Source organism: Paenibacillus graminis, assembly GCF_000758705.1.
GTDB classification, from domain to species: Bacteria; Bacillota; Bacilli; order Paenibacillales; family Paenibacillaceae; genus Paenibacillus_AQ; species Paenibacillus_AQ graminis.
In genome coordinates, this window is sequence record NZ_CP009287.1 from 864,223 (window position 1) to 979,565 (window position 115,343).

Consider the following 115,343-nt stretch of genomic DNA (forward strand, 5'->3'; position numbering starts at 1 on the left):
TCATCTGAACGCAGCAATAATATAGGAGGAAAAATACATATGACCCTAAGCTGTTACTCTTCCCGTCTATTTTCCGTTTATGTGCTTGCTGCCCTGCTCCTTACCGCCTGCGGGGCACAGGAAGCGGAGACGGTGCCTGCTCCTACGGCAGCGCCTACCCTTGCGCCATCACCATCGCCTGCCGCCTCTGCCGGGCCTTCGCCGGCAGCCGAGCCTGCGGCAGGGTTAATCACCTCCGGGCTGACCGGGCTTCCGCTGGAGGAGATCAGTCTGCCCCGCCCTCTGGCGGTCATGATCAACAACGCCCCGGCGGCCCGGCCGCAGTCCGGGATCAGTGAGGCGGATATCCTGTATGAGGTGCTGGCCGAAGGCGGAATTACGCGCTTGATCGGAATTTTCCAGAGCCATACCGGTGTGGTCAAAATCGGACCGATCCGCAGCATCCGCCCGTACCTGATCGACATCGGCGAAAGCTATAGAGGTGTGACGGTACATGCCGGAGGAAGCCCGGCGGCTTATGCCATTCTCCAGAAGGAGAAAAAGGATGACATGGACGAGATTGGCCGGGCCGGGGCGTATTTCTGGCGGGACAAGGAACGCAAAGCGCCGCATAATCTCTACAGCAATGCGACCAAGCTGCGCGAGGGGGCGGACAAGCTCGGATACGCCGGGACCGCTGAGGTTCCCGGGTATCTTTTCGCGGATAAGAATGATGTGCTGACCGAAGGGGAGCCAGCGGCGGAGTTCGAAATCAATTTCCTGCTGAAAAGCTATACCGTTGGCTATGAATACAGCAGTGAGCGTAAGACCTATCTGCGCCGGGTGAACGGCAAGCCGCATCTGGACCTGAACAACGGCAATCCGGTGGAGGCAGCCAATGTGATTGTGATGGGGGCGGACCATAAAGTGCTCGACGATGTGGGAAGACTGCAGATTGACATCGAGCTTGGCGGCGAAGCTGTGCTGTTCCAGCGTGGACAAGCGGTGAAGGGCCGATGGTCGCGTAAGCCGGAGGATGTAATCCGCTTCGTGAAGAGCGACGGAAAAGAGGCAGAGATGTATCCAGGCGTCACCCATATTCTGATTGTACCCAATAGTCCCACCTTCAGCAGCCATATGGAAGTGTCCTAAGTTCCAGTTTCTACCTGATTCATGAGCAAATGCCTGCTGTCCGGAGGATTATTTTCCCGATTAGAGGGAATTGTTAATATAGTGTAAAAAAGTTCGTTTCTTTTACTTCTATCCCTTCTATTGATATGATAAGATAACAAGGGTTGTCATTCATTTTCATGCTGTTTACATATGAATGGCTTCACGTTTTCACGGCAATTTTATGTAAAGGGGTTTAAACTAATGAAGTTGAGAAAAAAGGACATATTTTTCGAGACACTTGAGAATATGGCCGATACCATTGTCCAGGCGGCAGACTACTTCGCTCAGAATATTACTGATCTCCGGGAAAATGTCGAGAATTTCGCAGGGGTAATGAAGAAATATGAATCCCAATGCGATACGTACACGCACACCGTTATCAAGGAACTGAACAAAACGTTCATCACACCGCTGGAACGCGACGATATTATGGACCTGATCACAAGCATGGATGATGTCATTGACGGTCTGGAAGCTTCAGCCTCACGTTTCTATATGTACAACCTGCTCGAACCGGACGAATATATTGTGCAGTTCGCAGAGATTCTCCGCCAATCCGCCTATGAAATTCAAAAAGCGGTTCATCTGCTCTCCCAGAAGAAGCTGCTGGCGATCCGCGAGTACACCATCCGTCTGAACGATCTGGAGAACCAAGGGGATGAAGTCCTTCGTATCTGTACCAAAGCCCTGTTTGAAACGGTAAAAGACCCTATTGAGCTCATTAAGCGCAAAGAGCTGTACGAGCGGCTCGAAACTACAACTGATAAATGCGAAGATGTAGCCAACATGCTGGAATCGATCATCATGCGCAACTCATAAGGGGCCTGAAATATGGAAACATCATTATTTGTGCTGGGTTTTGTTATCTTTCTCGCGCTGGCTTTCGATTTCATCAACGGGTTCCACGATACGGCTAATGCGATCGCTACTTCAGTCTCCACGCGGGCGCTCCGGCCCCGGACGGCCATTATTATGGCGGCTTCGATGAACTTTATCGGGGCGCTGATGTTCACAGGCGTAGCCAAAAAAATCGGCGGCAGCATCACGGACCCAACCCTGCTGGACAACGGGATTGATATCGTCATAGCTACGCTGATCGCCGCGATTATCTGGAATCTGGTGACCTGGTGGCTGGGAATTCCGTCCTCCTCTTCCCATGCGCTTATTGGGGCATTGGCAGGAGCAGTTTATGTAGGTGCAGGCAGCGAGCATATTAAATGGCATGGTTTTATCGAGATTGTCGAGGGGCTCGTATTCTCCCCGCTGATTGCCTTTGTTATTGGTTATATCGTCATGACGATTCTGAAATGGATCTTCGCCAAACGCAGTCCGCATACCGTCAATAAGGGCTTCCGCTCCATGCAGGTAATTACAGCGGCGCTTCAATCCTTCACACACGGGACCAATGATGCCCAGAAGGCGATGGGGATTATCACCTTTGCGCTTGTTACTTCGGGCCGCCTGGAAACGATGGAAGTTCCTTTATGGGTCAAAATCGCCGCGGCTACATCGATGGCGCTCGGTACGTCGATTGGCGGCTGGAAAATTATCAAGACCATGGGAACAAAGATTTTCAAGATTGAGCCGATCAACGGCTTTGCTGCTGATATTTCTGCCGCTTCTGTTATTTTCTCGGCTACGCTGCTGCATCTGCCGGTCAGTACGACACATGCCATTACATCGTCCATTCTCGGTGTTGGCTCGGCCAAGCGTTTCTCTGCTGTGAAATGGGGAGTGGCCGGACGGATTGTGGTCACTTGGTTTATTACCATTCCGATCAGCGCAGTGCTGGCAGGACTTGTGTTCAAGCTCATATTCTAAACTGCATTGCTGCATGCATAAGATGTCACGGAAGCCAGAGCTGGCTGCGGACATCTTTTTTTGTTGCCATTTTTAGGAGGGCGTAACCGATTATGCTTCTTCTTTCAAGAGAGGAATGTCATAAAAACTTACAATTCAATGATAAAAAACATTAATCAGGGTTAAAAATAAATGAAATACCTCACAAATTTAAAATAAAATGACATGAATATTTTGCATCTCGCGTAGGATTATGTAGGATTTAGTAGTCTCTGCGATAAGGTGTGTTTTAAGTGTTACCATAGCTGACAGAGGGAAGCCCGAAGATTCTTTAACTATACAATGTCTGGCAAAGGAGGCCTGTCGTTGATTGACTTTCATCAAGTAGAGAAACATTACGGACAATTCCATGTGCTGAAGAATATCGATCTGCATGTTCAGGAAGGGGAAGTAGTCGTTGTAGTCGGTCCTTCCGGCTCCGGTAAAAGCACTATGCTGCGCTGCATCAACCGGCTGGAAACGATCACGAGCGGAGGATTATCCGTTGATGGGATCACAGTAAATGAACGCAAGACGGATATCAATAAGCTGCGCAAGGAGATCGGGATGGTGTTCCAGCATTTCAATCTGTACCCGCACAAAAAGGTGATCGACAACATTACATTGGCACCCATTAAAGTGCTGGGCCTGTCCAAGGCAGAAGCCGAGAAAACAGCCATGTATTATCTGGAAAAGGTCGGTATTGCCGACAAAGCCCAGTCCTACCCGTCCCAGTTGTCCGGCGGCCAGCAGCAGCGCGTAGCGATTGCCAGAGGGCTGGCGATGAAGCCGAAAATCATGCTGTTCGACGAACCCACCTCAGCGCTTGACCCGGAAATGGTTGGCGAGGTGCTTGACGTAATGCGTAACCTGGCCCGCGAGGGCATGACAATGGTTGTAGTCACTCATGAAATGGGTTTTGCCCGTGAGGTTGCGGACCGCGTCATCTTCATGGATCAGGGTCAAATCGTGGAAGAGGCGGAACCGGAGCAATTCTTCGCGAATCCGCAGGAGGAGCGGACACGCACCTTTCTCAGCCGGGTATTAAGCCATTAAACAAAATAGACAGGAATAAGGGGAGGAATAGAAATGAAAATGTCCAAGAGCTTCAAATGCTTAAGTGTGCTGATGATTGCGGCCATACTGGTGATTGCCGGATGCGGCAACAACAATGCCAAGAGTAATAACGCAGGCAGCGGTAATGCAGCTTCGGGAAACGGCACGGACTCCAAAGCCATCGCGAAGATTAAGGAACGCGGCAAGCTGCTGGTCGGCGTGAAGTATGACACCCGGCTGTTCGGGCTGAAGGACCCGGCCTCCGGCAATGTGGAAGGCTTCGACATTGACATCTCCAAAGCGATTGCCAAGCACATTCTCGGCGATGAAAACGCGATTGAGCTGAAAGAAGTGACCTCCAAAACACGCATTCCCATGCTGAACAACGGTGAAATTGACATGGTAGTCGCTACCATGACTATTACAGAGGAACGTAAAAAAGAAGTGGATTTCTCCGATGTCTACTTCCAGGCCGGACAATCACTGCTGGTGAAGAAGGGCAGCCCGATCACAGGCATTGAGGGCGTGACCAAGGATACGAAGATCCTCGGTTCCAAGGGTGCAACTTCGATCAAAAATATTAAAGAGAAGGTTCCGGGTGTGACTGTGCTGGAATTCGACAACTACCAGGATGCCTTCAGCGCGCTGAAGGCCGGCCAAGGGGATGCGCTCACAACCGATGATGCGATTCTGTACGGGATGGCTGCCCAGGACCCGGGATATGAGGTGGTCGGCAAGCCGTTCACTGACGAGCCTTACGGGATTGCTGTACAAAAAGGCAACACCGCTGTAGTTAAAGCCGTGAATGATACACTGGCTGAACTAAAAGCAAACGGTGAGTATGATGCCATCTATACCAAGTGGATCGGTAAAGCTCCGGCCAAATAAAGGTTACTGGGTAAAATAGCAGTGCTTATAGGCAAAAGCGAAAGGATGGAACGGGAAAGCCAGCCGGCCATCCTTTCGTGTTTGTGCTCCAATTATTTTTAGGCAAGGGCAGGTGACATCTATGGAATTTTCAATATTAACGGATTATTTCGGCCAGTATCTGGAGGGCTTTCAGGGAACTGTTCTCTCCAGTGTGCTCGCGCTTATCGGCAGCTTCGTTATTGGAACGGTAATCGCCGTCTTCCGAATTACTCCGGTTAAAGCGCTGCGGTGGTTCGGCACAGGATACGTGGAGTTTATCCGCAACATTCCGCTTCTGCTCGTGGTGTATGTTTTCTTTTACGGCCCCTCTGCACTGGGGTTTACACTGGATGGATTCAAGGCAGGCACGATTGGACTGACCGTCTATACGTCGGCGTTCATCGCCGAAGCCATCCGCGCGGGCATTGTAGCGGTCCCTAAGGGACAGATGGAGGCCGCACGCTCGTCCGGTCTTAACTATATGCAGACGATGACGCATGTGATCCTGCCTCAGGCGATCAAGCTGGTAATTCCGCCGCTCGGCAACCAGTTCATAAACCTGATCAAGAACTCTTCGGTACTGACGCTCGTTGCCGGTCTGGACTTAATGTATTTCGCGGACGGGATTTCAACGGAAACCTACCGCACATTTGATACTTACATCTTCGTAGCGCTGTTCTACCTGGTGCTTACCCTCCCGCTCAGCTATGGCGTGCGCGTGTGGGAGCGCAGATTGCAGCGCAAGTATTAGTTCAAGTTTTTGCGCTCTGCTCTTATGCAGTCCGTGAAGCGGCTGCCGGGTTTGCTTTTGTATGGTTTTATGTTTGGTTTAACACAGTCCGTGAAGCGGCTGTCAGATCTTCATTCTTGCAGGTTTACCCGGCCTGCGAAGCGCTGCTGATCGGCTTACCTAAGAGAGAAGGCCGGGTTACCCGAGGCCTTCGATCCAACTGCTGCTGATTTTAGCTTTGCTTGGCAAAGCTTTGAAGCCAGTGAGACAAGGAGCGGAGTGAAGGAGTGGGCAAGAGGGCGGAGCGCAGCGTTCGCCTGAGGCTTGAACGCTCTGCCCCAAATGAAGATAAGCGCAGCTTGAAGGTGAAAGTAACGGAGGGGAAGTTTGGAACTGGAGGAGCGTCAGCGTCCGCCTTTATGTTTGGATTTCTACCGCGGCCAGCGGTTTAAATCGAGGAAATCCAAACATAACAGCGGCCGGAAGTCCAAACATTCCCCGGAGTTACCCGTCACCGGCAAGACCTCCGCCCGAATCTTCAACTAAGGCGGTAAGAGCCCCCGCTGAATGCCAACGCTAAGCGGGCGCCCCGTGAAGTCCACTGACTTCACGCAGCCCCCGCCCTGTCTCACTTTTCAACACCTTTACAATCCAAGCATTAAGGAGGGATTCTTGTGGATTTTGCCGGTGCATACTCTGCCGATAATTTGAAGTTTCTGCTCGACGGGCTGTACATTACCCTGATCGTGGCGTTTGTGTCGATCATCCTGAGCTTTGTGATCGGCTGCGTAATTGGCGTGATCCGCTACGCCGAGATTCCGGTTTTGTCGCCGGTGATGTTCTACCTGGTGGAGCTGATCCGCAATCTGCCGCTGCTGCTGATTATTTTCTTCGTCCGCTTCGCGCTGCCCGAGGTGGGCATCAAAATGAGCCTGATTACAGCGGCCATTGTCGCGCTAACCATATTCGAGGCCGCGATGATTGCCGAGATCGTCCGCGGCGGACTCACTTCTATCGATAAGGGACAGATTGAAGCCGCACGCTCATCCGGGCTGAGCAGCTTCCAGACCTTGTGGCATATCGTGCTGCCCCAGGGACTCCGGCGGATGGTTCCGCCGCTGGTCAGCCAGTTCATTTCCCTGCTGAAGGATACCTCGCTGGCGGTAGTCATCTCACTGCCGGAGCTGATGCATAACGCCAACATTGTCATCGGGCACAGCTACAGCTACGCAATACCGACGCTGCTGCTGGCGGCACTGATATATTTCACCGTCAACTACATGCTGTCGGTCGTCTCGCGGAAATTGGAGAATAAAGCCGTCTGAACCAGGAAAAGGGTGCATTGATGCGTATGAAATGAGTGGCGGTTATGATACTATAGTTGTCAACATCCCCGGGCAGGAGCAGTGAGTGATGGGACAATCTATTCTGAAATCGAGACTTGCACAAATCTCAGTGGCCGCAGCCGGTACGGCAGTGGCCGGAGAATTCAAAATAAATCCGTTTGATGGCGATATCTTCCGGATTGCATTAGGCAGCAGTGCTTTTCTGCTGTTTTTGCTTTTAATGCGTCATTTGCCCTATATCATCACCGGGATGGCTACCGGTATTGTTGTTCTGCTGTTCCGTACTACAATGGATGCAGTGTGGGATAGCGGGCTGACACTCGTGCAGAGCCTGACCAGCCATTTCTCAGCTATGGTCTATTATATGGTGTTTGCGCTGCTGATGAGTCTGATCAAAGGCCGGATCGATTCCTTCCATCCGCTGGTGCTCGGCGGGGTAGCGGCGCTGATTGATCTGCTGTCCAATGAAATGGAGCTGCTGACCCGGCTGATTGTGCTGGACTCGGCCACCTTCCGGCTCAATGAATGGACGTATTTGATGGCGATTGCTGTGCTGCGCACGTATTTTACCACCGGGGTGTACAGCAGCATTTCGGTCAGCCAGCTCAGGATCACCCAAAGGGAACAGACCCGGCGGATTGAGCAAATGCTCGGATTCGGCTCGGGGCTGTATGGTGAAGTCTTCTATCTGGAAAAATCGATCGGGACGCTGGAAAATGTAACGCTCAGCAGCTATGAGCTGTACCGGAACCTTAAGGCCGAGGAGGAGATGCCGCGGTACAGCAGGCAGGTCTTAGAGATTACCCAGCAGATTCATGAGGTGAAGAAGGATTCCCAGCGGATTCTGGCGGGGCTTGTCAAATTGGCAGAGCGCGAGGTTACCAGTGATATGCCGATATCCGACATTTTGCGCTTCACCGTAAAGAGCAATGCCAAATATGCGGAAATGCTCGGCAAACAAATTAGCTTCAGCATTAACCATACCTCCGATTACACCACGGACAGCTACATCCCCCTTCTGACGCTGATGAACAATCTTACCGCCAATGCCGTTGAAGTGATCCAAGGGAAGGGCACTATCTCTTTGGATATGTATGAAAAAGAAGGCAACACCCTGTTCACCGTCACCGACAGCGGCAGCGGGATTCCGGAACGCGATCTGGAGCTGGTGTTTGAGCCCGGCTTCACGACCAAATTCAATGAAGAGGGCGTAGCCGCGACGGGGATTGGGCTGTCACATGTGCGGGATATTGTTCATTCATTTGAAGGAGAAATAACCGTCCAGCCGGCTTTCCATAGCGGAGGGGCGATGTTTCAGATTATTGTGCCGACAGCACAGCTGCGGAAGGAGGAATAGAGCATGCCGCTTTCTTTCTGTATAGTGGATGATGACGGGGCTGCCAGAAGAATGCTGCAGCATATCATAGAGGACAGTGGATTGGGCGAAGTGGTTGGCACGGCAGAAGGCGGGCAGGATGGAGTGCGCCTGATCCTGAGCGAGAATCCGGATATTGTGCTGATGGACCTGCTGATGCCTGACCAGGATGGAATTGAAACGATCATTTCCTTGCAGGCCCAGGGCTGCCGTTCCAAGTTCGTGATGATCTCGCAGATCGAGAACGGGGACATGGTCAGCCGCGCATACCGCAGCGGAATAGAGTTCTTCATCCGCAAGCCGATCAACAAAATTGAGGTAGAGTCGGTGCTGCACAAAATAAATGAGCGCTACGCGCTGGGCCGCTATCTGGACGAGATTAAGCTGAGCCTTGGCAAGCTGGAAGGGCTGCAGTTCGGATTGCCGCCGGTCCAGGCGGACAAACGTACGGTCAAGGAGATTATTCAGCCCATTCTGATGAATATGGGGATGATCTCGGAGAGCGGAAGCCGGGATATTATCACGATCATGGAGCTGGCTGCGGCACAAGAAAACACAGGCAGTCTTCCTCCGCTTAAGGAGCTGTATCAGATGGCTGCCGCCACCTACAAAACCGTTCCCGCCGAAGTCGCCAAGGAAGTCAAAGCCATTGAGCAGCGGCTGCGCCGGGCGCTGGCAGCAGGGCTGACGAACCTGGCTTCCATCGGCATTACCGATTTCGGCAATCCCAAATTTGAGTATTACGCACCGCTTTATTTTGATTTTGAAGAGGTGCGGCTGAAGATGAAGGAGATTGAACAGGGCAGGGAGTCCGGCAAGGTCAAGGTCAACATCAAGAAGTTCCTGCAGGTGCTTCACCTGGAGCTGATAGAAGGCATGAACCGCTGACAAGAAGCAGGGAGCTGCTGAAGTGTAATAAACCTGCGGAACGGGACTGCTGTACAGCGGTTCCGTTCCGCAGGTTATTTTTTTGCGGAAGTGCGTCAGACAGCGGAGATTTGGGGAGAAGCGGCTTCTTGCGGTACAATGGTTAAGCAGAAGAAAAGAACTGGGGAAAGAAATAGACGGAGGACTCATATGATACGAACGCTTGCGGTAACCCATAAAGGTGAGGTGCTGACGGATCTGCCGCTTCTGGACATCGTCATTGCGGACTATGCCTGGGTGTGGGCGGATTTTTCCACACCTACAGCGGAGGAGACTTTGCTGCTGGATACATATTTTCATTTTCATCCCTTGGCCATTGAAGACTGCATGCATATTCTGCAGCGCCCGAAGCTGGATTATTATGAGGACGTGCAGTTTTTTGTGCTGCATGCGCTCAATGAGCGGACGCTGGAAGCCGAGGAGATAGACCTGTTCCTCAGCAAACGGTTTCTCGTATCCTATCATCATCAGGAGAAGCAGGAGATGGAAGAGGCCTGGCAGATGGTGAAAGCGGAAATCCACAGCCGTAAAGGCTGGTCAGGCGGGCCTATGGCTGCTGCTTACACGGTGATGGATAAGCTGGTGGACCGGTATTTTCCATGCCTGTACAGTCTGGAGGATGAGCTTGCCGACCTGGAGAGCCAAGGGGGCAGCGAGTCGGTGGAAGAGCTGATGGGCCAGGTTTTTAATGTGCGCGGCCGACTGCTCAAGCTCCGCCGGACGATTGTGCCGATGCGGGATCTGATGTACCGGATTCTGAACTCACAGCATGTGCAGAGTAATGGGGAGGAACGGATCTATTTTGGCGATATTTATGATCATCTGCTGAAGCTGACCGATATGATCGAAGTGGACCGGGAAATGACCGCCGATCTGCGCGACAGCTACATCTCGCTCAACTCCAACCGGATGAACTCGATTATGAAGACCCTTACGGTCATAACGACCATCTTTATGCCCCTGACCCTGATTGCCGGGATCTATGGCATGAATTTCCGGGTAATGCCGGAGCTGGACTGGAAATATGGCTACTTTGGGGTGCTTCTGCTGATGCTGGTTCTCGGCTTGGGCATGGTCCGCTTCTTCCGGCACAGCGGCTGGTTCAAGTGAGCAGGGAACAACGGTTTCCGGTTGGCAAAAAGCGTTAAACGCCGCCTACTTGCGGCGGCGTTTAACGGAGGATGATTTGCGGCGGCTCGTTGGAGCCGCCTTTTTGCGCGGCTGTGAGCGCTGGCGTCTCTTCTTGCGCCGTTTGGGGCTGTAGAGCGCTGCATCCTCTTCAGCGGCAAGCTCGCCGCCTTTTTTCTTGCCGAAGCTGCCCATGACCAGCTTCACCATCGGAGCCATCTGTTGGAAACCCTGCATAACCTTCTGCACCTTGCCCATAGAACTGACAATGCCGTCTATGCCGCCCAGCCGGTCAACAATGCCCTTGATCTGCTCCATATTGGCGAGATTGCCAAGATTGCCAAGTCCCCCGAGCAGTCCGCCGGGTTTGGCGGTGGCGGCTTCGGCAACGGGGACGGCCAGTGCCGTTTCTGCAGCGGCTTCCGCTCCTGCGGCGGGCAGCATTCCGGCTTCCCCGTACAGGGGAGGCTGGGCATATGAACTGATCCCGGGATACGGCGATGAAGGATACGGTTCAGCCAGCGAACGCGAACCCCGGCGGGAATGGTTATAGTAATGATCAGGCATAACATCACATTCCTTCGTTAGTGGTTTGCTATACTGTATGTCATAGGCGAACATAAGGTATAGACAAACGCCCGGTTTACCGGGATAGCAGCGGAAAAGGGCGGATGCCCATCCGGCCGGTCCGGAAGTGAAGAAACCGTGACCATGCTTGATTTTCGGCGCTTATGTAGTACTATAGTTAAGGCGGTAAAAGCTAAGAAATGAGAAAAGCAGGCCTTCAACAGTGTGCTTTTTTGTGCGCAAGGGGTGGACAAATGTCCGTCGATTTCGTTCTTTACAGCGTGAAACCGTTAATGCTTGAAAAATGTGCTCCAGTACAATATAGTAGAGGCAAGATAGTGATTATTTAAGATGAACTTAAAAAATTAATAAGGGTCAAAGTGCGGAGGGGAAGTTTGGAACTGTAGAGCGGAAGCGTCCGCCTTTGTCGCCGGATTTCAACCGCAATTAGCGGTTTAATTCAAGAAATCCGGGGACAACAGCGTCTGAAAGTTCAAACATTCCCCGTTGTAGCGACCAAACCCCATATGCAAGTCTAAAGTTCAACTTATATGGTTTTAAGTTTCTGAACTCTTTTTATTGAAAAAATATCTTATCAGTGATGTCAGCACTGACCAAACTTTTAGGGGATGATAATCGATGCAGCTTAAGAAGCTAAACGATAAGAGTATAGACCAATTATTTGAAGCTATTTTAACATTAAAGGATATGGAAGAATGCTATGTTTTCTTTGATGATCTATGCACAGTGAATGAGATTCAATCCCTCTCGCAGCGTCTCGAAGTAGCGCGTATGCTGGGTAAAGGGTCTACATACAATCAGATCGAAGCGGAAACCGGAGCCAGCACAGCGACGATTTCGCGTGTGAAGCGCTGCCTGAATTACGGCAATGACGGATACAAATTAACGCTGGAACGTTTGGGGCGCTAATTCATGAAGCCGGGCATACTGATTATCAGTCACGGCTCACGCGACAAGACCTGGGTGTCCATGGTCGATGAGGCTGTAAGCCATTTAACGCTTGGGGAAGGGCTGAAGGTTGAGGCTTCTTTTCTGGAGCTGGTAGAAGGCCGGCTGATTCAGGATGGCATAGACAGATTGGAAGATGCAGGGGTCACAGATATTATGGTGATCCCCTTGTTTGTGTCTTCCGGCAGCACGCATGTGGACGAAATAGAGTATGCGCTGGGCGCCAAAGCTGCGCCTGAGAAGGAAACGGATCTTGAACCCTTCACGGTCAAAGCCAAGGTTCATTATGGGTACCCGGTCGACGATGACCCGGATATTGCCGTTATGATCTGGGACAAGCTGCGCGGGCTGTCGAAGCATCCGGAGCGGGAGGCGATTCTGCTCGTGGGCCACGGCAGCAGGCATGAGGGCTTCCGCCAGCGCTGGCAGCAGGGGATTTCTTCGCTGGCCGAGCGGGTTCGCCAGATCAGCGGAGCGGCAGCGGCGGATTACGGGCTGCTGAACCCGGACAGTGTACGGAGCAAGGTGGAGTATTGGCGGGAGCAGGGCCATGAGGTACTAGTGGCTCCGCTCTTTTTAAGTGAAGGCTATTTCACCAAAGTTGTAATTCCCGGGCGGCTTCAGGGGCTGGAATACGCCTATTCGGGCCAGACGCTGCTGCCTCATCCCCTGCTGCCGCATTGGATAGAACGTCAGGCGAAGATTATGCTGGAGCAGCTTGGGGAACGCTGATAAAGGATATTTTGCAAGTAAACATGTATTCAGTATTTATTCCTGCAGCCGCTGCATACATATATTTATCCTGAAATAACGGTGCCTGAACAGTGGGCTTTGTAATGGAAAATGGAAGCTTTGAATTGTGGCGAGGCCCAATTGAGGCTCTTCCCCGAAATTTCTCCGTCCGGAGTGCCGTGAAGGAGCGGGATGGATATCTGGCGGCAGAACAAGCTTGTCACTCCGGCAGAAACGCAGAAATATTCCTCTCATCTGTAAATAGAAGAATGTATATCTTCACGCTATAAATGATTCCTCCACGACTCTCTGAAACGGCACCCGCGCCCTGATTACAGGGATGGTGAAGCCGTTTCTGCATACCGAGATTGCTTGTGTGCCCCCGAATTGGGTATAATCAGTAAGGTTATCTATTATAAAAACAGGTGGCGTTCCGGTAATGAAAACTGCGAGATTGATTTATAACCCCACTTCTGGTCGGGAAGAAATGAAGAAGCGGCTCGCCGATATTTTGGACCGGCTGGATATTGGCGGTATTGAAGCCACATGCCATGCAACAACCGGAGAGGGCGATGCAACGGCAGCGGCAGCGGAGGCTGTTGAGCGCGGATGTTATGATCTGATCATTGCGGCGGGCGGCGACGGTACGCTGAATGAGGTCATTAATGGCATGGCTGAGAAGCCGAATCTTCCTCCGCTGGGTGTACTGCCGCTGGGGACTACCAATGATTTTGCCCGGGCGATGGGCATTCCAAAGAACTGGGAGGATTCCTGTGATCTGATTCTCCGTCAGGAGTCGCGCCTGATTGACCTCGGCAAAGCCAATGACCGTTACTTCATTAATATAGCCGGCGGCGGAAGACTGACCGAGCTCACATACGAGGTTCCCAGCAGGCTGAAGACCATGATGGGCCAGCTTGCTTACTATCTGAAGGGTATTGAAAAAATGGCCAGCCTGTCTCCGCAGGAGCTGTACATCCGCGCGAACGGCCAAGAGCTGATTCATGACGAGTTTATGCTTTTCCTCATTGCCAATACGAATTCCGTAGGCGGCTTCGAGAAGCTTGCTCCGGATGCCCGTATCGACGATGGACTGTTCGATGTAATCGCAGTCAAAAAATGCAATCTGGCCGAATTCATCCGTCTGGTCAGCCTGGCGATCCGCGGCGAGCATCTGCAAGATAAGAAGGTCGTATACTTCCGCACCGATGCGATGGAGGTCACCTCCCCCGGTTATGTCCAGCTGAACCTGGACGGCGAGCTCGGCGGAACACTGCCGGGCCAATTCAGCATTTTGCCGCAGCATCTGCGGATATTTGCGCAGAATAATTGACCGGAGTAACCGGCAGGAGCGACAGGTGCTTATCAATTTCGCTGGGGGAGCTTTAAGGATGCGAATGCCCCCCTCGAAAATAACGAGACACTGAGCTATCGTTAGCTGGAGAAATTCGAACTAAATGATGATATTGGTGCTTCCGGGGACAATAGTTAAGATGCTTAACAGTGAAGATAATGAAAGAAGTGAACCCATAGATGAGTAAGCAACGCAGTGGACGCAGCGCAAGCCGCCGGGACAGCTCGGCACCTGCCGCCGGACTGCCAGTGAACAAGAACGACGAGGTCATGCTCGATATTATCGGCATGACTCATGAAGGTGAAGGGGTAGGCCGCGTAGAAGGCTTTACCCTTTTTGTGCAGGGTGCGCTTCCCGGTGAGAAGGTCCGCGCCAAGGTCCTTAAGACCAAAAAGCAGTATGGCTACGCCAAGCTGCTTGAGCTTGTCCAGGCCAGCAGCGACCGGATCGCGCCGCCTTGCCCGATCTATGACCAATGCGGCGGCTGCCAGCTGCAGCATATGGACTACACCGCCCAGCTGGCTTGGAAACGCCAGCTGGTGGTGGACAACCTGCAGCGGATTGGGAAGCTGCAGGTGGCGGGGGTACCGGGGAGAGGCGCGGATAAGCTAGAAAGTGCGCTGGCCTACACCGCTGGCGGTTCAGGTTCCCGGGAGGATACGGGGATCAAGCTGGCTGAGGCAGCGGGCAATGGCAGCAATGCGGCAAATTCTCTCGCGGGCTCTGACGGCATTATCGTCCGCCCAACGTTGGGTATGGACGAGCCTTGGCGCTACCGCAACAAGGCTCAGGTGCCTATCGGCGTAACCGAAGGCGGCCTTGTCGGCGGCTTCTATGCGCGCGGCAGCCACCGGATTGTCGATATGGAGACTTGTCTGATTCAGCATGAGGATAACGACGCGGTCGTTGCCGCTGTAAAAGGTATCGGCAGAGAGCTGGGGATCACAGCTTACGATGAAGAAACCGGACGCGGCCTTCTTCGCCACGTCGTGGTGAAGAAGGCTTTCCGCACCGGCGAAATGATGCTGGTGCTGGTCACGAACGGCCGCGATATTCCGCATCTGGATGCCTGGATCGGCAGCATCCGCGAGGCGCTGCCGCAGGTGGAGAGCATCTGCCAGAACGTCAACACCCAGCGGACCAACGTAATCTTCGGCAGCGAAACCCGTGTGCTGTGGGGCAGAGACGTCATTTATGACTACATCGGCGATGTGCAGTTCGCCATCTCGCCCCGTTCCTTCTACCAGGTCAACCCGGCCCAGACTGAGGTGCTGTACGGCAAAACCGTAGAGTACGCAGGCCTGACCGGGAATGAGACAGTGATCGACGCCTACTGCGGCATCGGGACCATTTCGCTGTTCCTGGCCCAGCACGCGGCTAAGGTGTATGGTGTAGAGATTGTGCCTGAAGCTATAGAAGATGCGCGGGCGAATGCGAAGCTTAACAATATGAACAACGTAGTGTTTGAAGTCGGCGCGTCCGAAGATGTGATTCCGAACTGGAAAGAGCAGGGCGTTACGCCGGATGTCATCGTCGTCGATCCGCCGCGCAAAGGCTGTGATCCACGCCTGCTGGATACGATTCTGGCCATGAAGCCGGAACGGGTAGTGTATGTGTCGTGCAACCCGTCCACCCTGGCCCGCGATTTGCGGGTGCTGGAGGATGGCGGGTACAGGACAGTGGAGGTAACTCCGGTGGATATGTTCCCGCATACGGTGCATGTGGAGAGTGTGGCGTTGTTGGTTGAGAGTGGGACAGTGAGTTAAAATCCTCTTATTTACTTGAATTTTCAATATGGTACAGATCAAAAACTTTGGTGGCACAGATGGCTGAGAACAGGCTTGATGTAAAATTGATGTAAAACTTCACCGGATTTCAACCTAAATGAACAGAAGACACCAGGGGATTGAAGTGCGCCTTGTCAAGTGGATAAATACAAAGCAATATTTAAGCAGCCTGAATTCAGTATTCATAGGGACTCAGGTTGCTTAGTTTCGTTTGGAAACGTGTATGGTTGTAAAAGCGGATGTATAAATAATAAAGTATTGAATTGAGTTCCAATGTAGAAAAGTACGAATAGCTTGTCCTATTTTATTCTTTGCCCCCGTCCCTAAGCATAAGAATTAGCCCGCTGGATGACAGTGTCTTTGCCATCCAGCGGGCTATTAGTGTTAGGAACTTAATGACCGGGTCATTGACCTCTAATTCCTTCGTTACACCTGTCCAAGGAGGTACTGGTCTTACTAGTCCCGACCGTGAAGGATACCCAATCAGGGTGTCCTTCACTTCGCCCTACTTATGATACGGTGAAAAGTTAACATCAGTATCATAAGGTATTTAGATACTCTTTAAGATAATTATGTGTTAGATTGAATGCTGAATGATAAAATATATCACAAATAAGTTAGACCATAAATATAATTGGACGAGAATATGTCAGCTGTAACTGGAATAGCAGAAAAAATAATTTCACAAGGGTATTTCCCTAAAGAAATGCCAAAAGAATTTACTTCACTTGATATTGGTAAACATGTTAATACGTTTGACTTATCAAAAGAAAAACTCACAAAAAAGGGACTTAATAAATGGAGTAAATTAATAGATATTTCTCTTCACTCTTGTCCCGATGCGGTTAGATTTGATTTCACATAACAAGCTATGTCCCCCTACCTGAATATATAATATTCCTTAACTGGATGACCTGACTTTTAAGCTCTTTCTCTCTCTCCAAAAAGTAGAGCGAAGCTTGCAGCAACGGGAAGTTCGGTTCCGCTTTACGAGTTTCGTTCTGGATAAAACGGTAAACCTCTTTCAACTCCGAACGGTGTTTTGCGCCGGATGGAATAACATTAAGGGCCGCATCCATCTCCCGGAACAGCTCGGTAAGGAACTGCTCTCTCTCCCCTTGGCGGTCCTCCAGCCCCCAGCTTAAATACCTCTCGAACGAAGCCTGTTTCAGCAGAGGTTTCAGGTTAGAGGCCATCATATGCTTAACGAGCACATTGAGCTTATCCAAAATGAACCTAGCCGTTTCCTCAAGCGATAGAGACTTTTCTTCATAAACGCTCCAAAATAAGTACTCCTTCAGAATCGCACGATATATGGAAACCAAATCCCACAGGAACGGATAAATTTCTTCGCCATAAACCTGTATCAAACACTCTTTATGCCATCGGATGAGCCGCCCTCTAACCTTGTGTCTAAGCGGCTGGAACTTGGGATCCTGTTGGATGGGGAGCTCCGTGAATTCGACCAGAATATGCTTGTATTCCATAAAATAACGGAATCTCAGAATGATCTGCTGCAGAAACTGCTCTTCTGGCGAGAGTTCGGGAAAGCGTTTCAGTTGATCGACTTGATCAAAATAGGCGTTATGGCATTGATCAAACACCTCGCTGAAGAGGTCTTCCTTGGAAGGGAAATATTTATAGACTGAGCCTTTGGCAATACCGCAATCATCGGCAATGTCCTGTATCGTCGTCGAAAGAAACCCATGTTCCTTAAAAAGCTTCATTGCGGATTTTAAAACCTCTTCCCTTGTCACACTCATAATAAAAATCTCCCCCTTGACTATTCATGAATGATAGTACAAAATATGAAACATGAAGTCAAATGACTATATGTTCACGTAATTAAACAAACGGTCAAATTGAAGAGATGAGGAGGACATACAGAATGGAACGATTATGGGATCCACAAAAAACAGCGTTGGTGGTTATTGATTTGCAAAAGTGGATAGGAAATCAATACGCCCCTTATTCTGCTGAGCAGGTAGTGTCTAACGCCGCTGCCTTGGCAGCTACTTTCCGTGAGCAAGGTTCAATGGTTGCACTAATTCGGGTATCTAGTAAAGATTTGAAGGATATCCCGCGTCCTAAGTTGGATTCGCCTGCACCACCCTTGAATCTGCCTGAAGGATGGGATCAAATCGTCCCGGAAATGCGGGTCACCGAGACAGACCATATCATCACGAAGAAGCAATGGGGGGCTTTTTACGGAACGGAGCTCGACCTTCAGTTGCGCCGCCGGGGAATTGATACCATCGTCTTATGCGGCATCGCTACTGAGTTGGGCGTTGATACGACTGCGCGGGAAGCGTTTATGCATGGGTATCAGCTGATTTTGGCGATTGATGCGATGACTGGATTTTCCGAAACCGGGCATGATTACGTGAAAAATTTCATTTTTCCACGCATCGGTCGTACCCGGACCACACAGGAAATCCTCTCTGCCCTTTCAGGCAACTGTTTATAGTTGAAAAAATGACTTTCCCATTCCTCGTGAATTATTTGATCGAATACACGAAGAACGCCACAACTTGAAACTCGCTTTACATTTGCTAGGAATCTCATCTGGCCATTCTTAAAGGACAATTATGCGTTCTCAGGGTGCACATATTGGCTGACGGCATGGGATACGACCTGCTGCACCAATCGAAAGCTTTATACTATCCTGCCCGAGGGAGCTTAATGAAGCATCATTAGTCTAATAGTTTATTTTCTCAGTCTACAACTTTATTTTCCGAATCTAACACTTTATTTTTCATTAATTAGACTATTATAAATAGTGGATACTATGTTCAATTTATGAGCATATATCCACTATATTTATATATGATAGATTCATTATTTAGACGTCGAAGTTACTGTTTACAATGTATATAATGTAAAGATTAAATGCAACATATGATTCTATTTGTGGAGGGCGTAGCCCATAGCGATAACCATTCAGATATCCGCGAGAGGATCGAATCCTTACGCCGTCAACAATCACTAGCACCTACTCCAAAGCAAATAAAGCGTGAGATGAATGATGCGAATAAGGATATACTCATCGAAACGTTAAAACGCAAAATCAAAGCACTGGAGAACGAGAACAAAGAAATACGAGAAGAAATGAAAAAGGCTTATGCTCAGATTTACGAAAAATTTTAGTTACACTTCATTGAGCTAACGAGCAGTTTTGCGACAAAACACTGCATGTACAACATAAAGCAAACACTAGCCCTCAACAGCGCGGTTTCTCTTAGGCCGCGTCTTTTGCATTTATTCCCTCTATAACGAACGATAAAATATATTTTACCCGGGTAATATTGACTTTTTATTTTTACCCGGGTAAAATTATTGAAGCATTCAGAGGAGGATGTAGAAAATGAGAGATGATCAAACGCGCTTTTACTGCACGGCATTTTTGGGTGTGGGAGTCGTCGCCAGTGGTTCGTTACAGCACGTTGTTTCTACAGTGAAGAATGCTCTGGACGACAGAGACCTCACACAGCTGCTTATATTTGACGATTCCACGGGGAAACAAATAGATGTTGAATTTCGTGGGAAGACAGATGACGTGCTCAAACAATTAGGAGAACAGTTTGGCGACTTGCCCGGTACGGAAATGAATCACCAGCCTACACGGCGGGTCGGTCGACCCAAGCTGGGGGTTGTATCCGGTGAGGTTACATTATTGCCAAAAGATTGGGAATGGCTCAAGAGTCAACCTGGAGGGGCGTCGGTAACATTACGAAAACTCGTTGGTGATGCTCGCCGTGCTGGAGGAAAACAGAGCAAGATACGAGAGTCACAAGAAGCAACATATCACTTTATGACAGCTATGGCCGGGAACTTCCATCAATACGAAGAAGCTCTGCGGGCACTGTATGCTGGTGATTTGGATCGTTTTTACCACTACATCGATGACTGGGCACCTGATATCAGAAACCATATCAAAAGATTAGCCGCTAATGCATTCCCTGAAGGGAACTAATGAAAGAAAGTATGTGTAGGCGTAAAGAATTTAGAATAAAAAAGGAACAACGAAAGGAGACACACTATGACAGAATTTGAATTTAATCGTTATATCGAACCATCGCAACGTGCTGGCATGAGGTTCATACAGCGAGGCATTGAGGGCAGCATCATCATGTTGAACCTCATGCGTTTTCGTGATGTTGCCGATTACACAGCCAATCCTGAACTAACACCGGAGGTCCCAATCAACGGTGCCGAAGCTTTCAACCGCTATATTGAGCACACCCTCCCATTTCTCCGTGAAAGCGGAGGCGAAATCATGTTTCTTGGCGATGGCGGAGAGTTTCTTATCGGACCCGAAGACGAAAGATGGGATCTTGTCATGATGATCCGCCAGAGCAGCGCGCAGTCGTTTCTTGCTTTTTCAAGTCATCAAGACTACATGGCCGGTATCGGGCATCGTACTGCAGCGATCGAAGATTCACGCCTTCTGCCTATGACAGAACTTACAATACCGAATTAATTGGAGGAGAACATAATCATGAACATTCTGAAAGTCAAAGGCGTCGAATTGGCCTATGACAGTTTTGGTAACGAAAATGACGAGGCTATTATCCTAATCGCCGGGCTTGGAACCCAGATGATCCGATGGACGGATTCGTTTTGTCGGATATTAGCAGCGCGGGGCTTTCGCGTAATCCGCTTTGACAATCGCGACGTAGGTTGCTCGACGCATTTTAGCCATTATCCGACGCTGGATTTTGACGCACTGGCGACTGCTCTCATGTCGGGAAAGCGACCGGACATCCCTTACACTCTCGATGACATGTCCAACGACGCTATCGGACTACTCGATGCCCTTTCAATTGACCGGGCACATTTCGTTGGCAGGTCGATGGGCGGAATGATTGCCCAGATTGCTGCCAGTGAGTACCCTGAACGGGTTTTATCACTCACCTCCATTATGTCCAGTTCCGGTAATCCCACACTTCCGCAAACTTCCCCGGATGTCATGGCGATGATGACTAAACCAGCGCCGAACCCTTTTGAGGATGAAGCAGGATTTTTGGCGCACAGCGTCTCTTTTGCCAAACGCATCGCCGGTACCGGCTATCCGTTTGAAGAGGACGCTTATCGGGCGCTCATTCTGGAGGAAGTCCAGCGAGCCTACGATCCAGGCAGTGTCGGACGACAAATTGCTGCGATCGCTGTCTCCGGTGATCGTCGTCCGCGGCTGGCGACCATAAAAGTACCAACACTTGTCATTCATGGGGTGGACGATCCCCTGTTCGTCCCGGCGTGTGGCGAGGACACGGCTTCTATCATTCCGGGTGCTGAGCTAATGTTGGTTGACGGCATGGGACACGACTTACCGCACCAACTGTACAAAGTAATCGCTGATGGCATAGAGCGAACGGCTCGTCGCAATTGACACGTGCTTCCTGAATAGCAACCAGCTGGAGTCCCGCGGTGCCCAATAGAGCTGAGTAGGCCCAGGGGCGCAGCGCTTATTCATTGAACTAAACGGGACACGATAGTTAAAAATAAAGGGTTCCACATATTAGTTATGCATAATATGTAGAACCCTTTATTTTATTTGATTTCCTTAAGTTTAGGTCTTGATAATTTTCAGTCTAAAACTTTATTTTTTTCTGACAAGAGAATTATGCACTCTGGGTTTTCATGTTCTCGCCCTATTTATGATACGGCGAAATTCTGGTCGGAAATCAACATCAAACGCCTGCAGAACCTTTTGTAAAAAGAGATAAAGTCATTATTGAGTAATACTGTGGCTGGTTCCTATTAATTAATTCAAAGGGAGATTATTTGTGTTGGCTGATCCAAAAGTTGATTTATGTGTGAGGATAAGGGACCCGCTAACACAGACTGCGCAAGTCAAAGTCGGAGTGTTCTGAAAGTATCTAACCGTATTTTAAAAGGAAACTTTGCTAATGCAGAAAAGGTTAGTATTACTCTGCCACTTCCGAAGCTGAGCAGGAATATATCGACTTTATGAAAAGAGTGATGACAGAGTAGTTTCTAAAAAAATATGAAAGAGGTGATTATTTATGCTAAAAAAGTTAAAATTATTAAGTGCATTATTAATTATTTGTATGGCCAGTCTATTACCTGTCGTTCCTTTGTCAGCAAACGCGGCTACAGTTGTTAGCTATCCATTACCCTCGAGCTATACCACGACCAATCAATACACGGTAACAGCAGACTCTACAAATATACCGGTAATCGACACTTCGGCGGTATTTGTAAACTATAATTATTGTAATTTCTCTTTTTCAGGTACTACTACAATCACAATAACAGCAAGCGAGACAATCAATACCTATAATATTTCTCCCAAAGCTTTGGGAATCACTGCAACAAAGAGCGGAAATACACTTACATTTACACTTTCATCACCAACATATCTTATAGTTAAAATCAATAACCTGAAAGATCTGGTTATTGCGGCAGATGCTCTTGAAACCAATGTTCCGGCTTCATCCGGTACAGGTATATACAATGTTAAAACTCAATACGGTGCCGACAGTACCGGTGCCGCTATGGCTACAACTGCAATACAAAACGCCATAAATGCGGCTAACGCAGCAGGTGGCGGTATCGTATACGTTCCAGCCGGAGTTTATAAGTGCGGAAACCTTGTTTTAAAAAGCAATGTTTCGGTTTATCTGGAGGGTGGTTCTGTTATAAGGGGGTCAGGAAATCCAAGCGATTACACTACCCATTTTCATAAGAATTCTCTGGGTAAGGATGGAACATGGTTTATTTATACCGAAACAAATGCAAATAATATTAAGATATACGGCAGGGGGACTATTGACGGCAATGGCCATTATATGAGACAGACAAACAATTATTTGAACAATATTCTTGTACCCTTGCAGTGCAGCAACTTCACGGTTGACGGCATAACCATAAGAGACAGCGGTGGCTGGGCTACAATAGTTACAAGATCCAATAACGTAACATTCCAGAATACAAAGCACTTCAACAATAATGAACTTGATTATGAAAATGATGCAATAGACATTCAAGAGAGCCAGAATGTACTAATAAAGCACACTGTAGCAGTATCGGAGGATGACACATACTCATTTAAGTGCCAAGATCCGGTGTTCACTCCAGATGGTTTGATCTTTCTGCAAAAACCGGCCCGATAAAAAATGTGGTCTATAATAATATCAATTTACGCGCTTTAGGTGAAGTTTCAGTAATGAAGGGTTGGAGTGACACATCTACTGTCTCCGGAGTGACATTAAACAATGTTCGCGTCGGTGGAGTTACGGCAACTACATTGGCAGAATTGAAAATAACAGATACTAACAGCTATGCTGCAGATCCAAAATTCAACACATTGAAATTTGAAGCGGAAGGCTATAACCTTAGTTCAGGTGTTATTTCCTATGAGGCAAGCACTGATGGCGGGCTGGATGTGGGTGGAGGCAGTAATGGCGACTATATAGCATTTAAAAATGTAGACTTTGGTAGTACAGCTAAAACAAGTATTGATTTGAAGGTTGCATCCGCTAATTCCGGCGGAAGGATAGAATTCCACTTGGATAGCCCTACAGGCACTATGCTGGGTTATTGGACGGCAGAAAGCACAGGCGGGTGGCAGACATGGTCAGTCAAGAATATCTCGCTTAATGCCGGGACAGCTGTAGGAACCCATACTGTATATGTTACTTTTGTTAAGTCAGATTCAACCACAGTTGCAAATTTAACTTGGTTCCAGTTCAAATAGAATGGAAACTGTTTGATTTGATTGTAATAAGATGGATAAAGAGGTATATCAAATGATATGCCTCTTCATTCTGCTAAAGGACGTCCTCATTAGTGTTGCATAAAATAGGATTCCAAAGTCCTCCTGCAATAAGCTCCTGCATCCTCCATGAATCCGACAGGTTGTTGTGTTAAAAAAATCGGTCCTTTGAAGTTCGTATTAAGAATCTTGTCGAAGTATTCTTCGCTCATCCCAGTGAACATCATGGGCCCACCGACACCACCATTATTAACTAAGTAATCAAAAGTTGTTCTGTTCCAAATGTCTTGGAGGCTCTTTTTCACTACTAGAATAAAGCCTTCGAATGTTGATATTCGAGTCAGATCCAGCTTCAGTGCGAATGCTCGAACGCCTTTATTCTTCTCAATTTCCTTTACGACACCTTCTGCCCGGTCCTTATAGGAATTGTATGTGAGACGCTAATTCCGCGCTTGCCAAGTTCAAGCGCCGTCGCTTTTCCAATGCCATTACTTCCACCTGTTACTATCGCAATTTTCATAAGATCCTCCTTGTTTTGTGTTTGATCTGGCTTTAATTTGGATAATCAAAAGCTTAGCTCCATTAAGCAAAAGCTGGGAACGAAATAGAACCTAAGGTAAAGCAAAAGGGAAATGCGGTGACGATCGGCTATTTTCTGGCAGAAGCTCATTGGGGAAGAGGGGGTGCTGCCGAGGCGGCAAAAATGAAGTGTAATCAGTGAATGCAGTTTGTCTGCAGCAGATTGGAACGCATAGTGTCCGCTTCTCAACACAAAAAGCAGCCCCCAATACGGGAGCTGCTTTTTGCCGCGCCTGTCCTTAATCAAGGACGGCTGCGGGAGCACAGCCTACAACTGTTGCAGGAGTGTGGTATAGTAGGCGTTACCGTTTCGCTTATCCAGCTTTTCCGCTGTGGCGAGAGCTAATTGCCGGAAATGCTTCGCGAGCGACTCAACCTCCCCGGACTGGTGCTCACACGGGTGCCCTGCCGGAAGCTTGACCTGGAACCGGATGGATTCTCCCGCCAGCCGGCGGAACATCTTGGCCGAATAGGCATTGAATATCATCTGATCGACCGGGTTCTCATGATCGAGAGAGGAGGCGATATACTCTTCAAAGACCTCCAGCGCCTTGATTGGATCGGTCAAGGTCAGGTAACCAATGTGCTCTCCCTGGTGATACAGAAAGTCGCGGTTTCCCTTTACCAATTTGTAGCCTTTCTTCTGAAGCTTATCCGCTTCCTTCTGACGGCCCAGCCGCAGGAGGGGGAACAGCACCTTCGTGATGGTCACATGAGGCACCTCGCCGCAGCTCATTTTACCTTTGAGAATCGGCTCGGCAGCCTTCACGGTTGCTTCGTCGTCTTCCCGCTTCGCCAGAAACTCGACAAGGTGGTGCTGCTCACAGGCCTGACAATCGCTCATCTCATCCCGTTCCATGGTCTGCACGATGTCCCATTCTGCCTGGGAAGCGTCCAGTTCCCCGAGCTCTGCCAAGATGTGCGCCCGGTAGTAGTGATAGGTCCGGCTGCTGTAGCCTTCGGCCGCAAAGCGGGTCTTCATATCCTCCAGCAGGTTCTCAATCTGGACACGGCTAATATCTGCAAAAGCGGTGATGCGGTCCAGCACCCACTTGTACGACCACATCAGGCTATAATCATCGAACCGGCCCGGGTTCTTGTCATACTGTCCCAGCTGCCAGGAAAAGGCGACCAGCGCCTTCATCGGATAGCCGTGGAAGCTGCCCAGCTCTACGATTTCGCTGCGGGCCTCATAGCCCTGATCGATATCTCCTGCGGCATCTGCCACCCGTACCGCCTGCTCCAGCAGCTCCAGCTTAGCCTTGCCTCCCGGCAGGCCATAGGCTTCTTCCATCAAGTCGTCGAAACTCATCTCGGTAAGGTTCATCTATTCGTCTCCTCCTGTGACGTGACTGGCCGTCAATCCCCAATCAATAAATTGAATAATGCCTTTGTTCAGAAGCGCGATCTCCTGGCGGTTCATCGGATAATGCCCCATCATCAGCGCATTACAGTACAGCATTTCGATAATGGAGGGCAGCATCTTCTGGTGCGCCGGATGAAATGCCCGCCCGATGACCGGGTTGTTCAGGTTGAAGTAGAGCGTGGCGTATGCCGCATCCTTGAGCGTAGCGCCCAGGCTGCCCAGCACGGAGGACAGGGCGTCAGTGCTCACTTCCTTCGTTGCCTCAAGTACGCGCCACTGGGCGGACTCCTCGGACAGCGTGTAGAGTACAGGAATCTCCTCCGGCTTGAAGCGGCGCAGCTGCACCTGGCAGCGGAATTTCTGCAGGACACTGTCCGCCAATCTTACGGATTCATAGTAGTCCAGCCGCTCTTGAGGTGTAATATCGGTAAAGGATAACGATACCTCCTCCGGCAGCAGCCGTTCAGTCTTTACGTCCGGGTCAACGAGCGGCAGCCGGGACAGCAGCTCGGCATCATAAATAAATCCGCCATTCACCACCAGCATGGATTGGGCCGAAGCCACATGAGTAATCTGGCGGTATTCGTCCAGCGTCGAAGTGAAGTAAAGGGGAGGATGCTGCTTCAGCTCGCCAAGCGGCTTCCTGCCAAATGTGCTCTCAAACGGCAGCCACTCATGAATAATCGAATAGAATGACAAATCTTCCGCCGCGAGGGCCTTCATGGATAAGGCGTGCAGCGAAATGATAGATTGCAGGCGATCCGGGTCGTACTCCGCCATCCGCATCAATTCCTGACGGATGGAGTTCCCCAGCTCTTCCCGCACCTGCTCCAGCTGGGCATTCTCATAGAAATGCTCCCGGGAAGCGGTCGGCTGCAGCTCATCGGTCCAGATCAGGCATTTCACGAAGAATGCCCAGTCCGGCAGGATATTGCTGGCAGCTTCAGAGACCAGCATGTGCTTCAAGTACACCCGGTGATTGCGTTTGGCATTGAGGTTCACCGCCTGCGGCAGAATGAAGGCGATGCCTCCCGTCCGGCCCGAGGTGGTGTGCAGGGGAATGAAATCGCGGAACGTCTCTCCAAGCACCTGCTTGCCAAAGGCCAGCACCTCTTCGCGATGCTTCCGGGCCAGCTGCGGGTCTTTGACCCACGGCGGGGACTGCGAATTAATCAGGCGGGTGGTATGGTCTGACACCAGCTGGATAGGATAAGGCAGCAGAGCGCCGTAATGGAACAGCCATTCTTGCAGATTGCCTTCCTCGAAGTAAGCTTCGGAGCCTTCTTTGCAACGCAAAAAAACCTTGGTGCCCGGAGCATATTGCCCTTCGAGTTTGCGGATCGTATAGGTGCCGTCCGGCTTCCCGCGCCATTCCAGTGCAGGTCCGCCCTTGGCGGATTGGGTGACCATGACGATATCATCACTCACCATGAAGCAGGACAAGAGCCCGATGCCAAACCGCCCGATAAAAGAGGTGTTGGTGGAGAGAAAGTCTTCACCCCGCTTGGAGGATTGTCCGATCATCGCCAGGAACTCATGAATCTCTGCTTCGTTTAACCCGATTCCGTTATCTTCTACCAATAAGGTCGCCCCGGTTGAGGTCCCGCTTACCTCGACATGAATCTTGCCTTCGTATCCGTCAGAGGAATAAGCCTGCCGTGCAGTAATCGCGTCTATGCCATTCTGCAGCAGTTCCCTTAAGAATACCTTCGGGCTGCTATACAAATGGTTAGACAAAATGTTGATCATACCGCTTAAGTTGACCTGGAAGCGGTAGGTATCCCGGTTCTGGTTCTCCATTCTGGTTCTCCTGTTCTGTAATCATTTGATATGTAGACGGATGCAACTCTATACATTACCCAGAAGCCGCATTATAAGAAACAGATATTGCCAATCAAGCTTCAACGGTTACGCATGTAATTTCTGCTTTCTGTATATGGTGGGAGTGACTTTTTCATGCTTTTTGAACATTTGTGTGTGAAATGGGAAAAGTTACTGTAACCAAGCTCTGCCGCCACTTATTGATCGGGATGTTAGGATTCTCCAATAAATCTTTAGCAGCGTCCACCTTAATTCTAAGGATGTAATTGTGGAAATCACATAAGCTTTTCAGTATCGGGGAAGCTTCGCCGAAAGAATTATAAACTTTAAGCCGGTAAAAGTCGATTAAATAATTAGGGCTTATATACATAAATTTCTATATTAGAACATACCTAGCAGTGAACTTAAGCTCAGGCGCAGAAGCCGTATCTAAAAATAGAATTCATTACAGGAGGTAAGCTATGAATAAGAGAGCAAGCATTAGATTTTTAGTTGTAATTATGATGATTTATGTATTTACTTTTAATCTGGGTGTGGAAACGGTAAAGGCAAATTCCGTATATTATGTTTCTACTAAGGGGAATGACCTCACTGGAACCGGTACACTATCAAATCCATGGAAAACCATACAAAAGGCAGCAGATACCCTGACAGCCGGAGATACCTGCATCATACGAGGCGGTACCTACCAGGAAACCGTAACACTTCATACTTCCGGAACTTCTGCAAATCCCATAAACTTTAAGGCTTATACAGGAGAGAACGTAACGGTATCTGGTGCCGATCCGGTTACTGGCTGGAAAAAATACTCCGGATCCATCTATTATGCGAAAATGACGGGTTCCCTTGGAACCAAAGATCAGATATTTGTTAATAAGCAAATGCAATTTGAAGCCAGATGGCCCAATTCACCAACACTTGATCCCTTAAATTCAACATATGCAACAGTTGATTCCGGTTCCACTACAACCATCAAGGATGGGGATTTAAATCAGGCACCTGGATACTGGGTCGGCAAAACGGTTTGGAGTGTTCCGGGAACAGGCTACAAATCTTATAAAAGTACCATTACCGGCTCAAGTGAAGGCTCCATTACCTTTGATCAAATGGCTACTGCAGCGACAGGCAGTAACAGCTATTATATTACTGGTAATCTTGTAGATCTGGACAGTGCGGGAGAATGGTATTATGACAGCATTACTGGCCGACTTTATTTATGGGCCCCTGGTGGAGCTGATCCGAATACTTTAACAATAGCAGCAAAGAAGCGGACTTATGCCTTTGATTTAAGTTCCCTTTCTTACATAAATATTACCGGAATTAATATCTTTGCCTCCAGCATTAAAATGTCTAATTCTAATTACTGTAAAGTTTCTAATATGATTGCGGAATATGTCAGCCATGATTCGGATGTTACCAGACAATACAGTACAGGGATATTTATGTCCGGTACCAATAATGAGCTTAGAGACAGTACTTTGATCTACAGTTCCGGTAATCTGGTGAGTATAGAGGGAACAGAAAATAAGGTAATTAATAATCTTATTCATGAAGCAAATTATTCGGCAGCGGATATTCCGGCAATCTATCTATTGGGGGCAAACCATCTAATCAGCCATAATACGGTATATAACGCTGGGCGTCATCTGATATTTATGCCTACCCAAAACAGCCGGATACAATACAATAATCTGTACAATGCAGGAAAGCTGACAAAAGACTGCGGAATACTCTATGAATTTGCCTGGGACGGGCAAGGGACGGTAATTCATCATAATTATATCCATGATAATCAGGCAAAGAATTATTCCGCCACCGGGATCTATCTGGATAATGGTAGTAAGGGCTATATTGTGCATCATAATGTTGTATGGGGAAACTATACAGGGATAAGATTGAATACACCCAGTAATTTTAACCTGATGTATAACAATACCACTTACAGTAACGGAAATGTAGGATACTGGGGCAGTGATTTTCAGTCAGATATGTACGGCGACAGAATTTTCAACAATATCTTTACTACAGCCTTTACACTGCCTGGTACTCATATAGAGGGAAATAATATTACCTCAGAAACCAATCCGTTATTTGTGAATCCCACAGCATATAATTTCAGGTTGCAGTCTACTTCTCCAGCTATTAATGCAGGGGTTGTAATATCTGGAATCACGGATGATTATGTGGGTGCGGCACCGGATATTGGAGCATATGAGTCCGGTGGAACTGACTGGACTGCCGGGCATGATTTTTCTTCACCTCCGGACCCGGATTTTGAGAGTGTCAGCTTACTTTATGTTAATAATGTAAGGCAATCTGATTTCGAGAAAGGGATAATCTCACCATGGGCAGAAACATATTCAGATACGGCTGAAAGTGTACCGGTACCAAGAAGCGGCTCTAAGAGTGTTAGATTGGGACCCGGAAAAGATGGTATCGAGCAGGTACTTACGGGGCTAAGCCCTAATACCAGCTATATGTGTACCGCCTGGGTTAAGGCAGACATAGGAGAGCAGATTCAGATTGGCGTTAACGGCTTTAAAGGAAAGGATGCATCTGCAACATCTGACAGTACATCCTGGACGATGGTAAACATTCCTTTTACAACCGGAGCAGGCGCTACCAGGGCAACAGTGTATGCTTACAAGAATTCCGGTACAGCATATGTTTATGTGGATGATTTTGGGGTAGTTGCGCAATAAATTATTTTACTCATCATTTTTGTACACTCAAGGCATGACCATAATATCTGACTTAAGTACATCCTGCATACGGAACAGCTTCTCAATACGTCGCTTTTGGAGCAAACTGGCCTTGATTCTTTAGAGCATAGTCAAAAAAACGAAGGATAAGTTCATTTTGAGTTTCAATCGCGTAATATTTATCGATATTTGCTTTTCCGCCTTGCAACAGGTTTGCCAATATGGGCGAGAATAAAGGTAGATCGGTTAAACTTAAATGTTTTGCGCCTTTAAAATGAACGTTGTATGCACCTTTAAAACTTTTATTCGCAATTCTATTCGCGATATACGGAAGATACGAAGAACTGCTGTCGAGCTGTATCCACACATCATCCGAATAAACATTAAGAAGCGGGATGGTGAAAGCTTCGGATTTTGCAGTTAATTCGTTCGTAACTTTATCATACACAAGCTCGCTATAGAATGGAGCATCTATATTTACTACAGCGTCAATGTCATCGCGTTCTCTGCTCAGTGCTACGCTTGCTGAACCCCCCATAGAATGGCCGAACACGCCTATTTTCTGTGTATCGATGCGTTCATATACAGAATCTTTTTTTTGCTCAGCTTGTTCCAGGATCGTATCGATGACAAAATTCATATCATCCGTTCGCAATTTCATCCATTTTTGATTAAGTTCGAAAAACTTACCAAGCGGATAAACCCCTTTTATATTTGCATTGCTGAAATCTTGCAAGTACTCGGGATTAACCGTCACGACCTTTCCATCCTCGGAAACGGTATAAAAAGAATGATAGGGATGATCAATCGAAACGACGACATAGCCGTGGCTCGCAAGTTCTGTAAAGGTAGAAGTGTTGCTGGTTTTAATACCAAATGCTCCATGAGAGAACACAAGCAAAGGATAGGTTCCGTCTGCCTGTTCAGGATACCAAAATTCCACGTTAACAGACCGATGGTCATCCTGATCCGTAAATTCTTCGATACGATTCTTGTCCACATAGCTGTAAGTGGCGGTCGCCACTGCGTACGGACCTGTCACTTGCGGCAGCCTATACTGAGGAAAAAGTAAAACAGGAACAAGGGTAACGACTACGCTCAATGCTAACAAAAGAAATTTCCATACCGTAGAAAAAGCTTTGTAACGCGGAGTGTGTGTTTGTTTGCGCAGGAGTGCAACCATTTCCTTAAACGCTAATATAAAGAGCAAGCCTGCAAACAGCCCCCAAGTGTACTCCCATACGATAACTTTCCCCAAGATCAGCATCATGAATCCTATAAACAATGCGATTCTCGTCCAACTCTTTATCTTGCTGCGGATTTGCTTGGTTACAAGGGAATAAACGGCAATTGCCAGCTCGAAGACTAACGTAACAACAAGGATAAAAATCTCCATAAGACTTCTCTGCTCCTCCTCCAACTTTTTATGAGTTCATCATAATAAATGGAAGAACAGGTGTATACGCATAAACGATAAGCTGTAGCTGAGCGCCAATAAGTTGTAAAAAACAACGCAAAGATGTGTACTTACGCTGCGAATACGGCTTTATTGGGGAGCGGTTTGTGTATATCTTCTAAACCTCGTTTTTATATGTTTTTAGTCTTTCATTGATCTTTTGAGCTTCCTTTTTGTCATTCTTATACGTCAGTAGGCGAACGATAGCATATACTGCGGCAATTTGCAAAGCCAATAATAGTATACCGAAAGTGCCATATACGAGATTCAATAGGACAGCCAGAGAAATTAATAGGGATTCCAGAAAAAGGAAATGTAGAATCACCCGGAGGCGCATTTTATTCTCGCTAATTTCATGCGGCATATATAAAATGATTCCGGTCAAAGCACCCAGAAAAGAGAAAGCCATAATTGTAAAAACCGTCTTTAATTCAAAACTTGCATCAGGATCATAGATTTGCCGCAAAACAGCGATGATTATAATGATGGAGGCAAATATAATTAAGAAATCTCTAATGATTTCTTTGATGAGCTCGGAATACTTCATATAGGTCCCCCCTTTTATAATCCAAGCATATGTTTAAGTATGGGCACATACTGCCGTGAAATGACTACCTTTTCCCCGTTATCCAATAATGCATGAAAACGGCCGCTGATTGACGGATGAATACTGGCAATCTTAGTTATATTTAGAATGGTCGATTTGGAGGCGCGAAAACAATGTTTCTCTTTGCAAAGTTCCTCCAGTTCATAAAGCTTTTGTTTGACCTCATGAACGTTGTTCTTACCATACCCAAACACTTTTCCGTCAACAGCTTCAAAATAATAAATATCACTAAGTTTGATGCGGCTGATCTTATCCTCATGATAACCAAGTATAATGAGCGTTTCGGTTTTAATTTTATTAACGAGCTCATGTATTTCTTCGTCTACTTGGTGACACCTGATGCGGATCTCCTCTTCTTTTGTAAGGTCTATTACTTCGATGGAAATTTTGATAGAAATCACCCTCGGAAATTTGAATTGAAACTTGTTAACTTTGATAATACATGAATCATACAACGAAAAGGCGTAAGCTTCTACTTTGAGCAACTCCATTCCATACCAAAAAGGACTATCCCGAGTCATAGTTATGGCTTTTGGAATAGCCCTATATAACGTGATCGAACTTGCACACTACGATAATGCCATACAGTCCATCGAGACGAAAGGACATATCGTGGAGCTTGCGTTCCCTAAAAAGAATATCTTCCGGCAGACTTCTGTAGGATGGATTCTGTATTTTCAAGCTCTAAATCGCCTTTGAATCAAGTCATATCATCCCGGAGCGCGTCAATAATATTTTCTTTTTTGATCTTGCTAATGGCATACAGCATTGTAATGAACACCACAAAGAACACGCTGAACACGCTGATTCCGATACTGCCCCACGGGAACACAAAAGCGATATTGTCCGCCCCGCCGCCCATCACTTTGTAAATCAGCCAAGAAGAGATTGCCGCTATGGGAAGCCCGAAGATTAGCGCCTTCATGCCATAAAAGGCACACTCGAAATTCATCATCTTTTGGAAATCGCGTTCAGACATCCCCACAGAGCGGAGCATGGCAAGCTCCCGCCGGCGCAGCTTGATATTGGTGGAAATGGTATTGAACACATTGGCAACCGTAATCAGCGAAATCATAATGATAAACGTATAAGCGAACACGTTGGCAATGAATATCATATTGCGGTTCTCATCAAGCATTTTAGAAAAATTGTACAGGGTATAATTGGATTTAATTCCCGCACCCTTAATCATCGCTTCCATTTTAGCCGTCGACTGTATGGGAGTCTTTGACCGAAAGGTCAAGGCCTTAATAGCCGCATGGGTATCGGAGGTTTCAAACTTCTCTTTGATTGAATAAGGGACCATCACCTTAAAAATGAACGGATTCTCCACCTTGGAGTCTTCTGGGATCGAAGGTCCATCAGGTGGCACGGTATTGACAAACTTAATGCTTACGTTTCGCCCCTGTTCCATCTTCGGCTTGCCATTTGTTTCGGGAGCGATGGTGAAATTCATGGAAGAACTCTTGAATAGATCCCTAATATTCTCAACCTCTTCCTCCTGATTATCTTTTATGTGGTTTTTCATTTTTGCAACGGCGATCATTTTCGCATTTTGCCCGGTATATTCCTCTTCTGGCAAGCCCAAGCCTTTGATAATGTTCAGATAGGCGCTGTCATCAAGAAACTGAATTTCCATTGGCAGATTAACCGTTTCATCCGGCGAATGTGAACTCGCGTCTCCCCAATAATCATCTGAAAGATCGCTTGCTTTAGCAGTGCATGAATACTTCATAAGCGCTTGATACGAGCTTTCGTAAACACCATCGGCGGTTTTTAGTTTGTCATAAAGCGGCAACATTTCGCTATCGTCCATGTCCTGTGTGGACATAATGATGTCAAATGTAGTAAACACTACTGCCCGCTCCGACCATTGCTTCAAATCCGTTACAAAAGCACTGGTGGATATAAACAGCACTACGCTTAAAACAAGGGATAGCACAATACTGCGATAGCGTTTCTTGTTTCTTTTAAAATTCTTTAGCGCAAGGGTTCCCTCTAAACCGTAAATACGCTGCGCCAGTTTTGACGTTTTCACGGCTTTGGATTCAACTTTGACCTCGTTCGTCTGACGAATACTCTCCATAACGGGAGTACTTGCGGCCTTTCGGGCCGGAATATAGGCCGAAATCAGAATGGTAACCATGCTAACCGCAGTCGCAGCAACAATTACGGGAATGGACACTGTCAATGTTAAAGGTACGTTGGTGTAGAGAATGTTCTCAAAATTCTTGGCGACAACGGAAATCACAAGCCTGATACTGCCTATGCCGGCAATAACACCAATCGGTATGCCGACCGCACCAATGCAAAGTCCCTCAAACAGCACCGAATTTCGCAGCTGCTTCGCTGTGGCTCCCACCGACGAGAGAATCCCGAACTGGTGTGTGCGCTCGTTCAGCGATATGTTGAACGAATTATAAATCAGAAAAATCGAGCCTATCATAATCAAGGCAACCAAAATGCCGCCAACCGAGTACAGAAGCGTGTTGAATATATTATCGTCCGACAGACCCATGAAGCGCAGCACATTATCGTTAAAGACGTAAGCTTGGCTTCCGGCTGTGCTGCTTGCGTAAGCGTGAACACCACGCGGGTTTTTGAGCGTGACAAATAGGTTTAAGCTGTCCGCTTTGTCCCCAGCAGCTGCTTTCGTTATCAAGGTATATCCCGGCGCGGAAGGCTCCTCAAAACCGGGTAAATAGTAGATACCGACAACATTGTAGGTTCTCTTGGCTTTTGGCATAAGAGTTTCTTTCCCGGAAATGTAAGGGTCGTGTTGACCGAGGTTCTTGTTGCCATTCATGCGGCTCCCGACAGCAAGTGAAAGCGTGTCACCCACCGCGAATTTAACGCCGCTGTTTACTTCGGCGCTCATCGGAACAAGAATCTCCCCGCTGTTTTCAGGCAGCCTGCCGGACATCAGGTTGATGGGCAAGGTATCAAAGGCTTTCTTGCTAAATCCGGCCATAAAAAGATACGGCTTTTTGGGGTTTTTCCCTCCGTCAAGTTTTGCGTAGCCGATATTTTCAAATGTTGTTGTGTTCGCAACTCCCTTGTCGAGAGTTCGTTCCTGTGCGAAAGAGGAATCAACGTTCAAAAACTCGACGTGCCAACCGCCGTATTTCTGGGCCGCGCCGTTTGCCATATAGTTCAGCAGGGAAACGCCAAAGGTGGCTACGCCCGTGATCATGGCGGCGGACAGAACCACTCCGATAATCGTGACAATCGTTCGGGTACGGCTTTTTTTCATGCTTTGCAGGGTGACTTTGTTAAAAATGTTCATGGCCGCACCCTCTCGTCTCTCACTACTTTACCGTCGGATATGCCGATAATGCGGTCTGCTTGCAGGGCGATATTTTCGTCATGGGTGACAAGGAGCAGGGTCTGCCCATATTTTTTATTGCTTTCTTTCAGCAGCTTGATGATTTCATGCCCATTCCGGCTGTCCAAACTGCCCGTAGGTTCGTCGGCAAGCATGACCGCCGGGGCGTTCATCAAGGCACGTCCTATGGAAACGCGTTGTTGCTGACCGCCGGAAAGCTGATTGGGTAAATGCGTTTTGCGGTCTTGTAGCCCAAGCATTTCGAGCAGGTCATTCAGCCGTTCCTCGTTGACCTTGCGCTTGTCCATCAGGATAGGCAAGGTGATGTTTTCCACCACATTCAGAGTGGGAATGAGGTTGTGAAACTGGTAGATCAGCCCAACCTGCCGCCTGCGGAAAATGGCGAGTTTTTCATTGCTTTGGGCATATACATCCTGCCCGTCCAAATACACCTTTCCGCTTGTCGGCACGTCCACGCCGCCGATGATGTGAAGCAATGTGGATTTGCCGGAGCCGGAGGAGCCGATGATTGCGGTAAACTCCCCCTTTTCGATGGTAAGCGAAACATGGTCAAGCGCGGTAACTTGATTTTCGGCCTTGCCGTAGAGCTTGCATAGATTTTCAATTTTTAAAAACTCCATTATGTGAGTCTCCTATCTCATGGTTTACCCATATAATAGAACCTTCAACTTACATCTCTGTGACTTTCAGGTGAGAGACTCGTCACTTTGGGAAACGAATGGCAAATAACGCGCCGCCCTGCGGGTGATTTTTTGCGTTAATCGTCCCTCCTTGACGGGTTATAATCATCCTGCAAAGAGCCAATCCAATTCCGTATCCTGTAGCGTTTGGGGATTTCCCACGATAAAACCGGTCAAACAGGCGGGGGAGGTCTTCTTTTTCAAAGCCTGCGCCGCTGTCGTGGATGGTAATCTCAGTAAACAGCGGGTTGTCCGTGCAGACAATTTCAATCTTCCCGTTCCCGCCTGCGCTTTCCATGCAATTTTTGAGGATATTTTGAATGGCTTCCGAAAGCCAACCTGAATCGCCCTGAATAACTATCCCTTCAGGTGCGTCTATTTGCAGATCAATATCATGCAGTTCCATGGGGATTAGGAACGGGCGAAGCGCGGCGTTTATCAATTGGTTTACATCGATTTGCCCGCTTTGGAACACCACAATGCCCGCGTCCAGGCGGGATAATTTCAATAGGGAAGTAATTAGCCAATCCATCCGTACAAGCAATTCCTCTGTTTCCCGCACAAATGCTTTCCGCTCGTTCTCACCAGGGTTATTCGCTAACAATGACAGAATGAGGTTCGCGGAGGTGAGCGGGGTCCGGAGTTGGTGGGCGATGTCGGCCAGTGAATCGGCAAGATGCTCTTTTTCTTTTTTCAGCGCGTCGTTTTGGTCCCGAATACGCAACGTCATTTTTGTTATCTCGCTGTGCAGAATGGAAAGTTCGCCCTCGTCTGATTCACCAATATACAGGTGGTCAGTATTATGAAGTACAAGATCGATTTGATTTGAAATCCGCGCAATGCTTATGTATCGGGCTTGGGTAAACACGTAGAACGCTGTGCCAAAGGCGGCGGCAGAAGCAATGGACAGGATTCCCGCCGCCGCATTAATTGCAAATCCCAGTATTACAGCGGCTGCGGCCATTAAGGAGAACAAAATAGCAAACTGCCGGAATTCCCTATTCCGAAGCATACTCTCCCCCCAATCTATATCCCGTCCCGCGAACGGTCAGAATGATTTGCGGGCTTGCCGGTTCGTTCTCGATCTTCTCCCGCAAGCGTTTGATGTATACGGTCAGTGTATTGTCATGGACAAACTCGCCCGCCGCGTCCCACAATTCGTCAAGCAGCCTGCCCCTGGTGATAATACTTTTTGGGTTGCTAATAAACACCAGCAACAAGCGGTACTCTAATGCTGAAAGAAATACCTCGCTGCCGTTTTTTTTCACAATTCCGCTTGCCGTATCAACATAAAGCCCGCGAATTTCAAAATCCGCCCCGGGACGCCCGCTTTTTCGCAGGGCGGTTCTAATTCGCGCAATCAATTCACGCGGACGAAAGGGCTTGGTGATATAGTCGTCCGCGCCCATGTTCAGTCCGGTGACAACACTCGCCTCATCGCCGGAAGCGGTCAGAAAGATAACGGGAACATCCTTAGTTTCTTTGATTTCCGTGCAAACCGTAAAGCCATTTCCGTCAGGCAAAGAAATATCAATCAACGCCAAGTCAAATGTATTCCCGGCCAGTGCGGCAAGGGCCTCACTCCGCGTAGGGGCATGGGTGACTGTGAATCCCTCCGAGCGAAGCAAAAGGATAAGGTTCTTAGCGATTGCCTTATCATCCTCAACCAAAAATATCCGTTTCATTTATTTTCATCATCCTTTACTTTACTGCTCCTATATTGTCCGTCAGCCGGGTTTTTGGCGTCAACTACGCCTAACACCTCCATAACTATTAAATTTCTTTTGACGGAAATATACAAGCAGGGCGGCATTAAAGATCAGCATTCCAGTAATCAGCCTGGTATCCATTCTGGTTAATTCTTTGGAGGCTGCCTCAATACCTGTTCATCGCTAATGACGGGGTCAATGAAGCGTTCAACTTCCTTCCGAAAGGGCAGATTCCAATATCCCCCATTTCCCGCTATACTGAAATAACCTTTTATAACATGAAGCAAATAGTTGAGGAGAGATTAAATGAAATCACAAATTAAGTGTGTGCTTCTTATGTTTCTGTTAAGTAGTTCAATAACTGCGTGTTCCACCAATAAAAGTAGTTTAAACCTAAATAATTACAATAGCTCAAGCAGTAATAAAATTTCTGACACCAGTGCTCCAACAATTACTTCTTCTGCCCATATTACTCCTTCTGAAAGTAAACCTGAGAACAATAAGAGTTTAGCAATGGAAGCATATAAGATAGTATTGCAAAATAAGATTGAATTCTACAGCATAGAAACTAAGAAAAAGGTATATTTGAATGATTTTTTAACTAATAACGAGATTTATGGAACTGCATCTAAAATTAATCACTTTGCCGTGCTTGACATGGATGGTGACAAAATACCTGAAGTTGTTCTTGGATTAACAATAGATGAGAATCCAAATTTTGTTGAAGTCCTGCATTATATGAACGGTGAAGTCTATGGCTACTTTTTTGGAAACGACCAGTTAAGTGATCTTAAAACTGACGGAACATTTAGATGGTTAAGCGGCGGGTTAACTTACAACGGATATGGAAAATTAAGATTCCAAACCCATTCCTGTGAAATTGACAATTTAGCTTATCATGAATCAAGTGCTACTGATGAATCATTCACCACATTCGCCATAGCATACTACATCAATAATAAACTAGTTACTGAAGATTCATATAAAGCTTTTGTTAAAGAAGAAGATGTTAAAAGGGATGTAACGTGGTATGAATTTTCTCAAGAGAATATATCAACAGTGACTTCAAAAACAAGATAGTGATATTACGTGATATATAACAATGAGAAAACTTTTTATAGAATATTTAAATGGATATGCTGAGTTTGAATAAAAATGATGAAGTAAAAGCATTACGCGTATCTGACTCTTTTACGGGACTTTCTATACCTGTAGGATAGTAGAATCTCTTAGAGGGGAGCAAAACAGCGTGTTCATAGTAAACGTAGAAGGTGCAATCTGTAGAGATGATAAATGGCTTATGATTACACGAAGCACCAAAGAAGAACATGCGGGAGGTACTCTGTCTCTTGTAGGAGGAAAAGTTGATGTTGAAGGTAACACACTCGAAATCCTGGAACGGACTGTAAAGCGTGAACTGTATGAAGAAGTGGGCATCGAGATAAAAGATACTGTTATTTTTGCATATAGCTCCTCCTTTGTAACAGATGATGGACGCAACGTTATAAATATGGTCTTCCTATGCGAATATGACAGCGGTACAGCACATAGCAAAAGTCCAGATGAAGTTGAAGCCGTACATTGGATGACCTACGATGAAATAATGAATCACCCTAAGGCTCCTCCTTGGACAAAAGAGAGTATTAGAAGAGTAGCGTTAGCAAGGATATAAAAATAATGATGAAAAATGTTTATGTTGTGCAACATTGCAAAATCCCTTCACTTTGAACATAGAGCCAATTATTTGATAATCCAATAGTTATAAGGTGATTATATTGTTCATTGAAACAAACAGGCTGATCATCCGTGACCTTATAGAGCAAGACGCGGAGGCGTTACTTGAAATAAAATACGACAAGCAGGTAATGAAGTACCATCCGGCATTCTTTGGTGAAAACGCAACTATTGATTTTATTAAAGTTGTCATTGCGTTCTTTCAGAGCATAAAAGAAAGAGGTGTTATTTACGACGAGAAATATCCTGAACGAGGTTGCTTATCTGCTGTATGTTTAAAAGACTCCGGCGTAGTTATCGGTGTAATTACGTTTAACCAGCATACACATGTAAACGAATGGCATGTAGGATGGTATTTTTTAAGCCGATATACCGGCCAGGGTTACGCATCTGAAGCAGGCGCAGCGGCTTCCGATTATTTTCTTGAAGCAATATCGCTGGATTATATTTCGGCTGATGTGCGTGATGACAACCCCGCTTCGTTTAGAACCGCACAAAAAAGCGGGTTTAAGTTGATAGAAAAACGAATAGGTTTTGATTATGATAACCCTGATTGCAATGTAGAGGATGTTGGTTCATGCAGTTATTACTTCCAGAAACTCAATAAGAATAAAACCAGGGCATAAGGTGAAAAAATGTCACGGAGTCCGTTAAAGAGAGGACCAGAGCGATACACGCCCTGGTCCTCATTCGTATCAAGTAAGCAGCACGTCCTTGGAAGTTTAACTGCATCAGAGTTTTCTATTGCTCGAACTTGCATGAACAAAGAGACCTTTCCGTATTTTTTAGAAAGTGCAATGCTTGCGATTTTCACCTTTTCAAGGCAGGAGTCGGTTTCAAGGTATTCGTAGCAGTTCACCGACTATTTAAAAAAGTCACCAAGATATGGTATGATTTGGTTGGCATTATTTTTGTATGGAGGACACGGTATGAAGATCCTATTTTGTTCTGACCCCTTGGATAGCAAGGTTATTGATCAAGAATATGAACAGGAATACAAATGTGCTCGAAATCTAGGGATGGATGTCCATATGATTTCACTGGAGTCTGTTTTGGATGGAGAGCTAGCGAAGGCGGTTAAGCGGATTCCAACATTTGAAACCATGGAGAGATTCATCTATAGGGGATGGATGCTAAAGCCAAAAGATTATGAAAAGTTATATAACGCACTGCAACAGAAAAACGCAGTCTTAATCAATTCTCCTACGGAATATAGAAATGGGCACTATTTTCCTTATTCTTATGAAGCCATTAAAAAAACAACCCCGCAGAGTATTTGGCTCGGAATTGAAGAGCTTTCAAATGGTTTCGACCTTCTGTTTGAGAAGATACATATATTCCAAAACAAACCGATCCTAGTTAAGGATTACGTAAAGTCTAGAAAGCATGAATGGGAAGAGGCTTGCTATATACCCGATGCTTCCGACCGGCAAAAAGTTCAAACGGTTCTTCGAAACTTTATTGATCGCCAGGGCCCGGAGCTTAACGGCGGTATAGTGGTTCGTGAGTTTATTCAACTGGAGCAGCTCGCCAATCATCCTAAAAGCGCCATGCCTTTATCGAATGAGTACCGGTTGTTTTTCCTTCATCACAAGCTGATTCAGTGTATGGGGTACTGGGATGAAGTTGTCTACCAACAAGAGATTCCTAAACTTGATTCGTTTATAGATTTAGCAAAAGGTGTAGCTAGTCCGTTTTTTACGATGGATATTGCCAAAACCCCAAACGGAGAATGGACGATTATAGAAATAGGGGACGGGCAAGTCTCAGGACTTCCGAGTCATGCGGATCTGGAACAGTTTTATAAATCGATAATGGAATTAGAGGTCAACTGAACACAGTGGATTTTACCATTGGTATATGATTATTTGTTCCTGATGCGATATGGGATTCACGGAACCAGTCATATACTGATCAAACTGGAAGCTATATTAATACATCGTTTTCAGAAAGTCTGAATTACGAAGATATCTCCTCATCTGCCGTATTAACCCCGTAGCGTACCCGCTTCCCCAGAAAACGGATTTTGGAAAGTGAATACTCCATTTTGTCCCCAAGCAGAGTAACACGGACTCGATAGGAATCGTTCTCCATATCGTACTCAACGTTTTTTTTAAAGCTGGAGAAGGCGTACATGATACGAGACAACCGCGCCCGGCCAGGTTGGTTTTATCGGCGGCAGTATGGGGGATATATCCGTAGTCGTAAAAGGAAAGGATAGTCTAGAGAGCAAAGATTCTTACTACTCATATTTTCAAGTGTTCCGAATAGTCCCTGGGAACTTGATTGTAACCACCCCACCAGAATCGCAGTTGTGCAGTTCTAGTTGTCCTGCGTGCGTTTTTGCTACTTGTGCTGCAAACCAAAGGCCAAGGCCATGGTGTCCATCGGCGCCACGCGCTGCATCACCACGCCATAGGCGCTCTGTTGCATGGTGTGACGCCGCCTTGCTAAAGCCGGGGCCTTCATCACACACAGTGACTTGCCAGCCGCCATCTACCATGCTGCCTGCCAAATACACGTTTCCACCCGCCGGTGTATGCTCGATGGCATTCTGCACCACATTACCGAGGGCGCGAAGTAAATGGTCTTTCTGAATGCTCGCAGCACCCTCCAGGCCGTTTTGGGTTTGCAGGCAAACCCTCGTGGCTTCTGCAATGGCCATTGTGCTCTGGCAAAGCTCGTCCAACATGGCGGGCAGGCTGGTGTTTTCAAATGCCTCATCTGCACCGGCGGAGGTTTCCAGCAGGCTGGCAACATACTGCTTGGCCCGGTCGTTGCTTGCCGCAATGGTTTCCACCATTCTGCGGCTGCTCTCAGGAAGTTCTTCATCCAGCAGAAGTTCGGCGTTGCCTCCCACCAGGGTGAGCGGGGTTTTTAAATCATGCGCGAGTGCTGCTATTTCCGCCTCGCGTTCTTGCTGTGCCGCCCATTGGGAGGACAAGGAGCTGTACAATGCCTCCCGCATATGCTCCATAGCACCGAGCGCCTGGTCGTACTCCCGTATACCCGCGTGGGGAATTGCGAAATCCAGTTCCTGCGCGCCTACCTTCTCGCTCACCTCGCTGAACAGCTTCAGCTTGGCGGCGAGGCGCCGGCGGAGCCACAGGGTGTTAAACAGCAGACAAAGCACCAACGCTACACCAAGTGTGGCCAGCCCCAGGTATTCAGCGGGGGGCAGGATGCCACGCAGCACAGGGTTGACAAACTCTGCCCTGTAATGCCAGCGAAAGATTACGGTGCTTCCATCCGCGTAGGTGTGCCGCGAAACATCTATGTTGTGGGCGTCCTCCTGTAAAAAACCGGCCAGGACTTCCAGCTTCTTTTCCTCTACGTTGCTTTCCAACACTTCGCCGTTCCGGCCAAACAAAGCGTACTCGGCCAGGAAATCGTCACCAGGAGAAACAAAAGTTTTTGGCTCTCCGGCCAGCATTTGCTCCACCTGTTGGTTGGAGACGGCTCCCTGGTAAGTAATGCCTGTGTTTTGAAACCTCACCATGACGGCATACCATGCCAGGCAGCATAACAGCATACAGCCAAGCATAACTATGGCAAAGCGCAAAAGCACAAAGGAAAGGCTTACAGAACGATGTCTTTTCGCCATTTGTAGCCCACCCCCCAAACGGTTTCTACGGGGCTGAGGCCACCTGCTTTCAGCTTGGCGCGGATATTTTTGATGTGCTCCGCAATGGCCGACGAATCGCCCTCGGCATCAAAGCCGAAAACCGCTTCGTATAATTGTTCTTTGGTAAACACCTGTCCGGCGTGCAGGGCCAGGTGCTCACAGATGGCGTATTCGCCCTTGGTAAAGGGCAGTATGTGTTCGCCCGCGATGGCCACTTTTGCCTGCATATCAAAGCGCACACCGCCTCGGCTAAGGGTAGAGGTCGGCTGGCGCACCTCCCGCCGCAGATGGGCGTTTACCCGTGCGCGCAGCTCCGCAATACTGAATGGCTTTTTTATGTAATCATCGGCGCCCAGGCCAAAGCCCTGTACAAGGGCCGCATCTTCCGCCTTGGCGGTTAAGAACAGGATGGGGCAATCCACTTCGGCACGGATACGGCTGCAAAGGGAAAAGCCATCCTCGCCGGGCATCATCACATCGAGCAGCAGAAGATCGTACAGCTGGCACCGGGCGGGCTGCACGGCAGCGGCATCTGCTTCGGTGTCTACCTGGTGGCCGTCCTTTTCCAGGGCGGCGCGCACCAGGGCCAGCATATCAAGGTCATCATCGACCACTAACAGTTTCGGCATAGTCTATCATCCTTGTTTTATTCTTGTATGACTTTACCTTCCCATCTACTAAACCATAGTAGTGACAGAACCAGAACAATCAAAGTGATAATAATCAGAGAAATAATTCCAGGGAAAACAGGTGTACTTGAAAAGCCAAAATCATTTTCCAAAAACCGAACACCCCATTCCCAAGGAATGATCGGCCAGATTTTATCACCCATCGCATTTTCAAAGTAACCTGCAAAAATTGTACCAGAGATCCCTGACAAAACAGAAATACTTGAACCAAACCGAAAAGCAATCGGAACGTGTAATAAATATAAAAATAAGTTGCTAAACAAAAATATATAAAATATGACAAAATATGAACCGAAGTGTATTATGCTGATATCCAGAAAAAAATGGACTCCAATATAGAAACAAAGTCCATATATTATCATACTTATGGCTGAAAGAAACAGTAGAAAGAATAATTTCCCCAGGTATACGCTTCTTCGAGATTCCACTAAACCTAGAGCATTTTGAATATTGCTAATATTCCTATCTAAATGAATTAAAATGGGCACAACGATACTAACAAAAATCGGATAACCTATTTGTAATATAACGAAAAACAACCTCGCATCAGGAATAATATGGTATCCGGCATAAGCGTAATAAACTAAAAATAATGTTGTAACCACGATAGGCAGTAACAAATGCAATAAAATAATTGGAGTTCGTTTGATTTTGGTAAAGTTGGACAAGAACTCTCTTATAATCGTCATTTGCGATACACCTGCTTTTCGTACCAGCGCGAAAACAATGCTGAAAGAACCAGCATAGCAAGCGAGGATATCAATACCAGCAATGAACTTTCTCCTACATTTAAAATGTATCTTGAATCTGCTTCGACTAATAATCCGTTTGGCAAAACTCCAAATAATGTAACCATAAACCTCGCGGGCCAGCTATATGGGAAGAACCAAAACAAAGGCGTCAAGGAAAAAAATAAACCACCTGACGCACTGGCGAACAAATTTATGATCACAGAACCAACAAATCCGGCTTTTTGATCCAAAAATAAACAGAAAGGGATCTGCCATAATAAAGAGAGCCACAATAAGCAGTATCCTAAAAGATAATATCCGCTATGACCCATTGCATCTGAGACACCTGACAATATGCATTCAGAGATAACCGTGATAAATGCGAGCAATAATGATATTATCAAAAGATTAAGTGCTATCAAAATTGTTTTAGAAATAAATGTCTTCTTCAAGTCGATGGGCAAACTATAAAGAGTTCGGTATTTGTGTTTTTGATCCTTATTATTCACTAAATGACATAAAAACATAATGGACAAAGACGCAATAGGCATACACCAATTGCAAACTATAGAGCTTGAAAAACCACCTAAACCAATACCAATAAATATAAATACCATCGATATTAAAATTAAAGCTACTGGAATAAATATAATGAGTTTTCTAAATAGGGAGCGTTTAAATTTCAAGTTCTCTGCTTTTAAATAGGTTCGTAACATCAGGATTCGCGCTCCTTTCTGACGATATCCATAAACAGTTGTTCCAGATTTTCATTGGCATCAATTTTGTCTTGATACAGGAGCGATCCATTGTATAGGATCCCTATGTCATCGGCAACTTGTTGTACTTCGCTTAAAATATGACTTGATATAATTACAGAAATCCCAGACTCCGCAAATGTCCGAATCATTTCCCTTAATTCTTCAATACCAAAAGGGTCTAATCCGTTTGTAGGTTCATCTAAGACTAATAATTCGGGGTTATTTAGCAGCGCTAATGCTATACCCAATCTCTGTTTCATTCCTAACGAAAAATCAGATGTCTTTTTATTTTTAGTATCCATTAAGTCCATTTTTTGTAAAACTTCATCACATTTATTTGTTGAAATCCCCATAAGAGCCGCCCGCACTTTTAAATTTTCAAATGCCGTTAAATTCTCATACAGTGGAGGTGATTCGATTAATGAACCAATATTCAATAAATCTTTTCGGGTCCAAGGGCGATTGTTGAATAATATTTCACCTGAAGTCGGTCTGATAATTCCTGTAATCATCTTCAATAATGTTGATTTGCCAGCACCATTAGGTCCTAATAAACCGTAGACAGAATTTTTTCTTACAGACATATATAAATCTTTTATTGCATATGTCTTTTTGAATTTTTTAGAAACATTATTGGTTTCTATTATGTACTCATACATCTTAAATTCCTCCATTTTACATTCCAGTTTGTACACTTTTGATTCGTTCCTGCTATCGTAACAGCCATTTTTAAGGATTTTATAAGGAAGCGGGTGATTACTCAAAAATTCATCCGGCCCCCTCTTTTTTGAATTTTTTGGGATATGTATGCCTCTCCCGGGGGTATGATATACTTTACTTTAACAAGCTGTAAATGAAGAAGAAGTAAGGGCATAAACAACTTAGTTTTACTACTTCGGGATAAAGATTTGTCCTGGTATTCATAGAGAGGTTTTGGATATGACAGAGAATTTTTTGCGTTGTCCTAAATGAAAAGAAGACACCAGGAAACCTGGTGTCTTCTTTTTTTTATGCTGATGCAGGATCAGATGTGAAGATGTATTTTCGTAATATATTAAAATCATTCGTGCATTACCCATATTTAGACTTTCCCTTCCTGTTGTTATTATGAAAGCTATTACAGCAAGTAATTGGCGTTTAAACGCTGCTCAGGAAAGCGCATACAGTTAACATCTGGAAGGGAAGGGCATCGTTTTGTTACTGCGCAAGACATTTGGCGGATCAGTGTGGTCAGTAGAAGCAGGGCTGCATTCATATGTCAGGGCTGTAGATAATCGAGGCCTTCTATCCGTCCGCTTTTGTGAATGCGTTTTCAATCTATTGTCTGCTATTTAAGTTCAGAGGGAGGTGTTGTATTGATCGTCAATCCAGACATGACATAAACCCAGGAGTAAATATTAAAAAATAGGATATCTGCAACCGAAACAACCTATTAATTGCGATGACTCTAAAACAAGACTTTAGAGATTTCCTTAAGAAAAGGAGTCAAACTAAGATGAACAGTAGAAAATGTGTAATCAACATCTCCCGTCTCCTCGTCTTCATCATGTTGTTCTCCATCTTCACGTATACTCCCGTCCCGGCTGCTGCGGCTGGAGAGGAACCGTCAATTGAACTGAACGACCTCATTGCTCAAGCCGAAGCTTTAAAAACCGGCAATCCGGAATTCCCGCTCCAAGTCAGTCAGTCTGTGTATGGAGCTGTCTATGGTTCTGATGTGAACCAGGCTTTTCCCTGGGTGCATGTTGACGAACTCCAAGCTCTTAATGATGCGCTTGAGTTCGCGCGTAATGTGAACACTCCCACCGACGAAGCTATTGCAAGTCTTAAAGAAGCCATAATGAATTTCACTAAAAATATCAAATCAGACGGCTCCGATCCCTATTTCCGTCTTGATCCGGGTCCGGGTAAGGTTCCTGTAAAAGTTACCGCGCCCACTAATACCTGGACGGCAAGAACTCCGCTGGACAACCGTGTCCCCGCCGACTTTGCCGGTGGCACATTCAAGACGATCCCGTATCCTTTTGCAGATGCCCAAGGTAAAGCGGAAGTGCTTCAGATTAATTACGCCCATAACGGAAAAAGCACGTTCGGCGGCATAAGTCTCGAATCCCCGTTGTCCCCGTCCGTAAATGTCACTGATGGTTCAACGATTGAATTCGATGTCTACTATCCTAAGAGCGCGCAGGGCAAATACATGAGGTGGAGAGTCAGAAATACCAACACCAACCTCGATAGCTACCTCAGGGATTACCAGTACAACAACCTAAATCCCGACTGGGTTGGCAGTTACAACGGTGAATCCTGGTTGAAGGCGCATCACAGTATTACCGCCTCAACAGGCGTTTCCTCGAGCTTTATTCTTGAGCTTCATGGCGAGAATGCCCGTCCTGAAGAAACTGGTATGCTGCTTGTCGCCAACATCCAGATTACCGCACCTGATCCTAATGGTGTTGCACTTCCGGACGTAGTCAACAAGGAACACCAGAGTGCCGTAGCGCCTCTAAAGAGTGTTTACAATAAGGAAAATGGCCTCTTTATGGTTGGTGCGATCGGCACCGGACCCGTAACCGGAACCAGAGCCAATCACTATGAAATCTTCGTCGACGGCAACAATCTGAAGGCCGATGGAACGCATCCCCGTGGCCCGGAATGGCTGAAAAGCGTTAACGGCGAGGCCCTGAACGGCGCAACCACTGCCCCTGGCTTAGCGGAATACAGTTTCCCGACTAACGCTTATCAGGCGATCAGGGATTCGGGAACTCCCGGACAGTACAAGTCTCACGGCCATGTTCTGGCATGGTACAACCAGGCGCCTGGCTGGATGACTCAGATTATTCCTGCGAACCTTGCCTCCGGGTATAATGGCGGGGCCGATTTCTACGGACTTGGCAACGGCGTTACCACTACGGTTAAGGTAGACAAAGAGATGGCAAGAAGAGTGCAGTTTAACCACACCATGTATGTGATGCGGCACTTCCTGACCACAGATACGAAGTACGGCTCAAGCGAATCCCGTGGCGTCATTCCTTTCAATTCCTGGGATGTACTCAACGAAGAGGTACACGAAAGCCGCCACAGCGAACTCATCCCGGGGGATGCGAACAGCTGGAGAACGAGCCTGAAACACACCAACTGGCTTGCTGCAATGTCAGATGATCAGATTGGCGGCGACATCACAGATCATTACGTTTACTTGCTGTTCAAAAACGCGCACATCGCGGCCCCCAACGCCAAGATGGCAGAAGCTTACAAAGCCAATTACGCTAACCTTCCAGAGTACATGAAGCTTGATGGACACGACAAGGAAGGCAGCATTGACGCTTACATCGTTAATAATCCTCCGAAGCTGACCTATAACGATTACGGACTAGCGACCCGCAGCAAAGCGAGGACTGTATACAACATGGTTCTCGAATTAAATACTGCATGGCGCTCCGATCCGCTGTATGACGGAAGACCTCTTATCGAGGACATCAGTATCCAGGGACACGACGCGGTGGGTAAGACCCTTGCAAGCGATAACCAATATGCGATGGCCCTCTATGCCTCTCTCGTTGACCGGGGCCTGCTATCTGGTATTACCTATTCAGAGCTTGACCTTAAGGTGCCGACCGATGCTCCCGGAGGCGGTGCGACTGCTCCCGCAGTACTCAATGTCAGACAGTCGGACGCCCTTGGTTATCAGTACGCGCTGCTCTACAAAATGTTCAATAAGTTCGCCCCGTATATCGATCACATTATCAGCTGGGGTGTATCCGGTTCCGGATGGCAGGGGAGCTATGTCCTGTTTGACGGGCAGAGCAATGCAAATGCCGGCTACTATGGCGCCATGAAGCCGGACAGATTTATTCTTGGACATTCGTATCTGGATGATTACTTTGCAGGCGAATATCAGACCATCGGGAATAATGCCATCGACCTTGGCGATCTTGGAGTCTATACACCAAATAGTGTGAATGCCGACCTCAGCAGCCTGACACTGAGTGCGGGAACACTCCAGCCGGCGTTTAACGCAGCCACCACAGAGTATGATGTGTCCCTGAAGGATGCTGACAGCATTACCGTGACAGCGGCAGCGGCAGACAGCAGGTCAACCATTAAAGTGAACGATACGGTGGTTGCCAGCGGTACCGCTTCTGAAGCTATAGCGCTGACACCTGGTACAAAAACGGATATAAAGGTTGAGGTCACAGGTGCAGACGGCAGGGTCAAGACGTATACCCTAAAAGTAACCAATAGCAAGACGGAGACTCCGTCCACTCCGGAACCTGGAACACCATCTGCAACGCCTGATCCTGGGACATCTTCAACGCCTGCACCTGGAACGTATTCAACGTCTGCACCTGCAGCATCTGTAACACCTGCAGCACCAGTTGTACAGGGCCAGAAAGTAACCATGCAGGCGACTGTGAATAATGGAACTGCATTTGTTAAGGTACTTGATCTGGCAAAAGCAAAGGAATTCATGGAGAAAAATGTTACCCTGGACATACCAGCGGCACAAGGAGTGAATTCATACTCGGTAGGCTTGCCTGCTGCAGCACTGACAAGCGGAACAAAGGATGACAAACTCACAATTTCCACAGAATTCGGTCAGGTAGTAATATCCGGTAACATGTTGACAGGCACAACTGAAAGCAGCGGCAAGGAAGTAGCACTGGAGATTGGAAAAGGCGACAAGGCCAAGCTTCCGGCGGAAGTGAAAACGGCTCTCGGCGATAGGCCGATCATTCAGCTTAGCCTTAAGGTGGACGGCAAAGAAACGGCCTGGAACAATCCCGATGCACCTGTAACGGTATCCGTGCCTTACAAGCCGTCTGCGGATGAATTGAAGAATCCCGAAATGATTGTTGTCTGGTACATTGACGGAAGCGGGGATGTTCTAACAGTACCGAGCGGACGCTATGCTCCCAAGACCGGTATGGTAACATTCACAACAACTCACTTCAGCAGCTACGCAGTAGCTTACGTATCCAGGACATTTACAGATCTCAGAACGGCTGTATGGGCCAAGAACGCGGTCGAAGTACTTGCGTCAAAGGATATTCTCAAGACAGAAGGTCATGTATTCAATCCGTCAACCGGTATCACAAGGGCAGATTTCCTGTACTCCCTTGTCAGGGCACTTGGCTTGAATGCAAGAGTAAATGGAAATTTCAGCGATGTACAGAAGAGTACTTATTACTATAATGAAATTGCAATTGCTAAAGCACTTGGTATTACGAATGGCATAGACAACGACAGATTCGGCAGTGCCTATAAGATCACAAGACAGGACATGATGGTGTTGACCGAAAGAGCCTTGAAACTTGAGAAGAAGTTGAGTAACCAGGCTGAGGCTGCAGATCTGGAGAGATTCACCGACAAGTCCGAAGTTGCTTCCTATGCGGTGAACAGCGTAGCTGCGATGGTTAAGGAAGGGTTGATCGAAGGCAGCGGGAACAAAGTCAACCCGACCGGAAACACAACCAAAGCAGAAGCTGCGGTGTTCCTCTACAGACTGTATAATAAGTAAGAAATTCGCATAAGGATGATGGAAGCCGTGACAGCTATTGCTGGCGCGGTTTCTTCTATGTGCGGCGAAAATAGGTTTAGGCATCCCCGTTAATTGTTATGATGTTATAATGTATTCTTCTGGTCGCCGAATGAATCGCTTCTTTAACTTACGAGCCTAAACTTTTTTACCCTTGGCTTCGCTCAAAGTGGGGATATCTGGAAAAATAAGAAGGTGCGGGGATCGAGTTGGGGAAATTAACGGATCTCTCGGGGGTATGATATACTGTTAAAACATGCTATAAGTGAAGAAGAAGTAAGGGCATAAACAACTTAGTTTTACTACTTCGGGATAAAGATTTGTCCTGTATTCATAGAGAGGTTTTGGATATGACAGAGAATTTTTGGCGTGATTTACCACGGCCTTTTTTTATACTGGCGCCCATGGAAGATGTGACGGATGTTGTTTTTCGCCATGTCGTAAGTGAAGCAGCCAGACCGGATGTGTTTTTTACGGAGTTTGCGAATACGGAGAGTTATTGTCACCCGGAGGGTAACCATGCGGTGCGCGGGCGTTTGACGTTTACAGAGGATGAACAGCCCATTGTAGCTCATATCTGGGGAGATAAGCCGGAATTCTTCCGTCAAATGAGCATCGGGATGGCGCAAGAAGGCTTCAAAGGCATCGATATTAATATGGGTTGTCCTGTAGCGAATGTAGCAGAGAATGGGAAGGGAAGCGGCCTGATCTGCCGTCCCGAACTCGCAGCGGATATCATCCAGGCCGCCAAAGCCGGGGGACTGCCCGTCAGCGTAAAAACAAGGCTCGGTTTCAGCAGCTTAGACGAATGGCGCGGCTGGTTAACCCATATTTTGCAGCAAGACATTGTGAATCTGTCCATCCATCTGCGTACAAGAGAGGAAATGAGCAAAGTAGCTGCCCACTGGGAACTGATTCCGGAGATTAAGAAGCTTCGTGATGAGGTGGCGCCCGATACCCTGCTGACCATTAACGGGGATATCCCTGACCGTCAGACCGGCCTGAGGCTCGCTGAAGAGTACGGTGTGGATGGGATTATGATCGGGCGCGGTATTTTTCATAATCCATTTGCTTTTGAAAAGGAGCCGAGGGAGCACAGTAGTACGGAATTGCTTGATCTGTTGCAGCTGCATCTGGATCTCTATGATCAATACTCAGTACAGGCACCACGTTCGTTCAGCCCCCTTCAACGATTCTTCAAAATATATGTCCGTGGATTCCGCGGGGCAAGTGAATTAAGAAATAGCTTAATGAACACCAAGTCCACAAATGAAGTGCGTGCGCTGCTGGGTGAATTTGAGAGCAAGGAGCAGGCTGGAGCGGAAGAACATGGAGATTAGGCTGCGAAGCTTGTAGAAATTCGTGTGGAAAATAGAAGAAACGTGAAACGATTGAGGATCGGATGATGGGGAAGGGACCAACCCGGAGCCAATAAGCCTTTCCTCTTTTTTTATATGGAGGGGGATTACATGTCCTGGAGCAAATTGAAGCAACAACTGGAGGGCTTTCTCAGTCCTGCGTTACAGGGTAGGGTAGAGTACCGCGCACCGGGTTACCGTTATTTACCGGATAAATCAGGCATTTGTTATATCTCAGTAGATAAAAAGAACATACTCAACATGAGTGATAAAACAAACGCGATCAGATGGTATCAGACAGAGCTGGAGATTAAGAATGATCCGGACATCCGCATTCCTGTCAGCCATGACGACATTGAAGCGGTCAGACAAGCAGCCAAGGGACCCGTGCCGGAGGATCGCCTAATCGTAATGGCCAGAAGCAGAAAAAGTACAGAACACGCCAAAGAGCTAATGACAGCACAGGCCTCATTATGTAAATCGAATTTCATCGTGGTGGCTAATAAGTTTCTAACTACTCCTATAGAGGAGAGCTTGGAGAGCAGTGATATGGTATTGAATATTCTGGCTCTTATGGACAGACGGGTCGGGAAAAAGCGGATCTTAAGCATGGCGGAGAAGATGGAGTTGAAGCATCCTGCGGTGCAGTATTTCTATGAGCTGCGGCGGGGGGCGTTGTGAGGCGCAATACGTTGCGGGCACCAATAAGAGAATGGGTTGCGGCAGGAACGGTAATCCATGGAATATCAGGTCTGGATAGCTCCACTGACGGCGGATGTCAGTGGAGCTATTTGGGATGGAGCGAACCCCTTAAAGTTTATCAACTCTGGAATTAATTTTAAAAAACACAATAAAATATAACACCCTGTGGAGCGCCTATGGGCGGGAGCCGGGGTAGATAAAATTTAAAGGAGGTTAAATGAATGATTAAAAAAGTTCCAGCCAGGGCCGTATCCCTTTTGGTAGTATTCGCAGTATTTCTATCCCTGTTCTTCACAGCCTTACCACCGGCAAGCGCGGCCGCCAGAGGAGCGTGGGCTCCCAATACGGCATATGCAGTAAATGATACAGTCACCTATAGCGGTGGTACTTACACCTGTCTTCAGGCACATACTTCCCTCACCGGCTGGGAGCCGCCCAATGTTCCTGCACTGTGGAAGAGCGGCAGCACCACAACGCCGACACCGACGCCCACAACACCCCCGGCAACGAATGGAGTCACATTCTATGCAGACATTAACTATGGCGGCAACGCAGTAACCCTTGGCGTAGGCAATTATGTATTGTCTCAGCTGAATGCTTCAGGAATTCCGAATGACTGGATGTCCTCGCTCAAGGTTCCTAACGGCTGGACGGTTGAAGTCTATGAGAATGATAATTTTGGAGGAGCCAAATGGACCTATACTGCCAGTTCATCCTGGGTCGGCGACAGTGTCAATGACATGATGACTTCGGTTAAGATCTATACGGGTTCAACGCCTCCTTCTGTAAGCAAGCCTTCCGAAGTTCCAAGCCAAATCTGGACCTATGTAATGAATGCAGACAATGCCTTCGGTAATGGCGGAGATTATGCTCTATTGCTGAGTGCGGTGATCAAGAAGGAAAGCAGCTTCGGAGCAGGTCTGCCGGGCAGTCCATCAGCCGGCGACGGATTGATGCAGGTAGAACCTAACACACGCAATGCCTATTTATCTCAATTCAGCGCCAAATTTGGCCGCGCCTATAATCACAGCAGTGAACAGGATCAGGTATACCTGGGCGCATTGATCCTGAATGAGAAGATTGTCAGATTCGGAAATATATACAACGGACTGCTGCACTATAACGGAGGGGACAACTGGTATCCAGGCGCAACGGATTCCTATGGCCGCCCTATTCTGGCAGATCAATATGCCAATGCCGTCTACGCTACATATAAGGGGTATGGCGGGAAGAATTAAAAAAGGCAAAAAGACGCTCGGTAATCCTCCGCAGCGTCTTTATTATATGTTCAGCTGTAATAGCTTCGCTGACAGGAGAAGCCAGTGAAGTATTATAAAATATAAACTCGCAGTCTTCCGATAGAGTTGAATGGTTGTGTATAATAGTGGGGGATAACAAGCGGCAGATGATACTGAACGATTCAACATACATCGGAGGGGAATATGAAGAAGCTACTGTCTCACCAATCCCTCTTGAAGAAATTCCGGGCGGTTAAATCTTTGGCGTTCAGACCGAATATGCCGCTTCGGAGGAAGATTCTAATCAGTAACATCCTTATTGTTCTACTGGCTCTGGTGATATTCGTTCTAAGTATTCATAGAATTGTCTTTAATCAGACGCTGCGCAGAACTTCAGCCAGCTCGCAGCAGGAAGTGAACCTGGTAAGCCAGTCTATGGAGACCGTGTTCCAATCGGTTCAGAACTTCTCGAAATTTGCTTTGATTAACCAGGATACACAGAATGTGCTTAGCCGGGATACCGGAGCAGACGGGGATGTCTCCGCGCTAAAATCCATACATAACACGCTGGCTGCAATGCTGGAGACAGAGCCTAATATCGACTCGGTCATTATCGAATCGATCGGGGGTGATCTCTACTATACCTCCAACCTGACCGGTGTGACTTCGCAGAGTCTCGCCATCTATCCCAAAGATAAGATTGATGCGGCAAAAGGCGGTGCGGTCTGGGTAGATACGCTGAAGCCTTCATTTCTGTCGGGGATGACTGAGAGGAATATGATTAGTGTGTGCAGAGTTATTATGAGCATGGAGAAGGGGACGCCGATCGGTTATATTTATGTCAATATTGACGAACGGACGCTCGCCCGGCTGTACCATAATGAACAGGATAATCAGAATCCTACCCTGGTCATCAACCAGGAGGGAGTGGTGATCTCCGCGTATGAAGCTGCACTCGTCAGCCGCACCGTTGAGGATCACTCGCTTGCCCGGTGGGTGAAGTCGGCATCTGAAGGAAGCCGGACCGAGCGGGTGGGAGACAAGCGCTATCTGGTATCCTTACAAAGGCTTGATCCCTATGGCTGGAAGGTAATCCACCTTGTTCCCACCTCGGAATTGACCAACGGATATTGGAAGATCGCCTTATCCATAGCCGTTTTCGGGCTGATCAGCATGCTGTCCGCCATGGTCCTGTCGGTTGTATTTGCGCGCCGGCTGACCAGGCCCCTTAGCGAGCTCAGTGAGGTTATTGTTGAGGTGGGGGCCGGAAATTTTGAGAGACGCGCATCTGCCGGCAGCCAGGATGAAGTAGGCAGGCTGGGTGCGACATTTAATGAAATGGTCGAGCATATTCAGGACTTGATGCTAACCATTGAAACGGAAGAGAAGACCAAGCGGCTGCTGGAGCTGAGGCTGCTGTATTCGCAGATCAAACCGCATTTTCTATATAATACGCTGGACACGATCCGTGCGATGGCTGTGATGACGAATGCTAAGGAGATTAGCAGTATCTTGAAGGCGCTTGGGGAGTTCTACCGGATTTCACTTAGCAACGGACAGGAATTGATTGCGGCTGCACAGGAGAAGAAGCATCTGGAGAGCTATCTGTACATTCAGCAGATCCGCTTCAAAAAGCTGAATTACCGGATTTCGTTTGAACCGGGAATTGAGTCCTGCCAAGTCCCCACGATGCTGCTCCAGCCTCTGGTCGAGAATGCGATTCACCATGGAATCAGAGGGATGCCGGACGGAGGTTTATGTGAGATTACCGGCTCTATGGAAAGGTCAGGAGAGGAACGTATTCTGTGCTTTACAGTCCGTGACAACGGCAAAGGCATGAGTGAAGAGGAACAGCGGCAGATCTGGTTAAGTTCCAGTGAAGAAGAGGAGTACAGCTTCGGACTTAAGAATATCCAGGACCGGATTCAGCTGAGATTCGGCGAAGCTTATGGTATCGTCCTGTCATCTGAACCGGGACATGGAGTAGAAGTGAAGGTACGGCTGCCGCTGATTATGCAAGCGGACGAGCAGGGGGAGGGGATCGCTGAATGAGAACTACAGCGCCGGCAGCACGCGTCCTGATCGTAGATGACGAATATTATTTCAGGCAGCTGCTGATCCATTTGATAGACTGGACTTCTGCCGGTTTCGAAGTGGTTGCAGAGGCGGAAGACGGTTCGGAAGCCTTGAGGATCATGGAGGAACAGCCGGTTGATCTGATTATAACAGATATTGAAATGCCGAATATGAACGGGCTCGATTTTGTGAAGGCCGTCCGTGCCTTAGACTCGGCGGCTAAGCTGATTTTCATCACAAGCTATGATAACTTCACCTATGCCCAGCAGGCGATCTCGCTCGGAGCGGACCATTATTTGCTGAAGCCCGTTGATGAGGAGGCGGTTGAACAGGCGCTGAATACCATCCGTGCGCAGTTGCAGGAGAAATGGGAAGAGGAACGCTACATTAACCGGTTGCGGATAGAGGCGGGTTACGGGGGGCAGCCGGCCGCGGACCAGACTTCTGAGGATGGAGGACGCCAGGGCAGCGGGAAACGGCTGATCCACAAAGCAGCTGCGTATGTGACTGCACATTATGCCGAGGATACCTTATCGCTTCAGAGCACAGCGAGTGCCCTCTTCGTGAATCCGAGCTACTTAAGTCATGTCTTCAAGAAGGAGACTAACGAGTCTTTCGTGGAGTATGTGACGAATATCCGCCTGGGCAAAGCCATGGAGCTGTTGCGCCAGGGGGCGGCCGCCGAGGATGCTTCGGTTCCCAAGGTAGCAACGATCGCCCATCAGGTCGGCTACAGAGATCCGTTCTACTTCAGCAAATGCTTTAAGAAGAAGTACGGAATTACCCCGAATAAAGTATACGGAGGAACCTATTCCGGGAAATATTAAGCCGTTGCCAGCAGGAGTCCGGTTATTCAGCCGGGCTTTTTTGTTGCTGCAAAACGGTTATTGTGTAAACCTGATGTTATTCATAAGGAGAAATGTAAAGTGGATGTAAAGTAACGTGACACACCTAAAAATTTTACTGCCAGAGCCAATATATCTCCATTCGAACCTGGCTTCGTACTTGTTAAGATTGTACCTGTGGTTCGTAACCGTAAATTGTGAAAGGTGGTCCAAATCAGATGTTTGGTAAAAAGTTTGGGGTTGTTGCGGCATCCGCCGCGCTCGTCAGTGTAGTGCTTACTTCGTGCGGAGGGGCGGAAGCAAACAATGGGGGAACCCAGGGTCAGGAAGCGGCGGCAACAGATAGTAAGAAATCTGTCACGCTGTGGATTTTCGATGCAGATCCGATGTACCAGTCAGCAGCTGAGGCTGCCGCAGCGGAAATTGGCGTTGAACTGAAGTATGAATACATTCAAGATGAGACCTACAAAACCAAACTGAGTGTTGCGCTTGCCGCCAATGAGCTTCCGGATGTATTCCAGCAGCATGCCGGCAAGTCCTACCGTACCCCTGTTCTGCAGTCAAAGACAGTGGCTCCGCTTAACGATACCCTGGATTCCACGGGTCTGGGCGCACAATTCCTGGACAACCAGCTGGTGACTGAAGAGGATGGCAACATCTATTCGGTTCCTTCTAACATCAGTACAACCCTTGTTCTTTACTATAATAAAAAGCTGATAAGCGAACTTGGCGCTGCTGCTCCAGCAACATGGGAGGATCTTCAGGCGCTGATCAAAACGGCAAACGATAAAGGCATGATTCCCATTGCACTGGGCGGAAAAGAAAGATGGCAAGGAGATCTGCTCTACGATATGCTCGTAGCCCGTGAGGACGTGAACGCCTTCGATAAGGCGATTAACGGACAGGCGAAGTTCACAGATCCACCATTCGTTGAGGCGGCGAATAAGGTGGTCACCCTGGTGAATTCGAATGCCTTCCAGAAAGGCTTCCTCGGCTCCGCTTACCTGGATGCACAAGAGCTGTTCAAGAATGATAAGGCTGTGATGTGGATCGACGGAAGCTTTAACTTCTCCTCCCTGTCTACGGCAATGGGCGACAATCTGGGCTATATTGCGTTCCCTAAAACGGGGGCAGAGGATGTCCTCAGTGCAACCATCGGCTTCCAGAACGCCCAGGCGCCATACTCATTGTTCGTGAACAACAGCTCCGCAAATCTGGATGAAGCGAAGGAATTTGCCATCCGTTTATCTTTGAAGCTTAATGATGAATTTGTCAGAAAAGGTCTCCCTGGGTACGCCAAGAGCGAGGTGAAGTCCGAATCACAGAATAAGGAGCTCTCAGCGTATGCTGCGGATATTAATAAGACCAGCAAAACGCAGGCGATGTGGTTCGGTCTGTTGTCAGCAGATGTAGGCCAGGAATACCGTGATCTGACACAAGCATTATATGGCGGGCAGCTTACAGCCGATGAGTTCACCGCTCAGCTGGAGACGTTGCTGCGTACAGCCGAGTAAGAAGGATTCCTTACACAGTTCCCCTCAAGGCGGCAGCGTTAAATACAATATTCCAGGAAAGTCGATGCAGTCACTGGGGCCGCATCGGCTTTCTGTAATTTGACAGGTGGGTAAGTGATGGAAAAAGCGCTCTCTAATAAAAAAATAATCGCGTTGTTTTTATTGCCCGGATTAACTGTTTTTCTGATTTTTTATTTTGTGCCTATTGTGATGACCGCCTACTACAGTCTCCAGGATTGGGATGGCATTAACCCGATGACCTTCATTGGACTGGACAACTACACCAAGATGTTTACGGTGGATAAAAGCTTCTGGCAGGCGGTATGGAATAGCCTTGCTTTCCTGCTGGTAGGCGTGTTTATCCAGCTGCCGGTCTCGTTTGCATTGGCGCTGCTGGTCTCCCGGAAGATGAAGGGACGTAAATGGTTCCGCAATATTTATTTTTTTCCGGTAGTGATGTCAACGACAATGGTCAGCCTGCTGTGGGTCAAAATCTATGATCCGAACATCGGCATGCTGAACACATTGATGGATACCCTTGGACTGGGTGCCTGGACTGGGGCCTGGCTTGGAGATACGAAGACGGCACTGTTGTCCGTCCTGATCGTGACTACCTGGCATTATGTCGGTTACAATATGCTGATCCTGTTCGCCGGGATGCAAGGGATACCGGAGCAGTATTATGAAGCGGCGAAGCTGGACGGAGCGACGGGCTGGAAAGCTGTGCGTCATATTACCTTTCCGCTATTGTCCGATGTGCTGCGGATCTGTATCGTCCTGAATGTGATCTATGCCCTGAAGACGTTCGAAAGTGTGTACGTCATGACTAACGGGGGACCCCTGAATTCAACAACAGTGATTGCGCTGAAAATGTTCCAGGAAGCCTTCCTGAAGCAGAATTTCGGTTATGGCAGTGCGCTTGCGGTATTTATGGTGCTGGAATGCCTCATTATTTCCTGGGTGCTTAATAAAATATTGACCCAAGAGAAAATTGAATATTAAGGAGGACCGGTCATGCTCAGAAAAACGAAGAATTCAAGCATCTATATCCTGATGATCATTATCGCCGTCCTCCAGCTGTTTCCGCTCTACTGGCTGGTGATCAGTGCATTTAAGGATAATTCGGAGATTATTGGCGGGACAGTCTGGGCGCTTCCTGCAGAGTGGCGCTTAAGCAATTTTACAGAGGCGTGGGTCAGTGCCAAAGTGAATCAATACTTTGGCAACAGTGTGATTGTCACGCTGGTTACACTCATGTTTGTGCTGCTGTTTGCTTCGATGATGGCCTATGCGTTAACACGGATGAAATTCAAATATAACAGTCTCATCTTGTTCATTCTTTTGATGGGCGTGATGGTTCCGATTCATGCTACGCTAATTCCGCTCTTCATGATACTCAAGAATCTGGGGATTCTTAGCTCAAGATTGTCCATTATTCTGCCGTACATTGCGGTGAATTTGCCTATTGGCGTATACATGCTGTCGGCTTTTCTGCGGACCATGCCGAAGGAGCTGGAAGAAGCCGCATGTATGGACGGCTGCGGGGTGGTGAAGTCCTTCTTCAAGGTAGTGCTGCCGCTGCTCAAGCCGCCGCTTGCTTCGGTAGCGATCTTCGTGTTCCTGGCGGTGTGGAATGAGCTCCTGATGGCGGCCACCTTTATTCAAAAGCAAGAGCTGAGGACGCTGCCGCTGGGCCTGATGAATTTCAGCGGTCAATACAGCATCAGCTGGGGGCCGCTCGCAGCAGCTATGGTCATCTCGACATTGCCCATTCTGCTGGCTTATGTGCTGTTCAGTGACCAGATGGAGAAGAGTTTTACCGCAGGGGCGATTCTGAAGTAATTAGGGCGGAAGAGGGAAGAAGGATGAAGAGATGACTATACAGGCTGGTTCCAGCAAACTATTGAATATCGTAATGATCGCCACCTCGGATCTTCACGGAAATCTGTGGGGCTACCGGTATGAAGACGGCCACGAGACAACGAATGACGGGATGGCCAGAGTCGCCGCCTATGTCAGGGAAGTCAGGGACAGTGGAGCAGAAGTCATCCTCATAGATAACGGTGACGTGTTCCAGGGGAATATGCTGACGGATGATATCTACAATAAGCGGCCGGATAGTATACATCCGGTCTCGGCGGCGCTGAATGCAATGGGTTATGCGGCCATGACCCTCGGCAACCATGAATTTAATTTCGGGCTTGGCCTGATCGGGAAGTTCAGGCAGGAACTGGAGTTCCCTGTGCTCGCTGCGAATGCCGCATATCACAGCGGAGAACGGTTCGCAGAGCCGTATACGCTAATGGAGATCCAAGGCGTCAGGATCGCCGTGATCGGACTGACTAATCCTAATATTCCGCGCTGGGACGCCGGAAAGGTGGATGCGCTGCACTTTGGCCCCATGGCTGAAACGGCGCAGCAGATGACTGCCTCCCTGAGGGCTGAAGGCAAGGCCGACATTATTGTCATCAGCGCTCATGCGGGAATGGTAGCCGAGTTCGATGAAGAAGGCGGCTCGGATTCCGCTGAGCGCATTACGAAGCTGGTTCCTGAGGCAGATGTGCTGCTCGTCGGGCATATGCATATTACCGTTAAGGAACGGATCGGGGATACCGTTATTGGAGGGCCGCGCGACCGGGGACGGGAGGTGGTCCGCTTCGACCTGACCGTTCAGCTGGATGGTGCAAGGCCCCGGGTGGTGAACAAGGAAGTCTCGATTGTGGATATGGCCGGCTGGGAACCGGACCCTGAATTCCGGAAGCTGGTTGCGGAAGCGCATGAAGAGACGATGACCTTCAGCGGCCAGGGAGGCGGAGTTTCCGCTTCAGCGGAGGCAGGCAGCATCTTGGGGTACGCGGCCGCAGACTTCCAGCCGCAGGCGGAGACGGGTGGAGTACCGGCGGGAAGATTGCGGGATACAGCGGTCATTACGCTGATTCAGAAGGCGATGCTGCAGGCCAGCGGGGCGGATGTTGCCGCCACAAGCCTGTTCGCAGATACGGCGGATTTGAAGCAGGGGCCGTTAACTTACGCTGATGTGTACCGCATCTATCCATTCGACAATGTGCTGTACGTTGTGACTGTAACCGGCCAAGAGCTTAGAGCCTATATGGAAGTCTCGGCAACGCATTTCAACCAGTGGCAGCCGGGTGATCGTGAGATCACTGCCAATCCTGAGGTGCCCAGTTACCTCTATGATATGTTCGCCGGGATCGATTATCAGATCGATCTGTCGCAGCCAGCCGGTCACCGGATCATCAATGTGCTGTACCAAGGCCAACCGCTTGCCGATACCCAGCAGCTGCAGCTTGCCGTCAACAACTACCGCTACAGCAGCTTATTGAAGGCGTCCAAACTGGTCAGCAGGGCCAAACATTGGGAGTCGTCCTGCAGCGTCCGGGATATGCTTGTCAGCTACATCAAGGAACAGGGGACGTTATCGCCGGAAGTCGATCATAATTGGTCGATTGTGGGGATCGGGTAGCTGTGCTGTTCGTCTGCTTCCCCCGGATCATAGAACCACAGAGCTTGAAGGATAAGCTTGCTGCTGTTGCACCAAGACTTAATGGAATATGTTCAGCTTTAATAGCTTCACTGACAGCAGCTGTCAGTGAAGCTATTTTATAATATAGAAATTATAGGGTTCACATGAATCCCTGAGGAGGACTTACAAATGAGCAATACGGTATATCTATATGTATTCGACACCATGGCCGACTGGGAAATAGGCTATTTAACGGCCGAGCTGAACTCGGGAAGATATTATAAGAAGGGGCTGGCCCCTTCTAAAATAGTTACTGTAGCCAATGAGAAGACGCTTGTAACTACAATGGGCGGACTGACAATAATGCCGGACATCACACTGAAGGAATGCAGCATTGCAAGCGCAGATGCGTTGATTCTACCCGGTGGAGAGACATGGACCGAAGCCATCCACAAGCCCATCCTTCAACTCGCTGAGAGATGTATACAGGAAGATATATTAGTGGCAGCGATTTGCGGGGCTACCATGGGGCTTGCCCGGGCTGGACTGCTGAATTCACGCCGGCATACAAGCAATGATCTGGAGTACCTCCGAATGATCTGTCCTGCGTACACCGGCGAGGAATTTTACCAAATGCAGTCTGTTGTAACGGATGGAACACTGATTACTGCCTCTGGGATAGCCCCGTTGGAATTCGCGGTACATGTCTTGAAAGCCCTGGATGTAATGACTCCAGAAAAATTGAAGGCCTGGTATAGTCTCTACAAGACCCAGGAAGCTAAGTATTTCTATGAGTTGATGAAATAAGAGAAGTTAAGGAAGACCGCCCTCTCTTCACGGAGAGGGTATTTTTGTTTGTCTGGCCAGATATAGCAGTACACATTTTCTGGGTGCCTATAAGTGAATGTTCTAAGGTAGGAAGGGTATTCCAACATATGGTAGGATGTAATTGAAGCCTATTTGAAGGTGAAGGTTGTGACTATACAATGATTGATTTTCTGGAAAATAAGGGCATAAAGGCATTCCACGAAATATTGGAGATAGCAGAACGTCCGAATTTGCTGTTCTCAAACGACAAGAAACAGTACAATGCGGAGGCTCGCTATAACCTCTACACCATTCAGAAGGTGAACAAGCTGATCAGGAAGAACAAGATCTCACTGAATGAATTAGAGCAGACGATAAGCTTTATTGAGGATTCTTGGTCCCGATATTTGAGCGAACACTATCAAGGGAAATCCTTTGTCTTTTATTCTTGGGTTGATTACCAGATTCCCGCAATCCGGCTTTCCGTAGTTTCTTTTTACGTAGGGATAGAACTTCCTTTTGGATGTGTACTAGAGAAGGTTAATGACATAAGTGAAGTTCTATCGCTATATGTAGATAACGCTGGATTTGGGGGTAGCTTTGAGTCAGGCAACAACGATTATACGCTGAACGATGATTATACGTTAAGGGTGTATTCCAAGAAGATTATTACGTAAGGTTTAATTGGTATAAGCTTTACGGCTAAGGGGGAAGGCAAGTGAATGAAATAAACGCTCATCATTGTAATCTGAATATATGGGCTCATCTACCTGATGAAGCATGGAATAAAGTTGCTAATATATATGAGCTTATGCCTGGTTGGATAGGGTATACAGATGGGATTCCACACTGGTTTGGGCAGGAAGAGGATGATGTTTATATTCAGGCATCCGTTGAGCCAAGCGGATTATCATTTTATGCGCAGATGAATAAGAGCGATTGGGATTCTTGGATAGCAAGGTTTAAAGCAGAAGCAACCAAAGTATTAGGTTTTGACGTTGGTGAACCTGAGGATGGATTTATGTAGTGAAAAATTATGGAATACACGCCTTGGGTAGTAAGCCTGAGGCGTGTTCTTGATATTGTGCATAGTGTCAATAACTTTTCAAAAAACGCTATAGCTTATGATATAATTCATTATGGTTAGCTGTACAATAACGAGGTGATTCTAAATGGAGTTAAGCAAAGCGATTAAAAAAGTGCGCTTGGAGCTGTGTTTGTCTCAGGAGGGCCTTGCCCGTGAGCTTCATGTTGGATTTACATCTGTGAATCGGTGGGAAAACAATCGTGCAAAGTCGAATCAAATAGCCCGTCATGCTTTAATAGAGCTTTGAAAGAATAAAAGCATTAGTCCTGAACTGATTGAGTTGCTCATGAAAATAAAGTAGGCGTTGCATAGTTTTGAAAAAGGATTTTGGCAATTACTATTTTGGTTATGAGGAGATTAACCATGAAATCTGAACAGCAAATAGAGGTAGAATTTATTGAAAAACTTCGAGATTTAAAATACACATATCGAGAAGACATTCGAGACAAGGCAGCACTTGAAGCTAATTTCAAAGAGCATTTTGAAAGGCTGAATCGTGTAAAGTTAAGTGATTCTGAATTTGCACGCCTCAGGGATAATATTATCACTGCGGATGTGTTCACTGCGGCTAAAACTTTAAGAGAAATCAACACCTTCAAACGTGATGATGACACGCCATTACAATACACCCTTGTTAATATTAAAGACTGGTGTAAAAATGAATTTGAAGTGATAAATCAGTTGCGCATTAACACGGATAATAGCAACCATCGTTATGATGTTATCATCCTCATCAATGGTGTTCCTGTTGTTCAGGTTGAGCTGAAGTCACTGCAAATCACACCTAAAAAAGCAATGGAGCAAATTGTAGAATATAAAAACGACCCAGGTAATGGTTATACAAACTCATTGCTTTGCTTTACGCAGCTTTTTATTGTGAGCAATGAGAGTAACACATATTATTTCGCCAACAATCACAAGGAGCACTTTTGCTTCAATGCAGACGAGCGTTTTTTGCCGATTTATCAGATGGCAGATGAAGACAATAATAAAATTACCCATCTCCATGATTTTTCTGATAAGTTTTTGCTAAAATGCACTCTCGGGCAACTAATTAGTCGATATATGGTGCTTGTGGTAAGTGAGCAGAAATTGATGATTATGCGTCCTTATCAGATTTATGCTGTTAAGGCGATAATGAACTGTATCGACCAGAATCGTGGCAACGGATATATTTGGCATACTACCGGAAGCGGTAAAACACTTACATCATTTAAAGCATCAACCCTTTTGAAAGACAACCCTGAAATTAAGAAGTGTCTATTTGTTGTTGACAGAAAAGACCTTGATAGACAAACTCGATTAGAATTCAATAAATTTCAAGAAGGCTGCGTTGAAGAGAACACAAATACAGAAAGTCTAGTTAAGCGTCTGACTTCGGATGATTATCGTGACAAAGTTATAGTTACCACAATTCAAAAGCTTGGTCTTGCTCTTGATGAAGATCACAAGCGTAACCAAGAGAAAAAGAAAAGGGGCGAGCCTACCTACAAAGATCGTTTGGCAAAGCTTACCGATCAACGTATTGCTATTATTTTTGATGAATGTCATCGTTCCCAGTTTGGTGATAATCATAAAGCAATTAAAAAATTTTTTCCGAAAGCACAGCTTTTTGGATTTACTGGAACGCCAATATTTCCAGAAAACGCAACATTTAAGCAAATTGATGGTGAAGTTAAAACTCTTATCACAACAATAGATGTTTTTGAAAAAGAACTGCATGCCTATACCATAACGAATGCCATTGATGATCGTAATGTGCTTCGTTTTCACATTGATTATTTTAAGCCGGAAGATGTCAAAAAAGCAGTAAAGGTCTCTGACACTGTAAGTAAAAAAGCAATTGCCGAAGCAATACTATCAAAACACGATGCCGCTACTAATGGTAGACGTTACAATGCGATTTTTGCTACAGCTTCTATCAATGATGCAATAGAATACTTTGAGATCTTCAAGTCGTTACAAGGGGAACGCAAAAAGAATGAGGCCGGAAGCTTTGAGCCATTGAACATCGCCTGTGTTTTCTCTCCGCCAGCTGAAGGAAACAAAGATGTTAAGCAGTTACAAGAAGACCTACAGCAAGAAAAAGCGGATAACGAACAAGAGCCTGATAAGAAAAAGGCTGCACTCAAAATCATCATTGATGACTATAACTTGCAGTACGGCACAAATCACAGCATAAATGAATTTGATTTATACTATCAAGATGTGCAAAAACGCATCAAAGATCAAAAGTACCCTAATTCCGACTATCCGCATGCAAACAAAATTGATATAACTATTGTGGTGGATATGCTCTTAACCGGATTTGATTCCAAGTATCTAAATACCCTGTACGTTGATAAAAATTTAAAACAACATGGTTTAATTCAAGCATTTTCAAGAACAAACCGTGTTTTGAACGACACAAAGCCTTACGGAAATATTCTTGACTTCAGAGGGCAAGAGAAGGATGTAGATGAAGCAATTGCGCTGTTCTCGGGAAAAGAAAACAATAGTAGGGCAAAAGAAATTTGGCTTGTCGATCCGGCTCCTGTTGTGGTTGAAAAGCTGGATAAGGCGGTTGCCGAGCTTGAAAAGTTTATGGAATCCCAGGGGTTAGAATACAAGCCGGAACAAGTAAACAATCTTAAGGGTGATGCCGCACGAGGCGAATTCATCAATAAATTCAAAGAAGTGCAGCGCCTTAAAACACAACTTGACCAATATACAGACATTAAAGAAGAGCAAGTGGCAAAAGTTGAGGAATTATTGCCAGAAGACACCTTGCGTGCGTTCCGTGGTGTATATATTGAAACAGCTCAAATGCTAAAAGCACAGCAAGGCAAAGATTTCAAGGATAAAGACCCTGTGGTTGAACAGCTCGATTTTGAGTTTGTTCTGTTTTCCTCTGCCGTAATTGATTATGATTACATCATGTCACTAATTTCTAGGTATACACAACCGGATGTGCCTAAAAAAGAAAAAATGAGCCGTGAGCAGCTCATCAGTTTGCTTTGTTCCAATTCCAATATGATGGAAGAGCGTGAAGATATAATTGCTTATATCAGTATGTTGGAAACCGGAAAAGGGTTGGATGAAAAGGCAATAAAAACAGGATACCAAAAATTCAAGGAAGAAAAAGCAGCAAAAGAAATGGAGTCAATTGCAAACAAACACGGCATTGAACCTACATCGTTGCAAGCATTTGTAGATGAAATTATAGGCCGTATGATTTTTGACGGTGAAAAACTAAGCGATTTGTTAGAGCCGCTTGAGCTTGGCTGGAGAGACAGGACAAAGAAGGAACTGGAATTGATGGACAACTTAATCCCGCTGCTTAAAAAGATTGCAGATGGACGTGTGATTGTGGGGCTGAATGCGTATGAATAAGAAAGATAAAGTGACTATGATACCGAAACTAAGGTTTCCAGAATTTAATAAAAACGGCGCAATTAACCTTGAAAATGGAAATGTAATATTTGAATCAATCAGTAATAAAAATCATAACTCCGATCTTCCTGTTCTCGCTATAACGCAGGAACATGGAGCAGTTCCAAGAGATCAGATTGATTATAATGTGTCAGTAACGGATAAGAGCCTTGTAAGTTACAAGGTTGTCGAGATAGGAGACTTTATCATTAGTTTAAGGTCTTTTCAAGGCGGCATAGAATATTCGTTGTATCATGGTATTTGCAGTCCGGCTTATATTATTTTGCGCAAAAAAACTCCAATAGTGGAACAATACTACAAGTATTATTTTAAAACAAATAAGTTTATACAAGATCTAAACAAAGACTTAGAAGGCATAAGAGATGGTAAGATGGTGAGCTATAGTCAATTTTCTTCTATACTACTACCTAACCCAGAAAACAAAGAACAACAAAAAATTGCTGAATGCCTTTCTTCACTTGATGGTCTGATCAGCGCTGAAGATAAAAAGCTTGAGGCTCTTAAAGCGCATAAAAAAGGCTTAATGCAGAAGTTATTCCCCGCCGAGGGTGAGACTGTACCAGAGTGGAGGTTTCCGGAGTTTAGGGGTAGTGGTGAATGGGAAGAAAGAAAGCTTTCAAAGGTTTGCGCTATGCAGGCTGGGAAATTTGTGAAGGCATCAGAGATTTTTAAAGAAAGAAAAGACAATATGCATCCGTGTTATGGAGGGAATGGCTTACGTGGATATACGTTCTCGTACACTCATTCTGGCGAGTATCCCCTTATTGGCAGACAGGGCGCACTCTGTGGTAATGTTACTTATGGAATAGGTGATTTTCATGCAACTGAACATGCAGTTGTGGCAACAAAGAGTGAAGGCATAATTGCAAAGTGGCTTTACTATTTATTAATAAATCTAAAATTAAACCAATATGCAACAGGGCAGGCACAACCAGGCTTGTCGGTTGAAACACTTGAAAAAATAACAACGTGTGTTCCGAAAGATGAAAAAGAACAACAAAAAATTGCCGATTGTCTTTCTTCCCTTGATGATCTCATAATCTCACAAGCAGATAAAATTGAAGTTCTACAGGCCCACAAAAAAGGCTTAATGCAAGGGCTCTTCCCTTCTATTAAGGAGGTGAGTGAATGAGTCCTCAACCGAGATCTTCTTTTTCTGATTTAAACGCGTTGGCGACCCATTTTAGAACGCTTCTTGGTAGCAAGAAGTATGTTCTTCTTTTTGCCTATAATGGGACAGGAAAAACAAGACTTTCCTGCGCGTTTAAGGATTTGGGGAAACAACCCATTCCCGGTAGTGAAGAAAAATCGACAGACACGTTGTATTATAACGCTTTTACGGAAGACTTGTTTACTTGGGATAACGATTTAGAAGGTGATACGGAAAGGCGTTTGTATCTAAATAGAAGTTCAAAGTTTTTCAATGGCTTACGGGAGCTTGCAATGGAAGAACGCATCCGCAAGTTTTTAAGGCGATATGCAGATTTTGATTTTGATATTAAGTATGATGAATGGTTTGTACACTTTTCAAGAGAAGTGCGAAACAATAATAACGCAACTGAAAAAGTGGAAAATATTAAAGTTTCTCGTGGAGAAGAAAATATTTTTGTTTGGTGCTTCTTTCTTGCGATTGTTGAACTTGTAGTTGACCAAGAGCCGGCATATAGTTGGGTTAAGTACATCTATATTGATGATCCAATCTCATCTTTAGACGATAATAATGCAATTGCAATTGCAAGCCATTTGGCTCAGTTATTGAAAGAGCAAGAAGATTTAAAAGTTGTGATCTCCTCTCACCATGCGTTGTTCTTCAATGTAATGTATAATGAGTTGAAAAAATCAAAGGGGAAAGATTACTTTTTAACAAAAAACAGAGAAACTGGCGAGTATGCACTTCAAGATACTGGTGAGACACCATTTTTCCATCATGTTGCATTGATTATAGAATTGAAAGAAGCGGTGAGAACTGGGAAGCTATACACATATCATTTTAATATCTTACGTAATATTCTTGAAAAATCGGCATCGTTTCATGGATATACAGATTTTAGCGAGTGTATTAAGAGTGGAGATGACGACTCAGATGAAGTTACATATGCAAGGTATGTGAATATATTAAGTCATGGTAATTATTCCCTATTTGAACCGAGAGAAATGGTTGACGATAATAAAAAGGTCTTTAGAGATATTTTAGATCGTTATATGAATTTATATAGGTTTAACCCTGATTTGTTTAACGAAGAAACGAGGGAAAATGATGAATGATGCACAACAAAAGCAATTAGGTGCAACCCTGTGGGGTATCGCCGATAAACTGCGTGGTGCTATGAATGCCGACGATTTCCGTGATTATATGCTATCCTTTCTCTTCTTGCGCTATCTTTCAGATAATTATGAGGAAGCTGTAAAAAAAGAGCTTGGAAGCGATTATTTGCAATCTGAGGAAGAAATAAATAAAATCGTCGTTTCAGCTAATCAAGATGATGCTATTAATGCATTGAAAGAACAGATAACAGACTATTTTAATAAACAGCAATTAGATAGCAAGGTAAAAAAGACCTTAATTGAAGAACATGAGGCGTTGTTGGAAAGTGGGAAGCTGACACCTCTTGTGGTTTGGTATATTAACAATTTAGATCAAGTGACTACATTTGAAAAACAAATGCGCCGTAAAGTTCATTTTGTAATTAAGCCACACTATCTTTGGAGTAATATATATGAATTAGCCCGCACACAAAGTAAATACCTTTTGAAGACCTTGCAAGCAGGCTTTAAGTTTATAGAAAATGAATCCTTTGATAGTACATTTCGTGGTTTGTTCTCCGAGGTTAATCTCGACTCTGACAAAATTGGAAAAAATTATGAATTACGAAATGAAACGCTGTGCTCAATAATAACTGCTATTGCAGAAGGATTATCAGAGTTCCCTAACGAAAGTGATATTTTAGGCGATGCTTATGAATACTTAATAGGGCAATTTGCAGCGGGTTCAGGCAAAAAAGCCGGGGAATTTTATACGCCCCAGCAAATTTCAACCATCCTTTCTCGCATAGTTACTCTTGACAGCCAAGACCCAAGCACAGGCAAAAAGAAGCAACTCAAAAACGTGCTTGACTTTGCGTGTGGCTCCGGCTCGCTTCTAATTAATGTTAGAAAGCAGCTTGGTGCTAATAGCATCGGTCAGATATACGGACAGGAAAAGAATATTACAACTTACAACCTTGCTCGTATGAATATGCTTCTGCATGGGCTTAAAGATTCTGAGTTTAAAATATTTCACGGAGATTCTCTGCTAAATGATTGGGACATTCTTAATGAAATGAACCCGGCAAAAAAGTTGGAATTTGATGCAGTAGTAGCCAATCCACCTTTCAGCTACCGTTGGGAGCCTAATGACACTCTGGCAGAGGATTTCCGCTTTAAAAGCTACGGCGTTGCACCAAAATCGGCGGCCGACTTCGCATTTTTACTTCATGGGTTTCACTTTTTAAGTGATGAGGGAACAATGGCAATCATCTTGCCTCATGGTGTTCTGTTCCGTGGTGGTGCAGAGGAGAAAATCAGAACAAAGCTACTCAAAGATGGAAATATCGACACTGTTATTGGCTTGCCTGCTAACCTGTTTTTCTCAACAGGTATTCCGGTTTGTATTCTTGTACTTAAAAAATGCAAAAAATTTGATGACGTGCTGTTTATAAATGCAAGTGAGTACTACAATAAGGGTAAACGGCAAAATGTTCTTTTGCCGGAACATATTGATAAAATAGTTGACACATATCAATATCGAAAAGAAGACGACAAAAGGTATTCTCGCCGCGTCTCAATGGAAGAAATCGAGAAAAACGGCTATAATCTGAACATGTCACGATATGTGAGCACGGCTGCAGAAGAAGAAATCGTCAACCTTACAGATGTGAAAAAGAATTTGGATGAAATCGAGGATACTATTAGCAAAGCAAAGGTTATGCACAACCAATTTTTAAAAGAGCTTGGTTTACCTGAGTTGCCATAAAGCTAAGATGCTGTTTCAGCTTCCGAGCTGCTCATTTGTCTATAATCCCATGTGTGCTCTCCAACCTTTTTTTGATTCTAATTTAGTAGGTTTGAGAGCTTACACATTTTACAGACCCGGTATATCTCTTATAAGCGAAACTAAAGATACAAAGTTGGACATTGCTTCAGGTCACTAACGTTTTGAACATTTTAGGTATATACTTACGCGTAATTGCCAATACCCATTAGGGGTTGAGTAAAGGGTTTAGACAAATAGAAAAGGTAGGTTTATGCAAGTGCATTCAGTTAAAGAAAATAACGATCTCATTATACCAGGATAGTTAAACTACACCTTCTCTTCATTCACTCTCCCCCACAACTCCCCAACAGAAACCTCCAGCGCTTGCGCTATTGCAACCACCTCATAATCCTGCACAAGTCTATGGTTGACCTTCCAATCGCGATAAACTGGTTGGGCTGATGTCTAAACCGAAGGTTTGCAACTTGGAAATGAATTCTCTTTTCTATAGATGGGTATAGAAATTCTAATGCGTCCATTAGTTTATTTTAATTTAATTCGATATCCGCATTAAAATAACACTTACCTCGCATACAATTTAGCTATATTGTGAGGTGATACCGAAATGAAGCACCGAAAAGAGTCTCTGGGTGACAAAAATTTCATTGGAGTGCGAGTTGTAGCCATTTAAAAGCTTAGCTAATGAAAAAAGCTTTGCAAGAAAGGTGAGGATACAATGCACAATCTGATACACAAATATGAGGAGGAAAAGCGAAAGTTGAATGAACTTGGGCAGCGGTCACTAGAACAGGAGATTCCGTTAAGCACCAATGAGGCGCTTCAGGCTCAGAGTCGTAGAGTGGATGAACTTATTAATCAGATGTATCAAGAAAAGAGAAGGTATTCGGATGCTTTGCGTTTAAACTTCTGCCTTGGGGGAGATGTGGTGAGCTTTCCAGCATGGTTTATACAAACGATTCAAGGTCGATTGGATGAGGTGAGCGCACGGATCGAACGTCAATCGGAGCCTAGACAAGCTTTTGAAGAAGAGCGCAAAGCTTTTCAAGCGTTGTTTGCCTCCATGGATATTGCACGTAAGCCAGAGTTTGAGTATTGGGAGGATAAGCTTTCTTTAAAGCACTCCGTTCTTTATGAACGTCTATATCTACAAGGGCTTAAGGATGGAATGCAGCTTGCTAATGCATTTGCTGCTCCTTTTGTTCTCTCGGATTAAGACGGAATCCAAGGTATACGTTAACTTTATGTTGGGGCTGTTCATGCGACAGTCCTTTTTTCTTGTGTGCATGTTTGGAAGGAATACATTCCCATATTGTCGAATTACCATACATATTGTAAATCCAGTTGATACGAGGTTATCCCCGATGCCGAGATTCGCAAGCTTCATGTACAGAGAATAAAGCAAAAGACCGAGAAGCACCTATAAGTTACCTATCATTGGACTAAGGGAGTTAACAGAAATGATCAAACAACTACGAAGCTGGTGGAAGGATACAGAGATTCCTAACCTGATCGGCCGCAAAAAGGTGGACTTTTCTATCTTTCGTGACGGTACGCATATTCCAGTTGAGTTTCATCCGGATTTTTTGGAAGCTAATCAAGGTCAACAGCCTAATTTGGGTGAAGGAATAAAGGTTAAGCTCATCTATGAAGATCGGAACTATGAAGCCACATTATTTAAAATCGATCAAGTATCTGCTAGTCGGGAAGCTCTTCAACTCCGCTATAACGGAAATCAAACGTTGAAGGATTTGTTAATTGAAACCTTCAAGCATTCCTATTCCTACATTATGCAAGAGAGAACGAATCAACTAGCGGATGATGCGAAGAAACCCCAGGTTGTCGTTCCTGAAGATCAAGCTGAATACATAGATTTCTACGCGACAGGAATTCCTTTTGAATACCGTTTGGAGTTTATAACGTATAAGGCGAAGCCCAACGTTTGGTGGGTGAATCAAGGAGCTACCATTAAGGAGGAGAAGGAAGAGGGAATTCTGTGGGCGCCCCTACTGAATGCTCAAGGCAGAAAGCTATATCATTGGGAGACGATGAAGGAAGTCAAACAAGGAGATATCATCCTCCATTACTCGAATAAAGCTATTCGTTATGTAAGCCAGGTAACAGATGCGGCGGTGGAAGCACCCAAACCAGGCTCCATGGCCAAGACTAACTGGCAAGAAGAAGGTCGATTGGTTCGAACAGAGTATGTGGAACTCATTCCGCCTATTGTGCTACAACAGTTTAATCAGCAAATTATGCAATTGAATCTAACCCAAGGTCCGCTTCATTCTGGAGGTGGAGTGAACCAAGGATATCTGTTCCGCTTTTCAAGACAAGCTCTTCAAGTGCTTCAGTCGCTCACGGCAGAAGTGAGTTGGCCTGACTTCGCTATCCTAGATCAAGATGAAGCTGCCTCCGATATGGAGGGCTTACGTGAGGTGATTCCTATTTTACCGCCATCCGATTCTAGCATTCCAACATTCCTCCACCAAATCCAATCCTACATCCGCCGCAAAGGCTTCTTCTTCCCTGAGCACCTTATCGAGAACTTCTACCTCTCGCTAAAGGCTAAGCCTTTTGTCATCCTGGCGGGGATATCGGGCACCGGGAAGACTCGGTTGGTGAAGCTGTTTGCGGAAGCGCTTGGTGCAACGAGGGATAACGGGCAGTTTACCTTGATTCCAGTGCGGCCGGATTGGAGTGATCCTGCGGATTTGCTGGGGTACAAGGACCTGTCGGGGAGGTTCCAAGCGGGTCCGATTACGAAGGTGTTCGTGGAGGCGCGGAAGCCTGAGAATCAGCAAAGGCCTTATTTTATCTGCCTGGATGAGATGAATTTGGCACGGGTGGAGCATTATTTCAGCGACATGTTAAGTGTGCTGGAGACGCAGGAGTGGCAGGAGGGGAGGATTCAGACGCAGGCGCTCATCTCTTCTACCATGTTAGATACGCCTGAGGATCAAGCAGAGTATGGCGGTCTTGGTATCCCGGAGAATGTATTCTTGATCGGGACGGTGAACATGGACGAGACCACACATCCTTTTAGCAAAAAAGTACTCGACCGCGCCAACACGCTAGAGTTCAATTACATCAATCTGCAGCAGTATCCGGACGTAAATGGGGAGGGAGAAGCGGGTGATCCTGCTGATCTTACTCAACTGAATCATCTTTTTCTGCGCTCCGATTATTTGCAGCTAGTAAATGCCTATGATGCCAATAAAGAGCTTGTTGTCCGGACGACAGAGAGACTGGTTAAGATTAATACCTTGCTTGAGGATATTCATGCTCATGTAGGCTTTCGGGTGCGGGATGCGATTTGCTTCTATATGATTTATAACGATCGGTACAAGCTGATGAGTGAGGAAGAAGCTTTTGACTGGCAACTGCTGCAAAAGATCCTGCCGCGCATTCAAGGAAGCCATTCTTCGGTTCGCCGGGTATTGTTGAACTTGATGAAAGGGGCTCTTGGTACCGGCTCTGGCGTTACAGTAGACCTTCCGAAACTTATGGATGAGGATGCTTCTCCGCTCTATATGAAATGGGCTGCTGGTCAAACCCCGCCTGCGGCCAAAGATCCGCAAAGTGCCCGTAAATTGGCTTTTATGCTCAGGAGGCTGGAGGAAGATGGATTTACCTCATTCTGGCTCTCTTAATCAGACGGTAGAATTGCTCCGTGTAGAATCGGAGCTTTTTACTCTTTTTCTTCAAGGGCGTCCTTATCATCCTACTGTGGAGACATTGCAGCTTCATCGCTCCCCGGAACAGGAGTGGGTGAGTGCACAGCTTGGGCTTGTTTGCTCCGAACGGCTTGGTGATGTTCAGATTAAAGTCTTTTCACCTGAAGCTCACGGGATGGTGGAGTGGCAGCAGGGGGTTTCTGTTTTTCCTTGCTTTTATGAGACACAGTCGTATGAACTGGTTATCCAGAATAAGACCGCTGCCAGCCTTTCTTTTTATCATGAAAATGTGTTGCTTCGGCAGGCAGTTAAGCCCCTAGGTGATTCTATTCTTGCGGGTGTTCTGAACTTTGGGAATGAGGTCGGTTTGACGGAATGGGAAGTCCGAAGTAATGGACAGACCTTGCTGCGGGTAGAGATGGAGATTTTCCCCTCGAAGATGGATTACAGGCTGGATTACCAGAATATCCTGAATGAAGTGAATGCGCAGATTTATAATTTGGCGTTTGATTTTTTGCGTCGAACTTATCAGCTAACAGGCCTGCGGGAGACGCAGCATCAGAGCTTGACGGAGTTCTTCACGATACTTCAGCATGTATTTAGACAGCTTTTGGATGCAGTCGAACGGATTAACAAGAATCCTAATTACGCTCTGCTCCAGGATCGTCAGCTAATGGATGCCAATCGGGTCAAAAAGGCGGGAAGAGAGAACATCCGCGAGCTCGCGAAGCACCCTGAACGATTAAGAGCAGATGAAAGCAATGGATTCTTAAGAATCAAGGGTCAGAATTACACAGCAACGCACTTAATGGAGAACCGCAGACGCCTCTCCTATGATACCAATGAGAACCGGTTCATCCGCTGGATGCTGGAACGAATTCATGGGAAGCTCAAGGAGCTTAAGGCCCGCTGGAAAGAAAATAACCGAACTCCAGATCCACTACTCAGCAAAAGAATAGATAAGATGCTTACGCAGCTAGAACGGGTGCTTAAGATGGATTTTTTGCGTGAGGTTGGAGTGCTGAAGCAGATGTCCGTTACGCTTGTGCTGCAGATGGCCCCTGGATACCGCGAGGTCTATCGCTGTTATCTGATGTTGCTTAAAGGCCTGTCTATTCAAGGCGACCTGTTCCGCTTATCCATGAAGGATGTTGCTCAGCTCTATGAGTATTGGTGCTTCTTGAAGCTGAATCAGCTTCTGAGACAGAAATATAAACTGGTGAAGCAGGACATCATTAAGGTGAAACGGAACGGTATTTTCGTTACTCTTGATCGCTCACAGAGCGCTAATATGGTGTACGAGAATCCAGTCAACGGGGAGCAGTTCATCCTGTATTATAACTCGATTCCTAGCTCGGATAAGACCCCGACGCTCAGTCAGCGCCCGGATAATGTGCTCACCCTGAAGAAGAAGGATGCTGGGACAGTCAAGGAGTACAAGTATGTGTTCGATGCGAAATACCGCTTGAATCCGGCATATGAGGGAACTTCATACCATCGGAGTTATGGGCAGCCTGGGCCTGAAGAGGATGATATCAATACAATGCATCGATATCGGGACGCCATTGTGTACCAGGAAAAAGGTTCAGGAGAATATGAGCGAAGCATGTTTGGCGCTTATGTGTTATTCCCCTACCCAGACGAGGAGCGTTACAAGAGCCACCAATTTTACAAAAGCATCGAGCTATTGAATATTGGTGCGTTGCCGTTCCTGCCGAATTCTACAAGCTTGGTAGAGCAATTCCTAGATGAGATTATTCAGGATAGTCCGGAAAAAGCTTACGAACGCTCCACACGTCCACGTGGGACGAAAGAATACTACGCCAATCAGCTTGCGGGCAAAAATGTGCTTGTCGGTTCTGTCAAGGGGCCCGAACAAGTGGAGGTGGCGAGGAAGCATTGTTTTTACCATGTGCCTTTGAAGAATCTGGCAAGCCAGAAGATCATAACCCAGATTGAATATGTAGCGATGTGCCAATCCAGAAGGAAGTTTTTTGATCCTGCAAAGACAGGGATTCATTGGGTAGGTAAAGTGGTAGATTGGGAAGTGGTCAAACGTAAGGAAATAAAGGAGATTATCCCCGAGCCTTATAAGGAAGAGAGAGATTATGTTAGGTTTACAGTGGAGGAATGGATACCTTTAAAGCCTCACATTGCTTTAGGCGGACAGGGAATACATACGGTCCTGTACACAAGCAAATATGTCCTAGACCGGGCCCTTGAAATCGCGGAGCTCCGTCTAGAAACGGAGGAGGATCTTCGTGAATGGCGTGAGAAGCGCCGAAAGGGCAGAGTCAAGGTGAAGCTGGATCACGAGCAGTATGTGGATTTAGGGAAGGTTGTGGAGGTTAGGAGTATATAGTTTGAAAAAGATGGAGTGATGGAAGTAAATGCATGGTTGTGTTATGAGTTGTAAACCATTGTCATCATGGTATAATGAACTCAGAAACAGCGTACAATGGCAAAGAGGGCCGTGCTGGACACACGACTCTCTGCGCAATAGCCGCTTTTAAGGGCGGAGGCTTTTAAAGGTTATCCATTGAAATAGGACCGCATCCTTTGACCGGGGCGGCCTATTTCTTTTTGTGGAAAGATAGAATCAACACAACCAGAGTCGCGAACGAAATCATTAGCGTCAATGCTTGGTATACCTCCACTGGCGTCACCTCCCTTCCGGGAGATTAGCCGGCCGCCCATATAAGCCTTTCTATTGCTTCTGCGATTATAACACGAATGGAAAAATTTGAGTATAAAAACCGAACCCTCCAAAAAAAGCTCAGAGGCAGGGCTTCCCATACCTGCCTTTGAGCTTTTTTCTATGCAGCCCAAGACTCCCCCCTGGAAATTTATTCTTCTGTCGTAATACTTCCGCCATGTTCGTTCAGCATGATTTCAGCGATGATAGAACCTGTAAGACACAAGCGTAAAGATTAGCAAGATGATAACGCCGAGCGCGTTCATCATACATTCGGTTCTTATCCGGGCGGGCGTAACGAGGCGCGGATCTCAGGCGATCCCGCAGTGCCGGCATGTATGTTACGGTATCCTGTACGGTCCGTTTCGGTAAGAGTCACCTTCGGGGTTCGATTCCCCAATCGCCTTCTAAGCGATTCTGGTAGAGCACTCGATTCCATCGAGCTACAAATTTGAGCGTATTTTGAGTTAGCAAACCAATGGACAGAATCTCTGGCGGCTAGTATAGCGCACTGCGGAAGGGCTTTGCAATCCGTGGATACCGATGGTGCGCCAGCTGGGGAGGCTTTGGCAAGGACAGAAGGGAACGAAGGCCGGCTGAAGTATGGGTTAGCCCCGGACTCCAATGTCCTCCCGGACCTCCCGGCAGACCGCCTGTCTCAAACGTGATTCCGCCCGGTCTGCAGCGGGATTCTGTCATCCATTGGTCAAACATGAAGGGGGCAATACTATGTTGAAGCAAATAACGATTCAAGCGGACCAGCGCGGTCTGCTCTTTCATAAGGGAAGTTATGTGAAACGGCTGCTACCGGGAACCTACCGTTACTTATCATGGTCGCAGCATACAGTGGCAGTACTGAATATTGCCAAACCGTTTAGTGTCGAGGGCAAAGACCTGCAGCTGTTTTTACAGGATGATGGACTCCTGCGGGAGCTCGATGTCGTACGCGTACAGGATCATGAGATTGTTTTGCACTATGAGGATGGTCAATTCATACAGCTGCTGAAGCCGGGTGTGTATGCTTATTGGAACCTTCTGAAAAAGCACACCTTCGTACATACGGATACCAGACAGCCGGAGCTACCTGCCGGGATCGACCGTTCAATTATCACGAAGCTTACTCCGTATGTGCAGTGCTGTGAAATCGCGAGTTATGAGCAAGGATTCCTGTTCTATGATCATACGCTCAAGCGGGAGCTTACGCCTGGTAAGTATTATTTCTGGAAGGGACCGGTCTCGGTGCTGACGAAGACGGTCGATCTAAGACAACAGCAGATGGATCTGGTTGGCCAGGAAATGATGACAGAGGATAAGGTTACGCTGCGTCTGAACTTCGTATGCCAGTACAAAATCGTCAATCCGCACCGCGTTCTGGAGTTGAAAGCTTTTGACGAGCAGATACACATCCAGCTTCAGCTCCTGCTCCGGGAATATGTCGGGACGCTGAAATTGGACGATCTTCTGAAGCGGAAAGAGGATGTTGCCACATTCATTTTGTCCCGTATCCAGGAGAAGGAAGAAGAGTTCGGGGTACTTTTCCTCGGGGCGGGGGTAAAGGATGTAATTTTACCGGGGGAAATGAAGGACATCCTAAACACCGTCCTGCTCGCAGAGAAGAAAGCGCAGGCGAACCTGCTTACCCGCCGGGAAGAGACGGCTTCGACACGCAGCCTGCTGAATACGGCGAAGCTGATGGACGAGAATCAGACACTGTTTCGTCTGAAGGAGCTGGAATTCCTCGAGAAGATATGCGACAAAATCGGTTCCATCTCTGTTACGGGCGGCGGCGATTTGCTGGAGCGGTTAAGCTCACTCATCGGTGCCAATAAGTAGACCGCTTCCTGGCGGTCTATTTCTTTGTGCAAATAAAGGGAATTAATCTTAGTCAGAGTTCCGGAAAACAGGTAATTACATAGAAGCTATAGAACTATGCTATAGAGCTGATTAAGCCTAACCCAAGGAAGTGATCCCATGGACAACAAAGCAAAGAAAATCCTTATGAACACCTTCTGGACCTCATCTGGCTGGAAGAGCAGTCCTGCTGCCTTCTGGATTTCGACTATGCCAAAAGCAAAGGGTTGATGTTCGATCCTGTGACCATTACTCATAACGAGATTGTCCTACGGCTGCATGAGCTGCATCAGACGATTACCAAGGAGCGGGTAACTGCCGCGTTCCTGCACAGTCTGTCGACGAAGAAGGTCCATTTGCGGAGCGTCCTTTCCAGCTGGGCCCTGACTTCCGCTCTACCTGTGCATACCTATGGAGAGCGGAGCTCAGTCCGGCCCAATTACAGCAGCTGCGGGGATTGTAACTTTCACAGATTAATGTCTGATCGGGAATATATTAATCAGGATCTGAATGTGCTGAATTTCGAACGGGTTAAATGGGGCGGAATTCGTCTGAACTGGCTTTTATACTGCTGGCTGGACCTTGAATTATTCAGTAAAGAAGAAGGGTTCGAGGTTACCACCGAGGATGCTGCCATACTCTCCGGGATGCTGGAAGCGATCCGGGATTGTACGGACCATGAGAGTGCACGGATGTTGGAGAAGCGGTGGAAGGAAGTGATTCCTTCCAGTAAGAATGAACGGGATGTAATCATGGAAATATGGGGATGTGCCGGATTGCTGGTACCGCGGAACACACCACGGAAACGCAGAGGCGGGAGTTCTGATTTTAACTCTATGGCAGAGTGGCAGGGGGATGACGGCTATTCTCAGGAGGCGGTAGAGTTGTATTTCGGAGCGTTTTTGTAGATTCTCTATGAATTTGAATGAGGGTTAGATGATATTAGAACAAGGAGGCCGGGAGATACCGCCCTTGCAAGCCTTCCACGATGACACAATGCTTCTGGAAAGATTTATGCAACATGGGGGCTTACGAAGCCAACAGATAATTTATATCCGGGCTGCCGCACTATAACCGTTCACTATAACCAGATATCATTTTTAAGTGTTACGTACCTCTAAGTCCTCCATGCTAGAATTTAAACACAAGAGAAAGAGATGTGTGAGAATAGAGGAGGACTAACCATGTGCAACAGATTTCAGATCGTAGGCAGCCTGCTGCGTCCCGCGGAGCTATTAGAATATAAACAGCAAATTGAACACCGGGATGATATCAGCTATCCCTTTTACCAGGACTTTCAGGGGTATGAGCAGTGTGAAGCTGAGGCGATTCAGGCTGTAGTCGAGCAGGAAAGCGAGAATGGGCTGTCCATTCTGACAGATGGGGAATATTCCAAATCGATGTGGCATCTGGACTTTGTCTGGGGCTTCCAGGGAATTGAGCGTTATATCGCGGATCATGGATACTTCTTCAGAGATACAGACGGAGCTTCCAAATATGAGACTCGAAAAGATATCGGTCTGCGCATTACCGGTAAATTGGGTGCGAAGAACCATCATTTCCTTCATGCCTACCGCAAGCTTCAGGCTCTGGCTGGAGACCGCGAGACCAAGCTGTGCGTGCCTTCTCCGTCCCATATTTTTGGTGAGCTGTCCTGGTCGGATAACATTGGCGGAACAGAAGCGGTGTATAAGGACAGACTCCAGCTGAAGGCCGGTCTGGTTAATGCTTATAAGGATTTTGTCCAGGAGTTCGCTGCGGCCGGAGGAACCATCCTGCAGTTCGACGATTGCCTATGGGAGCTGTTCGCAGACGACAACCCGAACTCTCCATATACCGGCGAGCATATCAATCAAGCGGAAGTACAGAAGCTGGCGGCAGAATTTATTGACATCAACAACACAATTATTGATTACGGTCATAGCTTGGGCCTCAAAATGTGGACGCATAACTGCCGTGGCAACTATGATTCCCGTAATATGGGCGGCGGCTCCTATGCGAAGATTGCGAATTTGTTCTTGAAGCAGCTCAAATACGACCGCTTCTTCCTGGAATGGGATGATGAACGTGCAGGCTCACTTGAGGCGCTTGCGGTGTTCAAAGATAAGCCGGAGACGGAAATTGTACTTGGATTGTTGTCTTCCAAAACAAGTACGCTTGACGATGAGGCCCGTGTAGTTAGAATGCTTGATGAAGCTTCGCAAATCATTAACAAGGATCGCTTATTACTTTCTCACCAATGCGGTTTTGCGTCCTGTGATGGAGGCAACGAATTAACGGAAGATGAGCAGTGGGCGAAGATTAGACAAGGACAACAGATTGCGCAGCAATATTGGGGTAAATAATAACTTATTAGACTGTCGAAGGTATTGTCGGCAGTTTTTTTCTGTGAACAGAAACCTGTACTTAGCATGCGGGATTTTGGTGACTTGTACAGCAAGTTTACACTGTATGCTCAACACATGTGGAATCGTGTTCAATGTTGGGAGTACATACTGGAGACTGTAGTTTTTTTGAGATTTTTCGTGCTTATGGGTGGGGGGCCGCTTACAATTATGCTTACGGATCAGTCTCCCCCTAGAGATGAGAAAGAGCGGTGTCCTGATTTTGCTCAGTTGGGCAATAAGATCTCAATTATCGTGCCTTGCCACACTTTGGATTTTACCTGGATTTCGCCGCTATGCGCTTCCACTATGGTTTTGGCAATGCTCATCCCGAGCCCGGATCCTTCCGTCGATTCATCGGAATTCGTTCCCCGGTAGTAGCGATTGAACAAATGATGCAGCGTTTCCTCGTCCATCCCTTTGCCATTATCGATTACTCGTATGCATGCCTTGTCGTTCATCCTGCCGACATAGACGTTGACGATCACGCCAGGCGAGTTGTGCTTCACGGCGTTGGACAGCAAATTGTCCATCAACCGCAGCAGCCAGGTTTCATCGGCCTGTATCAGCAAGGGACAATCCTCCCCAATGTAGTGAAACCGATACTCAGACATCATGGCGTCGTTGACGTACTTCAGTACGGAGCAGCGCACCAGCTCAACCAAGTCGATCTCCCGAAACTTCATGATCGAATCGCCCTGCTTGAGCTGATGAATCAATGAGAAGTCGGAGATCAGCTCCAGCATATAATCCCCCTTTTCCCGGATCGTCGAGCCCATGATGCGCATCTCCTCTTGGCTCCATTGCTCAGGCAAGCTCTCCAGCATATACCCATAACCTTGAATTGTGGCCAGTGGCGTGCGCAGATCGTGGGAAATCCCTGACATCCACTCTGCTTGCGCCTTTTCCAGCCTCTCGCGTTCCTTCTCGATCTGAGCCAATTGATGAGTCATCTGATAGAAGGATTCAATCACTTCCTTATAGAGCCTGTAGCGGATGCGCATCATGCCGTTGCGGCGGAATACCTTGCGCATGTCCTTGGCGGTCAGTACCTGGTCGTACTGTCCCCGGCCCATACGTTCGAACCAGCCTGCAAACAGAATCAGCGGCTGACCGTAGCGGTAGCCATGCCAGATGGAGATCGGCAGCGCCAAGAGCAGAATCAGAACTGTAATCCGGACGAGTCCACGCGTTGCCTTTTCCATCACAGGATGCTTCAGAGGGGCTCCCGCTGCATGGGGTGTATAGAGAATCCACGTCATTCCGCTCAGCTTGTCCCGATGGGCGACAATATTCGTGTCATAGTTGCTGGGCGATTGCTGGATGGCCAGGATATCCAGCTGTCGATACGCCTTCTGCACATATGCTCCATCGCCGATGCCTTGTACGATATGGCTCTCGGGGTCGATCACCTGCAGATAGCTGCCGGTTTTGCGCAGCCGCCGGTCCAAGTGGGAGACCGCTTCGCTACGCACGATTCCATGCTGCCCGTAGGCATCAAACCAGGCAACGAGCTGGTCAAGGTCAGGACTAGGATAGCCCAGCATATACAGAAGCGGGTCTTGGAAAGCAAAATTAAGCTGAGTGTATACGGCATACGTCCCAAACGTCCGTGTCTCTTGGATATCGAGCAGTTGAGCGATGGAGTAGGAGGCCGGCAGCGTATGATGCGGAGTTGTATTGACGGCGTAGATCACCTCTCCTTCGGCACTGACAACCTGCAGCCACATGCCTTTTTCCTCGATGAGCTTGTCCCACTCGGGGGAGATCTGAATCTTCCCGTCCTTGTAATGAGCTTCTTGAGCGATCTGTTGCAGGACGCCAACCGGAAAGTTCCGGCGTATCTCATTACTCGTCATGTTCTGGAAAAACAAGATGCAGGCAACCAGAGTAATAGCAACCATAAGCAGGGCATAAAAAATCAATTGATACGTGAAGTGAAAGGCCATGCGCTGTTCGATCTTCATCGCTCCTGCGGCTCCTTCACCAGCTTGTAGCCAAGCCCGCGTACGGTAAGCAGCAGCTTCGGATTACCGGGGTCGGTCTCGATCCGCTCTCGGATGCGCCGGATATGCACCATTACCGTCGAATCATCGCCCTGTCCGTTAATCCCCCAAACCTTGTCGTAGAGCTGTGTTTTGGAAAATACGATGCCGGGAAACTTACAGAAGTGCAGCAGCAGCTGGAACACCTGCGCGGGGCAAGGAACGGGCTGTCCCTCCACGATTAGTTCGCCCTCCATCTCGTTGACGGTGAAGCGGCCAAACCGATAAATCCCCGGATCGGGCCGTGTCGCCGGACTGGACGTCGAGGTTTCTGACTCCAGTCGGCGTATGCGTGCCTGAATTCTTGCGGCCACCTCCAGAGGATTGAAGGGCTTCGTGATATAATCGTCCCCGCCCATAGCGAAGCCTCGCAGGACATCGAGATCGGAAGCCTTGGCCGTCAGAAACAAAATATGCGGATTCCCGTATTTGCGGAGCTTGGAGCAGAGCTCCAGGCCGCTGCCGTCGGGGAGCATGATGTCGAGCAGGAGGATATGGGGGGCTTCACGCTTCGCTAAATCGAGAGCTTCTGCACAGGTGGAAGCCACGTACAGCTGATGAAACCCTTCCCTGCGAAGCACCATTTGCAGCATCGTGACAATCGAATGCTCGTCGTCGACGATTGCGATTTTAAAATCGGATAGACTTGTCATTGTTTTCACCCGTTTCCATAGTAGCATAATCACTTTAACAGAACCTAAACGGCGGGAGCGAAATTAAGCTGATGTTTGTCTATCCGTTTAGGTTCTGTTTCATTGGGGCTGGTAGGATAGGGGTGAGAAAGCTATTCGAACATACAAAGGATTGGTTTATGAGAAGATCGTCCCTAGTCACCGCCGCTCTTGTTGTATTCATTCGTTCTCCGCCTCGGCTTCGTCGAACCAGCCAGCGGTCAATAGCAAGTCTACCGGGGTCAAGCCGCCTTTGGACAAACCCGTTTGGGAGCTCATCCGAAAGAGGCCGGTTGGGGCCTGAAGCGGAAAACAGCAACAAAAATATTACCATATAGCCAGGCCAATTGAGGAGGATAATTTATGATTATAACCACTACATCAACTATTGAAGGTTCCCCGATAAGGCAGTATCTGGGCATTGCCACCGGTGAAGTCATTATAGGAGCCAACGTATTCAGAGACTTTAAGGCTTCGATTACCGACCTCGTAGGGGGGCGCTCGGGCGCTTACGAAGGCAAGCTTCAGGAAGCAAGAGATACGGCATTTGCTGAGATGACTCAGAAAGCTTCAGGGATGGGAGCTAATATGATTGTCGGAGTCGACATTGATTATGAAGTCATTCGCGATGGCATGCTGATGGTCGCCGTAAGCGGGACGGCTGTGATCGTTTAACACCACGATGTTTGCCTGTTGTCTGGATGACACGTTGCTTGACTTCATCCACCGCAGCTAGCGTATAGGTGATACGATGGTCTGCTTCAGTTGTTCTTGCTGTTCCTTCGTCAGTCGCAAATATTTATAGACCGTTCGTTCCGTTCTGCCGATAATCTCTGAAATCTCTAGCGTAGGTTGAAGTTCTTTATTCGACAATGTGGAAATGAATTCCTTTAGTTCAACTTATATACTAAATAGGTCGTTATCTACGCATAACGATGCAAGGAGGTGTATACCCGTGAAAAATGTTCAAAAATTGTCTGAAACTGAAAAGGAACGCATGGAGGTAATTAGCCCTTCCAAGTCCACTATGCCCCAAGCCCGGCCTGGCTGGCCTGAGATCCTAACTGCACTGGCTCTCTATCTGATCGGCATTGTTATGCTCGGTCTTTGGATGTCGCAAATCCCTGACGAGCAAGCCATCTTACGAATTAACATCGGGGGTGTAGGCAATGGTCTCGTTGGCCTCGCCGCCTTGTTCGCAGCCTACGCCCTGCGGGTTCGCGATCTGCGCGCTTTCGGTTTCCGGGTACCCGAACGGAAATGGCTGCTTGTGGGGGCCGCCCTCGGTGTTGCCGCGTTCGGCGGATGCTTCATTATAGAGGGGGTGTATTTTCACTTCATTACCGAACCGAACAACCAAGCGGACTTCCAGACGGCGGCGCAAGGCGGCGCGCTCTCACTCTTGGTTCTGATTATCACTGGCGCCATCCTCACGCCGCTCGGCGAGGAGTTTGTATTCCGTGGCGTTATTGCCAATGCGCTGAACCGTTACGGAGCATGGGCTGGCGTGGTCGGCAGCGCTGCGATCTTCGCCGTCGTCCATGGGTTCAACGTCATCCTGTTCGACGCATTCATGGTCGGTATCCTGAATGGTATACTGTTCCGTAAGACGGGTTCCATCTGGCCCGGGGTCGTGGTGCATATCGTGTATAACGGCCTCAATCTTCTCTACTATTCTACGCTATAGATCTAATTTCATGAGACACCGTGGCAGAGACAAACAGCTCGGTCAGCTGCGCGCGACCGTGGCTGTCTATGATCGTAGCGTTTTAGCATAGTGCTCATCATCGTCGGGCGTGGCCCGCCATATACCGCCGTTCAAGGGAGTCAGATTGAGCATCAATCTGAGCTTGAGAGTGCTTTTGAAGAAGAGAGCAAGGCTTTTCAGGCGTTGTTTGTCTCCATGGACATTGCACGTAAGCCAGAGTTTGAGGATTGGTAGGATAAGCTTCAATTGAAGCAAGCCGTTCTTTATGAACGCCTATATCTACAAGGACTTAAGGATGGCGTGGAGCTTGCAAATGGCCTTTTCTGCCCCTTCAGTTCTCTCGGACAAAGACATGTTCTGAAAATATTTAACAAGCAACCCCGCTTCAGAGACTCTCTCTGAGGCGTTTTTTTGTCCTGTGAAGTTATGACGGGTTGTCACTCGGCTTTATGACAAGGCTTCTGTTAGGTTGGGGAGGTCCCGGATCAGCCCGCAATACATGAAAGGAGTGGGATTAACCAGATTAGCGGGTATTTTGCTGTCGGTTCGGCACATTCATCCAGGCATTCAAAACAGGAGGCAGTGTAATGCATATTCGCACAATCGTATGTCGGAAGGTTCTTTTACCCGTATTCAGCAGTTTGCTCATAGCTTCGTTTGTCCCGCAGCCGATGGCATCTGCATCCGCCCTTAAACCACAAACCACCGGGGTAATGGGAGCGAAGGAAGCGGAAGCTTTTGCCGACCAATTCTTCAATCAGCCGCAAATTAGGAAGCAGCTTGCAGGGGCAGCCGTTGTTCTAGTCAAGAATGATCAGGTTTTGCTTGAAAAAGGCTATGGCTACGCTGATCTCAGCAGTAAGCAGCCCATTGATCCGGAAAAGACTGTTTTCCGTGTAGCTTCCATTTCCAAATTATTCACCGCAACAGCGGTCATGCAGCTGGCTGAACAGGGGACTATTGATTTACATGCTGATCTCCAGACTTATCTGGGAGACTTGAACATTGTCAACAAAACCAATAAAACGCTCACTATGGAGCATCTGTTGACCCATACCTCCGGATTTGATTATACGGATAGCGCCGGCGGCTCAGCACAAGAGATTCCCAACAAGCAGTTCATTAAGGAAAATGTACCCACCATTGTCCGGGAGCCCGGTGAAGCTTACCGGTACGATAACTATGCCTTTAATTTGCAGGGGTATATCGTGGAGCGGTTGGCGGGTGTTCCGTTTACCCAATATGTGCAGGAGCATATTTTCAAGCCGCTTGGCATGGGGAGCAGCAGTTTTAAGCTGACGCCCGGGCTGCGGAAGAATCTGGCTGTACCCTATACAGCCCAAAAAGACCCGATCCCCGAATATCCGTCCAGGCCCGCCGAGTCACCGGATGGCGGCATGTTTTCAACCGGAAGGGACATGGCCCAGTTTATGATTGCGCAGTTGAATGGCGGACAGCTCGCAGGGGCTAGGATTCTGAGCAGGGATTCGGTTCTGGATATGCAGCAGATTCACCATCAGATTCATCCGCAGGTCCCTGGCACGGGCTATGGTTTTGAATCCTTTTATCAGAATAGCTACAACGGCCAGCGGGTCATTGGTAAGGGCGGGGATTTGCCGGGGTATCACTCCTGGATGTGGCTTATGCCGGAACAGAAGGTAGGCGGTTTTGTTATTTTTAACAGTGACGGCCCGGATTTGCGGGAGGAGTTCTTCAAAGCTTTTATGGATCATTATTATCCCGGGTCACCAACAACCGCTTCCACTACAGACACATCCCAGGCGGAGCTGGGCCAGCTGACCGGTATCTATCAGGATCTGCGGCTTCCATTCTGGATTCTTCAGGTTTCCGCTACGGATGATGGCAAGTTGACAATCAAGGACCCTTATGGGTCGCATATCCTCCGGGAAATAGCTCCCTTGTTGTTTGAAGATGAGCTTGGGAATAAGGCGGCCTTCAAGGTCAATTCCAACGGTACCCCATATGCCTTTTACAATAAGATGGATAGCTGGGCAAAAAAAGCTCCTGAACCCCATGGATATACGGATGTGGGGAATGAGCATCCTTATGCGTCATGGATTCATGAAGCCGGTCAGCTCGGTGTATTGGCTTCGGATGGGGAGAACGCTTTTCATCCGGACCAGGAAATGACCCGGGCAGAGTTTATTTCGGGGCTTATGCATTTGACGGGGGTAGCCCCATCCCAAAGCACGCCGTTAACGAGTGATCCCCAAGAGAAAAAATATTTGGGCTATGTGCAGAAAGCCATCGAGCTGGGCCTTGTGCAGGGGTGCGGACCGGAACAGAGCTTTGCTGTCACTGCGGATATTACTCGGCAGGAGGCCGCTGTCTTGATGTGGCGGGCGGCGATGATCGCCGGAGTGAATATGACCCAGTCATCCGGGATCAAGCTTGCGGGGGACACGGCGCCTTGGGCCGTGGAGGCCGTGAAGTATATAGTGAATAACGGCATGTACGGGCCGGAGATTGCACTCAATTCCGCCGGAGCCTTGGACTACCGGTCAACCGAACCCCTTTTACGGCAGGAAGCTGCCGCATTGCTGAGCCTGTTTTGCAATCGGCTGTCCGTGAAATGAAATTGCGGTGCCTGGGTATCCGGCAGCCTTCGAATAGGAATTTCAACGGTATGAGGAATAACGCAGCCGCAGGCATGTGGAGTGCTTAACGCTTTTGGTGCGGAGCAGAATTGCAGAGAAGTAACATCGAAAACCCTTCTAGTGAAGGGTTTTTATACATTTATTCTGATAAGGCGATAGTATTGAGGCGAGATTCCTGACGTTTGACAAATCCCTATTTCTGCATTACTCTAATAACGAATAACTCATTCATTATTAAGGAGCGCCCGCCATGCAAGCGAAGAAAGACGAAGTGAAGAGGGATATCGAATCCGCTGCTTTGAAGGTGTTTTTCCGCAAAGGCTTTGCGGATGCCAAGATGAACGATATTGCCGATGAAATCCAGATTTCGGTCGGGAATATTTATACTTATTTTAAAAATAAACAGGAATTATTCTATGCCGTGGTTCCGCCGTCATTGGTGGAGTATTTGAAGAATGTGCTGGTGGAGAGCATCCGTCTGGATAACCAGACTTTTTTTGACCGGGGGAGTAATGACAAGCAATCGGCCATCGTCCAGGAGCAAATGAACCTGTTAACCCAGTACAGCATGCAGATCGTCATTATTTTCGAAAAGAATAAAGGAACGGTCTACAGCAATGCCAAAAACGAGCTGATTGAGCTGATGATCGAAACCAAAAAGCCTTATATAAAGGATCATTATAAAAGATATGAAATCGGCACCGAGGAAAATATGATTCTGCTGAGCATTATCGCGGGCAATGTCATCAATATGATTCTGGATTTATTGAAGCGGGAGATGGGCGCCGATAGCCGGAGACGGATTTTTGAGGCCATGCGTTTATACTGGCTGCATGGACTAACAGGGATAAATGAGTAACGCCGTTAGGCGTAAATCGGACTGGAGCTGGGGCGCAGCGTTGCAATAGAGGGGCGATCCAGCGGATATGCACAAGTTGCATCTGCGAGAGTCCCTATTTTTTTGGGCTAATAATGAATTTGTAATTCAATATTGAATAGTGTGATTATGCGGAGGAGGAAGAAACGGTGAAGACAGGTTACGCATTTAAGAACTGCAATGTGATTTATGGAGAAGCAGGAAGAGGCGTAGATACCCATATGACGATACTGATTCAGGATGGGCTGATTCAGGAGATCGGGAAGGCCAGTGATGTGGCTGTTCCGGGACATTATCAAGCAATCGATGTAGAAGGGAAATATGTGATGCCCGGGCTGATTAATGCGCATGTCCATCTTTTTGCCGACGGTAAGCCGTTTACGCTGTCAGCCAGCGAAGGGCTGCTGGATTTTGCGTTTCATCATCTGTTGGATACGAGGCTGGGCCGGAGCGTGCTGAAGAAACGGATGAAGCGAAATGCCCTGACCGCCCTGCATTCCGGGGTAACCACTATGCGCAGCGTAGGGGAGTTCTTGTATACCGATGTGCAGTTGAGGGATGAAATTAAGGCGAATCAGTTTGTCGGGCCTAATCTGCTGGTGTCCGGTTATTTTCTGAGCGTAACGGGCGGGCATGGTGCACCTTATTTGGCTTTGGTTGGCGATTCACCATGGGAAGCGAGAAGAAATGTAAGAATCAACGTGAAAAATGGAGTAGACCTCATCAAAATCTGTGTGACCGGCGGGGTTACCGATGCCAGAACAGTCGGGGAAGCGGGCCGCCTGCAAATGACGGAGGAAGAAGTCGCCGCTATTTGTGAAGAAGCCCATAAAATCGGCATACGTGTAGCGGCCCATGTGGAAAGCACCGAAGGGGTGAGAATCGCGCTAAAGGGCGGGGTCGATACCATTGAACACGGCGCGGAGATGGATGAGGAGATTATCAACCTGTACCAGAATAATCCCAGGGCATTAAAAGGCTACACTGCTTTGATTCCAACGTTGCAGGCGGCATATCCCAGTGCCAAATTGGACCTGAGCCTGACGAAGGTAAGTGAGACGGTTAAGGAAAATTCCCGGCGGGTGTATGACTCCATGCTGAAAGGGGTGCGGCAGGCCGTAGAGCATGGTATCCAGATTGGCGTTGGTACGGATGCCGCGATGCCCTATGTCACCCATTATGATCTGTGGCGGGAGCTGGACCATTTCATGAGACAAACGAAGCTGAACCCGCGCCGGATCATTGAGCAGGTGACGAAATCTAATGCGGAAATTCTGGGGATCGATCACCTGACGGGGAGCATTGATATCGGCAAGCAGGCGGATTTAATCGTGCTGGAGCAGAACCCGCTGGATAACATACAAGCTTTGGCGGACACAGCTATGGTTATGGTCAGAGGAAACCTTATACAGACGCCATCGGTGACCCGAATTCAGGCAGTGGACGAGCTGCTTGATTTGGTGTGGACCATTCAGGAGTGAGGCCTTGGCGAATTTATAGACGAGGGGGCAAACAAGGGAAAAGCAGGTCTATTTGGATTTGAGCAACGCTACAGCTCTCCTCCCCATATTTTACCGCAACAAGTTCTGGTTATTTGGGTAAAAATGTATTAGAGCGGAAGAGAGGATACTGTTATATGAAAAAAAATGCCAAGGTTCTATTGTTTGTCTTTCTGTTTGCAGCCACTATGGTGCTGCTGTTTGGATGGGTTGTGCCGGCGGTTTTACAAGCTTATCTACATAACGGTTACATAAGGGGCCTTACATTGCTGCTGGTTTTTAGTATTGTGGTGCTTGCGAAACGTTTTACGTGGAAGCATAATATGGTCTATGTCATTGCCGTATTCACCTTGTTCAGCATGATGATCGATACGGCAGGCAACCCTGTTTTTAACAAACCGCTCGAATGGATCGTTTCGCCTGTCGGGGAATTGCAGGTCACGCAGGATGTCAATAATTATGCGCCCGGTGAATATGCCATTACGGATCATTTAACCATTCTGAAGCAGAGCGGGGAGGTTCTGAAGCTTAGTACGGCATGGCTGTATTTATACCGCTTTTTCCAGTATTTGGCCCTCTACTCTATTACCGGAACCCTTCTTGGAGGCGTCATTGGCATGCTGCCGAAGCACAGACTGCCGTTAATCCAGACTGTATACGAGCCTCTGACGGAAGAACAAGAGCAGAAAGCAGCCGCTGAGATGAAACGCAGAGGGGAAGCAGGCATTGTCCGGCAAACTCCCCCTGAAGACATTCAGGCATCGGTCCGCCAGCTCAAGAAAGACGGGAAGCTCATTCCGGCCATTAAGCTCGTCCGCCAGCATACGGATTTATCTCTGGGCGAGGCGAAGCAGTATGTTGAGAAGTTATAGGGGAGCTTGATCCTCCCGCTGACTACCTGTGACGATCCGCCTGCGGGTTTTTTAGCTTGCTGCAATACAGTTAACAAATTTCGTCCTGATCATTTATACTAAATAGAGCCATTACACATCTAAGGAGCTGCCGAACCCGTTATGAATAAAAAAGAAGTCGCGCACATACGCAAGCAATTTAAGCTGGACCATGATTTGATGAACATCTACGACATTCTGAATGTGTACATTATGAAGGAAACTAACGAAATCTATCATTGGGAGCGCCTGCCGTTTGGTCTTGTGGACCGAGAGAAGCAGGAGCTGTATATGGGCAATTTCAAAAAACTGCTCACCGGCGAGCTGGACCATAAGCTGTTCGAGCTGAAGTTTCAGGAGGAAGCGGAGGAGCCGGCGCGGGTCATGCTTCACCAAGGTCTGGTGACAGGGGATCCTGAAGAATGGCAGGACCTGATGATGATGCTCGTGGACAAGATGCTGGTAGATGCCAAGTATGAAAAGGATATGGTGGTCACCTTTGTCCGCGGGCAGTATTACCGGCCGACTAAGGCCAGGAATGAAGAAGCCGAAGAGAGCGGGAAGGACGAGATGTTCGCGCATCCGTTCATTCTGTGCAGCGTAAATTCCACGGAACAGCAGCGCAAAAACCTCATGTTCGACTATGTAGAGCGGGAATTCAAGTACAATATCATTGTCGATCCGATCATCAAGCTGAGCTCGCCGGAGCAGGGCTTCTTTTATCCGAGTGTGACGGACAACTATTCGGATGTGAACCGCATTCTGTATTGTACGGGCAAATCGAATTATCCGGATCCGCAGTTCATCGAGCAAGTCCTAAATGCCGAGAGATCGGTAACCGCTTTGGAAGAGAGAAGCTTTTTTGAAGAGATCGTGAAGGAATTGGCGGGCGAACAGCTCGATACAACCACCCTCGCCCAGGTATATGAGGAAATCCAGCAGGTCATCGAAGGCGGCGAAGGGGAGGAAGAACCTCCTAAGCTGGATTACAAAGATGTGGAACGCGTCCTGGCGGCAAGCGGTGTAGAGAACGTGACAGCGGAAAAGGTGGAGCGGGCGTTCGAAACGGTCATCGACGATAAGTACTACGAAATGAAGGCAAGCAGCGTTATCCCGAAATATACGACCAAATCGATTAAGATCGAGACGAAGGTAGCCACGATTTCGGTCAGCCCGCAGGATCTAAGGTATGTGAAGCAGGTGAATTATCAAGGAAAACGCTGCCTCATGATCGAGGTGGACGAGGAAGTCGTGATTGAAGGATTTACGCTCAGTACTGAGACGTTATAATTCTGCTGGAGGAAGGGCTATCCTTAAGTCTTTGATCAAGACTCGGGATAGCCATATTTGTATTTAAGAGGAACAGAGCAGCGGATACGGAATAGGATCATTACTGTTGGTACTTCAAAATATAGCGGATATACTCTTTTGCGCTATGATTAATTTCTTCATCACTGGCTTGAAAGGAAGCTCCGAAGACAGCAAAATAGGGGAGTGCCACGGCGCCCACATGTCTTGCACTGGCTTTGAAAGGCGCAATCACTTCGTCCACGGTAAAAGAAACAGAGCCCTCCGGCAGATAATTTTCTTGTTTATCCCCGATGGACATGGCAAGTCCAATTCTTTTTCCGTTCAGCTTGTCACCTGTTGATCCATAAGCCCATCCGTAAGTCCAAACCTCGTCGAACCACTTTTTCAGAAGCGGCGGATAACTGTACCAATACAACGGGAATTGCAGGATGACATGGGGATAGGCTTCTAATAGATTTTGCTCCCGGGGAACATCAATGTTCCCGTCAGGATACGCTTTGTATAGCTCATGAACGGTAATATCCTTTGGATATTGCCGCAGTTCTTCTCTCCAGCGCTGGTTGACCCTTGAAGCCTCAAGGCTCGGGTGTGCCAGAATGACCAGTGTGTTCATGATGAAATCTCCCTTCTCAGGCCCATAATTAAGAGTGTATCTTCAAAGTGCATTGCCTCATTTTTGCGAATATCATTATTATCTAGCAGGCCTAATCAAAAGAAAATACACACAATAAAGTAAGATAGTTACCTCAAGGTATGTACTGGACCCGGGAAAAAATATATGCAACAATGAGCTTTTGGCCCGGCTGTAGAAGATCGGAAGGAACGAGGGGTTATTCTATGAAACAATATCATCTGGGGATCGAGGCAACACTTGAAATCATCGGCGGAAAGTGGAAAGCGCTGATCATCTGCTTATTGATCTCCGGTGCAAAACGAACAAGCGAATTACAGCGCCACATTCACGGCATTTCACAAAAGGTTCTGATCCAGCAGCTCCGGGAGCTTGAGGAGGATGGGCTCGTCAGAAGACATGTATACCAGCAGATGCCGCCAAAAGTCGAATACAGCCTCACGGAATATGGGGTTACCGCCAATAAGATTGTTGACGTGATGTGTACTTGGGGGAAAGAGAATATCAAAAGGAGACAATGCCAAGGAGAAGATATCGTCTTGCTGGAGGATGAGTCCATGGGGGATTTTGAGTAGTTATCTCTCTCCCAATCACAGTCCACCTATCCAATAGGAATGCACTATGAAGAAGCGGCAAGGGATTTTATAATTAGAGCAAGAACCGGCTGATTCATACCGCGGGGCGGCTTATCCTGATGAAAAGCTCTTGCGGGACGGCTGTTATGAACTGCAATAAGAGTCAGGGGGCTGAGCATAGTGAGAATATTGATCGTGGATGATGAGCCCAGGCATCTGCGGGGAATGGTTAACCTGATTCACCGCCTTCGGCCGGAAGACCAGGTTGCCGTGGCAAAGGATGGCTTGGCGGCCATGGAACTGGCGAAATCGCATCGCCCGGAGGCGATATTGACGGATATCCGTATGCCTGGCATGGATGGACTGGAGTTTCTGGAGCGGCTCAAACAAGAGGGCATTAAAGCCAAAGTTGTAATGGTATCCGCTTACAATCTGTTCGAATATGCGCAGACGGCGGTCCGTCACGGCGCTTATGATTACCTGCTGAAGCCGGTGGACGTCCAGAAAATAGAGGATCTATTGAGCCGCATCGACGTTCAGCTCAATGCGGAACGGAAGCAGCGCCGCGAAGCGGAGGCGCTGGAGCGCCGCCTTCAGCTGTCTTCCTGTGCCTACCGCAACCGCCTAATCCTGGCCTGGCTGAACGGAAGTGCGACAGTGCCGGAGCTGGAGGAGCTGAACCGTTATGAATGGCTGCAGGAGAGCGGGGTTGTGGTGTATTCGGAGCTGGAATGCTTCCGGGAAGGCGCTCAACAGCAGGACAGTGACCAGCTCGTAAGCAGGCTTGAGCAGGTCTGGTCTCAATGGGGGGAGACGCTCACGGTTCCGTTAAGCGGAACGCTGGAGGATGGACGCCAGGCAGCCGTTACCTTGGTTGGCCTGAGGCGGCTTGACGGAGAGAAGCGGGAAGAGGCGCGTACCTTCGCCGCCGGCCTGGCGTCCGGTTGGGCGCATACGGGACGCCTTGCCCATGGGATCGGGCCGGAATCCCCTTCCCTGCTTGCAGACGCGCCGCAGGCTTATCTCTTAGCCAGAATGGCTTACAGCTATAATTTTTATAGTTGCTGGAGCGGGCTGGTTTTTTCAGATGAAATCTCTTCCTCTCCCATGGCGCCAAGTCCGGATTGGGGCAGGCTGTACGAAGCCTTGAAGGGGGACGATGCCGCTCTTGTTCTGCGCGTATGCAGCGGAATATTTACACAGCTCGCAGACGGCGGGCATGCCGCTCCGCTGCTTCTGAAGGAGAAGGCGTCGCTTATGCTGCTCCAGATCCGGAGTGACAACCAGGATATTCTGGACAGGAAGGCCGGGCAGATGCTCGCGGATACCGCCACAATGCTTATCCGTTCGTGCAGTTCGTATCAGGAATTAATGGCCCGGCTGGAAAAGGCTCTCCGGGAGGTACAGCTTGCGCTGAGCTTGTCCAGACAGGATAGAGGGGAGATCGTCATCACTGAATGTCTAAGCTGGATACAGGAACATACGAAGGAAGAGGTGACGCTTGAACGCGCTGCGGATTACTTCCATTTCAACCCTTCCTACTTCAGTACGCTGTTCAAGAGCAGGACGGGACGGACCTTCTCTGAGCATGTAACGGCAGTCCGGATGAAGCGGGCCAAGGAGCTGCTTGCGGAGGATAAGCTTAGAATATACGAGATCTCTGTAGAGTGCGGATTTCAGGACCCCAAATATTTCTGCCGCGTATTCAAAAAATATCACAGCATGTCGCCCAAAACCTATAAGCATGTACTCTCGCAAAGGAAACGGGAGGCATGAAGATGACCTTCCGGTACCGGCTGCTGGCCAGTTATATATTTCTGATCGCCATCCCCCTTCTCGTCCTGGGGACCGTGTTCTATCGGACCAGCCTGCGGATTATCACGGAGCAGGCGCAGCGGAATGTGTATGAGATTGTCAAAAAGAACAATGAGGTCATGGATACCAAGCTGCGGATCGTGGACCAGAACAGCATGTCCTTATTTCTGGATAAGGATTTATTCCGCATTTTCAACCAGCTGGACCCCGCCAACGAAGCGGGGCTTTTTGAAGCGGACCGGCAGGTCACGGCAATACTCGGCAAATACTTTTCACAGAATCAGGATATTTATGCCTATCAGCTGTGGACCTCTTACTTCACCTTCGGACAAACCCTGCCCCAAGGCGACCCGACGCAATCGGATATCTATCATATGGCGCGGCAGGCGGGAGGGAAATTGGTATGGGTTCCAACCTACGATTTCGTATCCATGTTCCATCAGCCCTATCTCCAGAGCGGAAATCTGGAGTTCCGTTATCTGTTCTCCGCTACACGCGTGCTTGATTTCACGTATCTGGGCAATACGAGGCTGGAAAAGATGGATGCCCGGGTGGAGCGGCCTGTACTTGCCATCAGCTTCAAATCCGAGGTGCTGAAATCCTTGTACGCGGACAGCATTTCGGGAAGCTCGCGTTATATGGTGCTTGATCCGTACGATAAGGTCGTGGCCAGCAGTGAGCCGGGGGCTGTAGCGCATACTTATAAGGAGGCATGGCTCGATAAGCTGAAGCTGGAGGGAAGCGGGGCCCGGCGGATGACTCTGGACGGGGAAGCGGTCATTGTCTGTTTTGACCGCTCGGAGGTTACCGGATGGATGTCCGTGGTCTGGATTCCGGAAGCGGGGCTGCTGAGCAGCTTTGTGCCCGTAATCCGGACTTCCATTACCGTACTGGCGGTTGTGCTCGGCATTGCGGCCTTTATTCTCGCTTTCTTTATCGCCGGCAAAATCACCAAGCCGATCAAGAGGCTGTTAAGCGCGATGAGGTCGGTGGGCGAGGGGGATTTTCAGACCCGGGTGGAGGTTGTGGCCAACGATGAGTTCGGCATCTTGACCAAGCGCTTCAACCGGATGAATGACCGCATTCATCTGCTGGTCACGGAGAATTACGAGATTAAGCTGAAGGAAAAGGAAGCCGAAATTCAGGCGCTTACGATGCAGATGCATCCGCATTTTCTATACAATACCCTGAATGTAATGAACTGGACGGCGATAGAGAACGATCAGCAGGAGCTGAGCAGAATGCTGGTCTGCTTATCCAACATGCTGCACTACACCTCCAGAAAGACCTGGGATGCGGTCCATCTGTCTGAAGAAATGAACTGGATGGATAACTATTTCTATATCATGTCGATCCGTTTCGAGGACAAGTTCATGGTAGAGTATGATATCGATCCGCAGCTCTATGAATATGATGTGCCAAGGCTTTTGTTCCAGCCATTTGTAGAGAATGCGATTCTGCACGGCTTCAACCAGACGGAATCGGGCGGCATTATCACCATTCGCGGCTGGATGATGCAGGGAACCCGGTTTTACGAGGTAGCCGATAACGGATGCGGCATGAGCCAGGAGACGGTTCATGCGATTGTGTACCAGAAATCCTCTTCCGTGGGTATTAAGAATACTATTGACCGCATTCAGATCACTTATGGCACGCCATACGGCGTTTCCATTATTTCCGCTCCGGGACAAGGGACGAGGGTTGTGATTACACTGCCGGTATAAGCTAATCTTAATCCACCATTCCAAAGAGATTAGGGTTATGTAAGCGCTATCTATTATTTTATAATAAAGCCATCATAGACTGCAGCTATGAACCGTTGAATGTTGAAATCGAGAGGGGCTCGGAAGATGTTGCGACAAAGAAAATCGATCTTCACTGTAATGGCACTGGTTCTGATGCTTGCCGCTGTGTTGTCTGCATGCTCGAAATCCGGTTCAGAAAGCTCCGATGCTTCAGCGCCTCCCGGGAATTCCGGGTCCAAGGAGAAGATTACCTTGCGGATGACGGTCTGGGGCTCGCCCGAAGAAGTGGCTCCATACAAAAAGGCCATCCAGAGATTCGAGGACAAATTTCCCAATATCAAGGTGGAGCTTCAGCATATTGCCGCTGATTATGATACCAAGCTTACAACCATGGTAGCCGGAAATGATGTTCCGGATGTCGCCATGATGGAATCCGGCACCATCGCTTTTCCTCTGGCAGAACAGGGGAAGTTCTATAATCTCCAGGAATTTCTCGACAAAGATTCCGATATCAGCCCCGATACTCTGGTTCCTAATATTATCTATTCTCTGGAGCCGGGAAATGTAATCGGCATTGGTCCGGGACCCGAGTCCTTCGGTCTGTTCTACAATGAGGATATCTTTAAGGAAGCCGGAATTGCACCTCCCCCGTCGAATGTAGCCGATGCCTGGACCTGGGATGAATTCGTCGAGACCGCCAAGAAGCTGACTGTGGACACCAACGGCAAAACAGCGGCTGATCCCGGTTTCGATCCCCGCAAAATCAAACAGTACGGGGTGAATGCCTCCACCTGGTGGGGAGTGTACAGCAACTTTATCTATTCCAACGGCGGAGACTTTATCTCGGCGGATGGAAAGTCGTTCGGACTCAACCAGCCGGAGGCTGTAGAGGCCATTCAGAAAATATCAGATCTGATGAACGTGTATCATGTATCGCCTTCCCCCGTGCAGTCGAAGAATATCCCGGCTACAAATGTAGCTCTCCAGACCAAAAAGGTGGCGATGACCGTCGACGGGCAATGGGCGAGCGCAGGACTGGCCCAATCCAAGTTCAATTTCAATGTCGGAGTTATGCCTGTTCTGAAAGAGCCGGTGACTACCGTGGTCTGCGCGATGTTTTCGATCTTCAAGTCTACTGAGCATCCCCAGGAAGCCTGGGAACTCATGAAAGCGCTTGTTGACCCGGAAGCTTCGATTGATATGATTACAGCCGGAACCTGGATGCCTTCGCTTAAGGATTGGTACACGGACCCCGCGCTGCTGGCAAAGTGGACAGAAAATCTGGAGGCAAGACCCTCCGGCTATAAAGAGGCGATCGTGGATGTGATTCTGACGAAAGGGCATCAGACGCCGACAGGCTATGTGAAGAATTTCAATAATATTATGGATATCGTCAATCCTGCCTTGGATAAGGTGTGGCTCGGCCAGCAATCGGCCCAGGAAGCGATGGATTCCATTGCGGCAAAAGTGCAGGCGCAAATCAAGGGACGCCGCGATATCAAGGAATAACCTGGAGGTAGGTATGCGAAAGGGAATGTTCTATGGGCTGTTGTTCACCGCGCCCGCCATACTCGGATTTGCCGTCTTTACGCTGGGTCCCATGATCGCCAGCCTGGTGCTCAGCCTGACCGACTACAATGTATTCAAAGAGCAGACCTCTTTTATCGGCTTGGATCATTATATACGGCTGTTCTCCGGCGGGGATGAGCTGTTCTATCAATCGCTGGGCGCAACCTTCTATTTCGTTGTGCTGCGTGTGCCTGCCGTGATCATCCTTTCCTTCGCCATCGCACTGCTGCTGAATCTCAATGTGAAGGGCAGGGCGATATTCCGCACGATTATCTATCTCCCGAGCATCGTGCCGGCTGTGGCCTCGGCCATGATCTGGATGTGGCTGCTCAATCCTGATCTCGGTCTGATTAATTCGCTGTTAAGCCGGCTGCATCTGCCGACCAGCGGCTGGCTGTATTCGGAAGAAAGCGTCATCCCGTCGGTCGTTCTCACCACATTGTGGGGTATCGGAAGCACGGTGATTATTTTTCTCGCGGGGCTTTCCGGCATCCCCCGGCAATATTATGAAGCGATTGAGGTCGACGGAGGCGGCTGGCTCCACAGGCTGCGCCACGTGACGATTCCGATGGTGACCCCCACGATCTTTTTCAATACGATCATGACTATTATCGGCTCCTTCCAGGTCTTCAACGAAGCCTATATTTTGACGCAAGGCGGACCGAACAACAAAAGCCTCTTCTACGTATTTTATCTGTGGAGAACAGGCTTCCGGGATGCCGATATGGGTTATGCGTCCGCGCTGGCGTGGATTTTATTTGTGATCATCCTGTTCTTTACCTTTATCGTCTTCAGAACCTCGAAGTCCTGGGTATATTACGAAGGAGGGGAACGTTCTTGAAGCAATCGAAGCTGTCGCTTGCCGCAGGCTACGGAGCGCTTGTATTCATCTCGGGAATGTTCATCATTCCGTTTGTATGGCTGATCCGCAGCTCACTGATGAATTTATCGCAGATTTTCACCATGCCTCCGGAATGGATTCCCGCCCCGTTTCAATGGAGCAACTTTCAGAGGGCGCTTACGGCGCTGCCGTTTGACACCTTCTTCAAGAATACGCTTATTATTGTGGTCACGGTGCTTGCGGGGACTGTCATTACGAGCACGATTGGAGCCTTTGGATTTTCCCGGATTCAGTGGAAGGGCAGGGATACGGTATTCGCCATTCTGATGACCAGCATGATGCTGCCGGCGGCGGTAACGATGATACCGAGCTTTCTCGGCTGGCAGGCGCTGGGCTTCTATGATACGTTGTATCCGCTGATTATTCCCGCTTACTTCGGCGGAGGAATCTTCAATATTTTCCTGCTGCGGCAGTTCTATTTGACGATTCCGCGTGATTTTGATGAGGCGGCCTTTGTGGACGGGGCCAGTTATTGGCAAATCTATACACGCATCATCTTCCCCTTAAGCCGTTCTGCGGTGATCGTAGTCGCTTTATTCAGCTTCCTGGCCTCCTGGAACGATTTCATGGGACCGCTGATTTATTTGAAGAGCGACAGCCTCTTCACCCTTGCCCTGGGCCTGCAAATGTTTCAGGGTTCCTACACTGCACAGTGGGATCTGCTGATGGCGGCTTCGGCCACGGTTGTCCTGCCTTGTGTCATTGTGTTTCTGGCCGGCCAGCGCTACTTTCTGGAAGGCATAACCTTAACGGGATTAAAAGGATAAAGGAGGATGTCCGTTGAAAGAAGAGCGTCTGCTGAAAGGGATAACAAACCCTGTTATACCCGGGTGGTATGCGGACCCGGAGGCAAGAACCTATGAGGGCAGGCACTGGATTTATGCCACCAGGTCTTATACGGAATATACGCAGCAGATGAATCTGGATGCTTTCAGTTCTGTGGACCTGATCCATTGGAACAAACACGACAGCATTATTGGGATGAAGGATTTTCCCTGGATCTGGAGAGCGGTGTGGGCGCCTACCCAGATTGAGCACCAGGGCAGGCATTACCTTGTGTTTGCCTCCAACGATATCCAGAAGGACGGGGAAGCCGGCGGACTGGAGATTGCCGTTGCGGATTCCCCGGAAGGCCCATACAGGGGCTATCTCGGCAAGCCGCTGGTTGATCGTTTCATTTACGGTGCCCAGCCGATCGACGCCCATTTATTCAAGGATGATGACGGCGCCGTCTATCTGTATTACGGGGGCTGGGGACACTGCAACGTGGCCCGGATGAATGAGGAGATGACCGGTTTTATTCCTTTTTCCGATGGGCAGGCTGTCCGTTCCATTACGCCTCCGGGCTATGTGGAGGGGCCGTGCATGATTAAGAAGGACGGCCTCTATTATCTGATGTGGTCCATGGGCGGATGGACCAATGGCACCTATCGTGTGGCCTACGGCGTCAGCGGCAGTCCGCTGGGGCCATTCGCCAACGAGGGTACCATTCTGGAAAGGCAGGAGCCTGTGGCGGAGGGGCCCGGCCATCACGGATATTTGTATCTGCCCGATGAGGATGAATGGCTGATTGTCTATCACCGGAGAATCATCGGGGACAAGGAGCCGGGCAACCGCATGCTATGCATCGACAGGATGGAATTTGAGGCCGGCAGGATTAAGCCGGTAATCATGACCGACAGCTGGTAGGCGCTCGAATTGGTAGCGAACTGCTGCAGCGCCGCGGGCCGGCAGGGCTGGAAACAACGGCAGAAATGCCGTTGTTGGAGCGCGGCAGGCCGGTAGGGCCAGAAACAACGGCAGAAACGCCGTTGTTGGAGCGCCGCGGGCCGGCAGGCCTGGAAACAACGTCAGAAATGCCGTTGTTGGAGCGCCGGAGGCCGGTTGGCCTGGAAACAACGGCAATAATGCCGTTGTTGGAGCGCCGCGGGCCGGCAGGCCTGGAAACAACGGCAATAATGCCGTTGTTGGAGCGCCACAGGCCCGGCAGGCCAGAAACAACGTCAGAAATGCCGTTGTTGGAGCGCGGCGGGCCGGCAGGGCTGGAAACAACGGCAATAATGCCGTTGTTGGAGCGCGGCGGGCCGGCAGGGCTGGAAACAACGGCAATAATGCCGTTGTTGGAGCGCCACAGGCCGGCAGGGCTGGAAACAACGGCAATAACGCCGTTGTTGGAGCGCGGCAGGCCGGATGGCCAGGAAACAACGGCAATAATGCCGTTGTGGGAGCGCGGCAGGCCGGTCGGCCTGGAAACAACGTCAGAAATGCCGTTGTTGAAGCGCCGCAGGCCGGTTGGCCTGGAAACAACGTCAGAAATGCCGTTGTTGGAGCGCCGCGGGCCGGCAGGCCTGGAAACAACGTCAGAAATGCCGTTGTTGGAGCGCGGCGGGCCGGCAGGGCTGGAAACAACGGCAATAATGCCGTTGTTGGACCGCGGCAGGCCGGTCGGCCTGGAAACAACGGCAGAAATGCCGTTGTTGGAGCGCCGCGGGCCGGCAGGGCTGGAAACAACGGCAATAATGCCGTTGTTGGAGCGCCACAGGCCGGCAGGGCTGGAAACAACGGCAATAACGCCGTTGTTGGAGCGCGGCAGGCCGGTTGCCCTTATCTTGGAAACTATAAAGTTGGGGAACCAGTCGGCCTAGATGTCCTAATTCCAACTAGCGTGTACTCACTGGCTTCTTCACAAACGCTAGTTGGAAAAAGGGAACTTATTTTTCCCAAAAATCAACAATTGTGAGATTGAAGGTGGAAAAAGGGAACTTAATTGGGCCATATTCCCTCGTCAGGAGCGAAAAGAGCTGAATTAGTTAACCTTTTTCCACTTCACCTGTGGAGAATAGGGTGTACGAGCAAATTAGTTACCCTTTTTCCACTTGGAGTTGCCGAAGGATTCGTAAAGGGGTTCTCCAGGCAACGCTAAACTGAACTCCAAACGGCTACATTATCTAGTCAAGGACGGCGTAGCTGTTTTGTTCAAATATAAGAAATCTATATGTTTCACGCTATATATCATCCTCCTATTTCTCGCTGAAACACCCCGTCCTTTACAAGGACGGCGTAGCCGTTTCCACTTGCGCTGTAATCACACGAGGATCTGATCCGCTCAAATTGACCAAAGACGAACTCATCCCCGCAAGGTTAGCCGATAAGGCGGCGGCCCCCTTCACACCCACCCCGTAAACTCCAATATCGACGCCTTCGCCGGTTGCGCTTCAGCTTGTGCGCCTTTCCGCCATTGTTTGGGGGACTCTCCCATAAGCCTGGAGAAGCAGCGGTTGAAGCTGGAGATGGAGTGAAAGCCGACTTGCCCGGAGATCGAAAGAATGGAATCATCGGTGCTTTTTAACTGTTTGCAGGCCTGTTCGATTCGGGTTCTGCTCAGGAATTCCAGGGGGGCGGCACCCATGATTTCATGGAATTTTCTGCGGAAATGGGTTGTGCTTAAGTGGCATAGCCCGGCTAGGGAATCGATGGTGATGGAGGTCATGTAGTTTTTCGTAATATACTCGAGCGCCGGAGAAATGACAAAATCACCCCTCAGACTATGCTCTGCCTCGTGTTCTGCCAGCATTTCATTCGTGGAATGAATTCTAAGGAGCTCTATATAAAGGGATAACAATAAGCCGTAGGCGTTTTCCTGGTAGTAGGGCTTCTGCTGCTTCAGTTCCTCTACGACCGACGTGGCAAGGGTATACACCTTGGGATACTGCTCCTTGTTCAATATACAGTTCTTTCCCGTCACCGCCCACAAATCCGGCTCGAAGCTGCTGAACACGCTTTTGAAGGAATGCTGAAAGAGCTCCTCCGGCGAAAAAAAGAGATAGGACCACAGGCTGGCGGTATCCGGTGAACTGTATGTCGTATGGGGGAGATACCTGGGGATAAAGGTTACGTCACCGGCTGTAAAAGGTACCGGTTCTCCTTGGAACTCCATGATGCCGCTGTCGGAATAGCAGATGCCAATCTCCAAATGGTTATGGAAATGGAGATGTTCGCTTCGGGTATCGGAAATCTTCCAGCGTTCCCCGCTTAACAGCAAGACGGGAAAATCGATGGGCAAGCTATAGTGGCGGTATTCAATTACCGGCTTCTTTTTTCTGGGCATATCCGGGTACTCCTGCTCTCATGGCGTTAATTTAGTAATTATGAATAAATGATTGAAATTGCGCAGTTTTGCTGTGAATGTGCTTAGATGTAGACCATTATACTGCTTACAATAGAATACATAAAGCGTTTACAGGCTTGCGGACGGCTCTCAAGCGCCTTTGGGGGGCGTGTGTATCCGGGAGGAGAATTTAGATGCTTCAATTGAAGGTTGACAGGGAAGAAATCCTAAGCGTTATCGACAGAGTTACCAGAAAAACACTGGCGATGGATTTAACCTGGGAATGGCCTTGCGGGGTGGCTTATTATGGGGTGTCCAGGGCCTACCAGACCACAGGGAATAAAGAGTATCTGGATAGGCTTGTCCAGTGGGCGGATGAATATACCGAACTGGGCCTGCCGGACTGGACGGTCAACACTTGTGCCATGGGCCACATGCTGATCACATTATATGAAGAAACAGGGAACCAGAAATATTGGGATATTGTGATGAGCAAGGTGGATTATCTCCGGAATGATGCGCTCAGGTTCGGGGACAATGTGCTGCAGCATACGGTGTCTGTGTCCAATGATTTTCCGGAGCAGGCTTGGGCGGATACGTTGTTTATGGCGGCATTTTTTCTGCTCCGCGCAGGAAGCAAACTCAACGATCAGGACATAATCCAGGATGCCCTCAATCAGTATTACTGGCATATCAAATACCTGCAGGACCCTGGCAGCGGATTCTGGTTCCATGGTTACAATCATGTGCAGCAGGATCATATGTCCGGATTATTCTGGGGGAGGGCGAATGCCTGGGGCGCCTATACGATGTCGCAGGTCAAACCGCTTTTGAAGGACTGGTATTTGTACCCGCAGTGTATGGATGTGGAGTGTTCACTCCGGGATCAGCTGGCGGCACTGAAGCTTGTTCAGACGGAGAACGGCTTGTGGCGGACGGTGGTGAATGACGAGGAATCCTATGAGGAAGTATCTGCCTCCTGCGGGATTGCGGCGGCTATGATCAACAACGGCAATCCGCTGCATACCAAATATGTGCAAAAGGCGCTGAAAGGCATCCTGCAAAATATCAGCGAAGACGGGCGGGTACTTGGTGTATCGGGCGGCACAGCCGTGATGAAGGACCGGGAAGGGTACCGCAATATCCCCAGAGACTGGATTCAGGGCTGGGGCCAGGGTCTGGCACTGGCTTTTCTGTCCGACATGCTTAAGAATGAATAGAGTAAGTCATAGATTAAGTAATACTAAGGGTAACTTAGAAGACGGTTGGATAAACGGCTTCACGGTTGCCCTTGTTTTTGCTGCTCAAATATCTCCCGGGATACTGAAAAGCTCCCATAAAGGTGTTATTTGTAGTTCAAAGATAGATGTATAATATAGGAAGTATAATTTTGTTTGGCGGAGGTCTGATGGATGACGGAAGAAACCACAAGGTTAAGCAAAGAAATCAGGAACATGATTGATATTGTTTATGCAGGTACAAATAATGCTTTGGCTGTTGCCGATCAGTTAACATTTTTTTGGAGTGTCTTTTTACTAGCATCTGATAGTCCAATAACGTTGAGGTATCCTTACAAAATGCGGACCTCTTATACTTGGGGGGAACTGGTTGATGCCGAGGATGACGCTTATGAAGTTATTCAGATTAAAGTGTTGCCAGAGCTGATGAAGGGCCACCACTATCTGCCGAAGAGAATGGCGAGTGGAGGGCTTAAGTTGACTGTTACAGAAACACAATGTTATTCACTTATAACGATTATAGATTCAATATATAAAAAATTGGACGGAGTGCCTGCATTTCGAACAAGTCTACTTGCACTATACGATTACATGCTGGATATTCTATTAAAAGGATCAATCGAAGGGGAAGACGAGTGGATGAGCGGAGAATCGGTTGATTTTATTGTATCGCTTGTTGGTTCACATCTTCGAGTAGAAGGGAGGGGGAATTCGATCCACATTCATGACGCTCACTGCCGATCAGGACAATTGCTTACAGCCAGTTATAGAGAGCTTCCGTTTATTGATCCACGAAAATCGCTTATCTCCGGACGTTCTTTATCTCCAATTATGACTCGTATTTCTACTTTCCGCTTCCTTTTGTCGGGTATTCATCGATTTAGTGTGTTGAACAGGGACCCGCTAGTCTACCCCTCCCGTTCATTCAGTAAAGCTGCACGAAAGGATATAGCAGATAGAATGGATGTGAATGAGATCGTCTACATTCTTCCCCCGCGCTCAATAACATTTGATTCGAGAGACCTTCCTGATCCCGGGCTTATTGGACAATCAGATTACGCAGGAGTAGAGTTATCCTATTTGCTCTATGGTTTGAATAGCTGTGCACCCGGGGGATGGGCTTTTGCTATGCTCCCTGATGAATTGCTGAAGACCGAAGGGGATTCAATTCTAGAAAAGATAGAAACGATAGCCCAGATCCGTTCCATTGTCCGTCTGCCGAAGGAGTCTAGCAGAATGAACATCGGAAAAAACTCATCTTTGGTGGTTATCATGAAGGAGCCTTTGAGTGTCCGGCAGCAGTTGGATGACATTAGGCGTTACGAGCTGAGTGGATACAGGAAAGATGACATCAAACTTTTTTTTACGGAATATGAGCAGAAGTCGGGTCAGACTAGCGCGTCCAATCTTACTGGTTTTATCGAGGTTAGTAAGCCGAAACAGGTTAAGGCAGAGCTTGAAGAAAAATTATTGGAGAGAATCAGTAAGTTTGAAGGCCAATTGTCAAATCTAAAAGATCCATTATCAATTGAACAAAAGCTATTTAGCTGGCAGACCGATCTCTATGACCTCGGAAGCAAACAGGGAATCGCCCTCGCGTGGCAGCATCTCATTCATGATAACAGAATTAACACGGTACTCTCTAAAGAGGGGGAGGTAGTCTATGAGTTAAACCAAGCTGGTGAAAAGAGGGATGGATATGTTTCAAGTGAATTGAGCGGGATTTTATCTCCACAGCAATGGCAGTTATATATTGCTATTAGCCTTTCAGAATCTCCCATTGCTATTCATAAAGCAAGGCAAAGACTTTCTATGGAGGATCGGAGTGTTTTTACCATCCAGCAAGCCGTTGAGACAGTTCAAATGCTTGCCCGGATGGGAATGGTTGAGTGCATATACGAATCAGTCAATAGGGGTGCTGCATCCCCTGCCGATAATGAATGGATTGATCTCTGGATGAAAGTGCCGGAAGGAGGACGACAATGGAAATTCACAGCCTCTCGTTAGAAAACTATAAACATTTCCAGACATTCAATGGAGCATTTGGTCAAAACGACGAAGAACTGAGTAAGTTGTCGATCAAGTTTCTGGTCGGCAATAACGGCTCGGGCAAAACCTCCGTTCTGCAGGCCATTGGTTTGATTTTCACCAGAGCAATGAATGATGAATCTCCCGGATTTGTGTATGAGCTTGTGTACAGTATCATATCCGGTCATAAACGTGTCTATGTATTGCTCTCGAATAATTCCCAGAGGTATTCATTAACCGAGCGTCTGTATATTCAGATGGCTGAAAGTTTGGAGGGAATTAAAAATGGCCCTGTAGTTCGGGAACGGTACAGCGAACAAGTGAACCTGCATCCCCGCAGAATTATTAGCTTTGCTTCCGGACCAAATAATTCATTTGAAGATGTGTTGGTAAATTCGCCGCTGGGTGCAATAAACAGTGATATATATGATGAACTAAAGCGGGAGGGGCGTAATTCGGGTAAGCTGGAATATCTCCAACAACTGCAGCGGAGGTTATTATATGAACCAAATTGTATTAACCTCAACGGGGAAAATGCGGCTTTCATTCTAGCAGCTATAGTATTGGCAGAACCTGTTGGCGTTGAAATGGAAGGCTATCGCACAAAAAAAAACAGGCTATTTCAAATGGTGAGAAACATTCGAGCTGAGTTGATCTCGTTTGAACTCGATGAAGTGAAGTGCCGACAACTTGAGGCTTCTCCGTTTAATAAAATGAGGTACGAAAGTCTGTTAGTAAACTTCCTTCAGCGAGGCGCACGCCGGATAAAAGTCGTTCATTCACTGGATGGTACTATGCCCAAAGCCATTCGGATTCTCACAATACCCGCAGGGGATATTCTGTCTTCTAACCCGATGGAGTTTCTTACTATGCTGGTGACAGCCCAAAGATTTGGATACTTGCTAAACGTAAACCTATTCTATAAAAATGAGGATTCGGAACATCTGCTGGATCATAATAGTCTGAGCGACGGCGAGTTCTTCTGGTTGTCACGAATGGCGCTTATTATCTTATCCCAGCAGGAGTACGACGAGAATACCTTATTTTTGTTCGATGAGCCTGATGTTTTCTTAAATGAAAACTGGACAATGCAGTTTATAAGCATGCTTCATGATTTTGCCAAGATGGATCTACCTGGGGGCGAATCAAGTGAGCCGCGATATAACCGGCAAGAATATTGGATTGCTACACACTCGACCTTGATATTAACAGACGCATTTCCCGATCAGACTTTTAAGATAGAATTACATAGCGGGGTCCCAGGGGAGTTCCAGGCGATTTCGCTGGACATCCCTACCTTCGGTGCGGATAGAGGAGAGATTAGTGCACTACTATTTATGGATCATGAGCGGATCGGAGAATTTGCTAAACAAGTAATTGATAAAGCGTTAGATGAGCAAAAGCCCTACTCCAATGGCAGGATTCAAAAGATGTTGGACAAAGTGGGGCCGGGCTACGAACGCTTTCGGTTGGAGGAATATTTACATGCACGAAAACAATTACGCAGTGATTAATATTTTGAAGGGAAGAATAAGCGGATGCTTTTTGACCTAGAGAAACCATATATCATTCATAGTGAAATGAAGCTTGCCGGAGAATGTATGGTTGCTTTGATAAAGTATTGCAATACATATGGCATCACGGATGGTCAGTTTGATGAGAAATCCTTTCTAAAATTAAGGCCTCATAAAATGTATAAACATTGCTGTCTGATGAAGCATCCCGGAGCAATGCGCCATCGAATGAAGGAACTGTTCAGTACACTTCCAGTCACTGCTATTCCTTTTTTTATTAGTTGTTTAGAGGAAGATCTTCGTTTCGACTTCAATCATAACCAAGAAAATTATCAGTTCCCAGGCTATTTAAACACTATGTTTCAAGGTGTATTGACTGTGGAGGAGACCCAAAAGGCTACTGACCAATTACCAAAAATATTCGAAAAATTTTACAGTGATTTCTTCGATCACAAGGAGAATCATACCCTGAAAACTAACAGAGAACGTTTTAAAGAAGAGTACATAAAATTGAACACTAGCAAGGAAAATATTTGTCCGGCTTGTCTTGGACAGATGCATATGGGTAAGGCCCAATTAGACCACTACTTTCCTAAAAGTCTTTTTCCCGCTCTTGTGATTCATCCCTTTAATATCGTTCCAATTTGTATGGAATGTAATTCCTCGGTAGGGAAAAAACAAGATAGAGGAAAAGGAAACCGAGTACCAGCTTGGCCTGTGGATGGAGAAGCTATAAATGAACCCGGTTGTCTGAATGGCGTCTTCCTCCCTTATATACGTTCCGGCCAACAGAAATTCAAGTCTCGTATCGACGGCACCCCAGGCAATCGAGTCATAAAGGTAGAGCCGCTGTCAACGGCAGCTTCGGATGAGGCTGAGCGAATTCGACGGCATGTGGACACCTTTAATTTGGAAAAGGCTTGGACGAATCGCATACCGTTTCATTTCAATATGTTAATGCAACGCACGCTTTCGGAGTTCGCCAGAGTTTACACGGATCGTGTCGCAATTGGAGGAACAGTAACTAAAGAGGAGGTAGGCGATTTTCTATGGAACAAGCTGGTTCTGAACACTGAAGATACACTTTACGAGGTAGGATATCAATTTGAATTTGTTAGTTATGTAATTTCAATGGCTACGACTCCGGAGTGCTTTCATCCCTTCTATAAGGAGCTGCTGAAACGAATGGAAATCAGAACTCGAAAAGCCATGCCTACTGTGCCGCATATTTATGATAGCTTTTCAACAACATGCTGATAGCTCAAAGTATACAGCGACTTTTCAGAAGTGTTATATCCTTATAACCTGTTGCCAAATGATAGATTTATTAAAGGGGATAGATTGTGTTGTGGAGAATAAAGCTTGAATAGAGAAGAACAGGTGAAGGAGGGGAATTATGATTTTCAGAAAAGATCCGCTGGATAAAAAGAGCCTGCTTAAAGAATTAGACTCACTGGGATATTCAGACAGGATTAAAAAGATAGCGGTTCTAGGCCGTGATCATAGAGGCTCAACCGAGTATGCCGGGCTGCTGTCTTCCTTATTGGAGGATGGTGCTTATGAAGGACGTCTTGCCTTAACCGGGGCTGAGGTCACAAAGGATGCTAAGGTTGTTTTGTCAGCCCTGCGGCATCCTATGGCAAGTGTCAGAAATACGGCAGCGGGGCTTTTGGCCAAAGTGGCTTCAGATATGGATATTGAACGCGAGCTTCCCCATTTATCACATGATTGCCGCCGAAAGCTGCTGCGCAGTGTGTCTTTTATGAACCGTCAAGAACTGGCGGAGCGGCTGCTGCCTGTGGTATATGCCGGGTGGGGGGCGGAGGAGGCTGCCATTGTACTATCGGCATGTAATAAGGACACGGTCCGTCAGTGGCTTGCAGAGATCGGCTATGCCATCAAAGACTGGAACAAATTAGCCGGCCGGCATCCTGACGCGGTTGCTGAGTATTTCAGGACTACTTTACACACACCGCTTAGGGAAAAAGGTTATGTCTGGTGGAGGTTCTCATCAGCTTTCGAAATTTTATGCCGGACAAAGGCGGAGGTAGTGTTAGAATGTGCAGCGGATCATGGACCCATGGGCATCCTGCATCCTGCGCTGAAGAAACAGCTTAGTACTTTAGTCCGCATCGATCCTGATGCGGTGTACAAGCTGTTGACACGAATGGAGTCGCGAAGCGAACTGATTTCGCAGGGTGTCCCTGATGGGATTTTAAAAAGAAGAGGCGATTTATCCTTAGATCAATGGATGGAATTAGCTAAATTACTTGCAGACCGGCCTATGCATATAGCGAAATTACTGCATAATATTGCGCCTTCCCACCGCAAAGCGGTTTTTGATGCGGTGTATGAAGAAGATAAACGCCAAGCACGCATTTTTCCGGAAAGATTGCTATATGTATTGCCGCATGCATTACGTGACAAGGAAGCCAGCCGGATGCTTGGCCTTCGTGAAATCTATGATGACCGGGAGCGAATGATTAGAATTACGGCTTGCCGTTCTATTCAACATTCAAGAGAGAAGCTTGAACAAGCCGCACATGTATCCAGCGCAGACGAACGCGCAACGGCGCTTATGCAGCTGATCCGGAGTACGGTTCTGTCGAGACAGGGGATGCAGGAAACCTTGGTGTACCTGGGCCGGATCAAAAATGACCAGGACCCTGTCCGGAGCGCAGTCTTTAAAGAGCTTTCGGATAGTCCTGCTTCTGTGTTCACGGATGCCCATGTGCAGGAGCTTACTCTGCTGGTTGATAGTGTTATGGATGCCAGAGATACTTCATATGGTACGAAGTTTTCCGTTCAACAATTGGCATTTGCTATTTTGCGCCACAACGCATTGCATCCCCACGGTGAGCTGTTCAAGTTCTCGTTGAATACGATCCGGAAACTGGCCAAGCAGAACGGACAGCTTGCCCTTCCATCCTTGGAGAAGAATTTACCCCAGGGGGTAGAAGAAATACTTTTCGATGCAATCTATACATTAGCTGCGCAGGCCAGCCGGAGGGAAGACTACAATCTGGTGCTTAGCCTGGCTAACTCATTCGGCAAAAGAGGTTATGGCATCGCTAAACTTCAGAATCTGCTAAAAGAAGCAACGCGGGCGAAAACAGATTCGATAGCCATACAGGCGGCGAGACATTGGCTTGCCCCGCATCCCACTCGGGATGAAAGAGTACGGGAATTACTGGCTCTGGATAAATCGTTCATTACCGTATATGAAGTGTTCCTGCATCTGCACCGGCAACGTCAAGAATGGCTGGACCCATACATTTCGGGTGCTGTGATTAAGGGCAGGTTCTTATCGGGCAAAACCATTTATCTGGTGCCGGCTGCGGACGGGTTCAACAGGTGGCTGCCGCGCCAGCAGCAATCACTAAGTTCATTATTGGGCAAAATTGCATTCGATGACAAACGCAACTTTTCAGAGCGTTCCAGAGTGATTAGGATCATGGGAAATATGCCTGACCTTGGGCCGGATCAGTTACTAGAGCTTATACACGATAAGAAAATAACTGTAGTAGAAGCTGCCCTTCATGCCCTTTCACTTATAGAAGAACCGGAGAAGGCACTTCCCGTTCTGCTGGAGAATCTGGATGGGGACCGGGCACGTGTAGCCATGTACTCCATACCCAGATGCATCCGCAGAGTGAATCCGGTGTTACTGGCTTCAATGCTTAAGGAGCTGCTATACCGGGACAAGCTGAAAGTTACGGTCCGAAAAGAGGCCATCCGGTTACTGGGAGCTTATAGAAGCGGTGACAGCATTCCGTTATTGATGAATGAGTTCGAAAAACCAAATGCCCATAAGGATGTAATTATAGCCATAGGGCATGCAGCGAGACAGCTTCTGGATGATGAACGCGGCTGGAGTATTTTAAGTGCAATGGCTTCTTCAGAGAGGGACATCGCGGTCAGTTTATTATCTCAGCGGCCTAATGATCTTCCGCTGGAATATAGACCGCGTTATTTAGGGTTAATCATTGAAATTGCAGGTCATCCGGATGCGAATGTCGGCAGATTTGCCTTCAGTAGTATGATGCAGTGGACCAATGGAAATGAAGAAGTCATTGCAGCTGCCACTGCTCAGGCGATTACGGACTTGGAAGACAGCAGCAGGTGGAAGTTTGCCATGAACACGCTGATCGAAACATGCCGTGATGGTAAAATCAATGAAGCTGTAATCAGTGTTTGTAAGAAATTGGCTAGTACAGCCATAAGCGAGGAATGGAATGCAGCTGCCACAAGAGATTTGCCTCACCGGCAGCGTCTCATGAAACTGATCAACGAGCTGATCGCTTTGCCCAAAAATTCACGTGTACGCCTTGTACCTTTATATATGGGCCTGATTGACTGTCTGGCCTATGATGAGACTTTACATCAAGTGGTGTTGAAATTGTATATAGCAGCAATAGACTGGAACAATGTGGAGGAATCCGTCGCTTATCTAAACCGGATGGTTAACTGTATTACAAATCAGCCACAGCTGTTAAGCGATGTCTATCAGCAGGTCGTGCATCAATTGAAAGACAGCACAGGGTATTGGAATCCGGAAACCCTGCTGGAAATTGTAGATCTCCTAGGTTCTGAAAAAGGTTACGAATTTCAGTATATTGGGCTTTCTGTGCTTGAGGTTGCCGGAAGTGTTTTATTATGGAGTCCGGAGTGCGCAGACCGTCTGAGGCTGTATAGAAATCACACGAGCATTGCGGTCCGCTCCCTTGCGCTTAACATTTGGACTCATTAACCTGCGATAACTTCATATGCAGGATAGGAAAAGGCTGGCCCTGCTCATCCCGTTCAGACCGGTCAAATACTTGGAATCCCAAATGCTCGTAGAATCCGGTTGCCTGGGGATTTTGTTCATTCACATCAACATAGAGCACGTTCAGTGTCTGTATGGCATAAGTCACCAGTTGTTTTCCTATGCCTCTTCCCCTGACGGCGGGGTTTACGAACAGCATTTCAATCTTAGTATCCTGAACACCTATAAAGCCGAGATAATGATCCTGATCTGTATAGGCCAGCAAGTGGGGGATTTGCCTGATACCTTGAATAACCAAGGGGCTTAATGCTGCAATATTTTGTTCAGAAAGGAATAGATGCGTAGCCCGCACAGCTGTTTCCCAAATATACAGCAGTTGATGCGATACTTCCTTATTTCTATCTGTGATTCTATGTATCGGGTTCATATGTTCTCCCTTAGCCGTTTTCCTTTGAGTATAGTATTATTAAAGTACATTTGCAAAAGCCGGAGGGTTTGTAATGGCGACACACCGCGTGAACAGCATGGAAGTAAAGAAGATGAACCGTAACGCCATTTATCGATATTTGTATCACCGTGAAGCTACATCCATCCAGGAGATTGCGCAGGCGCTCAATCTGAGTCTTCCTACGGTTACACAGAACCTTAAGGAGCTGCAGGAAAGGGAACTGATCGTGGAGACCGGGCTGTTTCAGTCCACCGGA

At 47.5% G+C, this 115,343-nt stretch carries 95 protein-coding genes and 2 pseudogenes (1 of these 97 running past the window's edge); 72 read left to right on the forward strand and 25 right to left on the reverse strand.

Translation table 11 applies throughout. From position 1 onward, the window contains the following. The first annotated feature begins 39 nt into the window (after positions 1 to 39). The 10 genes from PGRAT_RS03705 to corA all read left to right on the forward strand — a co-directional run bounded on the left by PGRAT_RS03705 (position 40) and on the right by corA (position 10,444). The gene (locus tag PGRAT_RS03705) at positions 40 to 1,131 is read left to right on the forward strand and encodes a DUF3048 domain-containing protein (protein WP_042266050.1); all 1,092 of its coding nucleotides are present in this window, start codon (positions 40 to 42) and stop codon (positions 1,129 to 1,131) included. A gap of 222 nt (positions 1,132 to 1,353) precedes the next feature. Continuing rightward, the gene (locus tag PGRAT_RS03710) at positions 1,354 to 1,971 is read left to right on the forward strand and encodes a DUF47 domain-containing protein (RefSeq protein ID WP_025703516.1); all 618 of its coding nucleotides are present in this window, start codon (positions 1,354 to 1,356) and stop codon (positions 1,969 to 1,971) included. Positions 1,972 to 1,983: 12 nt separating this feature from the next. Then, complete coding sequence (locus PGRAT_RS03715; RefSeq protein WP_025703517.1) at positions 1,984 to 2,973, forward strand: inorganic phosphate transporter; 990 nt, start codon at positions 1,984 to 1,986, stop codon at positions 2,971 to 2,973. Between the two features lie 345 nt (positions 2,974 to 3,318). Then, on the forward strand, positions 3,319 to 4,047 hold the full coding sequence (locus PGRAT_RS03720) for an amino acid ABC transporter ATP-binding protein (protein WP_025703518.1): 729 nt from the start codon (positions 3,319 to 3,321) through the stop codon (positions 4,045 to 4,047). A 39-nt stretch (positions 4,048 to 4,086) separates the two neighbouring features. After that, positions 4,087 to 4,935: a glutamate ABC transporter substrate-binding protein gene (locus tag PGRAT_RS03725; protein ID WP_025703519.1), complete on the forward strand. Its 849-nt coding sequence runs from the start codon at positions 4,087 to 4,089 to the stop codon at positions 4,933 to 4,935. Between the two features lie 121 nt (positions 4,936 to 5,056). Beyond that, positions 5,057 to 5,707 (forward strand): amino acid ABC transporter permease, encoded by a 651-nt coding sequence (locus PGRAT_RS03730; RefSeq protein WP_025703520.1) that lies wholly within the window; start codon positions 5,057 to 5,059, stop codon positions 5,705 to 5,707. Positions 5,708 to 6,360: 653 nt separating this feature from the next. Further along, on the forward strand, positions 6,361 to 7,011 hold the full coding sequence (locus tag PGRAT_RS03735; RefSeq protein WP_025703521.1) for an amino acid ABC transporter permease: 651 nt from the start codon (positions 6,361 to 6,363) through the stop codon (positions 7,009 to 7,011). 88 nt (positions 7,012 to 7,099) lie between these two features. Then, entirely contained in the window at positions 7,100 to 8,389 is a 1,290-nt protein-coding gene (locus PGRAT_RS03740; protein ID WP_025703522.1) for an ATP-binding protein, read from the forward strand. A 3-nt stretch (positions 8,390 to 8,392) separates the two neighbouring features. Continuing rightward, positions 8,393 to 9,295 carry a response regulator gene (locus PGRAT_RS03745; protein ID WP_025703523.1) on the forward strand — a complete coding sequence of 301 codons (903 nt, stop codon included), beginning with the start codon at positions 8,393 to 8,395 and terminating at the stop codon, positions 9,293 to 9,295. Positions 9,296 to 9,484: 189 nt separating this feature from the next. Beyond that, complete coding sequence (corA, locus tag PGRAT_RS03750) at positions 9,485 to 10,444, forward strand: magnesium/cobalt transporter CorA (RefSeq protein ID WP_025703524.1); 960 nt, start codon at positions 9,485 to 9,487, stop codon at positions 10,442 to 10,444. 45 nt (positions 10,445 to 10,489) lie between these two features. On the opposite strand, the gene PGRAT_RS03755 is transcribed toward corA, so the two are convergent. Then, entirely contained in the window at positions 10,490 to 11,029 is a 540-nt protein-coding gene (locus PGRAT_RS03755; protein WP_042266056.1) for a hypothetical protein, read from the reverse strand. A gap of 639 nt (positions 11,030 to 11,668) precedes the next feature. On the opposite strand from PGRAT_RS03755, the gene PGRAT_RS03760 reads away from it, so the two are divergent. The 5 genes from PGRAT_RS03760 to PGRAT_RS32975 all read left to right on the forward strand — a co-directional run bounded on the left by PGRAT_RS03760 (position 11,669) and on the right by PGRAT_RS32975 (position 16,736). Further along, entirely contained in the window at positions 11,669 to 11,959 is a 291-nt protein-coding gene (locus PGRAT_RS03760) for a YerC/YecD family TrpR-related protein (protein WP_020428424.1), read from the forward strand. 3 nt (positions 11,960 to 11,962) lie between these two features. Beyond that, complete coding sequence (locus tag PGRAT_RS03765; RefSeq protein WP_025704612.1) at positions 11,963 to 12,730, forward strand: sirohydrochlorin chelatase; 768 nt, start codon at positions 11,963 to 11,965, stop codon at positions 12,728 to 12,730. Positions 12,731 to 13,169: 439 nt separating this feature from the next. After that, the gene (locus tag PGRAT_RS03770; protein WP_025704613.1) at positions 13,170 to 14,063 is read left to right on the forward strand and encodes a diacylglycerol kinase; all 894 of its coding nucleotides are present in this window, start codon (positions 13,170 to 13,172) and stop codon (positions 14,061 to 14,063) included. 200 nt (positions 14,064 to 14,263) lie between these two features. Continuing rightward, complete coding sequence (gene rlmD, locus PGRAT_RS03775) at positions 14,264 to 15,850, forward strand: 23S rRNA (uracil(1939)-C(5))-methyltransferase RlmD (RefSeq protein WP_042266060.1); 1,587 nt, start codon at positions 14,264 to 14,266, stop codon at positions 15,848 to 15,850. Between the two features lie 667 nt (positions 15,851 to 16,517). Then, positions 16,518 to 16,736 carry a hypothetical protein gene (locus tag PGRAT_RS32975; RefSeq protein WP_155990484.1) on the forward strand — a complete coding sequence of 73 codons (219 nt, stop codon included), beginning with the start codon at positions 16,518 to 16,520 and terminating at the stop codon, positions 16,734 to 16,736. Between the two features lie 4 nt (positions 16,737 to 16,740). On the opposite strand, the gene PGRAT_RS03780 is transcribed toward PGRAT_RS32975, so the two are convergent. Beyond that, the gene (locus tag PGRAT_RS03780; RefSeq protein ID WP_025707265.1) at positions 16,741 to 17,634 is read right to left on the reverse strand and encodes a TetR/AcrR family transcriptional regulator; all 894 of its coding nucleotides are present in this window, start codon (positions 17,632 to 17,634) and stop codon (positions 16,741 to 16,743) included. A gap of 125 nt (positions 17,635 to 17,759) precedes the next feature. On the opposite strand from PGRAT_RS03780, the gene PGRAT_RS03785 reads away from it, so the two are divergent. The 7 genes from PGRAT_RS03785 to PGRAT_RS31440 all read left to right on the forward strand — a co-directional run bounded on the left by PGRAT_RS03785 (position 17,760) and on the right by PGRAT_RS31440 (position 23,591). Then, complete coding sequence (locus PGRAT_RS03785) at positions 17,760 to 18,338, forward strand: hydrolase (RefSeq protein WP_025707266.1); 579 nt, start codon at positions 17,760 to 17,762, stop codon at positions 18,336 to 18,338. Positions 18,339 to 18,769: 431 nt separating this feature from the next. Continuing rightward, on the forward strand, positions 18,770 to 19,018 hold the full coding sequence (locus PGRAT_RS03790; protein WP_025707267.1) for a hypothetical protein: 249 nt from the start codon (positions 18,770 to 18,772) through the stop codon (positions 19,016 to 19,018). Between the two features lie 217 nt (positions 19,019 to 19,235). Further along, complete coding sequence (locus PGRAT_RS03795; protein WP_025707268.1) at positions 19,236 to 19,844, forward strand: DUF2239 family protein; 609 nt, start codon at positions 19,236 to 19,238, stop codon at positions 19,842 to 19,844. A gap of 66 nt (positions 19,845 to 19,910) precedes the next feature. Continuing rightward, a complete protein-coding gene (locus PGRAT_RS03800; protein ID WP_025707269.1) occupies positions 19,911 to 20,351 on the forward strand; it encodes a hypothetical protein in 441 nt (146 codons plus the stop codon). Positions 20,352 to 20,369: 18 nt separating this feature from the next. Beyond that, the gene (locus PGRAT_RS03805; protein ID WP_025707270.1) at positions 20,370 to 21,260 is read left to right on the forward strand and encodes an alpha/beta fold hydrolase; all 891 of its coding nucleotides are present in this window, start codon (positions 20,370 to 20,372) and stop codon (positions 21,258 to 21,260) included. Between the two features lie 637 nt (positions 21,261 to 21,897). Beyond that, positions 21,898 to 23,007, forward strand: coding sequence for a glycosyl hydrolase family 28 protein (locus tag PGRAT_RS31095; RefSeq protein WP_052415687.1), 1,110 nt, complete (start codon positions 21,898 to 21,900; stop codon positions 23,005 to 23,007). A gap of 53 nt (positions 23,008 to 23,060) precedes the next feature. Further along, complete coding sequence (locus PGRAT_RS31440) at positions 23,061 to 23,591, forward strand: carbohydrate-binding protein (protein ID WP_081954726.1); 531 nt, start codon at positions 23,061 to 23,063, stop codon at positions 23,589 to 23,591. Between the two features lie 89 nt (positions 23,592 to 23,680). Here PGRAT_RS31440 and PGRAT_RS31100 read toward each other — a convergent pair whose 3' ends face one another. The 3 genes from PGRAT_RS31100 to PGRAT_RS03825 form a co-directional block, all read right to left on the reverse strand. Then, positions 23,681 to 23,998 (reverse strand): SDR family NAD(P)-dependent oxidoreductase, encoded by a 318-nt coding sequence (locus tag PGRAT_RS31100; protein ID WP_238326751.1) that lies wholly within the window; start codon positions 23,996 to 23,998, stop codon positions 23,681 to 23,683. Between the two features lie 458 nt (positions 23,999 to 24,456). Then, positions 24,457 to 25,515 carry a hypothetical protein gene (locus PGRAT_RS03820; protein WP_025704067.1) on the reverse strand — a complete coding sequence of 353 codons (1,059 nt, stop codon included), beginning with the start codon at positions 25,513 to 25,515 and terminating at the stop codon, positions 24,457 to 24,459. Beyond that, positions 25,516 to 27,354: an HSP90 family protein gene (locus tag PGRAT_RS03825; protein ID WP_025704066.1), complete on the reverse strand. Its 1,839-nt coding sequence runs from the start codon at positions 27,352 to 27,354 to the stop codon at positions 25,516 to 25,518. 482 nt (positions 27,355 to 27,836) lie between these two features. Here PGRAT_RS03825 and PGRAT_RS03830 point away from each other — a divergent pair, with 482 nt between their 5' ends. Further along, the gene (locus PGRAT_RS03830) at positions 27,837 to 30,077 is read left to right on the forward strand and encodes a right-handed parallel beta-helix repeat-containing protein (protein WP_025704065.1); all 2,241 of its coding nucleotides are present in this window, start codon (positions 27,837 to 27,839) and stop codon (positions 30,075 to 30,077) included. An 82-nt stretch (positions 30,078 to 30,159) separates the two neighbouring features. On the opposite strand, the gene PGRAT_RS03835 is transcribed toward PGRAT_RS03830, so the two are convergent. The 7 genes from PGRAT_RS03835 to PGRAT_RS03865 form a co-directional block, all read right to left on the reverse strand. Beyond that, positions 30,160 to 31,473 (reverse strand): alpha/beta hydrolase family protein, encoded by a 1,314-nt coding sequence (locus PGRAT_RS03835; RefSeq protein WP_025704064.1) that lies wholly within the window; start codon positions 31,471 to 31,473, stop codon positions 30,160 to 30,162. A gap of 178 nt (positions 31,474 to 31,651) precedes the next feature. Next, positions 31,652 to 32,080 (reverse strand): DUF3021 family protein, encoded by a 429-nt coding sequence (locus tag PGRAT_RS03840; protein ID WP_025704063.1) that lies wholly within the window; start codon positions 32,078 to 32,080, stop codon positions 31,652 to 31,654. Positions 32,081 to 32,094: 14 nt separating this feature from the next. Beyond that, positions 32,095 to 32,541: a LytTR family DNA-binding domain-containing protein gene (locus PGRAT_RS32155; RefSeq protein ID WP_238326750.1), complete on the reverse strand. Its 447-nt coding sequence runs from the start codon at positions 32,539 to 32,541 to the stop codon at positions 32,095 to 32,097. A gap of 299 nt (positions 32,542 to 32,840) precedes the next feature. Then, entirely contained in the window at positions 32,841 to 35,426 is a 2,586-nt protein-coding gene (locus tag PGRAT_RS03850) for an ABC transporter permease (RefSeq protein ID WP_025704060.1), read from the reverse strand. Continuing rightward, positions 35,423 to 36,106: an ABC transporter ATP-binding protein gene (locus PGRAT_RS03855; RefSeq protein WP_025704059.1), complete on the reverse strand. Its 684-nt coding sequence runs from the start codon at positions 36,104 to 36,106 to the stop codon at positions 35,423 to 35,425. The genes PGRAT_RS03850 and PGRAT_RS03855 overlap by 4 nt, the downstream gene beginning before the upstream one ends. A gap of 82 nt (positions 36,107 to 36,188) precedes the next feature. After that, the gene (locus tag PGRAT_RS03860; protein WP_025704058.1) at positions 36,189 to 37,178 is read right to left on the reverse strand and encodes a sensor histidine kinase; all 990 of its coding nucleotides are present in this window, start codon (positions 37,176 to 37,178) and stop codon (positions 36,189 to 36,191) included. Further along, entirely contained in the window at positions 37,165 to 37,851 is a 687-nt protein-coding gene (locus PGRAT_RS03865; protein WP_025704057.1) for a response regulator transcription factor, read from the reverse strand. Before PGRAT_RS03865 ends, PGRAT_RS03860 begins: the two co-directional genes overlap by 14 nt. A gap of 330 nt (positions 37,852 to 38,181) precedes the next feature. On the opposite strand from PGRAT_RS03865, the gene PGRAT_RS03870 reads away from it, so the two are divergent. From PGRAT_RS03870 to PGRAT_RS03885, 4 genes are all read left to right on the forward strand, one after another. Beyond that, entirely contained in the window at positions 38,182 to 38,955 is a 774-nt protein-coding gene (locus PGRAT_RS03870; RefSeq protein ID WP_025704056.1) for a hypothetical protein, read from the forward strand. Positions 38,956 to 39,124: 169 nt separating this feature from the next. Beyond that, positions 39,125 to 39,547: an NUDIX hydrolase gene (locus PGRAT_RS03875; RefSeq protein ID WP_025704055.1), complete on the forward strand. Its 423-nt coding sequence runs from the start codon at positions 39,125 to 39,127 to the stop codon at positions 39,545 to 39,547. 103 nt (positions 39,548 to 39,650) lie between these two features. Next, positions 39,651 to 40,235, forward strand: coding sequence for a GNAT family N-acetyltransferase (locus PGRAT_RS03880; protein ID WP_025704054.1), 585 nt, complete (start codon positions 39,651 to 39,653; stop codon positions 40,233 to 40,235). A gap of 303 nt (positions 40,236 to 40,538) precedes the next feature. Beyond that, positions 40,539 to 41,444: an ATP-grasp domain-containing protein gene (locus tag PGRAT_RS03885; protein ID WP_025704053.1), complete on the forward strand. Its 906-nt coding sequence runs from the start codon at positions 40,539 to 40,541 to the stop codon at positions 41,442 to 41,444. A gap of 163 nt (positions 41,445 to 41,607) precedes the next feature. Here the strand turns inward: PGRAT_RS03885 and PGRAT_RS34180 are convergent. The 6 genes and pseudogenes from PGRAT_RS34180 to PGRAT_RS03910 all read right to left on the reverse strand — a co-directional run. Continuing rightward, positions 41,608 to 41,757 (reverse strand): annotated as a pseudogene (locus tag PGRAT_RS34180) (WYL domain-containing protein); the annotation flags it as partial. Between the two features lie 106 nt (positions 41,758 to 41,863). Beyond that, positions 41,864 to 43,213, reverse strand: a complete 1,350-nt coding sequence (locus PGRAT_RS03890) for a sensor histidine kinase (protein WP_025704052.1) — start codon at positions 43,211 to 43,213, stop codon at positions 41,864 to 41,866. Continuing rightward, on the reverse strand, positions 43,189 to 43,863 hold the full coding sequence (locus PGRAT_RS03895; RefSeq protein WP_042266066.1) for a response regulator transcription factor: 675 nt from the start codon (positions 43,861 to 43,863) through the stop codon (positions 43,189 to 43,191). The genes PGRAT_RS03890 and PGRAT_RS03895 overlap by 25 nt, the downstream gene beginning before the upstream one ends. Before the next feature lie 17 nt (positions 43,864 to 43,880). Further along, positions 43,881 to 44,612 (reverse strand): lantibiotic immunity ABC transporter MutG family permease subunit, encoded by a 732-nt coding sequence (locus PGRAT_RS03900; RefSeq protein WP_025706778.1) that lies wholly within the window; start codon positions 44,610 to 44,612, stop codon positions 43,881 to 43,883. Next, complete coding sequence (locus PGRAT_RS03905) at positions 44,609 to 45,370, reverse strand: lantibiotic immunity ABC transporter MutE/EpiE family permease subunit (protein WP_025706777.1); 762 nt, start codon at positions 45,368 to 45,370, stop codon at positions 44,609 to 44,611. Before PGRAT_RS03905 ends, PGRAT_RS03900 begins: the two co-directional genes overlap by 4 nt. Continuing rightward, positions 45,370 to 46,071 carry a lantibiotic protection ABC transporter ATP-binding protein gene (locus PGRAT_RS03910; protein WP_025706776.1) on the reverse strand — a complete coding sequence of 234 codons (702 nt, stop codon included), beginning with the start codon at positions 46,069 to 46,071 and terminating at the stop codon, positions 45,370 to 45,372. Before PGRAT_RS03910 ends, PGRAT_RS03905 begins: the two co-directional genes overlap by 1 nt. 836 nt (positions 46,072 to 46,907) lie before the next feature. Here PGRAT_RS03910 and PGRAT_RS31445 point away from each other — a divergent pair. The 21 genes from PGRAT_RS31445 (at position 46,908) to PGRAT_RS04015 (ending at position 77,560) form a co-directional block, all read left to right on the forward strand. Beyond that, entirely contained in the window at positions 46,908 to 50,930 is a 4,023-nt protein-coding gene (locus tag PGRAT_RS31445) for an S-layer homology domain-containing protein (protein ID WP_052415689.1), read from the forward strand. A gap of 368 nt (positions 50,931 to 51,298) precedes the next feature. Then, complete coding sequence (locus PGRAT_RS03920; protein WP_025706774.1) at positions 51,299 to 52,288, forward strand: tRNA dihydrouridine synthase; 990 nt, start codon at positions 51,299 to 51,301, stop codon at positions 52,286 to 52,288. A gap of 129 nt (positions 52,289 to 52,417) precedes the next feature. Continuing rightward, complete coding sequence (locus PGRAT_RS03925) at positions 52,418 to 52,987, forward strand: SF0329 family protein (RefSeq protein WP_025706773.1); 570 nt, start codon at positions 52,418 to 52,420, stop codon at positions 52,985 to 52,987. Between the two features lie 242 nt (positions 52,988 to 53,229). Beyond that, entirely contained in the window at positions 53,230 to 54,246 is a 1,017-nt protein-coding gene (locus PGRAT_RS03930) for a carbohydrate-binding protein (RefSeq protein ID WP_025706772.1), read from the forward strand. 204 nt (positions 54,247 to 54,450) lie between these two features. Continuing rightward, entirely contained in the window at positions 54,451 to 56,298 is a 1,848-nt protein-coding gene (locus PGRAT_RS03935) for a cache domain-containing sensor histidine kinase (protein ID WP_025706771.1), read from the forward strand. Then, complete coding sequence (locus tag PGRAT_RS03940) at positions 56,295 to 57,149, forward strand: response regulator transcription factor (RefSeq protein ID WP_025706770.1); 855 nt, start codon at positions 56,295 to 56,297, stop codon at positions 57,147 to 57,149. The genes PGRAT_RS03935 and PGRAT_RS03940 overlap by 4 nt, the downstream gene beginning before the upstream one ends. 236 nt (positions 57,150 to 57,385) lie before the next feature. Further along, positions 57,386 to 58,681 carry an ABC transporter substrate-binding protein gene (locus tag PGRAT_RS03945; protein WP_025706769.1) on the forward strand — a complete coding sequence of 432 codons (1,296 nt, stop codon included), beginning with the start codon at positions 57,386 to 57,388 and terminating at the stop codon, positions 58,679 to 58,681. Between the two features lie 117 nt (positions 58,682 to 58,798). Then, positions 58,799 to 59,683, forward strand: coding sequence for a carbohydrate ABC transporter permease (locus PGRAT_RS03950; RefSeq protein WP_025706768.1), 885 nt, complete (start codon positions 58,799 to 58,801; stop codon positions 59,681 to 59,683). A 12-nt stretch (positions 59,684 to 59,695) separates the two neighbouring features. Continuing rightward, positions 59,696 to 60,523, forward strand: coding sequence for a carbohydrate ABC transporter permease (locus tag PGRAT_RS03955; RefSeq protein WP_025706767.1), 828 nt, complete (start codon positions 59,696 to 59,698; stop codon positions 60,521 to 60,523). A gap of 31 nt (positions 60,524 to 60,554) precedes the next feature. After that, complete coding sequence (locus tag PGRAT_RS03960) at positions 60,555 to 62,165, forward strand: bifunctional metallophosphatase/5'-nucleotidase (RefSeq protein WP_052415690.1); 1,611 nt, start codon at positions 60,555 to 60,557, stop codon at positions 62,163 to 62,165. A gap of 189 nt (positions 62,166 to 62,354) precedes the next feature. Further along, positions 62,355 to 62,972 carry a type 1 glutamine amidotransferase family protein gene (locus PGRAT_RS03965; RefSeq protein ID WP_025708887.1) on the forward strand — a complete coding sequence of 206 codons (618 nt, stop codon included), beginning with the start codon at positions 62,355 to 62,357 and terminating at the stop codon, positions 62,970 to 62,972. A 179-nt stretch (positions 62,973 to 63,151) separates the two neighbouring features. Continuing rightward, positions 63,152 to 63,649, forward strand: coding sequence for a hypothetical protein (locus PGRAT_RS03970; protein ID WP_025708885.1), 498 nt, complete (start codon positions 63,152 to 63,154; stop codon positions 63,647 to 63,649). A gap of 41 nt (positions 63,650 to 63,690) precedes the next feature. Beyond that, positions 63,691 to 63,999, forward strand: coding sequence for a hypothetical protein (locus PGRAT_RS03975; RefSeq protein ID WP_051424802.1), 309 nt, complete (start codon positions 63,691 to 63,693; stop codon positions 63,997 to 63,999). 145 nt (positions 64,000 to 64,144) lie between these two features. Continuing rightward, positions 64,145 to 64,306: a helix-turn-helix domain-containing protein gene (locus PGRAT_RS03980; RefSeq protein WP_042266073.1), complete on the forward strand. Its 162-nt coding sequence runs from the start codon at positions 64,145 to 64,147 to the stop codon at positions 64,304 to 64,306. A 116-nt stretch (positions 64,307 to 64,422) separates the two neighbouring features. Further along, positions 64,423 to 67,431, forward strand: a complete 3,009-nt coding sequence (locus PGRAT_RS03985) for a type I restriction endonuclease subunit R (RefSeq protein ID WP_025708881.1) — start codon at positions 64,423 to 64,425, stop codon at positions 67,429 to 67,431. Then, positions 67,424 to 68,623, forward strand: a complete 1,200-nt coding sequence (locus tag PGRAT_RS03990) for a restriction endonuclease subunit S (RefSeq protein WP_025708879.1) — start codon at positions 67,424 to 67,426, stop codon at positions 68,621 to 68,623. The genes PGRAT_RS03985 and PGRAT_RS03990 overlap by 8 nt, the downstream gene beginning before the upstream one ends. Continuing rightward, positions 68,620 to 69,756, forward strand: a complete 1,137-nt coding sequence (locus tag PGRAT_RS03995; RefSeq protein ID WP_025708877.1) for an AAA family ATPase — start codon at positions 68,620 to 68,622, stop codon at positions 69,754 to 69,756. Before PGRAT_RS03990 ends, PGRAT_RS03995 begins: the two co-directional genes overlap by 4 nt. Beyond that, positions 69,749 to 71,503 (forward strand): type I restriction-modification system subunit M, encoded by a 1,755-nt coding sequence (locus PGRAT_RS04000; RefSeq protein ID WP_025708876.1) that lies wholly within the window; start codon positions 69,749 to 69,751, stop codon positions 71,501 to 71,503. The genes PGRAT_RS03995 and PGRAT_RS04000 overlap by 8 nt, the downstream gene beginning before the upstream one ends. 778 nt (positions 71,504 to 72,281) lie before the next feature. Next, on the forward strand, positions 72,282 to 72,737 hold the full coding sequence (locus tag PGRAT_RS04005; RefSeq protein ID WP_238326918.1) for a hypothetical protein: 456 nt from the start codon (positions 72,282 to 72,284) through the stop codon (positions 72,735 to 72,737). 310 nt (positions 72,738 to 73,047) lie between these two features. Then, complete coding sequence (locus PGRAT_RS04010) at positions 73,048 to 75,174, forward strand: McrB family protein (RefSeq protein ID WP_244884050.1); 2,127 nt, start codon at positions 73,048 to 73,050, stop codon at positions 75,172 to 75,174. Then, positions 75,146 to 77,560 carry a restriction endonuclease-like protein gene (locus PGRAT_RS04015; RefSeq protein ID WP_025708872.1) on the forward strand — a complete coding sequence of 805 codons (2,415 nt, stop codon included), beginning with the start codon at positions 75,146 to 75,148 and terminating at the stop codon, positions 77,558 to 77,560. Before PGRAT_RS04010 ends, PGRAT_RS04015 begins: the two co-directional genes overlap by 29 nt. Positions 77,561 to 77,771: 211 nt before the next feature. On the opposite strand, the gene PGRAT_RS34835 is transcribed toward PGRAT_RS04015, so the two are convergent. Then, on the reverse strand, positions 77,772 to 77,864 hold the full coding sequence (locus PGRAT_RS34835; RefSeq protein WP_369698837.1) for a putative holin-like toxin: 93 nt from the start codon (positions 77,862 to 77,864) through the stop codon (positions 77,772 to 77,774). Positions 77,865 to 78,622: 758 nt separating this feature from the next. On the opposite strand from PGRAT_RS34835, the gene PGRAT_RS04020 reads away from it, so the two are divergent. The 3 genes and pseudogenes from PGRAT_RS04020 (at position 78,623) to PGRAT_RS04030 (ending at position 82,089) form a co-directional block, all read left to right on the forward strand. Continuing rightward, on the forward strand, positions 78,623 to 79,726 hold the full coding sequence (locus PGRAT_RS04020; RefSeq protein ID WP_025708868.1) for a slipin family protein: 1,104 nt from the start codon (positions 78,623 to 78,625) through the stop codon (positions 79,724 to 79,726). A 138-nt stretch (positions 79,727 to 79,864) separates the two neighbouring features. Further along, positions 79,865 to 80,652 (forward strand): annotated as a pseudogene (locus tag PGRAT_RS31105) (hypothetical protein). Positions 80,653 to 80,928: 276 nt separating this feature from the next. Next, entirely contained in the window at positions 80,929 to 82,089 is a 1,161-nt protein-coding gene (locus PGRAT_RS04030; RefSeq protein WP_025708866.1) for a cobalamin-independent methionine synthase II family protein, read from the forward strand. Between the two features lie 266 nt (positions 82,090 to 82,355). On the opposite strand, the gene PGRAT_RS04035 is transcribed toward PGRAT_RS04030, so the two are convergent. Continuing rightward, the gene (locus tag PGRAT_RS04035) at positions 82,356 to 84,095 is read right to left on the reverse strand and encodes a sensor histidine kinase (protein WP_025708864.1); all 1,740 of its coding nucleotides are present in this window, start codon (positions 84,093 to 84,095) and stop codon (positions 82,356 to 82,358) included. Then, positions 84,092 to 84,826: a response regulator transcription factor gene (locus PGRAT_RS04040; RefSeq protein WP_025708862.1), complete on the reverse strand. Its 735-nt coding sequence runs from the start codon at positions 84,824 to 84,826 to the stop codon at positions 84,092 to 84,094. The genes PGRAT_RS04035 and PGRAT_RS04040 overlap by 4 nt, the downstream gene beginning before the upstream one ends. Positions 84,827 to 85,207: 381 nt before the next feature. Here PGRAT_RS04040 and PGRAT_RS04045 point away from each other — a divergent pair, with 381 nt between their 5' ends. Next, positions 85,208 to 85,519 carry a YbjQ family protein gene (locus PGRAT_RS04045; RefSeq protein WP_025708861.1) on the forward strand — a complete coding sequence of 104 codons (312 nt, stop codon included), beginning with the start codon at positions 85,208 to 85,210 and terminating at the stop codon, positions 85,517 to 85,519. 57 nt (positions 85,520 to 85,576) lie between these two features. Here PGRAT_RS04045 and PGRAT_RS32980 read toward each other — a convergent pair whose 3' ends face one another. Further along, the gene (locus PGRAT_RS32980; protein ID WP_155990551.1) at positions 85,577 to 85,717 is read right to left on the reverse strand and encodes a hypothetical protein; all 141 of its coding nucleotides are present in this window, start codon (positions 85,715 to 85,717) and stop codon (positions 85,577 to 85,579) included. Positions 85,718 to 85,799: 82 nt separating this feature from the next. On the opposite strand from PGRAT_RS32980, the gene PGRAT_RS04050 reads away from it, so the two are divergent. The 6 genes from PGRAT_RS04050 (at position 85,800) to PGRAT_RS04075 (ending at position 93,726) form a co-directional block, all read left to right on the forward strand. After that, entirely contained in the window at positions 85,800 to 86,531 is a 732-nt protein-coding gene (locus PGRAT_RS04050) for a CPBP family intramembrane glutamic endopeptidase (protein WP_025708859.1), read from the forward strand. A 608-nt stretch (positions 86,532 to 87,139) separates the two neighbouring features. After that, positions 87,140 to 89,149: a serine hydrolase domain-containing protein gene (locus PGRAT_RS04055; RefSeq protein ID WP_025708858.1), complete on the forward strand. Its 2,010-nt coding sequence runs from the start codon at positions 87,140 to 87,142 to the stop codon at positions 89,147 to 89,149. Positions 89,150 to 89,420: 271 nt separating this feature from the next. Next, positions 89,421 to 90,029, forward strand: coding sequence for a TetR/AcrR family transcriptional regulator (locus tag PGRAT_RS04060; protein WP_025708856.1), 609 nt, complete (start codon positions 89,421 to 89,423; stop codon positions 90,027 to 90,029). Positions 90,030 to 90,196: 167 nt separating this feature from the next. Beyond that, positions 90,197 to 91,528 (forward strand): metal-dependent hydrolase family protein, encoded by a 1,332-nt coding sequence (locus PGRAT_RS04065; RefSeq protein WP_025708854.1) that lies wholly within the window; start codon positions 90,197 to 90,199, stop codon positions 91,526 to 91,528. Between the two features lie 155 nt (positions 91,529 to 91,683). Then, on the forward strand, positions 91,684 to 92,418 hold the full coding sequence (locus PGRAT_RS04070; RefSeq protein ID WP_025708853.1) for a hypothetical protein: 735 nt from the start codon (positions 91,684 to 91,686) through the stop codon (positions 92,416 to 92,418). 141 nt (positions 92,419 to 92,559) lie between these two features. Then, on the forward strand, positions 92,560 to 93,726 hold the full coding sequence (locus PGRAT_RS04075) for a DUF4317 domain-containing protein (protein ID WP_025708852.1): 1,167 nt from the start codon (positions 92,560 to 92,562) through the stop codon (positions 93,724 to 93,726). A gap of 100 nt (positions 93,727 to 93,826) precedes the next feature. Here the strand turns inward: PGRAT_RS04075 and PGRAT_RS04080 are convergent, their stop codons facing one another. After that, on the reverse strand, positions 93,827 to 94,360 hold the full coding sequence (locus PGRAT_RS04080) for an NAD(P)H-dependent oxidoreductase (protein WP_025708851.1): 534 nt from the start codon (positions 94,358 to 94,360) through the stop codon (positions 93,827 to 93,829). 224 nt (positions 94,361 to 94,584) lie between these two features. Here PGRAT_RS04080 and PGRAT_RS04085 point away from each other — a divergent pair, with 224 nt between their 5' ends. The 8 genes from PGRAT_RS04085 to PGRAT_RS33850 all read left to right on the forward strand — a co-directional run bounded on the left by PGRAT_RS04085 (position 94,585) and on the right by PGRAT_RS33850 (position 103,628). Next, the gene (locus PGRAT_RS04085) at positions 94,585 to 94,953 is read left to right on the forward strand and encodes a winged helix-turn-helix transcriptional regulator (protein ID WP_025708850.1); all 369 of its coding nucleotides are present in this window, start codon (positions 94,585 to 94,587) and stop codon (positions 94,951 to 94,953) included. Positions 94,954 to 95,133: 180 nt separating this feature from the next. Next, the gene (locus PGRAT_RS04090) at positions 95,134 to 96,729 is read left to right on the forward strand and encodes a response regulator (RefSeq protein ID WP_025708848.1); all 1,596 of its coding nucleotides are present in this window, start codon (positions 95,134 to 95,136) and stop codon (positions 96,727 to 96,729) included. Continuing rightward, positions 96,726 to 98,492 carry a sensor histidine kinase gene (locus tag PGRAT_RS04095; protein ID WP_025708847.1) on the forward strand — a complete coding sequence of 589 codons (1,767 nt, stop codon included), beginning with the start codon at positions 96,726 to 96,728 and terminating at the stop codon, positions 98,490 to 98,492. Before PGRAT_RS04090 ends, PGRAT_RS04095 begins: the two co-directional genes overlap by 4 nt. Before the next feature lie 126 nt (positions 98,493 to 98,618). Further along, on the forward strand, positions 98,619 to 100,022 hold the full coding sequence (locus PGRAT_RS04100) for an ABC transporter substrate-binding protein (RefSeq protein ID WP_051424801.1): 1,404 nt from the start codon (positions 98,619 to 98,621) through the stop codon (positions 100,020 to 100,022). Positions 100,023 to 100,035: 13 nt separating this feature from the next. Then, positions 100,036 to 100,923: a carbohydrate ABC transporter permease gene (locus PGRAT_RS04105; protein WP_036707068.1), complete on the forward strand. Its 888-nt coding sequence runs from the start codon at positions 100,036 to 100,038 to the stop codon at positions 100,921 to 100,923. Positions 100,924 to 100,979: 56 nt separating this feature from the next. Then, on the forward strand, positions 100,980 to 101,750 hold the full coding sequence (locus PGRAT_RS04110; protein ID WP_155990552.1) for a carbohydrate ABC transporter permease: 771 nt from the start codon (positions 100,980 to 100,982) through the stop codon (positions 101,748 to 101,750). A gap of 13 nt (positions 101,751 to 101,763) precedes the next feature. Further along, on the forward strand, positions 101,764 to 102,672 hold the full coding sequence (locus PGRAT_RS04115) for a glycoside hydrolase family 43 protein (RefSeq protein ID WP_025708842.1): 909 nt from the start codon (positions 101,764 to 101,766) through the stop codon (positions 102,670 to 102,672). 65 nt (positions 102,673 to 102,737) lie between these two features. Next, positions 102,738 to 103,628, forward strand: a complete 891-nt coding sequence (locus PGRAT_RS33850) for a hypothetical protein (protein WP_042266078.1) — start codon at positions 102,738 to 102,740, stop codon at positions 103,626 to 103,628. 521 nt (positions 103,629 to 104,149) lie between these two features. Here PGRAT_RS33850 and PGRAT_RS04125 read toward each other — a convergent pair. Then, a complete protein-coding gene (locus PGRAT_RS04125; RefSeq protein ID WP_025703763.1) occupies positions 104,150 to 105,091 on the reverse strand; it encodes an AraC family transcriptional regulator in 942 nt (313 codons plus the stop codon). A gap of 194 nt (positions 105,092 to 105,285) precedes the next feature. On the opposite strand from PGRAT_RS04125, the gene PGRAT_RS04130 reads away from it, so the two are divergent. The 5 genes from PGRAT_RS04130 to PGRAT_RS04150 all read left to right on the forward strand — a co-directional run bounded on the left by PGRAT_RS04130 (position 105,286) and on the right by PGRAT_RS04150 (position 114,621). Beyond that, positions 105,286 to 106,311: a glycoside hydrolase family 88/105 protein gene (locus PGRAT_RS04130; RefSeq protein ID WP_025703764.1), complete on the forward strand. Its 1,026-nt coding sequence runs from the start codon at positions 105,286 to 105,288 to the stop codon at positions 106,309 to 106,311. A gap of 192 nt (positions 106,312 to 106,503) precedes the next feature. After that, complete coding sequence (locus tag PGRAT_RS04135; protein WP_025703765.1) at positions 106,504 to 108,336, forward strand: hypothetical protein; 1,833 nt, start codon at positions 106,504 to 106,506, stop codon at positions 108,334 to 108,336. Beyond that, positions 108,312 to 109,871, forward strand: a complete 1,560-nt coding sequence (locus PGRAT_RS04140; RefSeq protein WP_025703766.1) for an AAA family ATPase — start codon at positions 108,312 to 108,314, stop codon at positions 109,869 to 109,871. Before PGRAT_RS04135 ends, PGRAT_RS04140 begins: the two co-directional genes overlap by 25 nt. Positions 109,872 to 109,895: 24 nt before the next feature. Further along, positions 109,896 to 111,128, forward strand: coding sequence for a hypothetical protein (locus PGRAT_RS04145; RefSeq protein WP_025703767.1), 1,233 nt, complete (start codon positions 109,896 to 109,898; stop codon positions 111,126 to 111,128). Positions 111,129 to 111,267: 139 nt separating this feature from the next. Continuing rightward, positions 111,268 to 114,621 carry a HEAT repeat domain-containing protein gene (locus PGRAT_RS04150; protein ID WP_036703223.1) on the forward strand — a complete coding sequence of 1,118 codons (3,354 nt, stop codon included), beginning with the start codon at positions 111,268 to 111,270 and terminating at the stop codon, positions 114,619 to 114,621. On the opposite strand, the gene PGRAT_RS04155 is transcribed toward PGRAT_RS04150, so the two are convergent. Further along, positions 114,602 to 115,066: an acetyltransferase gene (locus tag PGRAT_RS04155; RefSeq protein WP_025703768.1), complete on the reverse strand. Its 465-nt coding sequence runs from the start codon at positions 115,064 to 115,066 to the stop codon at positions 114,602 to 114,604. The genes PGRAT_RS04150 and PGRAT_RS04155 overlap by 20 nt on opposite strands. 73 nt (positions 115,067 to 115,139) lie before the next feature. Here PGRAT_RS04155 and PGRAT_RS04160 point away from each other — a divergent pair, with 73 nt between their 5' ends. After that, positions 115,140 to 115,343: the start of an ROK family transcriptional regulator gene (locus PGRAT_RS04160; protein ID WP_025703769.1), read on the forward strand. The gene runs 924 nt beyond the window's last position; 204 of the gene's 1,128 nt are visible here — the first part of the coding sequence; it begins with the start codon at positions 115,140 to 115,142; its stop codon lies beyond the right edge, outside the window.

Excerpts from the sequence above, each read along its gene's own strand:
- PGRAT_RS03930 (WP_025706772.1), top strand. The coding sequence starts at position 53,230 with ATGATTAAAAAAGTTCCAGCCAGGGCCGTATCCCTTTTGGTAGTATTC.
- rlmD (WP_042266060.1), top strand. The coding sequence starts at position 14,264 with ATGAGTAAGCAACGCAGTGGACGCAGCGCAAGCCGCCGGGACAGCTCG.
- PGRAT_RS03870 (WP_025704056.1), top strand. The coding sequence starts at position 38,182 with ATGAAATCACAAATTAAGTGTGTGCTTCTTATGTTTCTGTTAAGTAGT.
- PGRAT_RS04125 (WP_025703763.1), bottom strand. The coding sequence starts at position 105,091 with ATGCCCAGAAAAAAGAAGCCGGTAATTGAATACCGCCACTATAGCTTG.
- PGRAT_RS03925 (WP_025706773.1), top strand. The coding sequence starts at position 52,418 with ATGTCCTGGAGCAAATTGAAGCAACAACTGGAGGGCTTTCTCAGTCCT.
- PGRAT_RS04145 (WP_025703767.1), top strand. The coding sequence starts at position 109,896 with ATGCTTTTTGACCTAGAGAAACCATATATCATTCATAGTGAAATGAAG.
- PGRAT_RS03765 (WP_025704612.1), top strand. The coding sequence starts at position 11,963 with ATGAAGCCGGGCATACTGATTATCAGTCACGGCTCACGCGACAAGACC.
- PGRAT_RS03705 (WP_042266050.1), top strand. The coding sequence starts at position 40 with ATGACCCTAAGCTGTTACTCTTCCCGTCTATTTTCCGTTTATGTGCTT.
- PGRAT_RS03790 (WP_025707267.1), top strand. The coding sequence starts at position 18,770 with ATGATTCTATTTGTGGAGGGCGTAGCCCATAGCGATAACCATTCAGAT.
- PGRAT_RS33850 (WP_042266078.1), top strand. The coding sequence starts at position 102,738 with ATGCCGTTGTTGGAGCGCGGCAGGCCGGTAGGGCCAGAAACAACGGCA.
- PGRAT_RS03990 (WP_025708879.1), top strand. The coding sequence starts at position 67,424 with ATGAATAAGAAAGATAAAGTGACTATGATACCGAAACTAAGGTTTCCA.
- PGRAT_RS03780 (WP_025707265.1), bottom strand. The coding sequence starts at position 17,634 with ATGAGTGTGACAAGGGAAGAGGTTTTAAAATCCGCAATGAAGCTTTTT.
- PGRAT_RS03910 (WP_025706776.1), bottom strand. The coding sequence starts at position 46,071 with ATGTATGAGTACATAATAGAAACCAATAATGTTTCTAAAAAATTCAAA.
- PGRAT_RS03840 (WP_025704063.1), bottom strand. The coding sequence starts at position 32,080 with ATGAAGTATTCCGAGCTCATCAAAGAAATCATTAGAGATTTCTTAATT.
- PGRAT_RS03725 (WP_025703519.1), top strand. The coding sequence starts at position 4,087 with ATGTCCAAGAGCTTCAAATGCTTAAGTGTGCTGATGATTGCGGCCATA.
- PGRAT_RS03920 (WP_025706774.1), top strand. The coding sequence starts at position 51,299 with ATGACAGAGAATTTTTGGCGTGATTTACCACGGCCTTTTTTTATACTG.
- PGRAT_RS04130 (WP_025703764.1), top strand. The coding sequence starts at position 105,286 with ATGCTTCAATTGAAGGTTGACAGGGAAGAAATCCTAAGCGTTATCGAC.
- PGRAT_RS03985 (WP_025708881.1), top strand. The coding sequence starts at position 64,423 with ATGAAATCTGAACAGCAAATAGAGGTAGAATTTATTGAAAAACTTCGA.
- PGRAT_RS04110 (WP_155990552.1), top strand. The coding sequence starts at position 100,980 with ATGTTCATCATTCCGTTTGTATGGCTGATCCGCAGCTCACTGATGAAT.
- PGRAT_RS32975 (WP_155990484.1), top strand. The coding sequence starts at position 16,518 with ATGTCAGCTGTAACTGGAATAGCAGAAAAAATAATTTCACAAGGGTAT.
- PGRAT_RS31095 (WP_052415687.1), top strand. The coding sequence starts at position 21,898 with ATGCTAAAAAAGTTAAAATTATTAAGTGCATTATTAATTATTTGTATG.
- PGRAT_RS04100 (WP_051424801.1), top strand. The coding sequence starts at position 98,619 with ATGTTGCGACAAAGAAAATCGATCTTCACTGTAATGGCACTGGTTCTG.
- PGRAT_RS04135 (WP_025703765.1), top strand. The coding sequence starts at position 106,504 with ATGACGGAAGAAACCACAAGGTTAAGCAAAGAAATCAGGAACATGATT.
- PGRAT_RS04030 (WP_025708866.1), top strand. The coding sequence starts at position 80,929 with ATGTGCAACAGATTTCAGATCGTAGGCAGCCTGCTGCGTCCCGCGGAG.
- PGRAT_RS03995 (WP_025708877.1), top strand. The coding sequence starts at position 68,620 with ATGAGTCCTCAACCGAGATCTTCTTTTTCTGATTTAAACGCGTTGGCG.
- PGRAT_RS03980 (WP_042266073.1), top strand. The coding sequence starts at position 64,145 with ATGGAGTTAAGCAAAGCGATTAAAAAAGTGCGCTTGGAGCTGTGTTTG.
- PGRAT_RS03805 (WP_025707270.1), top strand. The coding sequence starts at position 20,370 with ATGAACATTCTGAAAGTCAAAGGCGTCGAATTGGCCTATGACAGTTTT.
- PGRAT_RS03970 (WP_025708885.1), top strand. The coding sequence starts at position 63,152 with ATGATTGATTTTCTGGAAAATAAGGGCATAAAGGCATTCCACGAAATA.
- PGRAT_RS03785 (WP_025707266.1), top strand. The coding sequence starts at position 17,760 with ATGGAACGATTATGGGATCCACAAAAAACAGCGTTGGTGGTTATTGAT.
- PGRAT_RS03885 (WP_025704053.1), top strand. The coding sequence starts at position 40,539 with ATGAAGATCCTATTTTGTTCTGACCCCTTGGATAGCAAGGTTATTGAT.
- PGRAT_RS03865 (WP_025704057.1), bottom strand. The coding sequence starts at position 37,851 with ATGAAACGGATATTTTTGGTTGAGGATGATAAGGCAATCGCTAAGAAC.
- PGRAT_RS03820 (WP_025704067.1), bottom strand. The coding sequence starts at position 25,515 with ATGAACCTTACCGAGATGAGTTTCGACGACTTGATGGAAGAAGCCTAT.
- PGRAT_RS03960 (WP_052415690.1), top strand. The coding sequence starts at position 60,555 with ATGACTATACAGGCTGGTTCCAGCAAACTATTGAATATCGTAATGATC.
- PGRAT_RS04060 (WP_025708856.1), top strand. The coding sequence starts at position 89,421 with ATGCAAGCGAAGAAAGACGAAGTGAAGAGGGATATCGAATCCGCTGCT.
- PGRAT_RS03900 (WP_025706778.1), bottom strand. The coding sequence starts at position 44,612 with ATGACGATTATAAGAGAGTTCTTGTCCAACTTTACCAAAATCAAACGA.
- PGRAT_RS04155 (WP_025703768.1), bottom strand. The coding sequence starts at position 115,066 with ATGAACCCGATACATAGAATCACAGATAGAAATAAGGAAGTATCGCAT.
- PGRAT_RS03730 (WP_025703520.1), top strand. The coding sequence starts at position 5,057 with ATGGAATTTTCAATATTAACGGATTATTTCGGCCAGTATCTGGAGGGC.
- PGRAT_RS03905 (WP_025706777.1), bottom strand. The coding sequence starts at position 45,370 with ATGTTACGAACCTATTTAAAAGCAGAGAACTTGAAATTTAAACGCTCC.
- PGRAT_RS04040 (WP_025708862.1), bottom strand. The coding sequence starts at position 84,826 with ATGACAAGTCTATCCGATTTTAAAATCGCAATCGTCGACGACGAGCAT.
- PGRAT_RS03745 (WP_025703523.1), top strand. The coding sequence starts at position 8,393 with ATGCCGCTTTCTTTCTGTATAGTGGATGATGACGGGGCTGCCAGAAGA.
- PGRAT_RS31440 (WP_081954726.1), top strand. The coding sequence starts at position 23,061 with ATGAAGGGTTGGAGTGACACATCTACTGTCTCCGGAGTGACATTAAAC.
- PGRAT_RS03740 (WP_025703522.1), top strand. The coding sequence starts at position 7,100 with ATGGGACAATCTATTCTGAAATCGAGACTTGCACAAATCTCAGTGGCC.
- PGRAT_RS03950 (WP_025706768.1), top strand. The coding sequence starts at position 58,799 with ATGGAAAAAGCGCTCTCTAATAAAAAAATAATCGCGTTGTTTTTATTG.
- PGRAT_RS03940 (WP_025706770.1), top strand. The coding sequence starts at position 56,295 with ATGAGAACTACAGCGCCGGCAGCACGCGTCCTGATCGTAGATGACGAA.
- PGRAT_RS03755 (WP_042266056.1), bottom strand. The coding sequence starts at position 11,029 with ATGCCTGATCATTACTATAACCATTCCCGCCGGGGTTCGCGTTCGCTG.
- PGRAT_RS03830 (WP_025704065.1), top strand. The coding sequence starts at position 27,837 with ATGAATAAGAGAGCAAGCATTAGATTTTTAGTTGTAATTATGATGATT.
- PGRAT_RS04055 (WP_025708858.1), top strand. The coding sequence starts at position 87,140 with ATGCATATTCGCACAATCGTATGTCGGAAGGTTCTTTTACCCGTATTC.
- PGRAT_RS03825 (WP_025704066.1), bottom strand. The coding sequence starts at position 27,354 with ATGGAGAACCAGAACCGGGATACCTACCGCTTCCAGGTCAACTTAAGC.
- PGRAT_RS03795 (WP_025707268.1), top strand. The coding sequence starts at position 19,236 with ATGAGAGATGATCAAACGCGCTTTTACTGCACGGCATTTTTGGGTGTG.
- PGRAT_RS03895 (WP_042266066.1), bottom strand. The coding sequence starts at position 43,863 with ATGCCGAAACTGTTAGTGGTCGATGATGACCTTGATATGCTGGCCCTG.
- PGRAT_RS31445 (WP_052415689.1), top strand. The coding sequence starts at position 46,908 with ATGAACAGTAGAAAATGTGTAATCAACATCTCCCGTCTCCTCGTCTTC.
- PGRAT_RS03835 (WP_025704064.1), bottom strand. The coding sequence starts at position 31,473 with ATGGAGATTTTTATCCTTGTTGTTACGTTAGTCTTCGAGCTGGCAATT.
- PGRAT_RS03890 (WP_025704052.1), bottom strand. The coding sequence starts at position 43,213 with ATGGCGAAAAGACATCGTTCTGTAAGCCTTTCCTTTGTGCTTTTGCGC.
- corA (WP_025703524.1), top strand. The coding sequence starts at position 9,485 with ATGATACGAACGCTTGCGGTAACCCATAAAGGTGAGGTGCTGACGGAT.
- PGRAT_RS04140 (WP_025703766.1), top strand. The coding sequence starts at position 108,312 with ATGGAAATTCACAGCCTCTCGTTAGAAAACTATAAACATTTCCAGACA.
- PGRAT_RS04015 (WP_025708872.1), top strand. The coding sequence starts at position 75,146 with ATGGATTTACCTCATTCTGGCTCTCTTAATCAGACGGTAGAATTGCTC.
- PGRAT_RS03850 (WP_025704060.1), bottom strand. The coding sequence starts at position 35,426 with ATGAACATTTTTAACAAAGTCACCCTGCAAAGCATGAAAAAAAGCCGT.
- PGRAT_RS03945 (WP_025706769.1), top strand. The coding sequence starts at position 57,386 with ATGTTTGGTAAAAAGTTTGGGGTTGTTGCGGCATCCGCCGCGCTCGTC.
- PGRAT_RS03800 (WP_025707269.1), top strand. The coding sequence starts at position 19,911 with ATGACAGAATTTGAATTTAATCGTTATATCGAACCATCGCAACGTGCT.
- PGRAT_RS04035 (WP_025708864.1), bottom strand. The coding sequence starts at position 84,095 with ATGAAGATCGAACAGCGCATGGCCTTTCACTTCACGTATCAATTGATT.
- PGRAT_RS04085 (WP_025708850.1), top strand. The coding sequence starts at position 94,585 with ATGAAACAATATCATCTGGGGATCGAGGCAACACTTGAAATCATCGGC.
- PGRAT_RS04095 (WP_025708847.1), top strand. The coding sequence starts at position 96,726 with ATGAAGATGACCTTCCGGTACCGGCTGCTGGCCAGTTATATATTTCTG.
- PGRAT_RS04075 (WP_025708852.1), top strand. The coding sequence starts at position 92,560 with ATGAATAAAAAAGAAGTCGCGCACATACGCAAGCAATTTAAGCTGGAC.
- PGRAT_RS03860 (WP_025704058.1), bottom strand. The coding sequence starts at position 37,178 with ATGCTTCGGAATAGGGAATTCCGGCAGTTTGCTATTTTGTTCTCCTTA.
- PGRAT_RS03955 (WP_025706767.1), top strand. The coding sequence starts at position 59,696 with ATGCTCAGAAAAACGAAGAATTCAAGCATCTATATCCTGATGATCATT.
- PGRAT_RS03965 (WP_025708887.1), top strand. The coding sequence starts at position 62,355 with ATGAGCAATACGGTATATCTATATGTATTCGACACCATGGCCGACTGG.
- PGRAT_RS04150 (WP_036703223.1), top strand. The coding sequence starts at position 111,268 with ATGATTTTCAGAAAAGATCCGCTGGATAAAAAGAGCCTGCTTAAAGAA.
- PGRAT_RS03770 (WP_025704613.1), top strand. The coding sequence starts at position 13,170 with ATGAAAACTGCGAGATTGATTTATAACCCCACTTCTGGTCGGGAAGAA.
- PGRAT_RS04020 (WP_025708868.1), top strand. The coding sequence starts at position 78,623 with ATGTTGAAGCAAATAACGATTCAAGCGGACCAGCGCGGTCTGCTCTTT.
- PGRAT_RS04080 (WP_025708851.1), bottom strand. The coding sequence starts at position 94,360 with ATGAACACACTGGTCATTCTGGCACACCCGAGCCTTGAGGCTTCAAGG.
- PGRAT_RS04105 (WP_036707068.1), top strand. The coding sequence starts at position 100,036 with ATGCGAAAGGGAATGTTCTATGGGCTGTTGTTCACCGCGCCCGCCATA.
- PGRAT_RS04000 (WP_025708876.1), top strand. The coding sequence starts at position 69,749 with ATGAATGATGCACAACAAAAGCAATTAGGTGCAACCCTGTGGGGTATC.
- PGRAT_RS04045 (WP_025708861.1), top strand. The coding sequence starts at position 85,208 with ATGATTATAACCACTACATCAACTATTGAAGGTTCCCCGATAAGGCAG.
- PGRAT_RS03715 (WP_025703517.1), top strand. The coding sequence starts at position 1,984 with ATGGAAACATCATTATTTGTGCTGGGTTTTGTTATCTTTCTCGCGCTG.
- PGRAT_RS03855 (WP_025704059.1), bottom strand. The coding sequence starts at position 36,106 with ATGGAGTTTTTAAAAATTGAAAATCTATGCAAGCTCTACGGCAAGGCC.
- PGRAT_RS03760 (WP_020428424.1), top strand. The coding sequence starts at position 11,669 with ATGCAGCTTAAGAAGCTAAACGATAAGAGTATAGACCAATTATTTGAA.
- PGRAT_RS03710 (WP_025703516.1), top strand. The coding sequence starts at position 1,354 with ATGAAGTTGAGAAAAAAGGACATATTTTTCGAGACACTTGAGAATATG.
- PGRAT_RS03935 (WP_025706771.1), top strand. The coding sequence starts at position 54,451 with ATGAAGAAGCTACTGTCTCACCAATCCCTCTTGAAGAAATTCCGGGCG.
- PGRAT_RS04070 (WP_025708853.1), top strand. The coding sequence starts at position 91,684 with ATGAAAAAAAATGCCAAGGTTCTATTGTTTGTCTTTCTGTTTGCAGCC.